This is a genomic window from Halomonas sp. A40-4 (assembly GCF_015767635.1).
Classification (GTDB): domain Bacteria; phylum Pseudomonadota; class Gammaproteobacteria; order Pseudomonadales; family Halomonadaceae; genus Vreelandella; species Vreelandella janggokensis.
Genome location: NZ_CP065230.1, coordinates 2,534,392 through 2,643,994, shown reverse-complemented (window position 1 = coordinate 2,643,994; position 109,603 = coordinate 2,534,392). Strand labels below are relative to the sequence as shown.

124 protein-coding genes and 3 pseudogenes (2 of these 127 running past the window's edge) are annotated in these 109,603 nt (G+C 54.4%); 53 read left to right on the top strand and 74 right to left on the bottom strand.

Annotated features, from left to right (window positions below):
- The 11 genes from IT895_RS12435 to IT895_RS12390 all read right to left on the bottom strand — a co-directional run.
- On the bottom strand, positions 1–85 hold the beginning of the coding sequence (locus IT895_RS12435) for a phage virion morphogenesis protein (RefSeq protein WP_199283624.1). The gene continues 374 nt to the left of window position 1, outside the view; only the first 85 of its 459 coding nucleotides appear in the window; its start codon is at positions 83–85; its stop codon lies off the left edge, out of view.
- Entirely contained in the window at positions 75–569 is a 495-nt protein-coding gene (locus IT895_RS12430) for a phage tail protein (RefSeq protein WP_199283623.1), read from the bottom strand. The genes IT895_RS12435 and IT895_RS12430 overlap by 11 nt, the downstream gene beginning before the upstream one ends.
- Positions 532–777, bottom strand: coding sequence for an Rz1-like lysis system protein LysC (lysC, locus tag IT895_RS19640; RefSeq protein ID WP_442786521.1), 246 nt, complete (start codon positions 775–777; stop codon positions 532–534). Before lysC ends, IT895_RS12430 begins: the two co-directional genes overlap by 38 nt.
- Positions 677–1,099, bottom strand: coding sequence for an Rz-like lysis system protein LysB (lysB, locus tag IT895_RS12425; protein WP_199283622.1), 423 nt, complete (start codon positions 1,097–1,099; stop codon positions 677–679). The genes lysC and lysB overlap by 101 nt, the downstream gene beginning before the upstream one ends.
- Positions 1,096–1,596 carry a lysozyme gene (locus IT895_RS12420; protein WP_199283621.1) on the bottom strand — a complete coding sequence of 167 codons (501 nt, stop codon included), beginning with the start codon at positions 1,594–1,596 and terminating at the stop codon, positions 1,096–1,098. The genes lysB and IT895_RS12420 overlap by 4 nt, the downstream gene beginning before the upstream one ends.
- Positions 1,586–1,789 carry a hypothetical protein gene (locus tag IT895_RS12415; RefSeq protein ID WP_066317153.1) on the bottom strand — a complete coding sequence of 68 codons (204 nt, stop codon included), beginning with the start codon at positions 1,787–1,789 and terminating at the stop codon, positions 1,586–1,588. The genes IT895_RS12420 and IT895_RS12415 overlap by 11 nt, the downstream gene beginning before the upstream one ends.
- A gap of 50 nt (positions 1,790–1,839) precedes the next feature.
- Entirely contained in the window at positions 1,840–2,046 is a 207-nt protein-coding gene (locus IT895_RS12410) for a tail protein X (protein WP_199283620.1), read from the bottom strand.
- The gene (locus IT895_RS12405) at positions 2,043–2,513 is read right to left on the bottom strand and encodes a head completion/stabilization protein (protein ID WP_199283619.1); all 471 of its coding nucleotides are present in this window, start codon (positions 2,511–2,513) and stop codon (positions 2,043–2,045) included. The genes IT895_RS12410 and IT895_RS12405 overlap by 4 nt, the downstream gene beginning before the upstream one ends.
- A 109-nt stretch (positions 2,514–2,622) precedes the next feature.
- On the bottom strand, positions 2,623–3,303 hold the full coding sequence (gpM, locus tag IT895_RS12400) for a phage terminase small subunit (RefSeq protein WP_199283618.1): 681 nt from the start codon (positions 3,301–3,303) through the stop codon (positions 2,623–2,625).
- A 10-nt stretch (positions 3,304–3,313) separates the two neighbouring features.
- Positions 3,314–4,360 (bottom strand): phage major capsid protein, P2 family, encoded by a 1,047-nt coding sequence (locus IT895_RS12395; RefSeq protein WP_199283617.1) that lies wholly within the window; start codon positions 4,358–4,360, stop codon positions 3,314–3,316.
- A 15-nt stretch (positions 4,361–4,375) separates the two neighbouring features.
- On the bottom strand, positions 4,376–5,188 hold the full coding sequence (locus tag IT895_RS12390; protein ID WP_199283616.1) for a GPO family capsid scaffolding protein: 813 nt from the start codon (positions 5,186–5,188) through the stop codon (positions 4,376–4,378).
- A 157-nt stretch (positions 5,189–5,345) separates the two neighbouring features.
- Here IT895_RS12390 and IT895_RS12385 point away from each other — a divergent pair, with 157 nt between their 5' ends.
- The 3 genes from IT895_RS12385 to IT895_RS12375 all read left to right on the top strand — a co-directional run bounded on the left by IT895_RS12385 (position 5,346) and on the right by IT895_RS12375 (position 9,059).
- Positions 5,346–7,124: a terminase large subunit domain-containing protein gene (locus IT895_RS12385; RefSeq protein WP_199283615.1), complete on the top strand. Its 1,779-nt coding sequence runs from the start codon at positions 5,346–5,348 to the stop codon at positions 7,122–7,124.
- Positions 7,121–8,167 carry a phage portal protein gene (locus IT895_RS12380; protein WP_199283614.1) on the top strand — a complete coding sequence of 349 codons (1,047 nt, stop codon included), beginning with the start codon at positions 7,121–7,123 and terminating at the stop codon, positions 8,165–8,167. Before IT895_RS12385 ends, IT895_RS12380 begins: the two co-directional genes overlap by 4 nt.
- A gap of 130 nt (positions 8,168–8,297) precedes the next feature.
- Positions 8,298–9,059 carry a DNA adenine methylase gene (locus tag IT895_RS12375; protein WP_199283613.1) on the top strand — a complete coding sequence of 254 codons (762 nt, stop codon included), beginning with the start codon at positions 8,298–8,300 and terminating at the stop codon, positions 9,057–9,059.
- A 49-nt stretch (positions 9,060–9,108) separates the two neighbouring features.
- Here IT895_RS12375 and IT895_RS12370 read toward each other — a convergent pair whose 3' ends face one another.
- Positions 9,109–9,333, bottom strand: coding sequence for a DUF2188 domain-containing protein (locus tag IT895_RS12370; RefSeq protein WP_199283612.1), 225 nt, complete (start codon positions 9,331–9,333; stop codon positions 9,109–9,111).
- A 1,100-nt stretch (positions 9,334–10,433) separates the two neighbouring features.
- Here IT895_RS12370 and IT895_RS19420 point away from each other — a divergent pair.
- Complete coding sequence (locus IT895_RS19420) at positions 10,434–11,636, top strand: hypothetical protein (RefSeq protein WP_233337242.1); 1,203 nt, start codon at positions 10,434–10,436, stop codon at positions 11,634–11,636.
- Positions 11,560–11,766, top strand: a complete 207-nt coding sequence (locus tag IT895_RS19520; RefSeq protein WP_267905856.1) for an abortive infection family protein — start codon at positions 11,560–11,562, stop codon at positions 11,764–11,766. The genes IT895_RS19420 and IT895_RS19520 overlap by 77 nt, the downstream gene beginning before the upstream one ends.
- On the opposite strand, the gene IT895_RS12360 is transcribed toward IT895_RS19520, so the two are convergent.
- Complete coding sequence (locus IT895_RS12360; protein ID WP_199283610.1) at positions 11,738–12,634, bottom strand: FRG domain-containing protein; 897 nt, start codon at positions 12,632–12,634, stop codon at positions 11,738–11,740. The two genes, IT895_RS19520 and IT895_RS12360, sit on opposite strands and share 29 nt — an antisense overlap.
- 289 nt (positions 12,635–12,923) lie before the next feature.
- Between IT895_RS12360 and IT895_RS12355 the strand changes: the two genes are divergently transcribed.
- Together IT895_RS12355 and IT895_RS12350 are read left to right on the top strand one after the other, a co-directional pair.
- Positions 12,924–13,547, top strand: a complete 624-nt coding sequence (locus IT895_RS12355) for a recombinase family protein (protein ID WP_066317472.1) — start codon at positions 12,924–12,926, stop codon at positions 13,545–13,547.
- A 281-nt stretch (positions 13,548–13,828) separates the two neighbouring features.
- Positions 13,829–14,017 carry a hypothetical protein gene (locus IT895_RS12350; RefSeq protein WP_199283609.1) on the top strand — a complete coding sequence of 63 codons (189 nt, stop codon included), beginning with the start codon at positions 13,829–13,831 and terminating at the stop codon, positions 14,015–14,017.
- Between the two features lie 250 nt (positions 14,018–14,267).
- Here IT895_RS12350 and IT895_RS12345 read toward each other — a convergent pair whose 3' ends face one another.
- The 12 genes and pseudogenes from IT895_RS12345 to IT895_RS12285 form a co-directional block, all read right to left on the bottom strand.
- Positions 14,268–14,642 (bottom strand): hypothetical protein, encoded by a 375-nt coding sequence (locus IT895_RS12345; protein ID WP_199283608.1) that lies wholly within the window; start codon positions 14,640–14,642, stop codon positions 14,268–14,270.
- A gap of 364 nt (positions 14,643–15,006) precedes the next feature.
- On the bottom strand, positions 15,007–15,483 hold the full coding sequence (locus IT895_RS12340; RefSeq protein ID WP_199283607.1) for a hypothetical protein: 477 nt from the start codon (positions 15,481–15,483) through the stop codon (positions 15,007–15,009).
- A gap of 325 nt (positions 15,484–15,808) precedes the next feature.
- Positions 15,809–16,429: a virion core protein, T7 gp14 family gene (locus IT895_RS12335; RefSeq protein WP_199283606.1), complete on the bottom strand. Its 621-nt coding sequence runs from the start codon at positions 16,427–16,429 to the stop codon at positions 15,809–15,811.
- Positions 16,422–16,934 (bottom strand): ribonuclease HI, encoded by a 513-nt coding sequence (gene rnhA / locus IT895_RS12330; RefSeq protein WP_199283605.1) that lies wholly within the window; start codon positions 16,932–16,934, stop codon positions 16,422–16,424. Before rnhA ends, IT895_RS12335 begins: the two co-directional genes overlap by 8 nt.
- A 921-nt stretch (positions 16,935–17,855) precedes the next feature.
- Positions 17,856–18,215 carry a MarR family winged helix-turn-helix transcriptional regulator gene (locus tag IT895_RS12325; RefSeq protein ID WP_199283604.1) on the bottom strand — a complete coding sequence of 120 codons (360 nt, stop codon included), beginning with the start codon at positions 18,213–18,215 and terminating at the stop codon, positions 17,856–17,858.
- Between the two features lie 21 nt (positions 18,216–18,236).
- Positions 18,237–18,530: a KilA-N domain-containing protein gene (locus tag IT895_RS19635; protein WP_442786536.1), complete on the bottom strand. Its 294-nt coding sequence runs from the start codon at positions 18,528–18,530 to the stop codon at positions 18,237–18,239.
- Between the two features lie 32 nt (positions 18,531–18,562).
- A complete protein-coding gene (locus IT895_RS12315) occupies positions 18,563–18,865 on the bottom strand; it encodes a hypothetical protein (protein WP_199283602.1) in 303 nt (100 codons plus the stop codon).
- Positions 18,866–19,002: 137 nt separating this feature from the next.
- Positions 19,003–20,304: a DUF6538 domain-containing protein gene (locus IT895_RS12310; protein ID WP_199283601.1), complete on the bottom strand. Its 1,302-nt coding sequence runs from the start codon at positions 20,302–20,304 to the stop codon at positions 19,003–19,005.
- 261 nt (positions 20,305–20,565) lie between these two features.
- A pseudogene (locus IT895_RS19415) lies at positions 20,566–21,166 on the bottom strand (IS3 family transposase); the annotation flags it as partial.
- Entirely contained in the window at positions 21,160–21,360 is a 201-nt protein-coding gene (locus tag IT895_RS12295; protein WP_199285533.1) for a hypothetical protein, read from the bottom strand. The pseudogene IT895_RS19415 and the gene IT895_RS12295, both read right to left, overlap by 7 nt.
- A 169-nt stretch (positions 21,361–21,529) precedes the next feature.
- Positions 21,530–21,874 (bottom strand): hypothetical protein, encoded by a 345-nt coding sequence (locus tag IT895_RS12290; RefSeq protein WP_092825976.1) that lies wholly within the window; start codon positions 21,872–21,874, stop codon positions 21,530–21,532.
- 30 nt (positions 21,875–21,904) lie between these two features.
- Positions 21,905–22,108: a DUF2933 domain-containing protein gene (locus tag IT895_RS12285; protein ID WP_092825701.1), complete on the bottom strand. Its 204-nt coding sequence runs from the start codon at positions 22,106–22,108 to the stop codon at positions 21,905–21,907.
- A 347-nt stretch (positions 22,109–22,455) separates the two neighbouring features.
- Here IT895_RS12285 and IT895_RS12280 point away from each other — a divergent pair, with 347 nt between their 5' ends.
- From IT895_RS12280 to IT895_RS12240, 9 genes are all read left to right on the top strand, one after another.
- The gene (locus IT895_RS12280; protein WP_092825699.1) at positions 22,456–22,962 is read left to right on the top strand and encodes a Spy/CpxP family protein refolding chaperone; all 507 of its coding nucleotides are present in this window, start codon (positions 22,456–22,458) and stop codon (positions 22,960–22,962) included.
- A 330-nt stretch (positions 22,963–23,292) separates the two neighbouring features.
- Positions 23,293–23,658: an NADH-quinone oxidoreductase subunit A gene (locus tag IT895_RS12275; RefSeq protein ID WP_233337241.1), complete on the top strand. Its 366-nt coding sequence runs from the start codon at positions 23,293–23,295 to the stop codon at positions 23,656–23,658.
- A 50-nt stretch (positions 23,659–23,708) separates the two neighbouring features.
- Positions 23,709–25,613, top strand: coding sequence for a heavy metal-binding domain-containing protein (locus tag IT895_RS19630; RefSeq protein WP_233337240.1), 1,905 nt, complete (start codon positions 23,709–23,711; stop codon positions 25,611–25,613).
- Complete coding sequence (locus tag IT895_RS12265) at positions 25,610–26,506, top strand: complex I subunit 1/NuoH family protein (RefSeq protein WP_092825693.1); 897 nt, start codon at positions 25,610–25,612, stop codon at positions 26,504–26,506. The genes IT895_RS19630 and IT895_RS12265 overlap by 4 nt, the downstream gene beginning before the upstream one ends.
- Complete coding sequence (locus tag IT895_RS12260) at positions 26,506–27,042, top strand: NADH-quinone oxidoreductase subunit J family protein (protein WP_092825691.1); 537 nt, start codon at positions 26,506–26,508, stop codon at positions 27,040–27,042. Before IT895_RS12265 ends, IT895_RS12260 begins: the two co-directional genes overlap by 1 nt.
- On the top strand, positions 27,039–27,350 hold the full coding sequence (gene nuoK, locus IT895_RS12255; protein WP_092825689.1) for an NADH-quinone oxidoreductase subunit NuoK: 312 nt from the start codon (positions 27,039–27,041) through the stop codon (positions 27,348–27,350). Before IT895_RS12260 ends, nuoK begins: the two co-directional genes overlap by 4 nt.
- Entirely contained in the window at positions 27,347–29,248 is a 1,902-nt protein-coding gene (locus IT895_RS12250; RefSeq protein ID WP_199283600.1) for an NADH-quinone oxidoreductase subunit 5 family protein, read from the top strand. Before nuoK ends, IT895_RS12250 begins: the two co-directional genes overlap by 4 nt.
- 15 nt (positions 29,249–29,263) lie before the next feature.
- Complete coding sequence (locus IT895_RS12245; protein WP_092825685.1) at positions 29,264–30,733, top strand: complex I subunit 4 family protein; 1,470 nt, start codon at positions 29,264–29,266, stop codon at positions 30,731–30,733.
- Positions 30,733–32,097 carry an NADH-quinone oxidoreductase subunit N gene (locus tag IT895_RS12240; RefSeq protein ID WP_092825683.1) on the top strand — a complete coding sequence of 455 codons (1,365 nt, stop codon included), beginning with the start codon at positions 30,733–30,735 and terminating at the stop codon, positions 32,095–32,097. Before IT895_RS12245 ends, IT895_RS12240 begins: the two co-directional genes overlap by 1 nt.
- A gap of 479 nt (positions 32,098–32,576) precedes the next feature.
- Here IT895_RS12240 and IT895_RS19625 read toward each other — a convergent pair whose 3' ends face one another.
- The 3 genes from IT895_RS19625 to IT895_RS12225 form a co-directional block, all read right to left on the bottom strand.
- Entirely contained in the window at positions 32,577–32,789 is a 213-nt protein-coding gene (locus IT895_RS19625; protein ID WP_442786520.1) for a tyrosine-type recombinase/integrase, read from the bottom strand.
- A 450-nt stretch (positions 32,790–33,239) separates the two neighbouring features.
- The gene (locus IT895_RS12230; RefSeq protein WP_199283599.1) at positions 33,240–34,625 is read right to left on the bottom strand and encodes an MFS transporter; all 1,386 of its coding nucleotides are present in this window, start codon (positions 34,623–34,625) and stop codon (positions 33,240–33,242) included.
- Between the two features lie 33 nt (positions 34,626–34,658).
- Positions 34,659–34,955, bottom strand: coding sequence for a metal-sensing transcriptional repressor (locus IT895_RS12225; RefSeq protein WP_092825681.1), 297 nt, complete (start codon positions 34,953–34,955; stop codon positions 34,659–34,661).
- A 126-nt stretch (positions 34,956–35,081) separates the two neighbouring features.
- On the opposite strand from IT895_RS12225, the gene IT895_RS12220 reads away from it, so the two are divergent.
- On the top strand, positions 35,082–35,441 hold the full coding sequence (locus IT895_RS12220; protein ID WP_199283598.1) for a hypothetical protein: 360 nt from the start codon (positions 35,082–35,084) through the stop codon (positions 35,439–35,441).
- A gap of 251 nt (positions 35,442–35,692) precedes the next feature.
- Here the strand turns inward: IT895_RS12220 and IT895_RS12215 are convergent, their stop codons facing one another.
- From IT895_RS12215 to IT895_RS12175, 9 genes are all read right to left on the bottom strand, one after another.
- Entirely contained in the window at positions 35,693–35,935 is a 243-nt protein-coding gene (locus IT895_RS12215; RefSeq protein ID WP_092825677.1) for a diguanylate cyclase domain-containing protein, read from the bottom strand.
- The gene (locus IT895_RS19620; protein WP_139197144.1) at positions 35,880–36,053 is read right to left on the bottom strand and encodes a hypothetical protein; all 174 of its coding nucleotides are present in this window, start codon (positions 36,051–36,053) and stop codon (positions 35,880–35,882) included. Before IT895_RS19620 ends, IT895_RS12215 begins: the two co-directional genes overlap by 56 nt.
- A gap of 190 nt (positions 36,054–36,243) precedes the next feature.
- The gene (locus IT895_RS12205) at positions 36,244–36,714 is read right to left on the bottom strand and encodes a c-type cytochrome (protein ID WP_085917803.1); all 471 of its coding nucleotides are present in this window, start codon (positions 36,712–36,714) and stop codon (positions 36,244–36,246) included.
- Entirely contained in the window at positions 36,707–37,573 is an 867-nt protein-coding gene (locus tag IT895_RS12200) for a WD40/YVTN/BNR-like repeat-containing protein (RefSeq protein WP_199283597.1), read from the bottom strand. The genes IT895_RS12205 and IT895_RS12200 overlap by 8 nt, the downstream gene beginning before the upstream one ends.
- Positions 37,574–37,596: 23 nt before the next feature.
- Positions 37,597–38,340, bottom strand: coding sequence for a cytochrome c biogenesis CcdA family protein (locus tag IT895_RS12195; protein WP_199283596.1), 744 nt, complete (start codon positions 38,338–38,340; stop codon positions 37,597–37,599).
- Between the two features lie 16 nt (positions 38,341–38,356).
- Positions 38,357–38,740 carry a hypothetical protein gene (locus tag IT895_RS12190; protein WP_199283595.1) on the bottom strand — a complete coding sequence of 128 codons (384 nt, stop codon included), beginning with the start codon at positions 38,738–38,740 and terminating at the stop codon, positions 38,357–38,359.
- A 12-nt stretch (positions 38,741–38,752) separates the two neighbouring features.
- Entirely contained in the window at positions 38,753–39,301 is a 549-nt protein-coding gene (locus IT895_RS12185) for a TlpA family protein disulfide reductase (RefSeq protein ID WP_199283594.1), read from the bottom strand.
- Positions 39,302–39,315: 14 nt separating this feature from the next.
- The gene (locus tag IT895_RS12180; RefSeq protein WP_199283593.1) at positions 39,316–39,756 is read right to left on the bottom strand and encodes a DUF411 domain-containing protein; all 441 of its coding nucleotides are present in this window, start codon (positions 39,754–39,756) and stop codon (positions 39,316–39,318) included.
- Positions 39,757–39,856: 100 nt separating this feature from the next.
- Positions 39,857–40,099, bottom strand: a complete 243-nt coding sequence (locus IT895_RS12175; RefSeq protein WP_199283592.1) for a hypothetical protein — start codon at positions 40,097–40,099, stop codon at positions 39,857–39,859.
- 247 nt (positions 40,100–40,346) lie between these two features.
- On the opposite strand from IT895_RS12175, the gene IT895_RS12170 reads away from it, so the two are divergent.
- Positions 40,347–40,736 carry a MerR family transcriptional regulator gene (locus IT895_RS12170; RefSeq protein WP_085917809.1) on the top strand — a complete coding sequence of 130 codons (390 nt, stop codon included), beginning with the start codon at positions 40,347–40,349 and terminating at the stop codon, positions 40,734–40,736.
- A 39-nt stretch (positions 40,737–40,775) separates the two neighbouring features.
- Here the strand turns inward: IT895_RS12170 and IT895_RS12165 are convergent, their stop codons facing one another.
- From IT895_RS12165 to IT895_RS12130, 8 genes are all read right to left on the bottom strand, one after another.
- Entirely contained in the window at positions 40,776–41,294 is a 519-nt protein-coding gene (locus tag IT895_RS12165; protein ID WP_199283591.1) for a protein-disulfide reductase DsbD domain-containing protein, read from the bottom strand.
- Positions 41,291–42,103 carry a prolipoprotein diacylglyceryl transferase gene (gene lgt / locus IT895_RS12160; protein ID WP_022522187.1) on the bottom strand — a complete coding sequence of 271 codons (813 nt, stop codon included), beginning with the start codon at positions 42,101–42,103 and terminating at the stop codon, positions 41,291–41,293. The genes IT895_RS12165 and lgt overlap by 4 nt, the downstream gene beginning before the upstream one ends.
- 68 nt (positions 42,104–42,171) lie before the next feature.
- On the bottom strand, positions 42,172–42,699 hold the full coding sequence (locus IT895_RS12155; protein WP_053856991.1) for a DsbE family thiol:disulfide interchange protein: 528 nt from the start codon (positions 42,697–42,699) through the stop codon (positions 42,172–42,174).
- A gap of 90 nt (positions 42,700–42,789) precedes the next feature.
- The gene (locus IT895_RS12150; protein ID WP_199283590.1) at positions 42,790–43,467 is read right to left on the bottom strand and encodes a TVP38/TMEM64 family protein; all 678 of its coding nucleotides are present in this window, start codon (positions 43,465–43,467) and stop codon (positions 42,790–42,792) included.
- Between the two features lie 62 nt (positions 43,468–43,529).
- Positions 43,530–44,360, bottom strand: coding sequence for a thiol:disulfide interchange protein DsbG (gene dsbG / locus IT895_RS12145; RefSeq protein ID WP_199283589.1), 831 nt, complete (start codon positions 44,358–44,360; stop codon positions 43,530–43,532).
- A gap of 225 nt (positions 44,361–44,585) precedes the next feature.
- Positions 44,586–47,060 (bottom strand): heavy metal translocating P-type ATPase, encoded by a 2,475-nt coding sequence (locus IT895_RS12140; RefSeq protein ID WP_199283588.1) that lies wholly within the window; start codon positions 47,058–47,060, stop codon positions 44,586–44,588.
- An 80-nt stretch (positions 47,061–47,140) separates the two neighbouring features.
- On the bottom strand, positions 47,141–47,548 hold the full coding sequence (locus IT895_RS12135) for a heavy metal-responsive transcriptional regulator (RefSeq protein ID WP_085917816.1): 408 nt from the start codon (positions 47,546–47,548) through the stop codon (positions 47,141–47,143).
- Positions 47,549–47,634: 86 nt separating this feature from the next.
- On the bottom strand, positions 47,635–48,264 hold the full coding sequence (locus IT895_RS12130) for a peroxiredoxin (protein WP_085917817.1): 630 nt from the start codon (positions 48,262–48,264) through the stop codon (positions 47,635–47,637).
- Between the two features lie 247 nt (positions 48,265–48,511).
- Between IT895_RS12130 and IT895_RS12125 the strand changes: the two genes are divergently transcribed.
- The gene (locus IT895_RS12125) at positions 48,512–49,234 is read left to right on the top strand and encodes a cytochrome c biogenesis CcdA family protein (RefSeq protein WP_092825647.1); all 723 of its coding nucleotides are present in this window, start codon (positions 48,512–48,514) and stop codon (positions 49,232–49,234) included.
- Between the two features lie 338 nt (positions 49,235–49,572).
- On the opposite strand, the gene IT895_RS12120 is transcribed toward IT895_RS12125, so the two are convergent.
- Complete coding sequence (locus IT895_RS12120; RefSeq protein ID WP_199283587.1) at positions 49,573–50,493, bottom strand: bile acid:sodium symporter family protein; 921 nt, start codon at positions 50,491–50,493, stop codon at positions 49,573–49,575.
- A gap of 203 nt (positions 50,494–50,696) precedes the next feature.
- On the opposite strand from IT895_RS12120, the gene IT895_RS12115 reads away from it, so the two are divergent.
- The 4 genes from IT895_RS12115 (at position 50,697) to IT895_RS12100 (ending at position 54,282) form a co-directional block, all read left to right on the top strand.
- Positions 50,697–51,611 (top strand): cation diffusion facilitator family transporter, encoded by a 915-nt coding sequence (locus IT895_RS12115; RefSeq protein WP_199283586.1) that lies wholly within the window; start codon positions 50,697–50,699, stop codon positions 51,609–51,611.
- 111 nt (positions 51,612–51,722) lie between these two features.
- Positions 51,723–52,400 carry a DsbA family protein gene (locus tag IT895_RS12110; RefSeq protein ID WP_199283585.1) on the top strand — a complete coding sequence of 226 codons (678 nt, stop codon included), beginning with the start codon at positions 51,723–51,725 and terminating at the stop codon, positions 52,398–52,400.
- Positions 52,400–53,389, top strand: a complete 990-nt coding sequence (locus IT895_RS12105; RefSeq protein ID WP_233337426.1) for a M23 family metallopeptidase — start codon at positions 52,400–52,402, stop codon at positions 53,387–53,389. The genes IT895_RS12110 and IT895_RS12105 overlap by 1 nt, the downstream gene beginning before the upstream one ends.
- Positions 53,390–53,499: 110 nt before the next feature.
- Complete coding sequence (locus IT895_RS12100; protein WP_092825637.1) at positions 53,500–54,282, top strand: ZIP family metal transporter; 783 nt, start codon at positions 53,500–53,502, stop codon at positions 54,280–54,282.
- A gap of 29 nt (positions 54,283–54,311) precedes the next feature.
- Here IT895_RS12100 and IT895_RS12095 read toward each other — a convergent pair whose 3' ends face one another.
- Positions 54,312–54,770 carry a MerR family transcriptional regulator gene (locus IT895_RS12095; protein ID WP_092825635.1) on the bottom strand — a complete coding sequence of 153 codons (459 nt, stop codon included), beginning with the start codon at positions 54,768–54,770 and terminating at the stop codon, positions 54,312–54,314.
- Positions 54,771–54,856: 86 nt separating this feature from the next.
- Between IT895_RS12095 and IT895_RS12090 the strand changes: the two genes are divergently transcribed.
- The 6 genes and pseudogenes from IT895_RS12090 to IT895_RS12060 all read left to right on the top strand — a co-directional run bounded on the left by IT895_RS12090 (position 54,857) and on the right by IT895_RS12060 (position 62,111).
- The gene (locus IT895_RS12090) at positions 54,857–57,043 is read left to right on the top strand and encodes a heavy metal translocating P-type ATPase (protein WP_092825633.1); all 2,187 of its coding nucleotides are present in this window, start codon (positions 54,857–54,859) and stop codon (positions 57,041–57,043) included.
- Positions 57,040–57,543: a signal peptidase II gene (gene lspA, locus IT895_RS12085; protein WP_085920375.1), complete on the top strand. Its 504-nt coding sequence runs from the start codon at positions 57,040–57,042 to the stop codon at positions 57,541–57,543. The genes IT895_RS12090 and lspA (IT895_RS12085) overlap by 4 nt, the downstream gene beginning before the upstream one ends.
- A gap of 4 nt (positions 57,544–57,547) precedes the next feature.
- Positions 57,548–59,098, top strand: a complete 1,551-nt coding sequence (lnt, locus tag IT895_RS12080; RefSeq protein WP_199283583.1) for an apolipoprotein N-acyltransferase — start codon at positions 57,548–57,550, stop codon at positions 59,096–59,098.
- Between the two features lie 34 nt (positions 59,099–59,132).
- A complete protein-coding gene (locus IT895_RS12075) occupies positions 59,133–60,176 on the top strand; it encodes a L,D-transpeptidase family protein (protein ID WP_199285479.1) in 1,044 nt (347 codons plus the stop codon).
- 406 nt (positions 60,177–60,582) lie between these two features.
- Positions 60,583–61,562 (top strand): annotated as a pseudogene (locus IT895_RS19615) (IS30 family transposase).
- A gap of 114 nt (positions 61,563–61,676) precedes the next feature.
- Positions 61,677–62,111, top strand: coding sequence for a hypothetical protein (locus IT895_RS12060; protein WP_233337237.1), 435 nt, complete (start codon positions 61,677–61,679; stop codon positions 62,109–62,111).
- A gap of 67 nt (positions 62,112–62,178) precedes the next feature.
- Here IT895_RS12060 and IT895_RS12055 read toward each other — a convergent pair whose 3' ends face one another.
- From IT895_RS12055 to IT895_RS12015, 9 genes are all read right to left on the bottom strand, one after another.
- On the bottom strand, positions 62,179–62,637 hold the full coding sequence (locus tag IT895_RS12055) for an ATPase (protein ID WP_199283581.1): 459 nt from the start codon (positions 62,635–62,637) through the stop codon (positions 62,179–62,181).
- 25 nt (positions 62,638–62,662) lie between these two features.
- Positions 62,663–64,000, bottom strand: a complete 1,338-nt coding sequence (locus IT895_RS12050; RefSeq protein WP_199283580.1) for an APC family permease — start codon at positions 63,998–64,000, stop codon at positions 62,663–62,665.
- Positions 64,001–64,164: 164 nt separating this feature from the next.
- Positions 64,165–64,881: a glutaredoxin family protein gene (locus IT895_RS12045; protein WP_267905855.1), complete on the bottom strand. Its 717-nt coding sequence runs from the start codon at positions 64,879–64,881 to the stop codon at positions 64,165–64,167.
- A 235-nt stretch (positions 64,882–65,116) separates the two neighbouring features.
- Positions 65,117–65,533, bottom strand: a complete 417-nt coding sequence (locus tag IT895_RS12040; RefSeq protein ID WP_199283578.1) for a hypothetical protein — start codon at positions 65,531–65,533, stop codon at positions 65,117–65,119.
- 131 nt (positions 65,534–65,664) lie between these two features.
- Complete coding sequence (locus tag IT895_RS12035) at positions 65,665–66,435, bottom strand: copper resistance protein B (RefSeq protein ID WP_199283577.1); 771 nt, start codon at positions 66,433–66,435, stop codon at positions 65,665–65,667.
- 9 nt (positions 66,436–66,444) lie between these two features.
- Positions 66,445–68,277: a copper resistance system multicopper oxidase gene (locus IT895_RS12030; RefSeq protein WP_085920388.1), complete on the bottom strand. Its 1,833-nt coding sequence runs from the start codon at positions 68,275–68,277 to the stop codon at positions 66,445–66,447.
- Between the two features lie 69 nt (positions 68,278–68,346).
- The gene (locus IT895_RS12025) at positions 68,347–69,681 is read right to left on the bottom strand and encodes an ATP-binding protein (RefSeq protein WP_199283576.1); all 1,335 of its coding nucleotides are present in this window, start codon (positions 69,679–69,681) and stop codon (positions 68,347–68,349) included.
- Entirely contained in the window at positions 69,668–70,333 is a 666-nt protein-coding gene (locus IT895_RS12020; RefSeq protein ID WP_199283575.1) for a response regulator transcription factor, read from the bottom strand. The genes IT895_RS12025 and IT895_RS12020 overlap by 14 nt, the downstream gene beginning before the upstream one ends.
- Positions 70,334–70,348: 15 nt before the next feature.
- The gene (locus IT895_RS12015) at positions 70,349–70,858 is read right to left on the bottom strand and encodes a cupredoxin domain-containing protein (RefSeq protein ID WP_233337236.1); all 510 of its coding nucleotides are present in this window, start codon (positions 70,856–70,858) and stop codon (positions 70,349–70,351) included.
- A gap of 192 nt (positions 70,859–71,050) precedes the next feature.
- Here IT895_RS12015 and IT895_RS19515 point away from each other — a divergent pair, with 192 nt between their 5' ends.
- Positions 71,051–71,185, top strand: coding sequence for a hypothetical protein (locus tag IT895_RS19515; protein ID WP_254902990.1), 135 nt, complete (start codon positions 71,051–71,053; stop codon positions 71,183–71,185).
- Between the two features lie 116 nt (positions 71,186–71,301).
- Positions 71,302–71,607: a DUF411 domain-containing protein gene (locus IT895_RS12010; RefSeq protein ID WP_233337235.1), complete on the top strand. Its 306-nt coding sequence runs from the start codon at positions 71,302–71,304 to the stop codon at positions 71,605–71,607.
- 97 nt (positions 71,608–71,704) lie between these two features.
- Here IT895_RS12010 and IT895_RS12005 read toward each other — a convergent pair whose 3' ends face one another.
- Complete coding sequence (locus IT895_RS12005; RefSeq protein WP_085920393.1) at positions 71,705–72,220, bottom strand: cytochrome b; 516 nt, start codon at positions 72,218–72,220, stop codon at positions 71,705–71,707.
- A gap of 1,297 nt (positions 72,221–73,517) precedes the next feature.
- Here IT895_RS12005 and IT895_RS19610 point away from each other — a divergent pair.
- Positions 73,518–73,679, top strand: a pseudogene (locus tag IT895_RS19610) (transposase); the annotation flags it as partial.
- Between the two features lie 305 nt (positions 73,680–73,984).
- Here IT895_RS19610 and radC read toward each other — a convergent pair.
- From radC to IT895_RS11970, 6 genes are all read right to left on the bottom strand, one after another.
- Entirely contained in the window at positions 73,985–74,482 is a 498-nt protein-coding gene (gene radC / locus IT895_RS11995; RefSeq protein ID WP_199283574.1) for a RadC family protein, read from the bottom strand.
- A gap of 88 nt (positions 74,483–74,570) precedes the next feature.
- Positions 74,571–75,182, bottom strand: a complete 612-nt coding sequence (locus IT895_RS11990) for a lambda exonuclease family protein (protein ID WP_199283573.1) — start codon at positions 75,180–75,182, stop codon at positions 74,571–74,573.
- A gap of 36 nt (positions 75,183–75,218) precedes the next feature.
- On the bottom strand, positions 75,219–76,004 hold the full coding sequence (locus tag IT895_RS11985; RefSeq protein ID WP_199283572.1) for an ERF family protein: 786 nt from the start codon (positions 76,002–76,004) through the stop codon (positions 75,219–75,221).
- A gap of 89 nt (positions 76,005–76,093) precedes the next feature.
- Entirely contained in the window at positions 76,094–76,270 is a 177-nt protein-coding gene (locus tag IT895_RS11980; protein WP_199283571.1) for a hypothetical protein, read from the bottom strand.
- Between the two features lie 151 nt (positions 76,271–76,421).
- On the bottom strand, positions 76,422–77,390 hold the full coding sequence (locus IT895_RS11975) for a DUF932 domain-containing protein (protein ID WP_199283570.1): 969 nt from the start codon (positions 77,388–77,390) through the stop codon (positions 76,422–76,424).
- Between the two features lie 90 nt (positions 77,391–77,480).
- Positions 77,481–77,819, bottom strand: a complete 339-nt coding sequence (locus IT895_RS11970; protein ID WP_092825619.1) for a hypothetical protein — start codon at positions 77,817–77,819, stop codon at positions 77,481–77,483.
- A 156-nt stretch (positions 77,820–77,975) separates the two neighbouring features.
- On the opposite strand from IT895_RS11970, the gene IT895_RS11965 reads away from it, so the two are divergent.
- Both IT895_RS11965 and IT895_RS11960 read left to right on the top strand, forming a co-directional pair.
- Positions 77,976–78,425 (top strand): LexA family protein, encoded by a 450-nt coding sequence (locus IT895_RS11965; protein WP_199283569.1) that lies wholly within the window; start codon positions 77,976–77,978, stop codon positions 78,423–78,425.
- On the top strand, positions 78,422–79,699 hold the full coding sequence (locus IT895_RS11960; RefSeq protein WP_199283568.1) for a Y-family DNA polymerase: 1,278 nt from the start codon (positions 78,422–78,424) through the stop codon (positions 79,697–79,699). Before IT895_RS11965 ends, IT895_RS11960 begins: the two co-directional genes overlap by 4 nt.
- 94 nt (positions 79,700–79,793) lie before the next feature.
- On the opposite strand, the gene IT895_RS11955 is transcribed toward IT895_RS11960, so the two are convergent.
- Entirely contained in the window at positions 79,794–81,368 is a 1,575-nt protein-coding gene (locus IT895_RS11955; protein WP_092825613.1) for a YfjI family protein, read from the bottom strand.
- Positions 81,369–82,111: 743 nt separating this feature from the next.
- Between IT895_RS11955 and IT895_RS11950 the strand changes: the two genes are divergently transcribed.
- Positions 82,112–82,816, top strand: a complete 705-nt coding sequence (locus tag IT895_RS11950; protein ID WP_092825611.1) for a YagK/YfjJ domain-containing protein — start codon at positions 82,112–82,114, stop codon at positions 82,814–82,816.
- 137 nt (positions 82,817–82,953) lie between these two features.
- Here IT895_RS11950 and IT895_RS11945 read toward each other — a convergent pair whose 3' ends face one another.
- Positions 82,954–83,784: a hypothetical protein gene (locus IT895_RS11945; RefSeq protein WP_092825609.1), complete on the bottom strand. Its 831-nt coding sequence runs from the start codon at positions 83,782–83,784 to the stop codon at positions 82,954–82,956.
- Positions 83,785–83,966: 182 nt separating this feature from the next.
- On the opposite strand from IT895_RS11945, the gene IT895_RS11940 reads away from it, so the two are divergent.
- Entirely contained in the window at positions 83,967–84,248 is a 282-nt protein-coding gene (locus tag IT895_RS11940) for a helix-turn-helix transcriptional regulator (protein WP_233337234.1), read from the top strand.
- A gap of 88 nt (positions 84,249–84,336) precedes the next feature.
- On the top strand, positions 84,337–85,455 hold the full coding sequence (locus tag IT895_RS11935; protein ID WP_233337233.1) for a type I restriction-modification system subunit M: 1,119 nt from the start codon (positions 84,337–84,339) through the stop codon (positions 85,453–85,455).
- A gap of 35 nt (positions 85,456–85,490) precedes the next feature.
- On the opposite strand, the gene IT895_RS11930 is transcribed toward IT895_RS11935, so the two are convergent.
- From IT895_RS11930 to IT895_RS11920, 3 genes are read right to left on the bottom strand one after another with little or no spacing between them, the layout of a single operon-like run.
- Positions 85,491–86,819 carry an ISL3 family transposase gene (locus IT895_RS11930; RefSeq protein WP_199283567.1) on the bottom strand — a complete coding sequence of 443 codons (1,329 nt, stop codon included), beginning with the start codon at positions 86,817–86,819 and terminating at the stop codon, positions 85,491–85,493.
- Between the two features lie 21 nt (positions 86,820–86,840).
- Complete coding sequence (gene lspA, locus IT895_RS11925; RefSeq protein ID WP_199283566.1) at positions 86,841–87,353, bottom strand: signal peptidase II; 513 nt, start codon at positions 87,351–87,353, stop codon at positions 86,841–86,843.
- A 3-nt stretch (positions 87,354–87,356) separates the two neighbouring features.
- Entirely contained in the window at positions 87,357–88,256 is a 900-nt protein-coding gene (locus tag IT895_RS11920) for a cation transporter (RefSeq protein WP_095622752.1), read from the bottom strand.
- A gap of 95 nt (positions 88,257–88,351) precedes the next feature.
- Here IT895_RS11920 and cadR point away from each other — a divergent pair, with 95 nt between their 5' ends.
- A complete protein-coding gene (gene cadR / locus IT895_RS11915) occupies positions 88,352–88,759 on the top strand; it encodes a Cd(II)/Pb(II)-responsive transcriptional regulator (RefSeq protein WP_153716866.1) in 408 nt (135 codons plus the stop codon).
- A gap of 164 nt (positions 88,760–88,923) precedes the next feature.
- Positions 88,924–89,400 carry a hypothetical protein gene (locus IT895_RS11910; RefSeq protein WP_139197143.1) on the top strand — a complete coding sequence of 159 codons (477 nt, stop codon included), beginning with the start codon at positions 88,924–88,926 and terminating at the stop codon, positions 89,398–89,400.
- Between the two features lie 53 nt (positions 89,401–89,453).
- Here IT895_RS11910 and IT895_RS11905 read toward each other — a convergent pair whose 3' ends face one another.
- Positions 89,454–90,647: a tyrosine-type recombinase/integrase gene (locus IT895_RS11905; RefSeq protein ID WP_199283565.1), complete on the bottom strand. Its 1,194-nt coding sequence runs from the start codon at positions 90,645–90,647 to the stop codon at positions 89,454–89,456.
- 388 nt (positions 90,648–91,035) lie between these two features.
- Between IT895_RS11905 and IT895_RS11900 the strand changes: the two genes are divergently transcribed.
- Positions 91,036–91,962 (top strand): YihY/virulence factor BrkB family protein, encoded by a 927-nt coding sequence (locus tag IT895_RS11900; RefSeq protein ID WP_085917800.1) that lies wholly within the window; start codon positions 91,036–91,038, stop codon positions 91,960–91,962.
- Positions 91,963–92,107: 145 nt separating this feature from the next.
- The gene (locus IT895_RS11895; protein ID WP_085917801.1) at positions 92,108–93,073 is read left to right on the top strand and encodes a zinc-binding metallopeptidase family protein; all 966 of its coding nucleotides are present in this window, start codon (positions 92,108–92,110) and stop codon (positions 93,071–93,073) included.
- A 21-nt stretch (positions 93,074–93,094) separates the two neighbouring features.
- On the opposite strand, the gene IT895_RS11890 is transcribed toward IT895_RS11895, so the two are convergent.
- Positions 93,095–93,874 (bottom strand): CLCA_X family protein, encoded by a 780-nt coding sequence (locus tag IT895_RS11890; protein WP_199283564.1) that lies wholly within the window; start codon positions 93,872–93,874, stop codon positions 93,095–93,097.
- 123 nt (positions 93,875–93,997) lie between these two features.
- Here IT895_RS11890 and IT895_RS11885 point away from each other — a divergent pair, with 123 nt between their 5' ends.
- Positions 93,998–95,056 carry an oxidoreductase gene (locus IT895_RS11885; RefSeq protein WP_199283563.1) on the top strand — a complete coding sequence of 353 codons (1,059 nt, stop codon included), beginning with the start codon at positions 93,998–94,000 and terminating at the stop codon, positions 95,054–95,056.
- 40 nt (positions 95,057–95,096) lie between these two features.
- Here IT895_RS11885 and nudE read toward each other — a convergent pair whose 3' ends face one another.
- Positions 95,097–95,711 (bottom strand): ADP compounds hydrolase NudE, encoded by a 615-nt coding sequence (nudE, locus tag IT895_RS11880; RefSeq protein WP_085920462.1) that lies wholly within the window; start codon positions 95,709–95,711, stop codon positions 95,097–95,099.
- A gap of 72 nt (positions 95,712–95,783) precedes the next feature.
- On the opposite strand from nudE, the gene yrfG reads away from it, so the two are divergent.
- From yrfG to IT895_RS11860, 4 genes are all read left to right on the top strand, one after another.
- Positions 95,784–96,437 carry a GMP/IMP nucleotidase gene (yrfG, locus tag IT895_RS11875; RefSeq protein WP_085920463.1) on the top strand — a complete coding sequence of 218 codons (654 nt, stop codon included), beginning with the start codon at positions 95,784–95,786 and terminating at the stop codon, positions 96,435–96,437.
- An 18-nt stretch (positions 96,438–96,455) separates the two neighbouring features.
- Positions 96,456–96,845 (top strand): ribosome-associated heat shock protein Hsp15, encoded by a 390-nt coding sequence (gene hslR, locus IT895_RS11870; RefSeq protein WP_199283562.1) that lies wholly within the window; start codon positions 96,456–96,458, stop codon positions 96,843–96,845.
- A 46-nt stretch (positions 96,846–96,891) separates the two neighbouring features.
- A complete protein-coding gene (gene hslO / locus IT895_RS11865; protein ID WP_085920224.1) occupies positions 96,892–97,767 on the top strand; it encodes an Hsp33 family molecular chaperone HslO in 876 nt (291 codons plus the stop codon).
- Positions 97,768–98,056: 289 nt separating this feature from the next.
- Positions 98,057–99,613, top strand: coding sequence for a phosphoenolpyruvate carboxykinase (locus tag IT895_RS11860; protein ID WP_199283561.1), 1,557 nt, complete (start codon positions 98,057–98,059; stop codon positions 99,611–99,613).
- A gap of 315 nt (positions 99,614–99,928) precedes the next feature.
- On the opposite strand, the gene IT895_RS11855 is transcribed toward IT895_RS11860, so the two are convergent.
- The gene (locus IT895_RS11855) at positions 99,929–100,165 is read right to left on the bottom strand and encodes a hypothetical protein (protein ID WP_199283555.1); all 237 of its coding nucleotides are present in this window, start codon (positions 100,163–100,165) and stop codon (positions 99,929–99,931) included.
- On the opposite strand from IT895_RS11855, the gene ltrA reads away from it, so the two are divergent.
- Together ltrA and msrB are read left to right on the top strand one after the other, a co-directional pair.
- Positions 100,164–101,552: a group II intron reverse transcriptase/maturase gene (gene ltrA / locus IT895_RS11850; RefSeq protein ID WP_199283554.1), complete on the top strand. Its 1,389-nt coding sequence runs from the start codon at positions 100,164–100,166 to the stop codon at positions 101,550–101,552. The genes IT895_RS11855 and ltrA overlap by 2 nt on opposite strands.
- Before the next feature lie 105 nt (positions 101,553–101,657).
- Positions 101,658–102,155 carry a peptide-methionine (R)-S-oxide reductase MsrB gene (gene msrB, locus IT895_RS11845; RefSeq protein WP_085920226.1) on the top strand — a complete coding sequence of 166 codons (498 nt, stop codon included), beginning with the start codon at positions 101,658–101,660 and terminating at the stop codon, positions 102,153–102,155.
- Between the two features lie 176 nt (positions 102,156–102,331).
- Here msrB and IT895_RS11840 read toward each other — a convergent pair whose 3' ends face one another.
- Complete coding sequence (locus IT895_RS11840; protein ID WP_085920252.1) at positions 102,332–103,192, bottom strand: LysR substrate-binding domain-containing protein; 861 nt, start codon at positions 103,190–103,192, stop codon at positions 102,332–102,334.
- A 134-nt stretch (positions 103,193–103,326) separates the two neighbouring features.
- On the opposite strand from IT895_RS11840, the gene IT895_RS11835 reads away from it, so the two are divergent.
- From IT895_RS11835 to rsd, 5 genes are all read left to right on the top strand, one after another.
- A complete protein-coding gene (locus IT895_RS11835) occupies positions 103,327–103,593 on the top strand; it encodes a DUF1127 domain-containing protein (RefSeq protein ID WP_199283560.1) in 267 nt (88 codons plus the stop codon).
- Between the two features lie 80 nt (positions 103,594–103,673).
- Positions 103,674–106,016, top strand: coding sequence for a Tex family protein (locus tag IT895_RS11830; protein ID WP_199283559.1), 2,343 nt, complete (start codon positions 103,674–103,676; stop codon positions 106,014–106,016).
- 131 nt (positions 106,017–106,147) lie between these two features.
- Positions 106,148–107,785, top strand: a complete 1,638-nt coding sequence (gene gshA, locus IT895_RS11825; RefSeq protein ID WP_199283558.1) for a glutamate--cysteine ligase — start codon at positions 106,148–106,150, stop codon at positions 107,783–107,785.
- On the top strand, positions 107,785–108,303 hold the full coding sequence (locus tag IT895_RS11820; protein ID WP_199285476.1) for a disulfide bond formation protein B: 519 nt from the start codon (positions 107,785–107,787) through the stop codon (positions 108,301–108,303). Before gshA ends, IT895_RS11820 begins: the two co-directional genes overlap by 1 nt.
- Positions 108,304–108,407: 104 nt before the next feature.
- Entirely contained in the window at positions 108,408–108,896 is a 489-nt protein-coding gene (gene rsd / locus IT895_RS11815) for a sigma D regulator (protein ID WP_085920230.1), read from the top strand.
- A 158-nt stretch (positions 108,897–109,054) separates the two neighbouring features.
- On the opposite strand, the gene IT895_RS11810 is transcribed toward rsd, so the two are convergent.
- Positions 109,055–109,603, bottom strand: partial view of an efflux RND transporter permease subunit gene (locus IT895_RS11810; protein WP_199283557.1) — the 3' portion only. 2,514 nt of this gene lie beyond the right edge of the window; the window shows 549 of its 3,063 coding nt (coding positions 2,515–3,063); its start codon lies beyond the right edge, outside the window — the gene reads right to left on this strand; it ends in the stop codon at positions 109,055–109,057.

The window sequence follows — 109,603 nt, the reverse complement described above, 5'->3', positions numbered from 1 at the left end:
GGGCGAGTACCCGGCGCTGTTTGACATCCAACTGGGCCAGCAGCGGGCCGACCCAGTCTTCCAGGGCGTCCAGGTTATCCGCCATGCGGACCTTCCCATTCGGCAGCCAGGGTGTAGTCCGGCTCTGTCTCGCTATCGCGCATCAGCAGTTGCCAGCGGGGGCTTGGGCAGCCGGTGGCCTCGAAGCGTGGCAGGGCGTGGTCGACCTTGATCTGGCCGGTGTCGCAATCCATCTTGGCGAGCACCCGTTCGGTGAGTTTGACGCGCAGGGCGACGTCCACCGATTGATGGCTGAGGATCTCGGCTTCAAAGCTTAGCGCCTCATTGGGGTCGGCATCCGGCTGGTACTCGGCCAGCCAGTGGAGCAGCGGCACAATGAGGGTGTCGAGATCCGCGCTGAAGTCGGTGAGCACCAACTGGGCGGTGAACTGATATTCGTGGGTGAGGTTGGGGCCACGGTGAAACTCGATACTGCCTTCTTCCACAAAGGTGAGCAGCCGTTCGGGATCGTTGGCGAGTGCTGGCACCGCGTTAATCAGGTGGGCGCGTAGCCGGTGCAGCTTTTTCATCGGCATCCTCATGACAGGCAATGATGGCGTCGACCTCGGCGGCGCACTGGGCCCAGGCGGACTCGGTGCGTTCCAGCTGCAGATGCAGCTCGCCGTTGGTTTGTGGGTTACTCGCGGGCAGGCTGCAGGGGCTGGGAGTCGCGCACTGATTGATGGTAAGCACCGGCGCCGGTGACGGCGGGGCGCTTGCGCAGGCGGATAACAGCATCAGGCAGGCGAGTGCCAGCCCAGGCGCGCAGGGCTTGGTTTTCACGTTGCAGCTCCTCGATGGTGGCAAGGCGGTTGGAGGCAGTGCGGGTGAGCGCTGCCTGCTGTTTGGCGAGCGCGCGGCGCTGGTTGGCCTGCCGGCGGGCGTTATCCCATAGCGAGTCAATGATCACCTGGTGTTGGGCTTCGCGCTGCTGGGATTCGGCCAGGCGTTGCTCGGCGAGATCGGCCCGGGCCTCGGCGGCGGTGCTACGCTGCCAAAGCGCCCAGGTCACCAGGATGACCAGGCCGAGGATGACAAGCGCGGCGGTCAGGCGGGTCATGGCATTGGCTCCTCTGTTTGCTTGGCGGCTTTCACGCCTGCCAGACACAACTCGCGCTCCGTGGCGCGGCGGTTCACTAGCCCTTTTAGCTTGCGGCCCTGGGCGTAGACCCAGCGGGGGAGCTCATGGCAGGCGCCGCGCAGGTCGCCCTGGTTGAGTTTGCGCAGCAGGGTGGAGCGGGCAAACGCGCCTTCGCCGACGTTGTAAACGAACGAGGCGAGCGCGGCGCGGGTGGGGGCTGGCAGTTTGATCTGGGCGTGGCGATCCACGGCGTCAAAGGCGTGGCCGAGATCCGCCTTCAGCAGCTCGGTGCATTGCTTTTGGCTGAGGGTCTGCCCCATGCGGGCGGTGGCGGTGTGGCCATAGCAGATGGTCGGAATACCCACCGGGTCCTGATAGGCGGTGGGCTCGTAGCCCTCGTAAAACGACACCACGGCGGTGGCGATACTGACGGCGCCGGCGGCGAGGCTGACGCCGATACGTGTTTTAAGACCCACGGCGGTTCTCCCAGTATTCACGCAGGCGGGTGATGTAGCGCGGTACCAGCAGGCCGATTTGCAGGGCGAGGTACAGCAGCGTGAGCACCGTGACCCAGTCGGCCGGGGTCATGCCGCCAACGTGCATCATCGAGACCACGGCGGGCGGCGCGGCCTTGGCACTTTCGGTGGTGATTTCAAAGGGCTGGCTCATGCGGGCCTCAAGCAGATGATGGGGTGCGCGTCAGCGGGCGCAGCAATGTATTAGTCCCACAGCCGCACGGTTTGGCGACTTGGCGGGGCGGTGGCGTTGGGCAGCTTGACCGGTGTGCCCTGGGGCAAGGCGGGGCCGAGGTCGGCAAGGCCGGGATTGGCGGCCAGCACCTGTTCGGTAATGCCTTGGGTAAAGCCCACGGCGCGGTAGCAGAGGGCGTCCAGGGTTTCGTTTTGCCGGGCGTGAAGCGTTTTCATATCAGCTCGACCGTGCTGTGCGGGCGGCCTTCGATCTCGCTGATCGCCCAGGCGGCATCGCGCCGGTAGCTATCGGCGGGGTCGGCGAGCTGTTCACCGCGCTCACGGGCGCTGTTGGTGGCGTCATAGTCGGCGTAGCGCTCTATCAGGCTGGCGTGGGCGGTGGAGAACACGGCGCGGAGATACAGGCCGAGAAAAACGCCGGGGGCCTGCCAAACGGGCACCGGGATGTCGTCTACCGTGGCGTAGCCCGCGTCGACCTTTTCCGCCTGCCAGTGGCGCAGCATGCGGTTCACCGTAGCCATGGCGGCCAGCAGCGCGCCTTCGATGCGGGCGCTGGTGATGGTGCTATCCAGCCGGTGGCGTTCGCGGAAGTCGCCGGGCTGGATGTCCGGCCAGAAGCCGTTGTTCTCGATGGTGCTTTCAGCGGTGTCGCGGGTGGTGCCTGCCGAGATAAAGCTGCTCATCGGGTTCCCTCTTTCAATAAAAGGGGGTGGGCGGCGTTCGAGCGGCCGCGTTAAAACGCTTGGCTCTTACGTCGCGCCCCCTGACGTCGGCGGTCGACTCGGTTGGCCGCTAGCCCTTGGGCTGCGCGGCAGCGTTCTGTTTCAGTTCCCGTTCCAGGCGTTCGAGGTCTTTCTTCACGCCAATGCGCTCGTTGAGGGTTAAGGCGCGCTCGAGCGTGGCCTGGGCGTTTTCCAGCTGGCCATTGGTGCGTTGGGCGTAACCCAGGGCCTTGTGGAGCTTGGCGCGGATCTGGTCGTGCATGTCCGCCTCGCGGGTGAGTGCTTCGACGCTGACCAGGTGCTCGAGGAGGGCGACCGTATTGGCGTCTTCGTCGTCCAACTGTTTGAGGGCCTGGTCGGCGACTTCCTCAGCGATGATGGCGGCGGTACCACGCTCGAACTGATCCGGCGGGGTGAGGCCGTGGGAAATCGCGTAGTGGGCGATCGCAATGGCCCCGGCAAGGTCGCCGGCGTCAATACGCCAGAGCATGACGCGCATCAGCACGTCGTCCTGGGCGCCTTTGCCCGCTTCCAGCACACCGGTGACATACTCGGCGTACTTGGGCAGGATCTCGCGTTTGATCTCGGCCTTGCGCTCCATCGACTGGGTGGATTTAAGGCGGCGGTAGTCTTCAAACAGGGCGGCCTGCATGAGCTCGTAGGCATCGCCCTGCATGGGTTGGTCACCCGCATCAGCGGCCGCCTGGGCGGCGCTGACGCGTTCAAAGTGGCGGCGGGCTGGGCTGGTCATCGTTTCTCCCTTAGCCGTTAAGGGCTTTTTCAGACAGTTCGATGTTCTCGACCATGCAGCCCGCGCCGAAGTCTTCCACCACGTAGTCGTCGTTCGAGGACTCGTAGTTTTCGACGCGGTTGCGCTTGGGGTTCTCGGTGACATAGCGGCGGCGGGCGCCGTTCTGCCAGTAGATCGAGAGGTTATCGAGGGTGGTGACCATCAGCGCGTTGTCGGGGAAGAAGGGCAAGTCCATGCCTTGCAGCCCGCCGATGCGCTTCTGGCTGATCACCAGGTCGGCGGCAAGTTGCTCGGAAGGCGGCAACTGGTTCAACAGCGGGAAGTATTTATCCGACATGAGATTGCGGCCGAGAATCACCACCAGCCCCGGTAAACGGCGGAACCATGGGGCAATCATGCTGTTCACCACGTCGTAGACCAGGGCATCCAGGGTGGCGTAGTCGCCGACGATGCCCGGTTCGGTCTCGTTGGGCGTTGGGTCGATCAGCACTTTGCCGTTGGTCTTGCCGCCTTGCATCACTCGCGCCGGGGACTGGGTGCGGTAGTGCTCAAGCCAGCCAATATTCACGTCTTCAAGCATTGGATTGGCGGTTGGATCGGTTTGGCTGGCGGCCGAGGTGCCGTTGAAGCCGATCATCATGCGATCCAGCGCCTGCTGGCGAACGATCACATCGCGCACCATGGCCTGGAAGTTGGGGAACTTGGCCCAGGCGTCCAGCTTGGCGTAGCTCAGGTGGGTGTCGAATTCGGTCATTCGGCACTCGTAGCCTTGAGCGTCCAACGTGGTGAGATCGCGAGTTTTGCGATCCTGGTTGTTGACGTTGGTGCGGGCGGCGATGGGGCCGGTGACGCCCAGGGCGAGCTTTTCGCCTTTCAGCTCATCCACGCCCACCATGTTGATGCGGGAGAGGAAGTCGCTGGACTCCTGGATGCGCTTTTCCAGCCGCTGCTGAATGGTGGGGTCGACGGCGAATTTCTGGGTGGCGTCCGGGACGCCGTTGAGCTTCGCCACCTGGCTGGCGAAGTTGTTGAAGTGCTTGCGGGTATCGTTGCGCATGGGCGTGGGCGTCTCTTAGCAGTCGGTTTCGATGGTGCCGTCGTTGCCGGTAGCGGGCGTGCGCGGCGAGCGGGTTGGGGTGTTGTCGAGCTGGGTGTAAAGCGCGTCGAACTCTTGCTTCAGCGTGTCGTGGGCGCTTTTGAGCTCGTTGAAAGCGGCCTGGGTGGGGCGCTTTTCGAGCGCTTCGCTCAGGGCCTGATGTTTTTCCACGAACAGGCCCAGGGTGTCTTCCAGCTCGGCCCGGAAGGCAGCAAACCCGGCGGCGGTTTTGGCATCCTGCTTTTTGAACAGCGCCTTGACGCGCTCGGCCAGCGTTGGGCCTTGCTCTTGCTGTTCTTCGCTGAAGGTGAGGTCGACTTCTACCGCTTCGGAAAAGACGTTATCCGGGCGTTGCTTACGTGCGGCCAGCGGGGAGTTTTTGCCTTCCTGCGCGCTGAACTTGAGCATCGAGGTGCCCAGCGAGGCGGGCGAGTCGGTGACCGCCAGGCCCACTAGGTAGGGTTCGCCAGAACCGGCAAAGTCGAGGTCGACTTCCATGGAGGTATAGATTTTCTGGCGCTTCTCGACCATGGCCTTGAGATCGTCGGTGGGGTCGATCTCGGCGAACAGGCCAAGCTTGCCGTCGTCGCCTTCTTCCGCCTTGAGCGCGGTGACATCGCCATAGGCTTTGAAGGGGCCGTCCGGCAGGATGCCTTTCATGTGCTCCATGTTGATCCGGCAGCCGTACTTGGCGGGATCGAAGTTGGCGGCCATTTGGGTGAGCCATTCGGCGCTGATGTTGCGGCCATCGGTCGTGGCGCCTTCGGTTGCAATGCGATGCCAGGGCATGGGCGGGCCTCGGTGTCTGAAAAAGAGTCTAGGGGCGTTTTGGTTGCCGTCAGGTTCCGCGCACATGCCTTTGCGCTCAACACGTTACGGGTGTGAGTAGCGCTACTTACACCGAGCGGGGCAATCGTCGCCTCGCCTGCGCGGGTACGCTGGCGGCATGACGCCTCAAGCCAACATCGACGACGATCACTACCGCTTATCTGCCCGCCATCTCTATTGGATGGGGTGGCGGATTGCGCGTATTGCTGATTTTCTGGAGCTGCCCCGGGCCACTGTGGATTCGTGGAAAAAGCGCGATGCCTGGGACGACGCCACGCCGACCCAGCGGGTGGAAGGGGCGCTGGAAGCGCGCCTGGTGCAGCTGATCTGGAAGGATCAAAAGGAAGGCAAGGACTTCAAGGAGATCGACCTGCTGGGCCGCCAGATCGAGCGGCTCGCCCGGGTGCACAAGTACCAGGGCAGCGGCAAGGAAGCCGATCTGAACCCCAACATCGAGCGCCGTAACGAAGCGCCGAAGAAGAAGCCCGCCCGCAACGATGTGGGCGATGAAGGGGTGATTCAGATTGTCGAGGCGTTCGAGGCCTCGCTGTTCGATTACCAGCGCGGCTGGTACCGGGCAGGGCAGCATGAGCGCATCCGTAACTTGCTCAAGTCGCGGCAGATCGGCGCGACCTGGTACTTCGCCCGTGAAGCGATCGCCGATGCGCTGGAGACCGGCAAGAACAAAATCTTCATGAGCGCGAGCAAGGCGCAGGCGCATATCTTCCGGCACTACATCGTGCAGTTCGTGAAGGAAGTCACCGGCGTTGAGCTCAAGGGCGACCCGATCATTCTCGCCAATGGCGCCGAGCTGCACTTTTTGGGCACCAACGCCAAAACGGCGCAGGGCTACCACGGCGATACCTATCTGGACGAATACTTCTGGATTCATGGCTTCGAGACGTTCCGTAAGGTGACGTCGGGTATGGCGATGCACAAGAAGTGGAAACAGACCTACTTCAGTACGCCATCCTCTGTGGCCCATGAGGCGTACCCGTTCTGGACCGGTGACCGGTTCAACAAACGCCAGAAGAAAGCCGACCGGGTGAAGATCGATGTCAGCCACGCGGCCTTGAAGAACGGGGCGCGGGGGCCGGATGGCCAGTGGCGGCAGATCGTCACCATTGAGGACGCCATCGCCGGGGGCTGTGACCTGTTCGATATCGATCAGCTGCGCCTCGAGTACAGCGACGATGAGTTTGCGAACCTGCTGATGTGCGAGTTTGTGGACGATACGCAAAGCGCCTTCCCGCTCGCCATGATGCAGCGCTGCATGGTGGATAGCTGGGATGCCTGGCGGGATTTGAAGCCCTTCGCGCCGCGGCCGTATGGCGAGCACCCGGTCTGGGTGGGTTATGACCCGGCGGGTGATGGTGAAGACGGCGATGGGGCTGGCTTGGTGGTCGTGGCGCCGCCCAAGTCGATGGACAGCAAGCACCGCATTCTTGAACGCCACCGCATCAAAGGCCGCGACTATGAGGCCCAGGCGGAATTCATCCGCAGCGTGATCCGCCACTATAACGTGACCTTTATCGGTATCGATACCTCGGGCCTGGGCGAAGCCGTGGCCCAATTGGTGGCGAAGTTCTTCCCCACCGTGACCCGTTACCGCTACACGCCGGAAATGAAGTCGCGCCTTGTCATGCAGGCGCAGCAGATCATCAACAAAGGCCGCTTGGAATTCGATGCGGGATGGGTGGATCTCGCCCAGTCGTTCATGGCGATCCGCCGCGAGCTGACCGCCTCCGGACGTCAGATGACTTACACCGCCGGGCGCAATAACCAGACCGGCCACGCTGACCTGGCGTGGGCGACCATGCACGCCTTACACAATGAACCCCTTGATGGCCCGGTCGATCAGGGCACGGGCCGTTCCCTGATGGAGATGTTTGGATGAGCGATTCGCTGGCGGAAAAGCCTCGGGTGCGCGTGCCCGCCTATGATGTGAACGAAGTGAGCGAGACGCCTACACCCGCCAAGGCGGAGGCGTTCAGCTTCGGCGAGCCGACGCCGGTGATCGATGGCTACGACTTTTTCTACACAGGCTGCTGGATGCTGGGCAATGAGTGGTACGAGCCGCCGGTGGACTTCCCGGCGCTGTCTCAAACCTACCGCGCCACGGCGCACCATGGCTCGGCCATCCAGGTGAAACGCAACATCCTGGTGCGCTCGTTCATTCCTCACCCGCTGCTAAGCCGCCAGGCGTTTAGCGCGCTGGCCACTGATTACCTGGTGTTCGGCAACTGCTACCTGGAGAAGATCTACGGCCGGTTGAACAGGCTGCTGGCCTTGAAACCTGCGCGGGCGAAGTACGTGCGCCGCGGGGCGGATCTCAACCGCTACTTCTGGGTACCCAACTGGTCGGAGCGTAGCGAGTTCGACGAGGGCAGCATCATCCACCTGTTGGAACCGGACATTAACCAGGAGGTGTACGGCGTGCCGGATTACCTGGGTGCGTTGCAGTCGATCTACCTCAACGAAAACGCCACGCTGTTCCGGCGCAAGTATTACCTCAATGGCTCCCACGCTGGCTTTGTGATGTACGTGTCTGACACGGCCCAAAACCAGGAAGACATCGATGCCATGCGCGCCGCGCTTAAGGAATCGAAGGGCGTGGGCAACTTCCGCAACCTGTTCCTCTACAGCCCCAACGGCAAGAAAGACGGCATTCAGATCATCCCGATCAGCGAGGTGGCCGCCAAGGACGACTTCGCCGCGATCAAGAACATCACCCGCGACGACCAGCTCGCCGGCCATCGCATCCCCCCGCAGCTGATGGGCATTATCCCCAACAACACCGGGGGATTTGGCGACGTGGAAAAAGCCGCCAAGGTGTTCGTTACTAACGAGCTCGAGCCGGTGCAGGCGGTGTTCAGCGAGATCAACGACGTGCTGGGGGAGGAGGTGATTCGATTTAAGGATTACAGCTTAGAGGCATAAACAAGAAAGCGCCTGGCATGGCCAGGCGCTTATCGCTCGTTTCATCCCTGAAAACAGTGGGAGCGTCCCGGCCCCGCAAGCGATACCGACTACTGTACATCAATGCTGTATATATAAACAGGTATCATGGATGATGAATCGACCAATTTTGCCCTGGATGGGCGGCAAGCGCCGCTTGGCCAAACAGATCCTACCGCTCTTCAAACCGCACACCGCCTACGTGGAGCCCTTCTGTGGCGGTGCTGCGCTCTTCTTCATGAAAGCGCCCAGCAAGGTGGAGGTGATTAACGATGCGCATGGGGAGCTGGTGAACCTCTACCGCATCGTGAAGCACCACCCTGATGAGCTGGTGAAACAGTTCCGCTGGGGGCTGATCAGCCGGGAAGAGTACCTCACCCAAAAAGAGATCAACCCCCGCCACCTTACTGACATACAGCGCGCGGCGCGTTTCTTCTACCTGCAGAAGCTGGCGTTTGGTGCCAAGGTCAGCGGCCAGTCGTTTGGCACTTCAGCGGTTTCTCCACCACGCATGAACCTACTGCGCATTGAGGAAGATCTCAGCGCCGCGCACCTTCGCCTAGCGCGTACCGTGGTTGAGCACCTGGACTGGGCGGAGTGCATCAAACGCTACGATCGGGAAGGCACGCTGTTCTACCTTGATCCACCATACTGGGGTACTGCTGGCTATGGCGATGAATTCCCGCTCGAGGAGTACTACCGCATGGGCGAGTTAGCCCGAATAGGTCAGGGGCAGTTCGTGATCAGCGTCAACGACACACCCGAAATGCGTGACGCGTTCCAGGGCCTAACCATTCAAACCACTGAAATTCGGTACACTGTAGGACAGCAGGCAACCGAGCCACGTGGCGAGTTGATCATCAGTAACCGCTAGTCCAGCAAGACTCCAAAGCAAGGCCGCCCAAATAAGGGCGGCCTTTGTATTAACCTTTGGTACGCCGTGGATCTGAGCTTCGAGGGTAGGTACGTTCTTCTTGGTAGGTTCCGTCCTGTTTTCTGATTTTGACCGAACCTTCCTTGTCTTTCATGTAATCACGCATTTTATCCGTGGCACCCGATTTGGTGTCCGCACGTCTTATGGCACGATCACTACCTTCCTTACCAAATTTCCAGCCTTTGTCGTCTTTGGAGATATCGTATTTATCCACACCGCCTCCTGATTTTTACAGTCTTACACTCAGTAACACTAGACCATAAAAAACAGCCTTGCCCACCCACGGCGCGCCGTCGACTCCCCGCCCCGCCTGCGCGCTAAACCTGTGTGTTTTTATGCACCCATGCACATGCCACAAAGCCCCGCCATTGCAGGGGCTTTCAAGCGTACTGGCTGCTCTCATACTCATGCGAAATCATGCGAAATTCTCACGACGGCTGCAGGTCGCCGCATGATAAAGCTGTGCCACACGAAAAAGCCTTGTGACGTCGGAAAAAGGTGATCTGGGTGATTGAGTCGTTTACCGATATTAACTATTTGTTTTTATTAGTTTTATTGGTTACTTCAGAAAGGTGATAAAAGGTGACCTAAAAGGTAATCATGTAGTAAGTGGCTGAAAGTATTTAATTTTTAGTAAACATGAATTCACCTATTTAAAAGGTAATGTGGTTACCTATTGATCACCTTTCAATTACCTTTTGAACAGATGTTTTAATATTATTAATTTCAGAAGCTTAGGGCGGATATTTGAGTTTCGTTACCTTTGTTACCTTTTTCCGAGCCCCCCAAACATTCTGACGTAATCTCCGCGCATGATGCGTGCACGCACGTGAAGCCAGTGTTTCTACAAAAGAGACGGGAATATTATGGGAATGGAATCCCTGAGAAATGCAGCTTGTAGAACATAGGAATCAATGGTTTACTTTGAAGAAGGCTGGAGAGTGTGGTTTCGAATCCCTCCTCCTCCGCCAAAACATCTGAAAGGGCATGTTTTCGAGGCTTATCAATGGCTTAGAAGACATGCCTTTTTGCTTATTTACCACATGTGCTTACCACATCAGTAGTTTCTCCTGAGCAAGACTTTCCTCTCATTCACCACATCCTTGGCGATAGGGAGAGATTCATATGAGCATCTATGTAACGGTCTATCCGCTTGCCCTGTCCCATTCAACACCTCAGGAAGCTATACAAAACGTAAAAAGGCAACCACTGTTCACTTAAGGTTACTCTGTGCAAAATAGATTCAACCAAAAATAAGGGCTGTTGCTTGAGAGTGCTCATCTATTGGTTCTTACATTCAAAATAGGGGGCGTAATGCCAGATGATTCTTTGCCTGTTTCTCACATCCCTTATGGTTTACTTGGAAGTCGTATAGTTCACATCTCCGAGCTAACCAAGGCGGACAAAGGGCTTGCTTGCAAATGTCATTGCCCTGTTTGTGGTATACGCCTTCTGGCCAAGAGTATTGGCGGCAAATATACTGCGCATTTTGCCCATGAAAAGAACAGCTCTGAATGTATAAATGCCGCCGAGACTGGCATTCATTTGAAGGCTAAGGAGATTATCTGCCAGAGGCTTTCCTTGAATATACCTGAATTCAAAGTTAAAGAGCAGATAATGGTCGGCGAAAAGTATTATTCTGTTAATGGATACGTTGCTAAGGGTGTGCGAGGGTTTCTGTTCGATGAGGCTTCACCAGAAGAATGGCGGGGCGGCTTTCGACCTGACATAGTTGCGAGAAAAAGTGACCGAGAAATATTTATCGAAATTCGTGTGACTCACGAAGTTGATGAAGATAAAAGAAAGAAAATCGCTGACCAGAACATTTCTTGTATTGAAGTGGATTTATCAGCAATCGATAGGATGGCATCACCTGATGATATAGAGTCAGCTATTGATAAGCTGTTAAACCTTCATTGGGTGCACCATGCTAAAGAGTTGGATGTTCGGTGGCGGCTCAGGCAAAAACTAATAGAGAAGGAATCAGAGCTTTTAGAAGAGCATAGGAAAGAAAAGGAACGACTGAAGCAACATCGTCAGGATCAAGCAGAAAAACATAAAAGGAAGAAAGACTACGCGAAATATCAGCGTGATATAGAAGCGTCTGTAACATATCAGGTTATAGAGTGTATGCAAGAGAGTGGAAGGATTATTATTCCAGCGTTAAAGAAAGAGGGTGAAGAGATAGCGGTGGCGGATCGAGACTGCCCGGTAGAAGAAGTTTATGGGAATTCGGAGCCTGGAGAGTATGGTGTCTACTTGCGGTTATCAGGTGTGGAGATATACTTAGCGTTTTTCTTTGGCAATGAAATTCACAAATTTCGATATCGAAAAATACAGAGGAGACAAGGATATTCTATTGGTCTCTCATTGCAATACTTAAAGCAGAGGTATGTTACAACAGGACGTTTATTGCCCAGGGAAATCCATTATCATCTCTATGGTCCTAAACAAGGTGGAGGATTCTGGATATGCCATCCTGAATGGAAAGCTAACCGTTCGTCCTTTAAGTATTAATTTAAATGCCCACGGCAAAGTCCCGCGTCCAGCCAAACCTAAGCCTCGACATGCTGAGTTAGCCGTTAATCTTGCTGGGACTATGGCAGCTTTCCTAATAGCTACCCTTGAAGCACGGACTCATCCCTGATTTCTTGGTCTAAGTCCTCCAGCAGCATAGATTCAATCGAGTGTTTCGCAGCACCGTCGTGACCAGGAAAGAGCGTTGCAGTTGTTACCCCTAACATTTCAATTTGCCGCATTAGGTGGTAAGCCTCTGCAAGCGGAAGAAGGTGTCTTCTCAGGAAATTGCACGAGGCGTTATGATTTAACAGGTCAAGGTCATTAAGCTGAAAGCCTTTTATAAAAGTAAAGCGACCTTTCTGGGCGGCCAAGTTCTGGCTGGTGGAGCCAGGAGCAAATCTGATCCTAAAATCTTCCTTGAAGGGCGCTGCTTCCATCGTATCAAGCTCAACAATGGCCAATCTCCACTCTGCTAGGTTTACATATTTACCTTCTAACAGAAGCCTCCTTCGTTCATATAGAGCCTGTGAGACGGTGAAGTAACAAGCAACCAAAGGTGAAGTTGTCCAATCTAGAAGTCGGGTGGGAACTCCGTGATGCTGGGCTTGCGCCAGAAAGTGAAACACAGCGTTATTATCTGAAGGCCATAGGCTTGGATACTTGAACAAATCCACATCACGCCCATTACTATTCGGGCCTCGTGGTTCCAAGAGGAACTCTCTAAGCAGATCGCTATCTCCAGCGACTCTTATCCCGGCATCATCACAAGCGTTTACAAACCTTGCTAAGTAAGCAATTTCTTTGAAGGCTCTTGAGTCGTCCGTGAATACGGCGTCCAGTTTTCGAGAACCTTTGGCTCTAGAAATTGATGGGCTAAGAGTCCACATCTGATGCCCCAACCCCCTGTATATAAGGTTGGTACTTTGGTGAACAATAAAATATTGCAGAAGTTCTGATGCCGTATTGTGCTCAACCTGTGTTATGTGGTCCCACATCGGAGTGCCCCTATTTTTAATTTCACCATGGCATTCAATCTGTACGAAAAAAAATCATACCATGCCAAACGTACGCTGATAGAAATTAAGGCCTTAACCACGATTGTGTCTTCGCTCTTGCACGGTCCAGAACTACAAGTCTGGATTGGTTTCATTTGGGTACACCTCAGCGAGTACAGTATGAGCGCCTATGTGTTCGTGTTCATATGTTCTGTTTGACAACCCTAACGAGTACGCCTATTGTGAATGCACTCAAATGAACACAAGGGCTAAATAGGGAGCGACAGCAATGGCTTTCATTCGTGCTTACCTTCGGGCATCAACAGACGATCAGAATGCCAGCCGCGCACGTCAGGCGCTTAATGATTTCGTTAACGATAAAGGCGCTACGGTTGCATCTTGGTATGTTGAGAACGCCAGCGGGACCAAAGCGGATCGGACAGAACTCGCACGACTTATCGACGACTCACAGCCTGGAGACATCCTGCTTGTTGAACAAGTTGACCGACTCACACGACTGACCAAAGGCGATTGGGACAGACTCAAGGGAGCCATACAGAGCGCCGGTCTTCGCGTCGTCTCTCTGGACCTTCCTACCAGCCACACAGCGCTGACCGTCGATGCCAACGACGACTTCACTGGACGGATGATTGATGCTGTAAACGCCATGCTGCTAGATATGCTCGCGGCTGTCGCTCGGAAAGACTATGAGGACAGGAGAAGGCGGCAAGCTGAAGGCATCATCAAGGCGAAGGAACACGGACGCTATAAGGGTCGTCCGGTAGACAGCGATAAGCATAGGCGAATCATCGAACTCAGAGGCCAGGGCTTCAGCGTTCGGAAAACAGCGGACATCATCGGTTGTGGTATCAGCACTGTTCAACGTGCCGAAAAGAGAGCATCCGCTGACTAGGCCATAGAAAGGCATGATACGCCAGCACATACGAAGGACAGGGCTTACCATGGCTCTGTCATTTTTCTTTTTGATGTATCCGCTATTGGCTGGGTTATCGTCAGAAGTAGGGCGGTTATGCCAAACAGTATCTATCCGCTAGCAAAACATATCGAGATAGGGTATAAAGCATTGATTATAAAGGGTTTACATGCATGACTATGCCTTGTAGCGTCTTTGATGCTGGCGCTCAGTGAGGGCGCTGAAGTAACACTATCAGATAGCTATAAGGAGTCGAACCAATGTGGATCAAGCTAGAACGCTGGGGCATCGAGGTAGGTATCAGCGGCCTTATCGTCAGGCTCGTTGTAAATGATGTCTTTATCCGTATACCGCTGGTCGGTGTGGTGGCATGGAATCCCCACGCCTTGTGCTTTGATCGGTGGAAAGATGCCAAGCATGACAGGGCACACAAGCTACAAATGCCCTAACGTTGATCGGTGGGGATGGACGGTGAAGGCAACCGCTAACCATCCCCCTGGGTATCAAAAAAGCGACTTGCTGATAGGCCGTAGGTGCTAGTTCTGCGGGGTTATGGGGAAGTCTCGTCGCTATATACCTATCAATACCTGCTCAGATATTTGCCGTAAAATAACCGCAAGGCCACCCCCTTTGGAGTCCCGTTCCTCTCCGTCAGTTAATCACAAGCGAAGCTATAGACTTACCGATTACCGTTGGCCTCTATACCTCAAGAAAAGCCGGATCGTTGGTATCTACTGACTCCCCACGAACCAGCAAGAAGAACAAAGACAAGGCGGTTTCGAGAGCCAGGGTTTCCTCCTTGAAGGAACCTGTCACGGAGCTTCTACACGGCCCGCTTTCGCGTGATTTTCTAAGCTGGAGCATGGCCCTTTTACCTGGGCAATCTTTCCGCTCACCAAACGCCTTGGCATCGAACCGCATTAACTCATCGATGACTGCCGGTGTTATCAGCAGGTCAGGCTCGACAAGGTGAATCGGAAGGTTTCTCCTGCTGACGGTCTTGTAGAGATGCCAAAGCTTAGTCTGTGGCGCTTGCCCCTTCAGCTTGTCCGCGGATCGGACCTCAAGTGTCATAGCAAATTTCGCTCATCACTGCATATTCCGCCATATCATGACCGCTCATTCTGTTTGAACGTGACCGCCAGTTGCTCGGTGAACCCAAGCGCTGACGTCAGGATCTTTTAGTGCATGGTTGATGTCGTTAACGATGGAACGGTCACTTCGTTTTGCATTACTAGAAGTCATGGCATTGATTCCTCATTTGTGAACGCACCGCTCCAGCGAGCACACCCCCTGTCTGGCCCACGAACTCCCCAACGCCAAGGGAAGCCAGCAGGGCAAGCCAGAGTGATGCGCTCACAGATGCGGGTTCGTATATTTAGAAGCAGCAGTTGTGTGGACTACTGTTGGTTATGTTTAACCCTTTCAAAAAGAGAGGCTAGACTTTCTCCTGCGGCCCCTCCGGCAGGAACATGACAGGAGTGATGCCCAGCTCCTCAAGCTCGTATTCATCACACGGGGAGAAGTCAACGACAGTACCCTCAAAGATTTCCTGGGCTGAAATTATCTCTGTCACTGTAGGATCGTTAATATCATCCACGACTGTCTCTACTGCCGTCTCCAGAGCTTGGACGTACCGTATGTAGTCACCAGCGTGGCTTGTAGTCAGCGAGAAGTTGCCTTTAAGGAACGTCTCAAAGTTTACCGCTAGAGGTGAAAGCCCATGCACTGCTGTGAGTACAACAGCATGTAGATTACCTGCCGGAATTTCGTGGTGAGAAAGCTCAGCTTTCACTTTTTGTATTCTGCGGAAACCCTCATTAAAGACTTTAAGGTCGGATATGGAAGTTTCTTCCGAGATGATGCACTTGACTGGAAGGAGGTTCATAGGGGCATCGTTAGATAGAATGTTCATTGATTGCTCCAATTTGATGGTTCACCTCAGCGATTCCTCCAATCCCAACCCATAGGCAAGCCCAGCGATGGGTAGCCGAAGAGGTAAGGGACTGGAGTCACGACAGAGGTATAAGGTTTAACGATTAGTTAGCCAGTAGTGATGCTGGCGGGGTTGCCCACTGGAGGAAGGTAACCTGGATGCTTCCTGGGTTTATGGTTGTAGGCGTTTACCTCTTCGAGCGGGCTGGTTCTTCCTAAGGTGCAGGTAAATTGAATAGTTATAACCATCAGCTCTTTTATTCTTTTCTGCTATCGAATGGCTGGGGATGAACTACTCCCGCTACCTAACGTGTATACGTCTGATTGGCCCATCCAGAACCGCCATACGATCTACCGCTGTTGCTACCGTATGAATTGTTCTGCGGCTGCATACCAGCTACTTGGGTCGCACCGCTCGCAGCGGTAGACGCCATACCTGCATAAGCTGCCCCCTTGGAAGGAGCTTGTCCTTTCGGTACTGAGTTGATGCGGTTGACCGCCTGGGTCTGCCTGGACTGTTTCTGACGTTGAAGCTGTCCAAGTGTCCAATTCAGGTTTCGGTCGATGGTTGAGCGGTCTCGGGCAGCGGCACCAGAAATATCCCTTAAGCCAGCACTCACCGAATTACCTGTGATACCAGCTTCACCAGCCGAAACACGCGCCCGCGCCATCTGAGAGCGAGCTTCCCTAGTCCGTTCCTCTTTCTCTTCGGTAGCTTTCTGCTGCTCCTGAATCTGGCGAGTGTTGATGTCGCCATACTCCCGACCGAGCGCCTTATAGGTGTTCTGGCGGTTCCGCTTGTACATGTTCCGCTGTGCTTCAGCCTGATCGACAGCCGCTTCATACTGTTGCTGTTGGCCGTAAACCTGTGCGCCAGTGCTGATGGCCGTCATTGTGGTAGCTGCTATCATGTATGGATCACACATTGTCGTACTCCTTCACTGTCTGTCCTTCCGCTCCTGCTACTGCTAACTGATCGGCCAGTTCGTTCTCTGGATGTCCATCGTGACCACGTACCCAATGGAACTCGACAGAGTGAACCGCTAATAGCTCATCGATCTGTTGCCACAGGTCGGCGTTCTTGACGGGTTGCTTACTCGCAGTCTTCCAGCCTTTGCGCTTCCAGTTGTGTATCCATTGAGTAGCACCGTCCATGACGTATTTACTGTCAGTGGTAAGCTCGACAGACGATGACTGTTTCAGCGCTGACAAAGCCTCAATGACAGCGGTCAGTTCTGCGCGATTGTTCGTCACTGGCTCGCCTTGGAGTTTATCGGCCAACTTCAGGCGATGTCCTGAGGCGCTCAGGAGAACGGCTCCCCAACCTGCTTTGGGGTTTTGCTGACCATTATTGGTACAGGCTCCATCCGTGAAGATACGGACAGTGTTTGGTGGGGTCTCAGCGGTAGTAAGTGTGTTTGGTGCAACCATGATTTTTCGTCCTCATTGTCGGAGACAGTCGGTTCCCTTCAGGCAGACGGACCAACAGACGGACGAAGCCGCCAGCCTGACCGACTGTCTGCGAGAATGTGCTGGTATTGATGAAATGGAATCGCTCAAGGGATGAGCGTTTGGATAGCCTGGGGGCTGGTCTATCGGCTTTGCTGACTGGCGTAATAGTCTGTGTGGAAATGCCACCTCATCGGGCACCTGTAACGCTATCCGTAAGATGGTCGTAACGATGGGCCTGATTCGTGGTTGCACCACGGTTGATTACACACGCTGGCGATGAAGCCAATAGATGATGTGAGTGGTGATCTAAAAGATGACCTGTAAGACTTACCTGAAAGAAGTAATCTCAGGTGCCAGTCTTCTAGATCCCCCGCCACCCCGTAGTCAGCCCAACAGAAACACTGTCAGGTCGCTCGGATTGCGCTCAGGGCCACCACCTCCTGAGAATCCTTCCGCCGTTCTTCAGGGCATCCAAGACCCAATGTCAGGTCAAATATGGATGCTCAACGCTGCACACCTTGAGTCTGTCGGCGGGCGAAGCCGAGCGAGACACTTAGCGGCAGCTTGAACGGGCTGTGTCGGGTTGATCCTGTTCTCATGCATCCCAGCGAATGGGACCGTTACTAAGGCTCTCCCGAAAGCGATTAAGCTACGGTTATGACGGGGCGAAGGTTGATCTCAGTATGCCGAGCCTTCTTAGATTGCCCCCAGAAGAGGCAGTCCTCTTCCTGAGGTGCAGGGTAATCAATTTGGACTTTTGCGGCCTCCTGAACGCTTTGATAGAAAAATCAGTAGTGATGCCCTGCTGAAAACAGGAAGCGCCTTGAGCGTCAACACAGCCACGTCTGTCTGGGGTGGTAAATCAGGGCGTAGAAAGTTGTTTGCTTCCTTGGCACAGGCTCAGCGCAATATATCCCCAATCGTCGCGGCTAGTTCCTCACCTTTCTCGGTAAGGTGGATGAGTTTCTTGCGGCGCTCTTTGGGGTCTTCCTCTGTCCAGATCAGACCGAACCCAGGCTTGTCGTGTTCTTGCCACTCTGATAGCACAGCAATCGTCCTTGAGAATGTGGCCTGTGTGATATCGGTCTGCTTTCGCAGTTCGCTCATTGAAATGCCTGGATTCGCTGCGACGTGGGTAAAGAGCGAAGCCGTTTTGATTGGCATGTCAGACTGAATCTGGCGAAATTCTTGGATAACGCTCAGGGCGCGCCGCAAGTAGATTCTTTCGCTCAGAGGTAGGGGCTGGGGCTGGCTGTCCATTATGTGGTTCCTCTTTGTGGGTTACAGGAATCGTATTCTTTGATGCCTGGCGTCACAAGCCACAGCGAACCGAACGTCCAACCAGCGGGCAAAGAATACGGCCAGCTTTGGGTGCGCCCAGGTGCCAACGTTTGGATGTAAGCCAGAACCGCGCTGAACTAAGACGACATCCTTATCACCCAAATCTGGGTAATTAGAACGGAGCGCTTCGATGTACGCGCCAGTGCCTTCCGCATTCATGAAGTTCTGTAGCTTCTTCCCGAACTGCTTAGCGGCCTTCGTCATGTTGAAGTAACCGTCTTCGCGGAAGGTCAGGGTCTTGCCGTTCCACTGTTTGGTGATCAGTTTCAGGTTAACGCTTCACAGAATGAGATAGTCAGGCGCTTCATCTCTGTAGGGGACAAGTGGTTTTCCTGGTATGCTATTTCTACAATGTTGCGTATCGGCTCGTAAGCACTTGTTCCACCGAACTTATCTCTGACATCTTGATACATCTGCCGTTTGGGAATACCAATGTCTCTTGATTCTGCGGCAATGTACGCCCATACCCCATTTGCATCACATACGCTTACTTCTTCGTCTTGTTGGCTAGCCTTCGACGGTTCAGAAACAACGGCGACCAGTGCCACAGCAAGTGCAATATGTTTCATATTTCTCCAAAACGTTCGAGTTGATATTGTTTGAGCGTTGGCTACTGATTCAAGTGAGCTTTCTTATTTTACTTAACATTTTTCATAGTTTGCGGTGCATTATCAACCGCTGGCATTAAAGCCCATATGAAGATGGTTCAGGCTTTAGCTGGGTAGCGGATCAGGTCGATAGCTTCCTGCTTGCTCTTCAGCGAGTGACCACCAGAGTAGAGGCCGTACGTTATGCGTGGCTTCTCATGGCCGACTATATCCGCCGTGAGGTTTTCGGACACTCCCGCATCTTCAAGTAGGGTCACAACGGTCTTACGGATGGAGTGGAATACGTAGGAAGGGCCAAAGCCATGGTGGGCCTTGAGACGGCCAAAGCGCTTACCAATGGCGTTTGACCTGTCGCCATACTTGTTGAAGGTCAGTCCCGATAGCAGGTAGCCGTCTTTCGATTCAGCTAAAAGACGCTTTATAGTGGGCTTCATCTGGCTGTGGACAGGAACTTCACGACGAACCCCTGCGGGAGTCTTGCTGTCAATTATCATCAATTTATCAAGCGAGCTATCGTCCGTACGTAGTGAACACAACTCTTCTATCCTGGCTCCCGTGAACATCCCTAATACGATTAGGCCAGCTAGCGAATGATCCCCCTTATCCACCGCGGCCCGATGGAGTCTGACCACGCTGGCAGAGTCAAAAGCTGCACGTCCTTTTGATCCCTCACGTGCTTTGCTGGCGTTGTCCGCCCGTTCCTGGCGAAGAACGAAAGAGGGTAGTTTAAATGGCTCTTGGTCAGTTGGAGATTTGCCTGTTTCTTGAAGGTGATGCCAGACGCTTCGAGCCGCCGAGAAACACCGCTTGACTGACGATACGCCATAGCCGTGACCGTCTTGTTCCTTCGGTGCCATGAGAACCTTGGCCCACTCCCTGACGCTCTCTGTGTTTATAGCTTCAATGACCTCGAAATAGTCTGCCATTCGCTTGGCGTCTTTCTCCATCTGTTCGGCTGTTTTCTGCTTCAAATGAAGGTTGTTACGCCATTCTATAAGCTCAGGGGTAATAGGTGTCCGCTGCCCGAGAGCAACGCTAGCGAGGCGTTGAGCGTCTTCATGATTGCCTTGAGCGTCCAGCTTTTCGGCTTTGTTGATTATCGATCCGGCCAAGGCTTCATAGTGTTGAAGATCGTTGCTGCGTCGTAGTTCTTCTAACTGCTGGCGATACTCCAGCACACCGTCAAAAAATGATCCTCCTGGTTCATCATTCCCTTGTGCCTTGGCTATCTGGTCTTTCCATTCAGCCACCAGAGCATAGGCTCTTGATTGAGCTACTCGTTTATCAGTGGTGCGGGTGCTCTTAACGAAACGCATCTTGCCCCCGAACTTGGGGCGAACATCCTCGGGAATCGTAAGCACTGCATACCAACGGTTGGCGCGTTTCTCCAGGTGGCTCATAGTGGGGCATCCTGACAGTGCATTTACCACACAAATTTACCACATGAAATGTCTGTAAGATACTGATGAATAGGAATATCAGTCAGTTAAAACCGTATGGCGGATTGTCCCTCCTCCTCCGCCAAAAACATAGATTAAGCCGCTGATTTCAGCGGCTTTTTTGTTTCCTGCTTATAGCTGACCCACACCTTGGCCCACACTTTCGTATTGGCTTCTACAGAATCACAGTGAACGCCTTTGAACGATTCTCCTTTTTAGACATCGCAAATTTATCGGCTCGTAGTGGATTGTTTCCACTTTCATTGAATGGATGAAGCTTTCCACGCAGGCGTTTTCCCAGCAGTTGCCTTTAAGGCTCATACTTTGACGCAACTGCTGCGTTCGCAGCCGATCCAGGTAGGCGCGTGAACAGTACTGGCTTCCATGGTCACTGTGACAGATCACCCCGATGCGGAAATTACGTCGCCACAGCGCCATTTCCAGCGCATCGCAGACCAGGTAGGTCTGCCGTCATCTTGGTATTCATGGACCAGCCGACGACAGAGCGCGAATACAGGTCAATGATGACGGCTAGATACAGCCAACCTTCAGAGCTCATCAGGTACGTGATGTCACCGGCCCACTTCTGGTTCGGGGCGGTTGCCACAAAGTTCTGCTCCAATAAGTTGGGCGACACAGGCAAGCTATGGTCGCTGTCTGTGGTGACGACGAACTTGCGGGCAGCCTTTGGCACCTACGACTGGCGCCGCATAATGGCACCTATCTTTTTGACATCATATGGGTGACCATCGGTCGCCAGTGTAGCCTGAATGCGTCGAGCCCCATTGAGCTGCTTGCTCTGGCCGAATTCCTCTTTCACGCGACGAGCATCATGTCATGAGATATGACATTGAGTTTGTAGCTGGGTCGTTCGGGTTGCTCGCGTGCATTGCGTCGCTTCAACAGCAAAGAGTTGCTGATCACCGACAGCGAGCTGGTGGTCATGTCGATAACACCAATTATGGGGTGCAACAGGCTGATGGCGGCGCGTTTGTTGGTGCCGGCGATCATCATCACGACGTGGAGGCCCGAGGTCATGCATGACGCGAATGGCTGCTACCAACTCCTGCTTGAGGGTATCAGCCACGGCCACCTGACACAGAGCCTTACCACCGACGGCGATGGTTACCACGTTGCCCCTTTTTTCTAGTCCCTACTACAGTACCGATTAACGAAAGACTGCGTTTTAATGACAACTCCAAGGCTCTTTCTTGGCGTTGTCTTTAACGTTCTGGTCGACGAAGCGGTAATACTCTTCCTTGAAGCGGTTCCATCGGTCAGCGCTGACCTCGATCCCATGGCGTATAAGGATCTTTTCGACATCATCAATGCATAGCCGCAGCGCATCGTAAGCGAGACAGATATGCCTGTGTTTTTCGTCGTAGACTACCTTATCTATCCCGTAAAGCTGATCGATATCCGCTATTGCGTCGTCGATGCGCTCACGCTCATGGCGTTGGATTTTTAAATTCCGAGTCACTAATGTGTTTTCGGAAACGCCTAAGCGATGCTCTTGATGTTTCGGTTTCATAATGATCCCCCGCATGATTTAAAGGGTGTTTCACTCCTTATCTGCTTTATCGCCGTGCCCACCGTGATGTCGATGCATAAAAAAATGCATCAATGGACAGGCTGCCAAAAAAAGTAAAGGTAAGGCCTGAAAGAGGTGAAAGCGGTGATCTGTTCCCATCAAGTAACCCACCAAAATGACAAACCCGGCAAGCGGTATCCACATCATCAGCAGACGGCTAGTTTTTTGACTCATAGGCACTCCTATAGCACTTCCGGAGGTAAAGAGGTAACGGTTGTTTGTCGATGGTTATATGCCCACGTTACCCCAAAAATAGCCCGTTAATCTGAATTTAAACTGAAATTACACGCCGTAGTTATCTGAAGTCGCCTAGTTTTTTATAACATATCAACCTGAAACAGATTTCAAAACGGTCGACAAAAATTGACTTGTGACAATATTGAGGTATCGGGTTTGGTTTCTCTTTGACCTGCGGGCTACCTATAGGTTGTAGGCTTATAACGGAAGTTAACTCTGTCTTCTTCCATTTTTATTGGAGTAAGGCGACTTCTCGACCCGCAACACGATGAGAGGAAATTGATATGGCTAAGTATAAGAAGATCGTTGCCATTGCGTTGGCTGCAAGCCTTGGTGCCACAAGCAGCGCCACCTTCGCTCAAGGCATGAACCAAGGCGCCCAAGGTCAGGGCGGAATGATGGGCGGCCAAAGCGGCATGGGTCCTGGCATGATGATGGGAGGCCAAGGTGGCATGATGCCTTGCCCCATGATGGGTGGTATGGGTCCGATGTCCGGCATACTCGACGACGAACAAATGAGCTCGATGCGCGAGATGCGCCAGGAACATCGCTCTACTCAATTGGAGCGGATGGGCGAAATGATGAAACTGAGTGATGACATGATGATAATCATGCAGGCCGAGCGGCCTGATCCGGAGGAAGTAAAAGCGCTGCACGGTCAAATGGCTAACCTACATGGCGACATGATGGCCGATAAAGTGAGCATGCATAATCAGATGCAGGACCTGTTGACCGACGAGCAGCGACAACAGATGAAGGGAAACATGCCAAGCCACCATGGCCAGCAATAAGCCTTGGTGAGTACCACTTTGTGAATTAGGAGTGATGCCATGTGCCGATGGAAGCTGTGATGGCACTGTTTGACCAAAAACCGGATATCGACGGTACTGGTTTAGCCGGTATTGCGATTGATACACCGTGTACACCGAGGCCGCAAGACGAGCCTTACTAGGTATTCGCGTTTACGGATCAGGGACATAAACCCTCTATAATGCTATCAGTGGGGGCGGGCTATTCTCCCAGGCACGGCGCATAGCTTGCGGGTGCTCTACTATTTTTCGACTCTCGGTGGTCATCGACTTAGGTGCGGGACATGCTTGGTTGATTAATCAGGAGGTCAGATGATGACTCTTTTGGAGCAATACAGATTACTGCTGGCACTGGCGATTGGCGTCGTAGGCAGCGTTTTCTGTCTGTATTCGCTTGCCCGCGCGATAGGCCTGACACGTCAGGAGCCGGGCAAGGATGTGCCGGCGAGTTCCGGAGCTCTGTCGCGGGATCCGGTATGGGGGCGCTATCACGCCCGCTACTACGGATATGGGTTGCTGTTTCTGGCCTTTGATATGGAGATGGCGTTCATGTACCCGTGGGCAGTGGTTTACAAGGAAGTAGGGCTGGTTGCCTTGCTTGATATGGGCGTGTTTCTGGCGATTCTCTTTCTTGGCCTGCTTTACGGATGGAGCCAGGGGGCTTTCAGGCGGCAATGAGTTTTGATTCAGCAATAAACATAACGGGCGCACGACAGAAACGGCCCTCAGTGCTGCAGAAGCTGGTTTCTCGGGCCCTGGCGCGTAATCTGGGCTGTCTGATCGTTCCCGGGCCTGAGATTGCCCTGGCGCATGGTCTGGACGTGACCGCGGCAGGCATGCGAACCAGTACTACGCCTCGCGATGCAAGCGTGCTCATGATTGTTGGAGAGCTGTCGGAGAAAATGGGCGACGCCGTGGCCGTGCTCTACGCGCAGATGCCCCGGCCGCGTGCCATTCTCATCGTAGGCGGGCAGACACCGTCAACTTTACCTGGTGCCGATATTTCTGCAGGTCTCTCGCAAAAGGGACTGACCGAAGCCGTAGTTCGACTACAACGTGCATTCGCTGACGGTGCCTTTGTAGCCTCGCCGGAGGCGTTCGACGCCGATGTCCTGCACGCCAAGATTGAGTATGTCTGCCCCATGCATCCAGAAATTGTCGAGGATGAGCCGGGTAGCTGCCCCAAATGCGGCATGGACCTGGTAGCCCGAGAGGCAGGGGAGTCCACGCCCGACCACGATCATGAACACCAGCATGATCACGAACACCAGCACCATGGCCACAAGCATGACCATGAGCACGAGCACGAGCATTGCCATGAACAAGATCATAAGGGCCACCATGAACATCATCATGGCCATGATCACGAGCACAGTAACGAGCACCAACAGGAACACGCGCACGAAAATGCAGCGGCCGAATATACCTGCCCAATGCACCCGGAAATCGTTCGGGACGAGCCTGGAAGCTGCCCCAAGTGCGGTATGGATCTGGTAGCCCGTGAGGACGCGGAAGATGAGGGCGCCTCAGAAGAGGGCTCCGGGCACGGCCACAATCATCAACATAGCGAATCTGACCACCACTCAGAACATGAACATTCAGGCCATGATCATGGAGAACACGATCATGGTGGGCATAAGCATGGAGGGCACGATCACGGCGCCTCGGGATTCATGTCCATGATTGAAGTCACCAAAGATCTGCCACGCAGCGCCGATGGCCTGCAGATGGATTGGCTTGAGGTGCCGTTCGGCCCAGTCTTTCCGGGCTTACCAGGCGGACTGAAATTGACGTTGACCCTTGATGGTGACGGGGTGACAGAAGGGCAGGCGACCTCCCTGGCGGGTATGACCATCGAAGTTGAAGAGGGTGAAGAAAGCGAAGAGATAGATGTCGAGACCTTCATCGACCATCTGGCCACGGCAATGCCGCTGGCGCCGGTGAGCTATCGTCTGCTGGCCTGTCTTGCGATCGAGCAAGCGGCTGGGCTGAATGACGATCAGGCGACCACTCAGGCCCGGAACGGCGGACTTGAGCGTGAGCGCATCGCCAGTCATCTTGGTTGGCTGGCGCAACTGGGGCGCCAGCTCGGATTCGCTTGGCTGACGCAGCGGGCTTCGACTCTGCAACTGCAAGTCAGAGAGGCTAACCGGTACAGGCTTGCTGAGCTGGAACCAGCGTTGCGCACATTAGGAACCCGTCTTGGACGGACGCCTTTGCTCAAATCGCGGCTGAAGGATATCGGCGAACTCTCATCAGAATTTTCTGATCTGCGCGGCCCCTTAGCACGTGCTGCCAGCGAAGGCGGAGACGCCTGGGCTCGCCTGTGGCAACGTCTGGCCGAAATAACCGCCAGTCTCGACCTTATAAAGGCGAGCAGCGAACCGGCGCTACCATCCCTGCGCGACATTGGCGATTTATCAGGAACCGGTGAGGTAACCGTTGATACGCCCCGCGGCGAAGCCCGGTTAAGTCTGAAACTGGAGCGTGGAAAGGTGAAATCCTACAAGCTGGACACCCCCTGCAGTCACCATATCGACCTGGTCCCGAAGCTTGTTGAGGGCCAGGAGTTGGGCGATGCGCTGCTGGCAGTCGGCTCACTGGATCTTTCGCCCTGGGAGGTGATCTCGTGACCGTCGCTAGCGTTCTTCTCGCATTGCTTGGCAGCACTTGGCTGCTGGCCGTGATCGAGGGCTGGATGACCACTGGCCGCCTGAGTCCGGCGGCGCCACTTTTTAGCGGGCTGGCGCACCTCGGTCGTGAATCCATTCTCCCGCGCTCGCCAGACCGGGTGTTTTTCGAGGCAGCGCCGGTGCTTCTCCTGGTTGTGGGGGTACTTGGTATGGCGGTCCTGCCGCTGGCGCCGGACCTGATCATTGCGGACCTTGGTACTGGTGCGCTGTTCATCAACGCGGCCCTGGCCTATGTGCTGGTCGCGGTGATCATGGCGGGCTGGGGACCGGACGGCGCCTACGCGATGATCGGTGGCTGGCGCTTTCTGGGCCAGCTTATTGCCTATTCCATGCTTATTGTCATGCCGATCACGGCCGTGGCCATGCGCGCCGAATCCCTGTTGAATACCGCGATCGTTGGCTCCCAGGCGGGGCTGTGGAACATCGTCTACCAGCCCCTGGGCTTCGTGCTGTTTTTCATTGCGGCCATGGCACTGGCGTTCCGGGCCCCGTTTGATCTGCCAACCGCAGAGGGAGAGCTTGGCGGGGGCGTGGACGCCGAATACACCGGGGTGCGCCTGGCAGTGCTTCGCCTGGCCCGACTGACTCTGGTGGTTACCCTGGCTTCCGCAACCACGGTCTTCTACCTCGGCGGCTGGCATGGGCCGCTACTGCCACCTTGGGCCTGGAGTCTGGTGAAGACCCTGGCCGTGGCCGTGTCGATGTTGCTGGTCGGTCACTATCTGCCACGCATTCGCGAGGCGGATCTGATGCGGTGGTGCTGGATTCTAGGCATCCCCCTTGCACTGGTGAATATCATTGTCGTCGGCTTACTGATTCTGGTGGTTCCCTAATGTACGCACAGGCTTTTTTCGTTGCCGTTTTCGGGTTGGCTGCCATCGGCTTTGGCGTGGTGGTGTTTCGCACATCGTCCATGGTCCGTTCTGCGCTGGCTCTGTTGTTTTCGCAGACCGCCGTCGGCTGCATGTTTCTGGCGATGCAGACCGAATTTCTGGGCGTACTGCAAATCATGATGATGGCCACGGAGATGAGTATCATGGCCATCTTCATGGTGATGTTCATGATGGATCCCGGTGGGCTTGGCGGTATGGACATGAGTCACCAGAAGCGTTTCTCTATCGGTGCTGGGGTGAGTGCGGCCGTTGTTGCTATCGCCGTTGCGCTGCTGTCCGACTGGGGCCCCGCAGCAAAGCAGGTGGTGGATGCGGAAGCGCAGACACGGGCGTTGGGCATGGAGCTGCTCGGGCGCTCGATGATGATCTTTGAAACCGCTGGTATCACCATCCTGACCGCAATGATTGCGGCCACCGCGGTGGCGATTCCGGTGCAGAACCTGGCGAGTAAAAGAGCCAAGGAGGCATCGGAATGACCGCAGTTCTGATAGTAGCGCTTGTGACCGGCGCCATCCTTTTCGGTATCGGCGTCTATGGCGCACTGTCCCAGACCAATCTGGTGATGATCATGATGGGCGTGGAGCTGATGCTGGCGGGGGCCATGGTGAATCTGGTGGCTTTCTGGCGCTTTCTACATCCCGAAGCTTATTCCGGCCAGATGTTCGTGCTGGTGGTGATGACGGTTATGGCACTGGAGATGGCCGTCGGATTTGGCGTCGCCATTGCGCGCTTCCGGGTTAAGGGCTCGGTTGAGATGGAAGAAGCGGAGGACCTGAAAGGATGAATGCAGTGCTCCTGCCAATACTACCGCCGCTGATCGCCGCCCTGGCTGTGTTGTTACTGCGCCGTGGGAGTGCTGTGTTGGCCCTGGCTGGTGCGACGCTCAACCTGGCAGGCAGTCTCTGGCTGATAGCCCGGGTGGTTGACGTTCAGACCGAAACCCTACTTCTGCCTGGGCTGCCGGACATGCCACTGCGCCTGGTCGCCGGGCCGATGACCTCGCTATTGACCGTGGCAGTGGCCACGGTGGCTACATTCGTTCTGATTTATGCCGTCGGTTATATGAAGCGGGAGTCCGGCCAAGCGCGCTTCTATGCCGTGATGTCGCTGTTCCTGGCGGCCATGCAGGCACTGGTGCTGGCGGGCGACTGGATTCTGCTGCTGGCGAGCTGGGAACTGATCAGTCTGTGCAGCTACCTGCTGATCGGCTTCTGGTTCCAACGCCCCGAAGCCGCGAACGCAGCCACACGCGCTTTCCTATATACCCGCAGCGCGGATCTCGGGCTTTACGTTGCGATATTCATACTCATAGGGTCAGCAGGTACCAGTGAGATTGCCGCTTCCCTGGAAGCTGACGCTGGAGCGCCCACCATTGCCGGGCTTCTGTTGCTGCTGGCCGCCATGGGCAAGTCGGCCCAGGTTCCCCTGCAGGACTGGCTTATGCGCGCCATGGCGGGCCCGACACCGGTCTCGGCGTTGCTGCACTCGGCCACACTGGTGGCGGCGGGCGCCATTCTGCTGATCCGCTCGGCGCCACTGCTGACGCCTGAGGCACTGTTCGCTGTCGGTCTTGTCGGTGGTATCACCACGGTGGCTGCCGGGGTGATTGCGCTGGCTGAACGTGATCTCAAACGTGTGCTGGCGGCTTCCACGGCCAGCCAATACGGCCTGATGCTCATCGCAGTGGGCGCGGGGGTTCCACTGGCCGCGCTGTTGCATCTGCTCGCCCATGCCGCTATTAAAAGCACCCTGTTTCTTGCCGCCGGTGACTTTCAACATGCTCGCGAGGGTACCGGTTTCGATCAGTTGAAGGGCGTTGGCCGCGCCAGGCCCTGGTCCTTTGGCGGCTTTGCACTGGCAGCGATGGCACTGGCGGGCATCCCACCACTGAGTGGGTTCTTCTCCAAGGATGCGGTGATCGCCGCCGCTCTGTCTGCGCCGGGCGCCGTCTTGCTCGGCGCTCTGGCCCTGGTCGGCACTCTGCTGACCGGCGCCTACATGGCCCGGGCTCTACGGGTGCTATGGCAGGGCTCGGGCGATACCCGGCCGGTCGAAGGTACTGGCTGGATGCGCGCTGGCATCTGGGGCCTGGCGATCCCTGCCGCTGTCCTGGGTCTGGCCTTTGGTCCCCTCGAAAAAATGCTTGATCTGGCGGCTCCGGAAACTGCGGGCATCGTCGTCATAGTGCTTGGGCTGGTCGCCGCGTTGGGTGGGCTGGCCTTGGGTTGGTTGGTGCCGGCCCAACGCCTGCTTGGCCCTGCCCATCAATGGGCAGAGTCGGGGCTGGTGGTGGCAGGCGGGCTTACTGCCTGGGTAGGTCGGCCCGCGATGGCGGTTGCCGGGGGATGTAACCGTCTGGAAAACCATCTGTACGCGGCCGCACTTGGCATTGGCGATGCTGCTCTCAGCATCGCCCGTGGGGGCGAGCGCCTGGAAAAGCGCCTGTATCAGGACGTGCTTGGCGTCGGCCGAGCAAATCTGGCGGTGGGTCGCTGGGTTCGGGGCGGTGATGAGCGCGGAATCGACGGTCTGATCTTCGCGCTGGTGGCCGCTGTGCAGGCCCTGGGCGCCCGGGCAAGATCCCTGCAAAGCGGCATGATCCACCACAGTCTGGCGATCAGCGCGGTAGCCATCGCTGTGCTTTTTGTTGTCATCCTGTTTTCAGCTTCACTGAGTTTCTAAAGGAACCCTGTACTCATGTTACCACTCGTATCCCTGACCCTCTTTCTGCCTCTCGTCGGCGCCGTGCTGATTCTGTGTCTGCCGAAACCGACGGCGCGCACGGTGCATGGCATCGCGATCGTCAGTGCCGCCCTGACGCTGGTTGGCGCTCTGGCCATGTGGCTGCAGGGGGTAAGTGGTGACGGCTTTTCCCAGGTCGAAGAGCTGGAGTGGATGCCGGTCATCGGCGCCGCCTACCGGGTCGGGGTGGATGGCATCAGCCTGCCGCTGGTGCTGCTGAGTGCCGTGCTTTTCCTGGTTTCTCTCATCTATGCGTCGTCGCTTCGCGATCGCCCGCGTGCCTATGTGGCTCTGATCCTGCTTCTTGAGACCACGGCAATCGGCACCTTTACCGCCCTGGACGGCATTCTTTTCTATGTCTTCTTCGAAGTTTCCCTGGTGTCGATGTACTTCATGATTGCCGGCTGGGGGCACGAGGACAGGCAGCGTGCCGCGCTGATGTTCTTTATCTACACCCTGCTGGGCAGCTTGCCATTATTGCTCGCGATTCTGGGGCTTTACCTCGGCAGCCCTGATCCTACCTTCGATATGCGGGCCTGGATTGCCAATCCTCCCCTGGAGGGAGCGGTGGCCATGTGGGCACTGATTGCCATGCTGATTACCTTTGCGGTCAAGATTCCTGCGATACCTTTGCATACCTGGTTACCTGCGGCCCACGTTCAGGCACCGACAGTCGGCAGTGTCATCCTGGCGGGCATCATGCTGAAGTTCGGTACTTACGGGCTGGTGCGCTTCGCCCTGCAAATGACCCCTGACGCTTTCCGCGAGGCCGGAATCGTTGTTCTATTCTTCGGCGTAGTTAGCGCAATTTACGGTGCCTTTGCCGCCCTGGCACAGACCGATCTCAAGCGCCTGGTGGCCTATACCTCAGTCAACCACATGGGCTACGTCATTGTCGGCGTCGCTGCGGCCGCGTTGACGCTGGATCCAGCGATCCGCGCCACCGCTCTGGATGGCGCCGTGCTGCAGATGTTCAGTCACGGCCTGGTCACCGGTGCCTTGTTCCTGCTGGTGGGCATGATTCAGGAGCGCACCCATACCCGCGAAATGGGGGAGTTTGGCGGCCTGCTCAAAACGGTACCGTTACTTGGCTGGTTCTTTGTGCTGGCGGCCTTCGCGTCGCTGGGTCTTCCGGGCTTGGCGCACTTCCCGGCCGAGTTCCAGATATTCCTCGCGACTCTCGGCACTGCTCCCATTGCGGTTATCGTGATTTTGGGCATTGCCATTATCGCCGGAACCTTTCTCAAGGCTCTGCGTGAAATATTTCTGGGTGAGCCCCGGGATCGCTGGAATAGAATGCCGGACCTGAGCCCACGCGAAATTCTCGCGGTGGCGCCCTTGCTGGTGCTCACCGTTGCCACTGGCGTGGCGCCATCCTGGGTGCTGGACGTCATTCACCGCACCACATCAGCACTGGTGCTGTAATGGGTCATGATCTCGCACTATTAATTCCGGAAATTGCCGTTCTGTTGACGGCTGTCGGTGCGCTGATCGCGGAGATGCTGCGCCGGCCACGAATTTCACTGGTCGTTGCCGTCATTGGACTGGTCGTCGCCACGGGGCTGACCCTGCGACTACTCGGCACAGACACCACGATATTTGGCGGCAGCTTCCGTATCGATACGTTAAGTATCTGGGCCAAGCTCATTCTGCTGCCAACTACAGTGCTTTCGATGCTGCTGGCGAGAGTTGATGTCCGGGGTAGCGCCCGCGAGGGTACGGTCTACAGCCTGCTGATTTTTTCCACCCTGGGTGCCCTGGTGCTGGCGGGAGCAGGGGACACCATGTTCCTGGTGCTGGGCACACTGCTGACCGGCCTGGCGACTTTTGCCCTGGTTGCCTACCCGGACACCGACCCGGCGACCGAAGCCGCCATGAAATTCTTCGTGTTCGCTTCGGTCACCACATCGATCATGATTTTCGGCCTGAGCTACTGGTTCGGTGCCTCTGGCTCTACGCTACTCGTCGATCTGCCGGGCATGGATACGATGCCGCTGGCTGTGATTCTTGGGTTCGTGGCTGTGGTTGTGGGTCTGGGCTATAAGGCATCACTGGTTCCGTTCCACTTCTGGGCACCCGACGCCTATGAAGGTGCACCCCTGTCAATTGCCGCCTATCTGTCGGTAGTGCCCAAAATTGGTGCCCTGTTTGCGCTGGCGCAGGTGGTTCGTGAGCTGCCCCTGGAAACTGGCTGGACGGTAGTCATGGCGGGCCTGGCCGTGCTGAGCATGACCTATGGCTATCTTGCGGCGCTGGTGCAGGACAACGTTATCCGGCTGCTGGCCTATTCATCGATTGCCCAGTCCGGCTATTTCCTTCTGGGCATCCTGGCGGTGGGCTCCAGTGAGCTTGCCTTACCATCAATCATACTGTTCGCTGCCGCGTATGTGGCCATGAACCTGGGCGCATTCTCAGTTACTGCCACCACCGGGCGCACTCTGAGTGATTTTGACGGGTTGGGGCGCACGCGACCGCTGATGGGAATCGCAATGGTGATTTTCCTGTTGTCGCTGGTCGGCATTCCGCCACTGGCCGGCTTCGTCGGTAAGTTTATGCTTTTTGCTGCAGCCATCGATGTCCAGTTTACCTGGCTGGCTGTGGTGGCAATCATTAACAGCGTGCTGTCTCTCGCGGTATATCTCCGCGTCATCGTGCCGATGTACCGGGCTGGGGAGTCGACGTCCGCGGCAACGGACCCATGGCACGGAATCGCAGTGATAACGGCGCTTGCGGCTACGCTTATCATCGGCTTCGCTGCTCAGTTTTTCCTGGTCAGGGCATTTGCTTAGTGGCGCAGGGCTACGTGCGGACGTATCTTATCTTTCCAATAAACTATGAATATCGGGAGATAACAGCGTCGTGTAGGATCAATCGCGCTATCGCAAATACCGATCTTGAGGCCGTGGACAAAAGACAGCGTCAGGCGCTAACCGATCACGGTTCGGGATGCTGACGGAAATTGACATCTAGGTCACCATGCAGAAAAAGCTGGATAAGAAAACAGTAAACGCGTGCTTTTGATCACATTTGTCCATCTGGATTACCGATATAGCATGCCAATATGTCATTGCAGCCGATGGATTTTTTGATTGGTGAGCTTTCCTGTATGTGGCCTAGGAATAAATGGATGACTGAAGCCAATTGGAGCAAGTGGTCGCATTCTTCGTTGCTCTATATGGAATTTGCTTCTGAAATTATACCAGCCTTCGCTAAAAGACCGCTTTTGGCCGGACAACGACGGCCCGAAATAGGCCGTCGTTGATCCTCATCAAACTTCTGTCTGTTCAGCCATTTCCAACGCGTCATTTACCTCTATCCCTAGATACCTGACAGTGCTTTCCAGCTTCGTGTGACCCAGGAGCAGCTGCACTGCCCTTAAGTTTTTCGTGCGACGGTATATCAGCGACGCTTTGGTGCGGCGCATCGTGTGCGTGCCATAGATTGACGCATCTAAACCTATTTCGGTGACCCAGACTTTCACGATACGGGCATATTAGCGCGTGGAGAGATGCTTTGCGCTATTGATTCGGCTAGGGAGCAAGAAGTCTTCGTTTCTGAGTTGAGCAAGCTGTATCCAGTCCATAATAGCGATACGGGTTTGCTCGGTTATTTCGAACTGGACAGGTCGATGCGTTTTTTGCTGCATCACGATGGCTCGTGGGGATATGCGTGCACCATGGGCTATATCGCGTACTCATAAATTGACGAGGTCGCAGCCCCTTAATTTGCTATCGATGGCTAAATTGAAGAGGGCAAGGTCTCTCGTCTTTTTCGCAAGTTGTAGCCGAACACGGATGGCCCAGATATCTCTGAGGCGTAGAGGTGTCTTCTGCCCAACCAACTTGCCTTTATTCCCAGGAGTAAAGGGGGGTTGAGTCGAAACGTTCATGGCAAGGTCCTCCATCGGGTGGAGATCGAAGAATGGAACATTTCACCTAAGCTTGTGCTGTGATGGCCAGTGTGCATGGTGGTCATCAATAACAAAAACGTGTCTATGCGAGCCTCGAGAATGATGGTGGGAATGGCGATGAGGTTCCGGCCCCTCCCACCCTTCATGATCGTGTTTATGGTGTTCATCGTGATAGTGAAGATGGCTATGACCTATAGGCGAGTGCTCATGCGCAATCTCTCTTGGGTCACGACGAGGCCAAGCAAGCATCGCAAGCCCTGTCGCGGTTAAAGCCAATGTCCCGAGCAAAACGAACGTTTCCGTCAGTCCCAGGTTCACCCCCAGCCAGCCAGCCAACGGATAAGTGAGCAGCCAACAGCTGTGTGACAACGAAAACTGGGCAGCAAACAGCGCAGGACGATCCTCCGGCTGGCATGAGCGCTTAAGCAAGCGACCGGTGGGCGTCATGACCAATGAGGCCCCTGCGCCCAGCAGTAACCATAGCCCGACAAGCCCCGCAAACGATGGTCCCAGCCAGCCCAGGTAGAGACTGAGTGCCATCATAACGCCACCTAGCAGCATGACTGGTCTTTCTGTCACTCGGTCCAGTATCTTGGGTAGCAGTAAGGCCACCAGCATGGAGCCCCCGCCTGCGGCAGAAAAGGCCAAAGCTACTTCTTTCTCGCCAAGTCCCAACATAGAGCGCACAAGCACGACCGTATTGACGATCTGCATCGCTCCGGCGGCTGAGACCGCCAAGTTCAATGCCAACAGCCCCCTCAGACGAGGTGTTTTTAGATAAATCCGTAAGCCGTGAGAAACGCGACGCCAAACGCCGGGAATTTCTTCTAGTGGTTGTGACTCAGGCAACATCACAGATATAGCCAAGGAAGCTGAGATCACGAACGCCAGGGCGTTGAGTACAAACAGGACATCAAAACTCATCACCATCAGCAATGCGGCTGCCACCATCGGGCTAAGCAGATTCTCTAAATCGTAGGCAAGACGTGACAGGGATGATGCTCGCGTGTACTGATCTTCGTCTTCTAGGATGTCCGGTATTGTCGCCTGGAAAACGGGCGTGAAGGTTGCAGAGCAAGCATTGAGTAGAAAGATTAGCAAATAGATTTGCCATACTTCTGTAACTAAAGGCAGTGCGCAAACCACGGCTGCACGCAGCAAGTCGAGGCTAACCAACAACATGCGTCGTGGCAGGCGTGAGGCGTAAGCACCCACCAGTGGCGCAATGCCCACGTAGGCGACCATCTTAATTGCCAGCGCTGTGCCTAATACGACACCCGCCTGCCCTCCAGCAAGATCATGAGCCAGTAACGCTAGGGCAACGGTGCTCAGACCGGTGCCAATCAGTGCAATGACCTGAGCGAAAAAGAGATGGCGATAGACGCGATGGGCGAGTACACCGATCATAGATCGCTCCTCAATGAGAGGGCTTAGATGCATTCACAGGTAGCGGGCGATGGCCTTAAAATCCCTGACGTGCTCACGCTGAGTCGCCGTTAAGGGACCTATCGCCTCCTCCATGCAGTGGTCGATATGGTCTTGCACCAAGGTTTTTTTGGCCTGTTGAATGGCCTTTTCGACGGCGTGCAGCTGCTGAGCAATGTCCAGGCAGGCGCGGCTGTCCTCTATCATCTGAGTCACGCTTTGCAGATGTCCGCGTGCGCGGTTCAGGCGCTTGATGATATCTGGGTGCGTCTGGTGCGTCTGGTGCGTCGTTTGGTGGTTAGACGTTGTCATATTTTCCTCTTATTTGTTCCCATCCCCCTGGAGGGGATGTTAGGCTATTCGCCGTGTGATTGCCAGCAGTAGCGGTTCAATGGCTGAGAATGCACGCCGGTTACCGATTAAATGTGGGTAGTTTTTATGCTCCTTTACGTACGACACCGCCTTGGTTGCCTAATATTACTGCTGTTGGTCATGCAGGGGCTGGTTGTGTCTGGCGTGGGAGAAGCCCTGGTCCACGGGCCGGAAACCGCTGCTGACACAGGCCATTCGCATGGTGCTGTTAGTCACCAACCCAGCAGCCACCATGCAGAGGGGCGCGAGCAGGCAGCAGAATACAGCCCGCTGCATGTAGATGGCGGCAGTCACTTTCACGAATCGGCTGATCGACTGGCGATGAGCCCCTTGCCCGAGCCGATACTGGCAAGCTCCCTTCGATTGGGCGAGCGGGGTGGCTCCCCGTTGCGCCGCATGTTCCGCCTGGAACGCCCTCCACGTTGATCCATCGCGGTATAGCGTCGGTTGCCCGCCGGGTAGCCCTGATGGATTAAAAAATACTTGGAGGCTATATGTTGCCATCTATACAAGGTGGGACGTTCGATGTGTCTGGAAAGGCACGGCGATGTTACCTGCCTGTCATAACGTTATTGTTGGTGCTGTTGAGCACCAGTGGGGATGTCCTGGCCCATGCGGTCGCCGAAGGCGACAAGGGATATATTCAGGAGACGACGTCACCCCCAGATTGAGTAGCGCTACACTTTAGAGTCCGATCCTAACCCGTCATTGACCGTTTTAAATCCATCCAGGTCAAGATGCATGACAACCAGCAATTTACCGTTCTGTTGTGCATCCGAGAAGGCTTCATTCAGGCAGTCATCAAAAGCGGTATGGTTAGGCAGCCCGGTCAGAAGGTCGTGTGAAGCCTGGTAGGTCAACTTGCTAATGTTGGTGAGTGATATCTTTTGCAATGCCAAAAACACCCAGCGTTTCGCCATAAACAATGATCGGCATGGTCGTCAACTCCAGAGACTTCAGATGCCCTTCTCGATGCTTTATCTGTAGCTCCACACAGTTTGACTGGCCGTCCAGAGTCGCGTCATAGATGGCCTGCATGCGTTCGACATCCTGGGGCTGCAGCAACGTCGAAAATGTTTTCCTTGAACTTCATTGCTGATGCTGCACTTATTGGTTGAATTCAGGAATGGGTTGACGTAGGAGGCCCTTTTGGAATCTGGGATATTTATGTACCAAACTAATTTACCAACTTTTAACCACTCAGTCTCGTTATAGTGCCTAGTGCCTATCATTCTAGGGTTATCTCAGATTGTATTGGAAAGGTGTTATCAACACTTTCGTCTGCTTGGTGGTGCCGTTGCTCTTGCGTCCATAATGTCTTGAGATAATCCACCACATCACGGATTTCGCTGGGAGCCAAAATCTCCTGGTACGCAGGCATCGTTAGCCTATCGGTCTTATTCCATGGGTCGCGCCAACCTTCGGCGACGATTCGATAAAGCATCGCATCCGAGTGTTTCCAGGTATGCCCCTCTGGACCATGCGGTGGAGCTGGCAACTCCCCTAGCGCATTTTGCTCTTCCCAATTCGGCATGCCTTCGCCTTGTATACCGTGACAACTGGCACAGTATTGTCGGTAGACTTTTTTACCGTCCTCCAACTGAGGGGTGTCCCTTGAAGAGGAGTGGTCTTCCGCCATGGCGTGCCCCACAACAATTAACGCCAGCCATAGGGCAACGAAAAACCAGCGCTTACGCATCGGGATAAGTCCAGGACTGGCCTTCATCTTCACTGTGCAAAAGCTCCCCTTTGTGGTTTAAGCCGTAGAGAATGCCTTGGGGTGAAAGAGTAAGCGTCACCAGCACGGTGCCGTCACCATCTATTTGTTGCCACTCTTGACCCCCATTTTCGCTACGCCATAGGCCCTGCTGCGTAGCCACATAGACTCGCTTTGGGCCGTCAAGGTCATAAGCCACATCATAGACGCTGCCAGCATCAAGTTCTCCGGTCGGTCTCCAGCCGCAAAAGCAGTCCATCGATAGACGCACCGCATCGCCCGATACCGCGTAGAGCCAGCCGGTCTGCATGCTGCCGTCCATATTAGAGTGGATGAGTCGGTTAACCTTTTGTGATGGGCCACTGTCCATTTTCTTCCAGGTGGTGCCAGCATCTCCGCTTTGGTAGATACCGTCTTCGGCAATCACCGCATAAAGTGTTTCGTTCTGGCGGCGATGTACGGTTAGCGCAGTTACCTCACGGCTAGGTAAGTTAGCGCTGAGCTCTTGCCAGGTTTCTCCATTGTCGGTGCTACGCTGCACCCCAATTGAGGGGCCAGCGATATAGAGCGTTTGTGGATCAGTGGAGGGTGCCGATACCGCTCGCAGCTGGCCTTCGGCCATGTCTTCGGGCAAGGTAATCGCATTCCAAGCCATACCTTCATCGGTACGCTGGAATAGCTGGTTGGCCTCAATCTTAAGCAGTCGCTTGCCTGCTACGTCATAATGCAGTGAAAGCAACCCTTCTTCGGTTGCCAAGGCCGTACTGGCGATGCCAAAGCTGACTGCTGCCAAGCCTGCCCGTAAGCAGACATGCAAGAAACACCTGATGATGATGCGCATTTCAATATTTCCTTAAAAAATAATTAGCCGATAACGCCTAGGGCGGGGAAGGTGCGCAATAACCAATATGACAGCTCGGATAGTTTGCCTGTGATCATTAAGCTTCCCATCAGAATCATGATCAGCCCAGCCGCTATATGTATGAAACGCCCCCAGCGGCGCATGAACTTCTGGTGCTTTATGAAGCGATCAAGCGAAATAGCACTCAGCATGAAGGGCACGCCTAGACCCAGAGAATAAACACCGAGCAACGCCATGCCGCTCCAGGCGTTGGCCGTGGACGCGCTGACGGTAAGAATGGCACCCAGAATCGGGCCAATGCAGGGAGTCCAGCCAAATGCAAACGCTAAGCCAAGTAGGTAAGCCGCACTGCGGCTTCCACCGACGTCCTTCAGTCGACCCATAAACCGCCATTCTTGCTGAAACCAGCGCCATGGCATAAGCCCGGTCATGAAGGCTCCAAACAGGATAACGATAAGGCCACCGATCAGGTTTGCCTCTTGGCGATACACCAACAGTAGACGACCAATGGCGGTGGCACTGGCTCCCAGCATCAAAAAAACGGTTGAAAAACCGAGCACGAACCATATCGACTGAGTTAGCACCCGGAGACGCTCTCGTCTATCCGCCTCCTGTAACTGCCCTAGCGAGCGGCCGGTCATGAAAGAAAGATAGCCGGGCACAAGTGGCAAAACACAGGGCGAAATGAACGAGATTAGGCCTGCCAGAAAGGCAGTGACCAGTCCTATATTGGCTAATTCAAGCATTACCCTTTACCCACGCCTAGGCTTGGAGTTTTGATGAAGGCTGCTTGATTGACTCGCTTTGCTCTACTATTTGGCGAGTGGTGGGCGCTGTGCCGGCATTCACTTCTGAAGCGTCTTCTAACCGGGCCTGAACATTGGTAGCGTCGCTTTGTTCGGTCGCTTCACCTTTTTTGTCTTTGCACTTCATCATGCATAGGCCTAATCCGCACATAATAAGACATGGCAATAGGCTCAATAGAATAGGCGCGATGCCGAGCATGACCAGGTTATCCCAGCCAAAAGCAAGGCCGCCAGCCACTGCCACGCCACCTAATAACATCAGGCCACGTGGCCCTGTCAACAGGCCTTGTAACCCCGATTTTTGTTTGCTCTGTTGGGTTTTGTCGTCACAACAACTCATGGTGCTACCTCATTATCTGGTTGCAATCATTTCAGTAAGAAAGTCGATCATGTCTTGAGTGTTCCACTCGGCTTCCCCCACGAGGCGCCCAATTTCTTTGCCTTGGCGGTCAAGTAGAAGCGTCGTAGGAATACCGACAGCCCCAAGGTCTGCACTAGCCATCCCGGTTTTATCTATATAGGGGGCCAGATGCTCAATGCCGATCTCTTGATAAAATTCATTAACAATCTCGATCCCCTTACGGTCGATCGATAAGGCGACCACTTCAAAATTATCGCTGCCAAGCTCAGCCTGGAGGGTATCTAACGTAGGCATTTCCTCTCGACAAGGCCCACACCATGTTGCCCAGAGGTTGAGTAGAATCAGTTTTCCTTCAAAGTCAGCCAACGTTAAAGGGGCGCCGTCGCTATCCTCGAAATGTATTTCTGAAACCTCTTTGGGCTGGGCCCAAATAAGAAACCCTTGTGGCCCTGAGCTTTCTGACGGGGCGGCCATGGCAAGTGGGGTGGCCGTCATCAGCAATATGGCTACGAGATATCCTGCCAGGATGGGTAGTTTCATCGCCACACTACCCCTTAGTGAGTCGCGTAAATGTCGGGGCTATCGGTCGGTTGCGAGGCTATGGCATAGACCTCCAGCGGGCCGCGTTTTTCTCCCGACATGCCCGGTGAGCCAAGTGGCATCCCCGGTACGCTCAGCCCTATGATAGAGGGCTTTTCATCAAGCACTTGGGTCACGCTCTCAACAGGCACATGCCCTTCGAAGAGATAGTCTTCTACGACCGTGGTATGGCAGCCATGCAGTTCTTCAGGGACGTTATACTCGGCTTTCATTTCAACAAGGTCATGGGTGTCGACCGTCTCCACGTCGAAGCCGTTTTGTTCCAAATACTTGGCATATTCGGCGCAACACCCGCAGTTGGGATTTTTGTAGAGGGTCGCTGATATATCAGCCGCCAATCCCGATATGGGAAAAGCCAGTAAAGACGTAATGGCTAGCGCTTTCCAAAGTTTCATATTTTGAGTATCCGGTTAGTTAACAGGGTAGGAGGTCTGGTTGACGCTACCTGCACAAGAGAAAAGGCTGCTTGCGTACAAGCAACCCTTGCGAGTCGCTTTAAGCGTCGTCTTTCTCATGTCCTTGCTGCATGTCTTCCATCATGGCGTTGCATTTTTCCATCATGGCGCTCATATCGCCCATCATGTCGTGCATGCCGCCTTCTTGCATCATCTGGCTATGCATGTCATTGCCTTCCATCGCCTTCTGTTGATTCTCTTCTTGGGCAAGAAGCGAGCCAGCTCCGAAGCTACTGGCAACGATAACGGCGGTAAACAGGATCGCAGTATTACGTTTACGCATGACACTCTCCTATCAATGTGAATCACTCTGCCACGTCGGTAAGTGACAAGGTTGGACGCAATTTTTAACAAATGAAAAATTGCTCTTTGACGATAGCTTTAAAGTTGGCTTTAAGGTCAAGCCCTTATTTTAAATTTCAGCGCATCTGAAGCTGATATGCCCCATTCAGCGGCGAAATTGCTTTCTTGACCTATGGGCAACCTTACGGTTGTAGGCTGAAACAAAGTGATCAAGAGAGGACAAGATTATGCGAGTCATCGAGCTGGCTCGGGCTGGCGGCGTAACGGCAGAAACAGTTCGTCACTACACAAGAGAGGGGCTGCTACAACCGCGCCGTAATCCGCACAATGGCTACCAACTTTTCGAAACGGAATCCCTAGGTCGCTTACGTTTCATCGACTGTCTGCGTTCACTGGGTGTGAGCCTTCCAGAGATCAAGCAAATATTATCTTGGGCGGATCAAGACACTGCAGAGTTTATTGAGTCAGTACCACTGACCTCTCAGCGGCAACGACTTCACTTGCGGGCTCAAGAGTTCCATATAATAGCGCAATGGCTGGACAGCATGAATCAAGACACAATGACAGAAAGCCCCAGCTTGAAGGAGTTGATCCAATCGCTGGGGACTGATGATTAGATATCTTAACTATAATCAATAGGGTCCATTTGCGTCCCCTTATGGTGTTTCTGGTGAGGTGGGAGCAAATATTGCGGGTGTCGAGCCGTGTTGTGCGTTTAGCTCAACTCTTTCAGGTGGATAGCAAAGCCCCTGATCAGAACAGCCTTGAAACGTCATCTCAATTGCCAATGACACATTGTCGGCGGCGTTGCTCTCAATGGGCGCGCTGATCACTACTTGGTCGTAAAAAACATAAATTTCACCTAGCGAGGCGTGCATCATGGGTTCGCCAGGAGGCAACGCCAGCTCACCGAAACTCACACCTGGAGAAAGACTCTCAAGCGCGAACTGATGCCGATGAAGGTAATAATTTTCGGCAGCAGTGAAGCCGATATAGATCCGATCATCGTCGCGCCAGGCGGTGGTTCGGAAGGCTTCTGTAGCCGGTAGAAAGTCACGTTGCGTCGAACGGTTAAAAGGGGAGCTTTTGTCACCAACCCCAAATATCTCTTCACGTGCCGCTACCGGTGTGACTATAAAGAGTGCCACCATTAGAAAAGCGAAGACTTGTTTCATGAGTTTAACGCCGCCTTTGGCTTATCCACTGGCTGACGTCTGGACCAAGCGACCAGAGCAAAACCCGCTATGAGCATCGGTAGTGTCAACAGCTGCCCCATGGTCAACCAGCCAAAAGCGATGAATCCCAACTGAGGGTCTGGGAGGCGCACGAACTCCACGATGAAGCGAAAGGCTCCGTACAGAAGCAGGAACAACCCAGAGATGAGGCCTCGCTGACGCGGTCGGCGCGATAGCCACCACAGCACGGCAAACAACACGACACCTTCAAGGGCAAACTCGTAGAGAGCCGAAGGATGGCGTGGCTCTGGGCCCAGCTCCATCATGGATGGAAACACCATTGCCCAAGGTACATCACTAACTCTTCCCGGTAACTCGTGATTGATGAAGTTACCGAGGCGACCCGCTCCCAGGCCGATCGGGACTAACGGAGCAATGAAGTCAGTCAGTTGAATAAAAGCCAGTTGATGTTTGCGAGCAAACAGCCAGGCAGCCACTAATACACCGGCAAGGCCGCCATGAAAGCTCATGCCTCCTTCCCAGATTTTTAATAACCAAAGGGGGTTTGCTTGCAGTTGTTCGAGCCCGTAAAACAGCGCATAGCCAAGACGGCCGCCAACGATGATGCCGATGGCGCCGTAGAAGATCAGGTCGCCCATATCATCGTGGCTTAGGCCGAGTCGGTGGGCTCGATGCCGACCCAACCACCAGGCGGCAACTAGCCCGATGACATACATTAAGCCATACCAGTGGATCTGAAGAGGGCCTATGGCGATGGCGATCGGATCAATTTGAGGGTATTGCAACATATACCTTCCTTAACTTAGCGTTACAGATGGAGTCATTAATAAAAAAATAATGCGTTTTCATAACCGTTTTATCGTTTCCACTTCTCGACTTCTTGGATGACTCGCTCAACATCTTCAGACGTTATGTAACCTGTATGTTTGTAACGAATAGTGCCTTCGGTATCGACCAGATAGCTTTCTGGGGCGCCATACACACCTAGCTCAAAACCTAGGTTACCCTCTGGATCAAAGATGTTGACTTCAAAAGGGTTCCCGAACTCGTCAAGAAACTCGAGCCCCTTTGCCTGGGTATCCTTGTAGTTGATCCCAACCAAGCGGACGCCTCGCGCGGCTAAATCCAATAACTGCGGCATTTCATGTTTGCAAGTCGGACACCACTCTCCCCACACATTGACTAATGTCACCTTTCCTTTAAAAAGAGATTCATCAACGAGCCTTGAGGGGTCTTCCAGCGTTGTCAGGCTGAATGGCGGAAACGGCTGAGCTAACAAGGGTGAATCTCTGGCGCTAGGATCCATTGATAAGCCCTGATAAAAGAAAAAGCTCAAACCAAAAAAGCCCAATAGGGGTAAAAATAGCAATGTCCGAAATTTCACGTGTACGTCTCACAGGTAGTAGCGGGTAAGTGCCTGCTGAGCATTGTTAATGCTTACGAAAGTTGATTTAGAGCACTCGGTTGCTATCGGTCATGGCTGTCGAGCCCATAAGCGTTTCGCCAGCAGAGGCAGCAATGTAATGCCACTGATGAGAATCAGCGCGATCGTGAGGCCACGGGAGTCGGCGGTAATCAGCACTTCTCCGAACATGACAATTAGATATGCCGTGGGGATCACGCCGGCCAGTGTGGCGATCAAAAAACGCCAGAAGGACAGGGGGGTGATACCTGCCGCATAGCTGACGGCATCAAACGAAATGAAGGGCACCAATCGAGATGCAAAAACGATGAGCATCAAGCCGGTTTGAGAGCGCTCCTTTCCCAGCCAATTGAGGATAGGCCGCGTACGCGGCCAGCGTTGCATCACTTCGTAGCCGAGCAAACGAGCAATGCAGAAAGCGAGCAGAGCGCCAGCTTCGGCACCGATAACGACATAGGCCGTTCCCCAAGCGGGGCCATATAACGCACCAGCCACCATCGCAATCGGCCCACTGGGAATCGGGCTCATGACAATGGCCGCCATCATTAGAAAGATGATGGCCAATGGCCCCCAGACGCCCAGCCTATCAACCCATTCACGCAAGGCCTGCTTGTCGGTCAAGACCGACAAGGCGCCGGTCTCCATCAGAATCCAATAAAGGGCCGCCAAGCCCATCAATAGAGTGAGCCCCAAAAAGAGCGTTTGCTTTACGCTAAGCTTGGTTGCCATGTTCATCTCAGTGGTGGAGAGTGGGGAGACACGTCATCTCAGCCCTGTACCGATAGGGTGTATCATTTAATACCCAATATTGCGCGAAGCTGGTCGGTCGACACTGCACCATTGATACGCTGCACTTTCCCGGCTTCATCACGGTAGTAGCTGGTCGGCGTCCCCGTAGCGCCGGCCTCACGCATGATCTGAGCATGTTTTTTGAGAAGCGCTTGGCTCTCTTCCGACGGCTCCACCGGACTTATGCCGCCATTGCGAAATTCCAATTCATGAGTTTCGAGAGCGCTAACCGGATCGTGGAATTCAAGGATTGCAGCAGCTTTGCGAAGGCTGTCCTCTGATAGCACGCCGACCAGCACATGGCGAAGCTGCAGTACGCCTTGCTCAATTAACGGGCGTGAATTCTTCCAGAGTGCGTTGGAGTAGGGGCAGTTGGGGTCTGTTAGTGTGTACACAATATGCGATGCATCATCATTCCCCTCCGAGATAAAACGAGTGTTTTCAAACGCACTCCAGGTAGCTTCCAGCATGGGGTCCAGCACCAGGGCCTGAAGCTGGCTTTCCATAACGGCATTGCCCTGCGGGTCGATTAACGTACCAATGACGGCGTAGTCGGAAGAGGAGGAGATATAAGCTGCCATAGGCTCATTATTATAAGACAAGGCATAGCCTTGGAGACCGTCAGGCGCTTCGAAGCTGCCATGGAAGGTGAACCCTTGATCCACCAATGCGGTAATCGACTTGGGCAAGGGAGACTCAGTATTCGTGGCACTGCTGACCTGATGACTCTCATTGGTATCAGTACTTGCTTCCTGCGCCAACGCAGGCAACGTTATAAGACCTAACAGACCTGCAGCAGCTAGGCAATAAGTGATAGGTAGGATATATCTCATGGATGCTCTCTTTATTAGTTTCTGATCTACCCAAGGGGGACGATTGTATTCGGTTGCCAGCTTCATCACTTCTTATTAAAAAAACAGATACTTGATAAGCGCAGCAACACCAAGCCCCAGCGCAATAATCAACAAGATCGCTATTAGGCCCATTCCCGCCATACCCCACATGCAGCTTTCACTTCCCATCATTTTGAATTCCTCGTTAACATAACGGTGTTTGGTTTAGGCGCGATGAACAGCATCGTTTGGACGTGGTATGGCATTGCCGGTATCCGACGTGAAACGGCGTAGCCGCAACGAGTTAGTCAGCACAAAAACACTGGAAACGCTCATGGCCGCCGCCGCCAGCATGGGGCTGAGCAATATGCCGATGAACGGATAGAGCAGGCCCGCAGCCACGGGGATTAGCGCTACGTTGTAGCCATAGGCCCAAACGAAATTGCCGATAATGGTCCGGTGGGTACGCTTGGAGAGTGCCGTGGCATTGACGATGCCTCGCAAATCGCCACTCATCAGCACCACATCGCCGGACTCGATGGCGATATCGGTACCAGTGCCGATCGCAATGCCTACGTCGGCCTGCGCTAACGCGGGGGCATCATTGATTCCATCTCCCACAAAAGCGACACGCTTGCCCTCCGCCTGGAGACGCCGGATCTCTGCCGCTTTCTGGTCGGGCAGCACCTCGGCGAGAACCTGCTGGATGCCAACCTGCCGTGCGATAGCATCGGCAGTGGCACGGTTATCGCCGGTGAGCATGGCCACGTCCAGCCCTTGGGCTTTGAGTGCTGCGATAGCCTCGGCAGAGCCTTCTTTAAGGGGATCCGCCACTGCGATGACTGCAGCAAGCTGACCGTCTACCGCGGCATAGAGTGGGCTCTTGGCGTTCTCGGCCAACACCTTGGCGCGTGTTTCTGCTTGGCCGAGGTTGATTTCCAGCCGACGCATGTAACGATCAGCTCCTACTTGCACCAAGTGGCCCTCGACCTCGGCTTCAATGCCGTAGCCAGGCTCGGCACTAAAGCGACTGACCGGGGGTAATTCCAGCCCACGGGCCTTGGCGCCCTGTACAATAGCCTCGGCGATGGGGTGCTCGCTTTGAGCTTCCACCGCCGCGACCAGTCGCAGTACGCCTTTTTCATGACCGTTAATAGCTTCGAAGTCGGTCAGTTCGGGGCGCCCTTGGGTCAAAGTGCCGGTCTTGTCCAGTACCACCGTATTCATCTTGGCCAGCGTCTCAAGCGCCGCCCCTTTACGAAATAGCACTCCCATCTCGGCCCCTTTCCCGGTACTGACCATGATGGCCGTTGGGGTGGCCAGGCCCATCGCACAGGGGCAGGCAATTAGCAGTACGCTAACGGTAGTGACGAAGGCAAAGGACAAGGACGGCGCCGGTCCGAAAGCGAACCAGAGTACAAAGGTAATCGCGGCGATAACGATGACCACAGGAACAAACACACCAGCAACCTTGTCGGCTAATTGCTGGATGGGGGGCTTCTCCGCTTGGGCCGTTTCCACCATCTTGACGATCTGCGACAAAACGGTGTCGGCACCAACTCGCGTGGCCCGAAAGGTAAGTGCACCGTTCTTGTTGATAGTGCCACCGACGACTTCGGAATCCTGCTGTTTGACGACCGGCACTGGCTCACCGCTGATCATCGACTCATCAATATAGGAGTGACCCTCCTCAACGATGCCATCGACTGGAACACGCTCCCCTGGGCGAACCAAAATACGATCGCCCGTGACGACGGCGTCGATAGGCAGCTCGACGGTTTCATCCTCGCGGATGACGCGGGCAGTTTTCGCCTGTAATTGCAGAAGCTTCTTGATCGCCTCGGAAGTACGACCTTTGGCAATGTGTTCAAAATAGCGACCGAGCAGAATTAGCGTCACGATGACCGCTGCCGCTTCGAAATAGCTCACGGCGGTTCCGACGGGGAAGAGCGCGGGCATCAGCAGGGCGGCGACCGAATAGAAGTAGGCAGCGCTCGAGCCGATCATAACGAGGCTGTTCATGCCTGGATTAAAATGCCGGAGTTCGGCGAAGCCAGTACGATAGAAGCGTGCCCCGGCATAGAACTGCACCGGTGTGGTCAACAACCACTCAACGCCCATCCAGCCGCGATGCGGCATTAGACTTGTTAAAAGCGTGTCAAAAGCGGGAATCACTTTCCCCATGGCGATGATGACCACCGGAATCGTGAATATTGCCGCGAGCACGACTCGGCGGCGAAGCTCAGCTCTCTCCCGGTCCTCGCTGTCCGTCGGTGGCGGCGTATCGGTATCCTGTGGTTCATAGCCTGCCTCGCGGATGGCATGCTGAATACGCGGTAGCGAAAAGACTCCCGGCAGGAAACGAACGAAGGCTTTCTGGGTGGCGAGGTTAACACTCACCTCCACTATGCCGGGCAACTTCGTTAGCGTTCGCTCTATCCGAGAGACACAAGATCCGCAACTCATGCCGGTGACGGGTATGTCGAGGCTTTCTACCACCGGTTGATAGCCCGCCGTTTCAATGGCATTGAGTAGGTTAGTGGTTGCGGTACCTGCTTCGACCTGGATAGCCGCCTTCTGTGTGGCGAGGTTTACTTGAGCGTTGATCACGCCTGGCTGCTGGCTGAGTGCACGCTCCACACGCCCAACACAGGAAGCACAGGACATACCACGAATCTCGATGTCGACGTGTTGCGTCATAATGACGATCTCCCTGTTAATTTATCGACGACCCGATAGGCAAACTTGATTCCCGTATTCGCTGTCGAGAAAATGCCCAATCATTCAGTCTGCTCAGCGATAGCTTCAACAATCGGGCAGCCTTCCTGCATAGGCCCTTCGCCTGCACACTCACTCAATGTTTTCGATAATACGGCTTCAATCCGCGTGAGGTGTTTGATCTGCTCGCGAACCTTGTGCAGCTTCTCGCCGGCGATGCGTTTAGCTTGTGCCCGGTCGCCATTAGCATCCTGAAGCATTAACAGCTCCCGAATCTCTTGTAGCGTGAAGCCCCACTGCTTGGCATGAACGATAAACTGCAACCGATCCACGGCTTCTAATGGGTAACGCCGATAGTTGGCACCGGTCCTCCTCGGAGGAGGCATAAGTTTCTCTTTTTCGTAGAATCGAATCGCCTGGCTAGCGACTCCACTTCGTTCGGCAAGCTCGCCGATACTTAGTGTTTGCATGACGTTACCTCACGACATTGCTAGTCTGAACGTCCAATAACCTGACTCAGTTGAGATGCCTCATACACTGGCCGAGACTCCTATTGCTACGGTTGGCGCACGACCCTAAGGTAGGGCGTCTTAGCGTTCCAACCTTCGGGAAAGTGTTGCTTGGCGTCATCATTTGATAGCGATGGCGAGATGATGACATCGTCACCGTTATGCCAGTCAACGGGCGTGGCCACTTTGTGTTTGTCGGTTAACTGCAGCGAATCAAGAACCCGCAGTATCTCGTCGACATTACGTCCAGTGCTGGGCGGATACGTCAAAGTGAGACGAATTTTCTTGTCAGAATCGATGATGAAGACCGTACGCACCGTCAGTTTAGGGTCGGCTTTCGGGTGAATCATTCCATACAGCTTCGCCACCACCTGATCTTCGTCAGCCAGCAAGGGGTAGTTCAGAGCTGCGCCCTGAGTCTGTTCAATATCCCTCGCCCAGTCGTGGTGAGAGCTAAGTGGATCCACCGAAACCCCAACCAGTTTGGCTCCCCGTTGGGTGAATTCGAGCTTTCGCTTGGCAAACGCGCCCAGTTCAGTGGTGCATACTGGCGTAAAATCAGCGGGGTGCGAGAACAGCACCGCCCAGCTGTCGTCAAGCCATTGGTGAAAGTTGACCGTACCTTGTGTAGATTCGATCGTGAAGTTCGGTGCTGTCTCGCCCAGTTGTAGCGCCATGGAAATGTCCTCATGTCATTCATTGAGTAGCCACCATAACTTTGAAGTCAACTTTAAGGTCAAGCGTGATGTGTAATATTTGCAGTTCGGTAGGAGACAAATAATTTGCCAATAAAGGTTGACCTTAAAGCAACTGTAAGCCGTAAAATTCTTACGGCGCTTAAATGGACATGAGATGAGGTAGTACCATGGGATTGGTATCAATACCCTTGTTGGCTGTCTCCATAACTTAAGTTGCGATAACACATTGGAATCTCTCTCTTCCATCGGCTTGGTCGGCGCCTTTATCGGCGGATTGGTCTCCTTCTTTTCGCCTTGCACGCTGCCCCTGTTACCGGCCTACCTGTCGGTGGTCACAGGCGGTAGTGCCGGTAAAGCCGACAGGCGTTTAGAGGCATTGACCCTCAGTGCCTTCTTCGTCTTCGGCTTCAGCATCGTGTTCATCCTACTCGGGCTCGGCGCCAGTAGTATCGGGCAACTGATGCGAGGGTATCGCCAAGAATTCAACTGGGTTGCCGGCTCGGCGGTGATCGTGCTGGGCCTCTTCATGACCGGGGTGTTTCGGTTGCCGCTTTTCCAGCGTACCCTTCAGTTCACTCCCAGTGTCCAGGGTGGCTCCCCTTTGTCGGCGACGGTATTCGGGGTATCTTTCGCCATCGGTTGGACACCGTGTATCGGTCCTATACTGGGCGCTATTCTGATGGCCACGTCTAACGCTGCTAGTGCCCAGTCTGGAATGATTTATCTCAGTGCCTACTCGGCGGGCCTAGCGCTGCCTTTTCTTGCCAGCACTTTACTGATTAACCGATTCGCTCTGCATCGGAAAAGCCTAGGAAGGTGGAGCACCTATGCTCGCCCCGCCGCGGGCACGGTTGTGATTCTGATGGGTATCGCCATTGTCTCAGGTAGCATGACGCGGCTTTCCAGTATCATGGTCGACCTTTTTCCTTCCCTGGCGACACTGGGGTAGCCTAGCCATTCGATAAAGTTCTGAGAAGTGTTGACCTACTCAAACAGTTGAAAACTGTGAACATAGTAAGAGCTTATGAGCCAAGCTCGAGAAGCTGGCTAGCACCCTCCGCTCTACATTTTGCCCAAGTAATTGCGTCTAGAACTGTCATGCAGCGGCCTGGCAAGAGATAGTCCACAACCGATTTTGCCTCTGGTCTCACCGAAAGCAGTCCGACGAACTCGTCGATAATCTTGGCTTCACGAATTTTATGTACATCCCGAGACGGAACTCTGATCATTAAGCAGAAGCCTATCAATAGTCTCCTTTTCAGACGGAGAGCCGATACTGCCATCCCTTTAGTGTTGGGCGAGAATCTTCGCGGCGATGGGTGAAGTGATCATTTGAATCACTGCAAAAAAAGCGGCTGGAATCGCTATTTCTGATGGCAAACCGGAAGCAGCGACAAACGCTGCGGCGATGCTGAATTCCTTTTTACTGACCGTGAAAAGATAGGTAATCACCTGTTTGCGATCGGAGGTGAGTAACCGTGAGGACATACCTACCAGGTACCCAATCAAATTGAGGCACAGGGCCGCCCCCGCAATCACAAACGCATACCAGCCATAGCCAATGATCGTGGCGGCATTCGGCCCGACCACGGCGAGTAGGATCAGCAGATACAAAATTGACCCTATCCCCGCATACGCTGAATCATGCCGTGCAAAGAAAGCCGAGAACTTTGTCCGCAAGCTGACCCCAATCACGGTAGGAACAAGCACGATTAGTGTTAATTCAAGAATAATTGAGCCAAGCGGCACATCTAACTGGAGGCCGGTGAGCCATAAAAACAGGAAGGGCACAATAAACGGACAAAACGCAGTGTTGACTGCGTTGAAAACAGCGGCAAGCGCCACATTGCCTTTCGCCATCAGTACCAAAAGAGGAGAGGACACATCCGTCGGCAGAGTGCCGAGCAAAGTTTGGCCAACAGCCAGCGGGCCGCTTCCAAAAAATAGACGGCCCGTTAGCCACCCGGCAATCGACATTGGCCCATAGACCAGCCCCAATGCCAACAGCTCCCGTGACGGCTTACGGAACACGATGCGCACTGCATGCGCATCGAATGTGAGGCTGATGATCAACATCAGTAATGCCAGTAATGGCCCAATCGCGAACTCAAGCATTATTCCGGTGGCCGGAAAAAGTAAGCCTACCCCCGCAACGACGATTACAAACCAGACAAGGTGCGCCTCGACAAAATAAATGAATCTACTCATGGAGGTTGGACGTTACCGGATGAAGTGGATTGAGCTCCGTACCTAAAACATGATCACTTCTGCCCAGCACGCCATGACTTGCTTGGGAGCTAGGGACGTGCTTCCCAATCCAGGGGTGCAAATAAACAATGCTCAAGGGTTGAAGCTTTAGTTGCTAGAGGTTTTATAGTGCCAAGAAGCAATAATTCGAGAGAGGGTAACAGATGGGACATCATCATGATCATCCCCACATTGATCCTGCCTCTGGCGACCGGCGCGTCAGCATCTCCATTTGGGCCAATGGGCTCTTAACCATCGCTCAAATCGTCGGTGGTATTATGGCGGGAAGCCTATCGCTGATCGCTGATGCGTTACATAACTTTTCTGACATGGCTGCGTTAGTCATTGCCTTTGCCGCTCGTAAAATCGCCAGGCGGCCCGCCGATGCGCACATGACTTTTGGCTATGGCCGGATCGAGATAGTGGCAGCACTCATCAACTACACAACCCTCATTATTGTCGGCGTCTACCTGATTTACGAAGGCGCTATGCGGATGATCGATCCTCCTGAGATAGAGGGATGGACGATCGTGATTATTGGTGGCGTCGCGCTTGTCGTCGATGCCCTAACCGCCATGCTCACGTGGTCAATGCAAAAAGGGAGTGTCAATATCCGCGCCCTTTTTCTGCATAACTTATCGGATGCGTTTGCTTCCATCGCCGTGATTATCGGTGGTTCGCTTATTTTACTGTACGACATGCGCTGGGTAGACCCCGCGATCACGATAGGGATTGCGCTATATATTCTTTACCTTGCCTTCTCTGAAATTGGTGGCCCTATCCGTACGCTTATGCTGGGATCTCCCCCGGATATTGACGGGCAGGTAGTCGTTGAGACCGTACGAGATATCGAGGGGGTCCAGGATATTCACCATATGCATCTATGGCAGATGCAGGAAAACATGGCAGCCCTTGATTGCCACGTAGTTCTGACAGAAAACGGCTGGCAGCAGCTTGAATCCGTCAAAGCAGAGATCAAGGAGCAGATTAAAACGCGCTTCAATATTGCTCATTCCAGCCTAGAGTTTGAGCATAGTGACCACGCGCATCAAAATGCCAATCTATATGGTCATGGGTGACAGACCGAGGTCGACTCACGGCTCAGGTAGCTAGCGAGCAGCTTAGTCCGTGCGATTGTCTTATTTTGCAACCCGACTTTTCTACCCCATCGTTGAGACAGAGAGAGAAACATGTTCAAAAAAGCGTCTTTTATATTGGCCGGTACGTTAATGCTGACCGCTGCGATCGTCGCCGTATCGAAACCTGCCCTCTTTGACATGCAAGCTCAGGCAGCAAAAGAGAGTGGTGCCCAGGCCGAGGACTCCTTGGTGCGTTCACACTCCCCCATCTTGGGACGAGAAGACGCGCCGGTGACGATTGTGGAATTCTTCGATCCGGCTTGCGAAGCCTGCCGTGCTTTCTACCCCCTGACAAAAAGTATTCTGGAAACCTACCCAGAAAAAGTACGGCTTATCGTGCGTTACACTCCTTTCCACGGCGACGTATCAAACAAGGCCATTCGAGTATTAGAAGTCGCTCGTCGTCAGGGCGTCTTTGAACCGGTACTGGAGAGGCTGCTGGCTCGCCAGGAGGAATGGGCCTCGCATGGCAGTTTTGATGAATCCGCTATCCTCGATATCGCGAGCCAAGGGGGCCTTGATCGTGCCGCTGCCGAAGAGCAACTTACTTCTGCTGAGGTGCAGGCGGTGATAGACCAAGACATGGCGGATGTCAGAGCCAATCAGATTCGCCAAACACCCACTTTTTTTGTCAATGGTGAGCCATTAGACCCCTTTGGTATGCAAAAGCTGATTGATGCCGTTGAGAGTGAAGTAGCGGAGATCTCTGATGACGAGGAAGGTCAGTGATGCAGCGCTGGTGGTTATTAGGCTTAGTGGGTTTTTACCCCCTGCTAGCCCAAGCCAATTGGCAAACGCATCTTTCGTTGCCGCCGTCTGAACCAACCCCCGCCAGGTTACAGGCGGCTAGCGAGCAAGAAGGCACCTCGCCGCTCGCAAGCGTTGATACCCTGACCTTTGGGCGTGATGTCATCATTGATACCACCCTCTACGAGGCCTTGGCAGCAAAAGGTGTCCCTACGCGTTTCGCCACTAAATTGGAAACACTGCTCAGCGAATTTATCGAATCTCCGCTGGCGTTTTCAGGCAGTGAACGTATCCAGTTAGTGTGGGAAGAAGATCGACGCCAAGACGGCACTCGAGTTGGGCCACCACGCCTCAGTTATGCCGCTCTGCCTGATCAGGCAGAGCCCCTAGAGGTTATATGGCCGGTCACTCCAAAGGGTGACGTTGCTCTTTTCAAAAGCAATACCCTTCTAGGCACGTTGCGGTTGCCCGTGCTTAGTGCTCGCTTAACGTCTCGCTTTGGGAATCGGCGACATCCTGTGTATGGAGGAGTTCGTCCTCATAATGGGATTGACTTAGCTGCACCGACGGGAACACCGGTAATCGCCACCGCACCTGGGCGCGTATCCTTTATGGGTCGCCAAGGGGGATATGGGCAGGTGATCGAGGTGGAGCACGACACAGGAGCAATGAGTCGCTACACACACCTTAGCCGATTTTCCCCACAGTTAGTGGTTGGGGATTTAGTCAACGCGGGGGAGTCGCTCGGAGAGGTAGGTTCGTCCGGGGTCGCCACGGGCCCCAACCTGCATTACGAAGTGAGAGTCAATAACCAGCCTGTTGACCCCCTTGATCAAGGTCAGCGCATCATGTTGGGCGAACAGCCGACTCAGAGTGAATATCAAGCGTCACTTTACGAGGCAAGAGATCGCTTGGAACATGCTATCGGCACGGCGTCCATTTATGACTTGATCTCGTTTAACGAGCCATAACGACCCATGCTTAACAGCTTTGCATAGATCGTTAGCAACGTGAACGTGTGCTTGCCTCTTTATGGAACCCGAGCCATTTGATCACTCAGCTATCACTACATAGGTAATATATGGAAGAGGTTTCTCTCGTCACCATGGGGGTATTGGCAAGCCTTGCGGCGGGCTTGATGACGGCTATCGGTGCGCTTCCCGTCTTGTTTACCAAAACTCCGAATCGTGGTGTTCGCGATTTAGCGTTGGGGTTCGCCGCTGGCGTCATGCTAGCGGCCTCATTCTTCTCGCTGATCATACCCTCCTTAGAAGCCTCGGAGCTGCGTTATGGAGGTAGCGTTGTGCCTGCTGCCATTGCCTGCGCAGCCATCTTGCTAGGGATTGGAACGGTAGCACTACTGAACGAGCTCTTACCTCATGAGCACTTCGAGCAGGGACGAGAAGGGCCGGAGGCTGCCTCATTACGTCGTATCTGGTTATTTATTATTGCCATTACGATACACAACCTGCCAGAAGGGCTGGCCGTTGGCGTGGCCTTCGGCGCAGGGGGAAGCGAAGGAGGCATGCCGCTGGCGATTGGCATTGGACTTCAGAATGCCCCAGAAGGACTGGCCGTAGCAGTATCACTGCTAAGCGTCGGTTATTCACGTTGGCGGTCATGGACGATTGCCGCCCTCACGGGGCTTGTTGAACCGCTGGGTGGCTTATTAGGCGCTGGGGTCGTCAGCATGTCACAAGCGCTACTTCCCTGGGGATTGGCCTTTGCGGCGGGAGCGATGTTGTATGTGATCAGTCATGAGATTATTCCCGAAACTCATCGGAGCGGGCACCAAAAAAAGGCCACGCTGGGCCTTTCCATCGGATTGGTACTCATGCTGTTTTTGGATGTCTCGCTGGGCTAACCCATTGGGAGGGGAGAGTCACGTTGATTCTAACCCAAGTCGTGAGCCCCTCCATGCGAGTTTTCAGTGACACAGAGCTGATGATCACTGATGACCTCAATAATTCGGCAGCTTTCCACTTTGCCACCGGCACACTGCGTGACCATCCGTTGAAGCTCCTCACGCAGTGCGGACAGACGTCGAAGGCGGGACTCCACTTTCTTTAGGTGATGCGTGGCGATGGCATCGACTTCTTGGCAAGACATATCAGGTTGATCTGACATGGCCAAAAGCTCTCGCACTGACTCCACCGAAAAGCCAAAGTCTCGGGCATGGCGAATGAAGGTCAAACGCCGTACTGCGTCTTCTCCATAGCGGCGTTGCCCCCCGCCGGTTCGTGTCGCATCGCGCAGCAGCCCAATACGCTCGTAATAACGAACCGTTTCAGGTTTGCAATCGGCTCGTCGTGCTAACTCACCAATGCTGATACTTTGCCCCATCATTGACATGGTAAAACTCCTTATGCAGGGCTTGAAGCTGTAGTTGCTACAAGGTTTACAATTCAAAACCATAGCCCATTGGGAGGAGAGGCACCATGAAAACATCAACGCCGACAACAGCGCCTACCACCTTGACGCTGCGTGTTGAAGGCATGGACTGCGGCGGTTGTGAGCGCAAGGTTGTGTCGGCGCTAGAGCGGCTGGAAGGCATTGAGGAAGTAACGGCAAGCTCGGTCACGGGATCGGTGAAGATTCACCACCACGATCACGGGGCCCCCTCGCGAAAAACCATTGATGGCATCCTGAACGAACTAGGCTATCAAGTGGCTTCCCATGATGGCCAAACACGCGCATCTGGTGCTTCACCCTCTTGGTGGCAAACCGCTAAAGGGCGCTTGGTCATTATCACAGGCAATCTGCTGATAGTGGCCTTCGCGCTTCGTTTGGCATGGCCTGCGCTGGGTAATATGCCTTTCATTTTGGCCACGCTGGTCGGCTTAATGCCCATTGCGCAGAGTGCCTGGGGCGCTCTCAAGATGCGCAATCCCTTTACCATCGAGATGCTGATGTGCATCGCTGCGCTTGGCGCATTGGCCATCGATGCTGCCGCTGAAGCTGCGATGGTCGTGTTCTTGTTCGCCGTAGGTGAGCTACTCGAAGGGGTAGCTGCTTCACGGGCGCGCCGCAGTATCTCAGCCTTGGCAAATTTAACACCCTCAACGGCGAGGCTGATGGACAATGGCCATCTGCGTGACGTCTCGGCGGAGTCACTTAAACCCGGTCAGCGTGTGCTGGTGCGGCCCGGTGATCGCGTTCCTTGCGATGGACGCATCCTGGTGGGCACGTCCGACCTTGACGAGTCGCCGGTAAACGGCGAGTCCATCCCCCGTTCGCGAGCGCCTGGTGATGACATTTTTGCTGGCACAGTGAATCTTGATGCCGCCCTGGAAGTGGAGGTAACACGAGGCGCTGATGACAATACGATCGCACGCGTTATTCGCCTAGTTGAAGAAGCACAGGCCGCCAAGGCACCGATAGCACGCTTCATTGATCGTTTTGCGTATTACTATATGCCCGCCGTCGTCTTACTCGCCCTACTGATGGCGATAGTGCCACCGCTGGTATCGACCATGGCATGGTCGGAGTCGATTTACCGTGCGTTAGCATTGCTGTTAATCGCATGCCCCTGCGCGTTGGTCATTTCTACCCCAGCCGCCATCGCCGCAGGTCTCTCGGCGGGCGCTCGGCGCGGCCTACTGATCAAAGGGGGAGCCGTTCTTGAACAGTTAGGTAAGCTTCGTTTGGTGGCATTAGACAAGACGGGCACCCTGACTGCGGGTACCCCAAGAGTCACGGATGTGGAATCTTGGATCACCGAGGGAAACGATGACGATGTATTACGGCTTGCCGCCGCGATAGAGCGAGATTCCAGTCACCCTATCGCCACGGCTATCGTTGAGCATGCCCGACAGTCGGGCCTAAACCTCCCCACCGCCACCGGCAGCCGCGCTCTGGCGGGGCGCGGTATCTCAGGCCAGGTGGAGGGTCGCGAGCTGAGCTTAATAACGCCTCGTCACCTTCACGAGCAGGTCATCCTTGATGAAAGTCTCAGTGCTCGGATTGTCGCGTTAGAAGAAGCCGGCAAGAGCCTCGCTCTCCTCGTCGAAGGCGAGCGTTTGTTGGGCTTGATCGCTGTTCGCGATGAGCCACGCGAAGATGCCCTTGAAGGCCTAGCGGCGCTATCGCGTTTAGGCGTACAGGCGGTCATGCTCAGCGGTGATAATGCCCGCACCGTCGCTGCCACTGGGGGTCGCTTAGGCATTGAAGCGTACGGCGAACTGATGCCTGAAGACAAGGCAGCCTATGTTCGAGACTGGCAAGCGGCAGGCCGTGGCCCCATCGGTAAAGTAGGCGATGGCATCAACGATGCACCGGCGCTCGCGGCAGCCGATGTCGGTATCGCCATGGGGGGCGGCACGGATGTGGCGTTGGAAACCGCCGATGCAGCCTTGCTCAAGAACCGCGTTACCGGCATCGCTGAGCTGATAGACCTCTCTCGTGCCACGCTGCGCAATGTGAAAACCAACGTTGTTCTCGCCCTTGGCTTAAAAGCCATTTTCCTAGTCACGACGGCTCTGGGTATTACCGGTATGTGGATTGCGGTGATGGCCGATACCGGTGCTACCGTTCTGGTGACGTTGAACGCCATGCGACTGCTGGGTTACCGCTTTTCGCCCAATACCGCGTTGACAGGCCTGTCTCAAGGAAAAACAACGTCATGAGAACAGCGCCAAACGATAGTCCTTCACGTCGTTGGCCATGGTTCACACTCGCTTGCGTGATGGCTCTAGCCGATCAACTTGTCAAAGAAATCGTGCATGCCCAGATGTCGTTTGGCCAAGTCATCCCGCTAACGCCGTTTTTTAACTGGGTATACACCGGTAATACAGGAGCCGCTTTTAGCTTTCTCGCGGAGGCAGGTGGTTGGCAGCGCTACCTCTTTCTTGGTTTAGCGTTGGTGGTCATCGTCGTATTGCTCGTGCAGCTATGCAAACCCCTGCCGCGCTTGGAGGCCTGTGCGTACAGTTTGATTCTTGGCGGCGCACTCGGTAATACCGTTGATCGCTTAGCGCGTGGGTACGTCGTCGACTATCTGGACGTTTACTGGGGCGAATGGCATTGGCCCGCCTTTAACATGGCCGATATCGCGTTATTGATAGGTGTAATGATATACGCAGTGGCGTTATGGCGTGAGCGTCCTGCTTTTAAGCGCACTGAGTAACGATATGGATTCGCTCGATCAAGAAAAAAAATATACGCTTTTTGCTGGGCGACTTTCACCAATAGTCGATTGCGTTGTAGCGCTCGCCGCTGGGGTATTGACCACCTTGAGTGCCGCCCCCTTTTCCCTATGGTGGCTTGGCCCAGTGGCCGTGGCACTGGTCTATTGGAAGATACAGTCGCTAACGCCCGCCATGGCCACCCTACGTGGGTGGTGCTATGGGGTAGGCCTGTTCGGTTCTGGCACATCGTGGGTCTTCGTTGCTATTCACGATTTCGGTGGCACCGGGGCCGTGGTGGCGATGCTCCTCACCACTCTCTTTATCAGCGCCCTGGCGCTCTTTTTTGCAATCCCCTTTGGGCTCTATCGATGCATCACGGGGCCACGGTTAGCCTTTCTTAGCTTTGCCGGTATGTGGGTGGTGAGCGAATGGCTACGCACCTGGTTGTTCACCGGCTTCCCCTGGTTATTGTTAGGCACCTCTCAGATAGATTCTCCATTAGCCCCATGGGCGCCCGTTGGTGGTGTGTACTTGCTGTCACTCATTACCGCGCTGACAGGCACGTTAGGGGTAGAGGTACTGCGTCGCCGCTGGGTTTTTCTCGTCCCAATGGCTGGCCTGTGGATCGTTCCATTCCTATTGCCCGCCCAATGGACAACCCCGGCTGGCAAGCCCATCCAGGTGGCATTGCTGCAAGGGAATCTTGATCAGCGCATTAAGTGGACTGCACAAGGGCAGCGCGAGGCGATCAGTATCTACACGGCGATGACACGGGAGCAAGCAAAGGATATCGATCTCATCGTTTGGCCCGAGGCAGCCCTTCCCATGCTTGAGCAGGAAGCACAGCGAATACTTGAGCAAGTAGCGTCAGACCTGGGGCCTGACACCGCCTTGTTAACTGGCATTTTGCAACGCGATGGTGAAGGGCGCTCTTATAACAGCGTCATAGGGCTAAATGATGTGCAAGGCGAATACCAGAAAGCGCACTTAGTACCCTTTGGCGAGTATTTGCCATTCCAAAGCCTCCTCGCTGACACCCTTGCTTTTTTCGACTTGCCAGCACCCCGCCTGACCCCTGGGTCAGACGTACAGGCTCCGTTACACGTGGCTGGAACTACCATTGGCACTGCCATCTGTTACGAGATCATTTTTGCCGACCATGTCGCCCAACAGGCGCGTAATGCCGAGCTGCTATTGACGGTTTCCAACGATACGTGGTTCGGGCGTTCCATTGGCCCACAGCAACATCTTCAAATGGCACGTCTACGTGCCTTGGAAAATGGCCGTCACCTACTTCGTGCCACCAGTAATGGCGTGACGGCCATCATCGATGCCCAAGGTCACGTCACTGCCCGCGCCCCACAGTTTGAACAGACCGGTTTAACTGGCGAGGTGACCCCTATGCAAGGTCTAACCCCTTTCAGTCGCACCGGTAGCGGGCTCGCTTGGATACTCGCTGCCTTGCTGACGCTGCTCGGATTACCACTTAACTTATCTCGATCAAAAAACGACGCATTCGATGAAAAGGAACCTAGAGATGTTCTCGGTAAATAACTCAGCAATACTTAAGAGACTCCTCCCATGGCCAATGCAGATGGGCTTTATCATGAGTGTGATGGTTTCATCTCTGGCATGGCTCCCTGTCGCCATGGCGGCACAACCTTCCACTACCCAGGAGACGGAATGGCCCAAGGGGCATTACCCGTTACCTGAGGAAGGCAATATTATCGGCGAGGCTGACACCTTCATCGTGAAGGATTACGAGGATACTCTGATTGATATTGCCAGACGTCAAAACCTTGGCTATTTGGAGATGACCCGTGCAAATCCAGAGGTCAGCATCTGGGTGCCAGGGGTGGGCACGGAAGTAACTATTCCAGGACGTTTCATTCTGCCGAATGTCGAGCGTACTGGGGTCGTCATCAATATCGCCGAGCTGCGGCTTTACTACTACCCAGATGTCAAAAACGGTGAGACACCGCGCGTTGAGACCTATCCTATTGGCATTGGTCGCGAAGGGTTTGATACCCCTCTCGGTGTGACCGAGACCACAATGAATATTAAAAATCCTGCCTGGTACCCGCCTGAGTCGGTAAAACGCGAAGCGGAAGCACGCGGCGAAACCGCGCCAAGCGTTGTGCCGCCCGGCCCCGATAATCCGTTAGGAGACCATGCCATCATCCTAGGCTTCGATGGCTATTTGATTCATGGTACCAATCAGCCAGACGGGATTGGCATGCGCGCAAGCCGAGGCTGTATTCGCATGTTACCCAAAGACATCGAATCTATATTTGACCGCATTCCTCCCGGCACCCAAGTCAACATCATCAATCAGCCTATTAAAATCGGTTGGAAGGACGGGCAGCCGCTGGTTCAAGCGTTTCCACCACTAGGGGAAGAAGAGCACAGCATGACCGCACTGTCGGACACCGTGACACGCCTCAACCAATACAATGTCGATAATATAACCGTCGATTATGAGCAGCTCAGCACCGTGCTGGCATCGTCCAGCGGGCTTATAACGCCTCTCAACCCGGAGCAAGAGCAAGAACCACAGAGTAACGGCATAGAAGAGGGGAGTATCGAAGACATTTATAAAGAGTTGGTTTTGCCCTCATCTCAGCGGTCGTGACATTCACACAAGAGGCCCATTGAGCGCTGATATGTAGGTTGAGAAAAGCAGTCCCCTGTCAATGAGATGGGGAGACTCATTTCAACTTGTGCTTTTCATAAGGTGCATTTTTTAGATTAGGCGTTCCGTTTCACTCAGCTATGATGCCGTCCTTCTAAACCTTAAATTGACACGATGATTGGGCATGTCTCATCCAAAAATCAGCTGGTCACTATCCAGGGAGGCCCATACGTTCAAGCGCCCTAACCCTAATAAGGAAAACCTCCCTTGCGAAGCTTCTTTGATGAAAGCCTTCAGCCTGGATTCATAGAATAACTGCAGCACTTTGGACCACGAGGTAGAGGCGGGAGGGTCAGCGCCGGTACCCTTCTCGGCTCACCGACCAAAGTGAAGCAGAGCATGGGATATAACCCAGACCCAACGATACCAAATATATGCCCGTCATGACCTGGGCATGAGCCGACGTCAGATCGCCAGAGAGCTTGGTATCCACAACAGTACGATCAGCCGTGAACTGCGCCGCAACGCTACCACCACCAGCGGCTACGATCCAGAGCAGGCGAGTCCGCAGTGATCATCGGCGACGCACCGCCTGGAAGTGGACGAAGCGCTTACCCAGCATGATCGCCGCCGTCGCCGACCGGCTGCGGGAGGAATGGAGCCCGGAGCAGATCAGCGGTTTCATGGTGCCCTTGTATGGCGTAGGCGTCAGTCACCAGTGGATCTACGCCTTGATCTGGGATGATAAGGCTCGTGGTGGCGATCTCTGGCAGCATCTCCGCCAGCCCAAGCGACGCAGCAAGCACCGTGCCCAGGCAAAGAGCGCAGGGCTCGGCAAGATTCCCAACCGTATGGGTATCGAGCATCGTCCCGCTGAGGTCGATGACAGGCGCTTTATTGGGCACTGGGAGGGGGACACCGTGGTCCAGGGGCACAAACAATCTGGCCTGGTGACGCTGGTCGATCGACGTAGCGGCTATCTGCTGGCAGCACGATTGCCCAAGCTCTCAGCGGAGCTGACGCAAAAAGCCATGATCCGGCTGCTTAAGCCTCGCCGGGGTGCTGTCCAGCACCATCACCATGGACAACGGCTCGGAGTTCGCTGATCACGATACCGTAGCCCAGGCGGTAACGGCAGCGATTTACTTCTGCGCCCCCCCACTGTTCCGGTCAGCGTGGGACCAATGAAAACACCAATGGCCTGATACGGCAGTACTTCCCCAAGGGAACGGACTTTCAACAGGTCACCGATGTCGAGTTACGCAGGGTGGTCAAGAACCTGAATGATCGCCCCCGAAAACGACTAGGATATCGGACACCGGCACAGGTGTTCCTGGGGAGTACTCAGGAGCCTTGGATACCGCAGGTGCTGCTCTTATTGCTTGAATTCAGGACCAAGCCAACGCCAACTCGGCGCAAGACCCCGAGCAAACCAACCAGTCCGCTGAAATACGCATTGTCGAAGAGGTAAATGAAAGCCCTGAACCGGCTGAGGAACAGGTGGCATCGGCACCTTCCGCTGATGAGACGTCGCACGAGGCTCAGCTCGAAGCGAGTGATGATGTGGCCAATGTCACATCTGATACGACACTCACCGAAGGCGAGATATCGTCTGAGCCAGCGTGGCGTGAAGAAGTAAGCTTCTCGCTTGCTCCCGGAGAGGGCACCGAGTACAAGTTGACGATGGATGAAGGATCTATTGCGACCTTTGCTTGGTCATCTGAAGGCGGGCCAGTCAATTTTGACACCCACGGTGATGGCGGTGGTAATTCCATCAGCTACGAAAAAGGACGTGGCGTTCCTGAGGATGAGGGGGAATTGGAAGCTGCCTTTACGGGGAACCATGGCTGGTTCTTCCGTAACCGAAATGAACAGGAGGTAACCGTTAAGCTGCGTATTAAAGGTGATTATGGCGAGCTTAAACGTATGATGTAAGCCGTTAATAACCAATGCCCCACTGTGCAGCTAGGCAGTGGGGCATTTTTTTAGATGTACTATTCTATTAGATATCGTGCATTCTTTCAGTTTGCCGAGATAGACGCATAGCCTCGTGCTCCTCTAAATCGAGAAGTGTTTCCAGCAGTTCCTTGGCTTCTCGGATTTCGGCTCTGCCGATCAGGCTGCGATATAAACTGATGGCTTGATCATGGAAATCCAGTACTTCTTTGCAGATAGCATCAGCTCCTAGCGTGGAGTAGGGCGCATCGCAGGTTCGGTGGCTGCGAATAGGCTGATGAGAGAGGTAATCGTAGACATAGGTATTAAGCACGTTAACGCTTGCGGTACCTTCAAAGCCAGCAATTACTCGCTGCATTTCTGCCTCATGAAGAGACAGATAGTTAAGCAGCATCTGCGCGCGTTCTTCTTCGTGCTGATTCGCGCAGTGGGCCAAACACTCGGCAAGATGGGCATGTAATTGATGTGTCCAATCGATTAGATCACCAAACGTTTTAATCTCCATTCATTTGCTCCTTGTGCCGTTGTGATTAGTGAATGTGCGTGTGGTGGCTATCGGTTGAGCTGTTGCTGTTAGCAAGAAATAGCCACTCGCCGATTAGCAGCGCGGCCATCACTGTAACGGCAACGATAAGTACCAGTGGGTCGGCAATAGCTTTTACCCAAACAAAACCACCCAGTACAAGGACATCTAACAGGATGGCAATGGTCGGAATAATCGCGTTAGCGCCCACGCTTTTCCTGAGATGGCGCAAAACTCCCCAATGGATGGCGATATCCATGATCAGGTAAAAAATAATGCCGAGCGCCGCGATTCGGCTAAGGTCAAAGAAGGCGGTCAGCACCAAGCCGAGCACGATCGTGTAGACCAGCGTATGTTTTTGCAGGCTACCGGGCATGTGGAAATGGCGATGCGGTACCAGTTTCATTTCTGTGAGCATGGCGAGCATACGAGAAACGGCAAAGACGCTGGCAATAATCCCACCCGCAGTGGCCAGCATGGCGAGGATGACGGTAAAGCCAACCGCGGCTTCACCCAGCGCGGGTCGGGCGGCAGCCGCCAGGGAGTAATCTTGAGTTTCGATAATCTCGGATAGCGATAGGTTACTGGCAACGGCAAAGCCTACAAGCGCATATATCACCACGCACAGCGCGATGGAGATCATGATGGCCTTGCCCAGGTTGCGCTTTGGATTTTTCAGCTCCGAACCGCTATTGGTAATGGTCGTGAAACCTTTGAAAGCCAAAATACCCAACGCCGTCGCGCCCAAGAAACCTGAGAGAGTGGGGGGGGGCGCATCCCCACCAGTCCCCATGTCGATAGAATCGGCAATAAAAACACCGACAACACCAAACACGATGATGCCACCAATTTTTATGAAACCCAGCACTGAGGCGACTGTCTCGATCAACTTATTGGCAGATAAATTGATCAAAAAAGCCGCTAGCAATAAGCCCACACCGAGTAGTGGGACAAACAGAGTGCGGTCGCCTAGGTCAAATAGCTCCAGAGTGTAAGAACCGAACGTTCTCGCCAAAAAGCTCTGCGCAATGACCATGGAAAAATACATCAATAGCGCATGGAAAGCGGTAGGGAGCGTTGAGCCATACGCTTTTTGCAGATACATGCCAATACCCCCGGCGGATGGGTAGGTATTGGACATTTTGACGTAAGAGTAAGCGCTAAAAGAAACAATTATTGCGGCGGCTAAAAAAGCTAGAGGAAATAGAGGGCCGGTCATTTCTGCCATCTGTCCAGTTAAGGCAAAAATACCCGCCCCGATCATGACCCCTGTGCCTAGCGCTACGGCACCGATGAAAGAGAGACTTCCTTCTTCGTACTTTGGCGTTCTATCCTGGTCAGCCATACAAACACTCCTAAGAATGAAGCCCAAAGCGTTCAGGTTCTTCGCCTTAAGCAAGCGTCGGATAAGTGCTAAGCAAGTCTGGTTGAATTAGCTGAACACAACCTGAATATAAGCCAGTCAATTATCTGACCCAGAGCATGCTTTGGCGTAATAAAGAGGCGGGCTTAACCTACCAGCATACGTAATGGCATCCACAGCCCCATGGCGATCATTACCAGATTCTCGGTTAACGATACAAAGCCCAGCGGCACATTGCTGTTACCGCCGACGCAAGCACACTTAAGCTCACGCTTGTCGATATAGGCGGCTTTAAAGACGGAGATTGCCCCCACCGTGCCAACAAATAGCGCCAGTGGCGCTGCCAGCCACACCAATGTTCCGGCCAGCATTAAAATGCCTGCAACTGTCTCGGCATAGGGGTAAAGATAGCTATAGGGGACATAGCGCTGGGCCAATAGGTCGTAATTCAAAAACATACTACTGAAACTTTCGACATCCTGTAGCTTCTGCAGGCCGAGCAGCACCATCGCCGTGGCCACGGCATACTCCGGCATGCGCGCAGTAAACAGCGTGCCCTGAGTAGCCCAGCTAATCGCCAAGCCAATCAGCAGCGCAGTAGCAAAAATAGCAATTACTGGCCTATAAGTGGTTTTTTTTGCATTAGGAACGCTCATTCCCAGATGTTTGCGTAGCTCTTCGTACCCACCTATGCGTTGATCACCGATATACACTTGGGGCGTCGTATCGACGTTTTCCTGTTCTTTGAAAGCATCGATTTCATCACGAGACGTTAAGGTATGGTCGTCAACCTTAAAGCCCTTGCGCTTGAGAAGATCAACTGTCTTCAAACCGAACGGGCACATATGCTCGGCGGTTTTCATCCGGTAAACCCGTGCAGAGGCAGTGGGTGTTGATATTGGCATTGATTTTCCTTCGCTAAGAACATGGTATTTAAAAAATCATAGAACCTTTGTGCAGCACTCAGGCAAGTATAGCTACTCCTTTATTTTGATAATTCTAGCTATGGTTAAAATTTTTTTTCAGCGAGAGAAATATATGTTAAATAAAAAGGGCCATCATAAAGAATGGCCCATATCTTAAGTTAGTGACTACATATTAATAGTCAACATGTAATTCATAGCGATTATTGTCACTTTCTTTAGTGCCTCCTAGTGCATTGCCTGTCACTTCAAGTTGATAATTGCCTGGCTGCAGTTGGCGGACCAGTTCAAAATGACCACGTGGGCTGGATGCTTCTGCTACCTGCTGTCCTGCTGCATTATAAAGCACAGCAGAGATACGGTTGCCAGCGCTGGTTGTGCCTGGGAAGTGCTCGCTTGCTACCTTCAGCGTAGTCGCTTCTTGAATGTTAATACTGAAACGTTTTGATTGGCCTTGGGCAAGCAATTGTGTAGAAGAGACGCCTCTTTCAAGTAGAGGTAGATCCTGGTTGTTTGTCCCATAGTTAGCCAATGCAGGTGTTGAAAGGATGCTGGCTACAAGCGACCCAAAGATAATTGATTTAACTTTCATGGTGATTACTCCTCTGGTTGATGACATGGTTATATTAGATGGCTTTTTTGAAATGAAGCTGAATTTAAAAATAAAAAATAAAAAAACGCCACCACTGGGTGACGTTAAAAAATATCTATGTTCAGAGTTCGCTAAAACATCAGTTTAACACCGGCAACCACCCCAGTATCTTCCGTATTGTCGCCACTGGCCCGTGAAAGGTCGGCTGTATCGCCATACTCTTTCTCCCAATAAGCACCAATGTAGGGGGCGAAACGACGAGTCACTTCATAGCCTAGTCGCAGGCCAGCGCGCACCGAGTTAAGCCCTTCACCCACGCCAAATTCTTCAACTTCGCTGGCGGCTACGGCAATTTCGGTGCGCGGCTGTAGGTAGAGTCGCTGTGTTAGGCGCAGATCGTATTCGCCTTCAAAACTGGCGGCGACATCACCATCTTCACTCACTTGCATGGCAACATCGGTTTCGATGCCATAAGGTATCACTCCCTGTAGGCCCAACACCCCATAAGTACGTTCGGCGTGATCATCGGAGAAGACACCGCCTTGGTAACCAATCCCCCCCTGTAACTCCCAAAAATCAGCCACTAAGCGACTATAGAGGAGTTCTAGGGACTCAAACTCAGCATCTTCGCCGTCACCCTGAACGTTTTCGCCTTCCGATTTAAGGTAAACGCGGTTAATGTCACCGCCATACCAGCCTTGAAAGTCCCATACCACGGCGTCTTGACCTTTGTCGGGAACGGTGTATTCAAGCCGGTCAAACAGTGCCATGCCCATATTATGTTCCTTAGTGGGCGCGGGCCAACTGTCTGGTGCCGCATAGCCGTCTTCGGCTTGGGAGCTCGTTGCGACGGTCATGCCAAGGGCGGCACTGGCGAGGGTTACGTAGCGCTTAATTTTCATACTGTCTCCTTAAGAAACCTGAACAACGCGGAACATGCCAGCATCCATGTGGTAGAGGAGGTGGCAGTGGAACGCCCAACTGCCCTCGGCGTCCGCAGTGATCAGCGCAGACACGCGCTCGCCGGGCTTCACATTTAGGGTGTGTTTGCGCGGTATCAATTCACCCTGGCCGTTTTCCAGCTCCATCCACATGCCGTGGAGGTGGATAGGATGTTCCATCATGGTGTCGTTGATCAGGATCAGGCGCAGGCGTTCGTCTTTTTCGAAGTGAATAGGGCCGGAAACCTCGCTGAACTTCTGGCCGTCGAACGACCACATGTAGCGCTCCATGTTGCCGGTAAGGTGCAATTCAAGCTCACGGCCGGGTTCGCGACGGTCGGGCCAGGGAGTGAAAGATTTCAGATCGCGATAAACCAGCACACGCCGCTCGTTGGGATCAATACCAATACCTGCCTGGCCGTAGCGGGAGCCTGGCTGTACTTCACCAGCCGCCAGCATGCCGTTTTCGCGTGTTTTGCGCTGCTCGCTGGCCATACCTCCCATGCCCGAATGGTCCATGCCTTCCATGCTGGAATGATCCATCCCACCCATGTTTGACATGCTCGAGTGATCCATTTCCTCCATATTAGCGTTATCCATCCCCTGCATATTCGACATGCCGGAATGATCCATGCCGCCCATCCCCCCCATGCCGTGAGCGCCCATGGCTTCCATGCCGCGGTCGGCAATCTGACGGCGCTTGGGGATCTCCGCCTGCATGCCTTCGCGCGGCGCCAGCGTGGCGCGGGCGTAGCCGCTGCGGTCCATCGACTCAGCGAAGATGGTGTAGGCCTGATCATCTTCGGGTGCGACCACCACATCGTAGGTTTCGGCAACGCCGATGCGGAACTCATCGACGGGAACGGGCTGCACCGGCTGGCCGTCGGCGGCCACCACGGTCATCTTGAGGCCAGGGATGCGCACATCGAAGTAGGACATTGCCGAGCCGTTAATCACCCGCAAGCGCACACGCTCGCCTGGCTTGAACAGCGCGTTCCAGTTTTCCTCGGGAGAATGGCCGTTGAGCAGGTAGGTGTAGGTGCTGCCGGTTACGTCGGCGATATCCCGCGAGCTCATGCGCATCTTGGCCCACATGCTGCGCATTTCGGCCGTTTGGGCGAAGCCGTTTTGGCGTATGTCGGCGAAGAAGTCGGCAATCGTGCGTTCCTGAAAGTTGTAATAACCTTCCATGGTTTTGAGATTGCGAAACACCGACATGGGCTCTTCAAAGGTCCAGTCGGTCAGCAACAGCACGTGCTCGCGGTCGTAGCGAAAGGGTTCACGCTCGGCGGCGTCGATAATTAACGGCCCGGCATGACCAAGCTGTTCCTGCAGGCCGGAATGGCTGTGGTACCAATAAGTGCCGTTCTGACGGACAGGAAAACGATAAGTAAAGGTTTGGCCTGGCTCAATACCGGCAAAACTGACGCCCGGTACACCGTCCATGCCCGGCGGTAGAATCAAGCCATGCCAGTGGATTGAGGTGGGTTCGTCGAGCAGGTTGGTGACACGTAATACAGCGTCCTGACCTTCCTTAAGGCGTATCAGCGGGCCGGGACTGGTACCGTTGAGGCTAATCGGGCGAGCCTCTTTTCCATTAATCGGGATGGATTCGCGTCGGATAGCCAGCGACACATTAGGCCCCTCTTCCACGCCCTTTGAATAGACATTTGTGCGTCCCCAAGGGTTAGCCCAGGCGGGGCTTAAGCCCATCGCTGCGGCGGAACCCAATCCAAGTGCCGCGCTACCTTTCAACACCTGGCGGCGTGAAAGTGGGTGGGTGATGATGTCCGAACGCGTCATGTAAAACTCCCATCGCTGATGAATGACATCATCTTGGGGGAGAAAGCTGAATCAACGCTGAAAAAGCAGTTAAGCGGAGGTGACGCCTGTCATTGGCAATGTGGTGATGACCCGAAGGCCACCCAACGGGCTGTGCTCAAACTGGCAGCGACCGTGATAACGCGCTACCAGCTGTGAGAGAATAGCTAGTCCCAGGCCATAGCCAGGGTGGTGCTCATCCAGTCGGGTGCCACGCTCGCCGAGGCGCACCATATCGCTTTCGGCAACGCCGGGGCCGTCATCGTCAATCGTTAAAGTCAGTGCGTCTGATGAGGTGCTAATGTGGCAGCGAATCTCGCTGGTGGCCCATTTGCCAGCGTTATCCAGCACGATGCCCAGTATTTCGGCGTAATCGTGGGCATCGATCGGCACTTGGTCGCGCGCGTCAATCGCCTGCGTCAGCTCGAACAACTGTTCAGAGTAGAGGCTACGAAACATCTCCATCAGACGTTGACTGTCACGGGTCAGGTGGGTCATGCGACCCGCATGAGGACCTGCGATGCGTGCACGGCGCAGCTCAGCATCCAGCTGGGCGTTGATGTCCTCGATGCGCATCAGCAATTTCCGGCGGCGGTTTTCATCAATCGGTCGGTTGCCGCTTAGTACTTGGGTAACGGCGGCCAACGGGGTTTTCAGCGCGTGGGAAAGGTTAGCGACCGACTCACGTGAGCGTTTAAGGCGCAGGTCAATGTCGTCCATAAAGCGGTTAAGCTGGGCAACAAGCGCGTCGAGTTCGTCGGGCGCTTTTAGCGAGAGGCGCTGGCGGTCGCCCGCTTGCAATGCTTCCAATTGATAACGCAGTTGCCAAAGCGGCCTTAATCCGCGATTGACGGCCAGCATATTGAGCGTGACCAGCACCGCGAGCATGCCCGCAGCGATGCCGCCCACCCACCAGTGCAAAGTACCTAGGCCTGCTTCGACTTGGGAAAAATCCTCACCAATCAGCAACACGCCGTTGGCGCCTTGCCATTCGAAATGCTGGCGATACACCAATAAGTGTCGCTCGCCGCGCGTTACCTCGATCAGTGCATCCCCTTTTCCGTTAAGTAGTGGGGCAAGTTGTCGTTGCCAGACTGGGTCTGAGGCGCTGATCTCTCCGTTGAGGCGCAGCACGTAAAGGTGATGAAAGACCTGGTAGGCTTCGCTTGTCGAGGCTAGCGATGTGGGAACCGCCAGGCGGTCTTGTTCGAGTTGTGCGACCGCGTGGTCGGCTTCACGCTTGAGGCGCTCGCCCAGAAAGTCCTTGGCAAGATTTTGCAGGAATACGCCGTGCAGTAGCCAGGTCAGGCCGACTACCAGCAGCGCGACACCGCCCAGCCAGGCGAGCAGGCGAAACTGTAAGCTGCGTTTATTAACGTGAAACAAAAACGTATCCCTGGCCGCGGCGCGTCTGGATGATTGGCTTGCCAAGATACCGGCGCAGGCGAGCCACGTATACCTCAACCAGATTGGGTGCGGGGGCGTCTTGCTCCAACGCGTAAAGCTGTTCCAGTAAGCGCTCCTTGGAGTGAATGCGGTCCGGGTGGTGCATCAGGTAGCGCAGCAGCCGAAACTCGGTGGCAGTCAGCGAACGCCATGTGGTGTCTTCACGGCAAACGCGCTGACCGGCTTCGTCCAGAGACACCCCGTTCAGTGTGATGACTTGGGATAACTGGCCAGACTGCCTACGCAGCAGTGCCTTTAGGCGAGCCATCAGCTCGGCTTCGTGGAAGGGTTTGGTCAGGTAATCATCGGCGCCAGTTTCCAAGCCAACCACCTTGTCTTCCCAGGTGTCGCGCGCGGTGAGTATCAAAATAGGAGTGGCGCGTTTCTGCTTACGCCAATGGGCTAGCAGCTCAAGCCCCGAGCCATCGGGCAGCCCAATATCGAGAATGGCAAGCGCGTATTCTTCGGTGGCCATGAACGACGTGGCCGCCTTAACAGTGGGGGCCACGTCGACCAGGTAACCGTTGTCTTTTAGACTCTCTGCCAAGCTTTCGGCCAGCAAGTCATCGTCTTCTAATAGCAACAGTCTCATTGGTAAAAGGTCTGCTTAGAAAGAAAAATTACCGTACATGCCGGATTCATAGTGGCCGGGGATGTTGCAGGCGTACTCTAACTCGTCAGCATTATCGGGAACTCGCCATAGTAGAGATTCGGTTTCACCGGCGGCAATAGTAACGGCTGCCATGCTACTACCATCAGACATATCGTGACCTTCGCCTTCTGACATGTTGGACATATCATGGCCTTCGCCACCTGCCATTTCTTGCATCATTTTACGATGTGCTTCTTGGGCTTCCTTGCTGCCGATCACGAACTCATGCTCAATACTGCCAGTGTTGGTAATTTCAAATTTCACGATCTCTCCGGCGGCCATTTCCAGCTCATCAGGGTCGAACCACATATCGCCTGCGTCGATGCTAATCGTGCGCTCAGCATCAGCATCGCTAAGGTCGCTTTCGCCGCCGCCGTGTCCAGGTCCCGCCCAGGCAGCGCCGGCAAGTATACTCAGTGAAAGAGCTAATAAGCTGGATGTAAGATGGGTCTTGCGCATAGTCATTTGCCTCCAAGGTGAGTGTGACTCGTTCTTTATACGTCGCCAACCTTAAACGAGCCTGAACTCGCCCAGAAAAAAATGATCTGTAGCAAACTTTCTTTTTCCGCAGGGTGGCATGGCTTGACCCAGGGGGTAACCCCATAGGTCGTAAGCTTTCAGTGGTTTTAAACATCACGCTATTGTCAGGAGGCCACCATGATGAACGCAGACTGTTTTGCAGTAATGGCCTCAATGGGCTGGTTAGCCTGGTTAATGCCCTTCATGCTTCTGTTACTCGTAGGATTGAGCATTGCCTCACTCATCAAATACCTGTTCAGCCGCGCCAATTAGTTCTTTCATTAATAGAGGATACGCTTATAAACCTAAAAACCACTTCACTATTGGTGTCAGGCTCGCTATTGCTGGGAGCAACAGCCGCCCAGGCAGGACTGCCTGATGAAGCAACGATGTACAAAAACCCTCAATCCGGCTGCTGCAATGAATACGCTCGCCACCTGGAAGAGCAGGGCGTAGATGTCACCATTGTGGACGATGCTGAGCTTGGCGAGATCAAGCAGCGGGCCGGGGTACCACACGGACTGGGTTCATGTCATACCATTGGTATTGGCGAGTACTGGATTGAGGGCCACGTACCGATGGAAGCCATCACCAAGCTATTTGAAGACCAGCCTGACAGGCATTGGCTTGGCCGGTATGCCGATTGGTACGCCGGGCATGCCTGGGCCACAGCAGGAGCCCTACGAGGTTTATAGCTTTACCGATCAGGAAGATGAGCCATTCATGACACTTGAGCCTTAATGACGCGAGCAGGCGGTACCTGCTCGCGGCCTAATAGCACAACATCATGGATTAACTCTTTGCCTGCCCTACCATGCGGTACAACGTGCCATCGCGATGAACCCAGTGGTGGAATAAAGCCATGAACACATGTCCTGCAATGAGTACGGTCAGCAAATAAGCAATGGGGCCATGTATTGCTTGCGAGGCTTCTGCAAAGGGTGTGCCAATTCCCTTGGAAACCAAATGATCAAATAACCGAATTCCAAAACCTTGTAGTAAACCACTCACTGGGGCCGCAACCAATAAGGCATAAATAGATAGATGGCCTATCAGCACCGCCTTACCTTGATGCGGAGGGCGATTGCGTATTTGAAAAAGCAGCCAAACAATTCGCAGCCCAACAAGCGCTAAAATCATAAAGCCCACAGTGGCATGCCAAGGCTGAAATAATTGGCTGAATGCATTACCCGGCTGCCAGTTGTTCATATAAGCACTAGCGAGCTGTAATGTCACCAGCAGCGCGGTTATCCAATGTAGCAGGCGGCTAACCGAGCCGTAATATTTCTGTGAGTCGTTAATAGCCATCCAAATTAACCCCGCTGATACTTGCGTTGGAGATGACAACACCCAAGGGACGGCGGTAGGTAAGGGATTGGGCGATGGAAAGACGATACCGCCAAGCTGTTAACAACATACATTTTGTATTTCATACAATTTCCTAATCTGAAGATGCAGGAAACCATATGTCATAAACCTGAACAGAACCTTAAAAGAACTATCAAATGAGGTTAATTTTTTTACCCTGGTCTCCCCGGTGTTTTGCCAATCACTATCGGAAATTGATGTGACCCTCAGCGCGTAATATCGGTCGTCAATCTAAAAAGGCAAATTCACCACTTATAAGATTTTATTGCCAGGAACCGCTTCCTCAAGAATGTTATCTAAAGCAGTTCGTGCGCTCAGTGTCTCTCGACTGGATATTCAAAATGAATTAGCAATGGCATCAAGCTTTTATGGGTTGTACACCGAAAAATCAGTGCTCTTCGGTAAGTATTAGCTGAATAGACCATTGGTGTTTTAGGTGGGTCCGGTCATTTTTATGGCTTGATTATTGTTGCCAAGTTCTGATGCGGTTGTTTTTTCCATCTCTGGTTAAAGTGGCGAAAGTATCGGTTAAAAACTTACTCTAACGGTTTACTGAACAAGTTTGCGCGACATAAAAATACGCTTCTCCATCAGTTGACCAATCCGTGATAGAGCTCATCGGTATTAGGCTCGTCGGACTGTTTGGTGGACTTCTGTTTGGCTTCGAAGAGGTCAGGAGCGTTCTCCAGTACTTCACGCTCCAGGTACTGACCATGGCTGGATGAGGCTGGAAACGGGCAGCCGTCTCGGATGTTATTTAGTCCCCTTTGACATTTTAAAGGGCGGGAATACCTACAAAATGTAGAGGCTTGATGTGACAAAACACGTTGACAATAAATCTAGATTCCATGAGCTCTGTGGATATGTCATATGCTATGTCACAAACGGGTATCACATAAGTAACTAATGTAGGCAGTGATCGGGGGAACTTTACCGGGTGTCCAAGTAGTCACGTGATGCTAGTTGCTTTAGCGACCTCCATGGCGTAGCTGATCGCGGTTACTTTAAGAGACGGAAAATTCTTGCTTGCCACGATGCCGGTTTAACGTCTTATTTCCCTAAGCCAAGAACCTCGCCTAACAAGCTACATTGCTATTGGTGCTCGGCCTATCAGTGTTGCTCAATGAAAACGCAATGCACCACGGGCACCTATAGGCGTATCAAAAGCTGGGAACACTAGGATAAACTGGAGGTGGTAAAATCTCTACTGGACCGGACGCCGAACATGATGCGCCTCCGTCGTCAGAATGTCGAGCACCCCTTTGGCAAGTTGAAAGCGTGCATGGGAATAACGCACTTCATGTCCAAGAGCCTTAAGAACGTCAGCACGGAAATGAGCCTTCAGGTGCTTGCTTACAACATGAAACGCCTCATGAATATTCTCGGTACTGGGGGGTGATCCAAGCAATGCAACCATAGAGTTGCTGAGCTTGGCGCTACTGCGCTTGTAGAATCTGGTAAGGCTCTTTAGTAGAGGCTTCTTAGACTTTTATATCGATCAACGTAGATGTTGGTTTAATTATTGAGGACGTTGTGAACCTATCTAGCTGACCGTTAATGGCGCAATTGCGGTTGTATACTGTAATCCCCAACTGGTTTTTTTGTTTTCACACAGCCTCGCCCGATAGCTGATATAAAAAAGAAAGAAAACATCCCAACTTGGACCCGCCCAGGCGGGCGGATCCAAGTTGCTCTCCATTTCCGCTACAAATATCCCATTTCTGCAAACGACTTACACCCCTCGCTTCCTACCACCACATGATCAATCACCCGAATGTCCATCAGCCCCAGGGCTTCCTTGAGTTGCTGGGTGATTCGCCTATCCGAATCGCTTGGTTCGGGGTCACCGCTTGGATGGTTATGTACGAGGATGACCGCCGCGGCGTTGTAGGTGAGGGCAGCTTTGAGCACTTCCCGGGGGTAGACGCTGGATGTATCGATGGTACCCCGAAACATTTCCTCGAAGCATATGACACGGTGCTGAGTGTCGAGAAACAGAACGCTGAACACCTCGTGCTCGTAGTCCTGGAGCAGTGGCCGCAAGTGCTCGAACGCTTGCGATGGCTGAGTGATCTTGCAGCCTCTGGCAAGTTTGCGACGTGCAAAGCCTTTGGCGAGGTTGATGATGTCAGCTTCGGTAACCGGTTCTACGACTTGGTAAGTGCCTGCCACTTCACCGGCCTTGAGTTTACTTTTCGTCATGGTTGTCTCCAAAAAAGAAAACGCCGAGGTGGTGGCCCCGGCGTCTATGTCGTTATGTGATATATGGTTCGTCGATGATGAGGTGGGTTCATGCCACCATCACTTGGCTGATACGCCGCTCCATTTCTTCGTGGAAGGCCTCGACGCGCTCGGCAATGGTGCGGATCATGATGTCGTCGCGGTAGGCGCGCTTGATAAACAGCGGCATGCCCGGCCAATAGCTGACAAAGTCGATCCATTCCCGCTCGCTGACCCATAAGCCGCCCTGGCATTGTGGTATATGTTCCTCCGGTATTTCTCCCTTCAGCAGCACCTCGATCTGGAACTTGGGCAGTTTGGTTTTGATTTCCAGCAGCCCGTTAGCGCCCACCAGGCTGTCGGGCGAATAGCCCACGTCATGATTGAGGATGATGCCCACTTCCTGCGGGCTCGGCTCGCCGGATGCATTGACGTAGAGTGAACGGGCCACCCCTTCCAGTTCATGACCACGCCGGGTATGGGCATTGCCTTGAAATGGCTCGGCCAATTCACCGGTCATCCGTTCGCCCATCAATTGATGCATGTAGGTAATGGCCCCGGCACCGAATCCACCAGGGCCCTTGCCGTTGACCAGCAAGGTCTTGAGCTCCGACATGGTGACGCGCCCCAGGCGCGCCGCCAGCCACTCGGGAGAGCCTTGCGCCATGTTGAGAATCTGCATGGTCGCCTCCTTGGGTTAGATAGGGGGAAATGCCGGTTACTTATTGGCCCGTTTGGTGAGGGACGCTCGCAGCTTGTCGAAGTCGCTATAGGGCACCTGCACTGCAGCCCCGTACTTGCCGCTGAACCATTCCTGGGTCGTCGCTGGGCACTGGCTGATCAGCCGCTGGATCTGTCCCGCCTGAAACGCCGTCACTGTCTTGATGCCCGCTTTGGTACTGGCATTGCCGTTATCGTCCTGGCCGCGGGTGGTGATATTGAGCAGCGCGCACAGCACGTAACGCTTGCCGTAGCTTGTCGAGGAACCAAACGCCTGTACCGCATTCTTGTTACCGCTGATATCGGCGGGCAGCAGCATGCTGGTTTCTTCACGGTGACCGTCCTTGTGCATCAGAACACCGGTGATCTGGATACCACGCTCCTGCGTCTGAATACGAAAGCTCACCGCAAAGCCATGCTTCTGCATGATCGGGCGTACGGTATCGACGATATCCTCCAGGGTGGCGTAGAAGCCGTTGTTGGTTTGCCCGCGCTCCTCGATGCTGGGCAGTTCTGTCTGCATCGCTGCCATGGCCGCGTTGTAGGCCATCATGGCCTGGCGATCCATCACCCGCTCCTGCATCTGCAGCAAACGCTCCATCTTGTCGATGTCGACGTCCGGGTTCAGCGCGGCACGCTCGATCACCTGAATGATCGCAGTGCTGTCGGCGGTGGGATGTGCCTCCAAGGAGGCCGGTGTGTTTGTCGAGGCAGCGTCTGGCTGAATAGCTGATGACGATGTGTCGGGTTGATTGGAATTGATGACATGGGTGCGTTGTGCCATGGGGCACCTCCGGGTTTCTATAATCAATACAGGATCAATCCAACGCCCAAGCGTTGATGGGCTGGTTGGAAGCGATAAGGTGGGTAGGGTTAGTCGCCCAGGTGATCGGCCAATGTCTCGGCATCCAGGGGCTCCAGGCGGACTTCCGCCCGGTAGAACTTCCCCTGGGCGCAGACGACGGTCTCGGCGTGATGTTTTTGGTTGGCCAGCAGGGCTTCAGTCAGGTGGGTCAGCCCGGTTTCGACGGTGTGAGAGACGAATGTCATGGCAGTTCCTCGTAAGGTAAGCCCCACAGCAAAACGCCCGGCCTTGATGGGGCCGGGCGTTTATGCCGTTGGGGTGGTAAATGTCATTGGATAGGGGAGTGCTTGAAGTCGGGTGATGTGGGAAATCGATGAAGCTTGGTGGCTTAACTGATTACGACACCAATGCAAGCGCGGCATCGAGCGCTTCCTGCTTTAGCTGCGCGCCCTGGCCGAACCACGCCGAGTCCATGCGGGTATCGTTGCTACGTGCCCGTTTCTCATGGTCAACATACTCAGTGACCGCATTGAGCAGGCCCCAGGCCGTGTCCTTGGCGGTGACCAGGTGCGAGCCCCGACCTTCGCCGCTATAAAGCTTCTGCACTTTATTCAGTGCCCGGTAGTTCGGCAGCTTGGAAGGATCATCCAGAGGCGTTTCGGCCCCGCAAATCACCGACTGCAGGTACTGCTGGGCTTCACGGCGGTTGATCTTGCGTTCCGACAGGGCCTTCATGCGGTACATGAAGTCATTCCACTGGGATACGGAAATCCCCAGCTGTCGTTTGACGGCCCGCGGGTCGAACTCCGACCGGTGGGGCACCTTCACCGCCTGCGATGTACCATCAACGGCGATCTGCAATGTGTTGTTACACACCACCCGTACCGTGGTGGGTGTCGCCATGGTCGCCAAGGTGCCATCACACGAGGTGGCCAGCAGCAGATAGTCGTTCACCTCATCCTGGCCTTGCAGCGATGTGCTCAAGCCACTGCGCGCCAGGGCCCAGAACTTGCGACCACCCTTGAGCACCCCGGCGGTTTCCAGCTCATACCCCGCGTACTCGGTCAGGTCTCGGTAAAACTTCAGGATCTCTTCCGGCTGCACCACCTTGTAGCGCTGCGATACCACGGAGAGCGGTGCCTTGTTGTCCGAACGGTAGAGCACCTTTTGTTCGGGGAAGGAATGAATGCTGCCCAGGTGACTTGCGCCTTCGGCAATAAAGCGCACCGGCGCTTCTTCGATGTGCCAGTTCATACCGGCCTGTTGTTGCCAGACTTCCAGCGGTTGATGACGGGTCAGTTGCTGTCCCAGGCCATGCCAGGGGGTAGCGCCTACGTAAGCCATTTGTTCAACGAGATGTGCCATGGGTCATTCTCCAGACATAAAAAAATCGCTGACACAGCTGCCAGCGCATGGGTGGGTGGTGAGTAAGGTGTATCGCCGTAAAGCGGTGTATCAGCGTGCGGGTGCCAGGGGCGGAAAGGGGTGACGAAAGATATGCCCGCACGACAGGCAGAGCCACGGGGTGCCTTCACCGGGCGGCAGCCATTGCGAGAAGAACAGGGCGGCTACCCGCGCCCCCGACTGGCCTCCGGCAAAGGCGCCCATCATCGCGACGGGCAGTTTGGCGAGTGGAAAGCGCGAGGTGGCTATCGACAAAGGCCTCGTGACGGCGGCTGATCGCCAGGCACCGATCGCCCCGCCAATCAGGCAACTCCCCGTGGTGCCGATCCGCTGGGCAGTATCAAGGTTGAGCATGCGCGTTTCAGCACAGTTAAAGCAGGGTGGTGGCATAAGCGGCACTCCTATGGTCAGGGAAGCGATCCCTGTGGTGGGTTCATGGGAGTGATATAGGTTTCAAAATAAGTGGCGTTGATCGTGGTGGTGTTGCATCAACCGGTGTCTTTCTTGATACTGACTATATATACAGTAATCGAGAGGCACCCCACCATGTCATTGCCCGTTTCCCTGCTGGGCCGAGCAGACGCTTATGCCCGGTCATGTCCGTTACCGCTCTATTCGAGTGCGGTGCGTGCGGGCTTTCCGTCTCCCGCCGATGATCACTTGGATACCGACCTGGACCTTCACCAGTACGTAGTGAAGCGTCCAGCCGCGACCTACTTCGTGCGTTCCGAGGGGGATTCCATGACGGGTGACGGCATCCATCACGGTGACTTGCTGGTGGTGGACCGAAGTCTTGATGCGGTGCCAGGCCGTATTGTGGTGATCTGCGTGGACGGCGAACTGACCGTGAAACGGCTGGAGAGGGTGGGCCAGCGCACCTACCTCAAGGCAAGCAATCCCGCTTATCCACCGATTCCGATTGATGGTCGTGAGTCCCACGTCTGGGGCGTCGTCACCCATGTGCTGCACAGCCTGCCAGGGGCAGCGCTGCAATGATGGCCCTGATCGACTGCAACAATTTCTACGTTTCCTGCGAGCGGGTCTTTAATCCGACACTGGAAGGTCGTCCGGTGGGCGTACTCTCCAATAACGACGGATGCGTTGTAGCCCGCTCCAACGAACTGAAAGCCCTCGGCGTCGAGATGGGGGCGGCGATGCACCTGCTGTCGCCCCAGATCCGTCGACAAGCTGTGTTGCTGTCGAGTAATTACGCCTTGTACGGCGACATGTCCCGGCGCGTCACGGAGGTGCTTGGCGAGTTTTCTCCCCATGTGGAGGTGTACTCGATTGACGAGAGCTTCGTGGGCTTTCAGGGGTTTGATCCCGACACGCTGGAGCAGTACGGGCAAAGGTTGCGAGAGACCGTTAAACAATGGACCGGCATTCCGGTCTCGGTGGGTTTTGCGCCATCCCGGGTTCTGGCCAAGGTCGCCAACCATGCCGCCAAGAAACATCCCGCCTACCGGGAGCAGGGCGTGTGCAAGTTGATGGCTGATAGCAAAGCCACTCAGGCGTTGTTGAAACAGTTGCCCGTCATGGAGCTATGGGGCGTGGCCCGCCGCACCGGTGAGCGCCTGCGGGTCATGGGCATTGAAACGGCGTGGGATCTACGCGAAGCGGATCCCAAGCACATACGACGGCATTTTAGCGTGGTGCAGGAACGCATCGTGTGGGAGCTGAGGGGCCAACCGGTGATACAGCTGGACGACATGAGCGAACCCAAACAACAGATCATGGTATCGCGTTCGTTCGGACGACTGACCGGTAATCCGCATGATCTACGCGAGGCGCTGAGACAGCATGCCGCCAGGTCCGGTGAGAAGCTTCGCAAGCAAGGCAGCGTGACCAGTGCCGTCATGGTATTCATCCGTACCAATCCCTTCCGCAACGACTTGCCGCAATATACCAACCGGGTGGTTATTTCACTGGAACGACCCACCGACGACAACCGAGAAATCACGGCCGCCGCAGTACAGGGCTTGCGGCGTCTGTGGCGTAAGGGCTACGCCTACCAAAAAGCCGGCCTGATGTTGCTAGACCTTTCCCCCAAGGCCAACCGCCAGCTCACCCTTGCAGAGACCCCGCAGACCGAAGCAGACGCCGAGCGCAGCGAACGCCTGATGACCACGGTTGATAAGCTCAATCGGGAGCTGGGTCGAGGCACCATCCAGATGGGCCTGCCCCGTAAAGGTAATGCCTGGGCGCTGCGAAGCGAACGGCGCACGCCGCGCTACACAACGCAGTGGAATGAGCTTTTAGTTGTTAAATAAGCGTGATGTGGGACAACGTACAAGCTCTCTCAGGGAGGTCCAGTCGTATCACCAGATCGCCTGGACAGAAAAGGAAGGCACTGTATACAGATAGTCAACTATGAACATTATTAATGAGCTGAAAGCCATAGGCTGTGTAGTTGGGGTCAATTCTTTGTTCCGAAAATAACGGAAGCTCCGAAACATTGTAATGCTTGCCATTTTTTAATTGAGGATCAGTTCTTGTCAGAATGGTTTCCTTGAACTCAAAATTCACAGCATCTATTTTTTTTAAGTGACCTAATTGTTCTAAAAGTTGGTATGCTGAAAACCTTTTTTGTTTTTCGCGAAGTGAATTGTGACAGCGTTGCTGAATTTTCGAATCACAAAATCTATAAGTAGAAGCAGAAGGCACAACGATTTTTCGAATATCTATTACAAGCTGATTTGTCAAGGTCACGATCTCAGGCGTGCCTGCTATAAACTTCATGTAGTGCTCAGAGCAACGGATGCATAGTGAATATGCATAATCCAAGGTATATGAACTGATATCACCTTCAAGCCCTTCAAAAGTATGAATAATGCCTGCAAGGCGACTAATATTATCCATCAATTTAGATCCATGACCATTGGCATGATGATAAAATCCATGCTGTTCCATGTTTTTTTCAATAGACAGAGCTATATTTCTCCATTTCTCTTTTGCATTTGGAGTGAATTGCAACAGTTTTTGGTTGTTATTATTTATTTCGACGTCAATTGATTGTTGCATCATCTGCCGTATTCTTCCGTGGAAATTATTGATAATTTCTTTGTTTGGCGGAGAGTTTTTACCTATTCTTAAGCCAATATATGAGTTTGGGTTGATAACTAAAAACCTTGAAAGAAAACCACCTTCTATAGCTTCGCTACCGCGCTTCTTTAAGAAACGATTCAGAATGTCTGGTTGAATCATTAAGGCTAATGTTAATCTTGGGTTGGTAATCGAAAAATCATCACTTGATTTACGGTCTACCGTTACGCTTGAACCGCTCCATATTTCATTGTAAATGCCAAGCTCTTGCATAGCTTTTCCATTAAATATATCCCCAGACTCACTAGAAACCAAGCAAGCTAACGAAATGTTTTTATAAAGGCTATGTGCTAAAGCACTGGGCGTTATATCTTTATATATAAACCTTGGTGTAGGTGGAGATATAGGCTTCTTATCATACAAGTCAATCTGACGTGCCTCAATACTTTCAGTTTCCTCGCATTTGCTAGCCGCTCTAGCGAGAAGCTTTCCAAGCTCTCTTTCAAGCAAAGTCCAGTTATGATTTCGCCGTTTGTAGTCTTCAAGGTCTTTCTGATGTTTATCTAAAAGCTCACGTTCAATTTTTTTAATTTCATGGAAAAATGCATTCTCGACAGCAGTTTTACGTTCACCGCTTAAAGCAATTATCAGGATATAAAGTGATAAGGGAACACGATATCCTGTCGGCAACTCTACATCGGCGATACCTTGGCAGGCGGATGACATAGAAGATAATGCTGTCAATAAAGCCATTTCATACGAAATTTCAAGAGACCGTGATATCTCTACAACAGCGCCTTCAAATACTGAATTCTCATCGAGAATTGGCCATTCATGGTTCCGAAGGCCGGAGTCTCTTGTATACGAGCATCCTGAGCTAAGCTTGTCATTTTCCACCTTTATACCTCCATCTTCTCTGCTAATGTTGCTAACGCTAGCAAGATTAGCAGCATGATAGAGTGAATCAAGCGTATTTTTTAAATTAAACTTCTTTGTACTTAGTTGGACAAAAAATAATAATCCATGGTGCTAACTCTCTGATATAAAGCGATTTCCCATCACCATGCAGTCAGAAGTGCCTTGGTGACAGCAACGGCACCCATTGCATTTGAAGGCTGAAGGGCTGGTTACGAATAGCGGTTAAAAATTACTAACTATATATAACTATATGAGAATATGACGAGCCCATGTGGCTCTTGATGATCTTATTGAAAAATTAGGTTTATTTTTCAGGTGACATTGATAGTTGAATGTATTTTATTTTCTTTTAAAACGCGATGGTTATGATATTCATTGTCATATGCTAGTTGGTTCTAACGAGATTTAAATGACGGTAATATTAGTATGCTTTCACTTAACAATAAAAATGATATCGGTTGGGTGAGCCCTGAAAGCTGTTAACTTGATACCTTACCAGTAGAAGAAGCGTCAGTAGTACAACGTGTTTTTGCCATTAAACTAAACCATACATGCGCTCTGTCCGTTAGGCTACTCCTTGTGAGTAAGGTAGGTCGCGCTAAGTGACGGGCAATAAATCGACATTATCCGCTTATCTTATCATCACTACGTTCAAGCTACGTGCATAAGCATGGCATTCAAGCCATGGGCATTCTCGTGGGTGTACGATTAGGAGTTATATAGTGAATACCTTTACGTACAACGTTGGCCAACATTTACGTAAATGCCATCCTGACAATCCCGACCTGAAACTGTGGTGGGAAGGGTACTACCAAAGTATGTGGGTACAAACGCAGAAAGGACCGCTGATCGAAAATTACCTAGCGAAATTGTTCGATGTAATGAATAGATCTCGTCAGGACTGCAATCGGATCCTCGCTATTCGCATTGATCTACGCTTTCCAAACGGTATGTATGCAGGCCTACTCGATTATAAAAATTCTGCTTTGAGTGCCTTTAAAACTTTTTTCCAACGTGAGCTAGACCGAGCAGGCATCAAGTATCCGCACAAATTTCGCTGTGTGTGGTGTTGTGAGCAAGATACCAGCATCAACCCTCATTACCACCTTTTGCTGTTACTAAACGGTGATGCCTACAACGGCCTAGGTTACATAGGTAGAACTCAAAGCAGTGATTACGGATATGAAAACCTTTTCCATCGTATCGTCAGATCATGGGCTCGGGCTATCAATCACCCACAGGAGTGTATGGAAGGTCTTGTGCAAGTACCTCGAAAACCAGTTACCAACGAACTGGCTACATGGTTTTTTCACAGTGAAGATCAATTCACTTTTGAACAGGTGTTTGGGGCTGCAAGCTATCTTTGCAAAGAGCATTCCAAACCTATAGGTCAAGGGGTCAATTGCTTTGATGGTAGTAGGGGATAAAGCTTAGAAAAAAAGCGACTTTTAACCTGTGGACGTGTATAAGTTATAAACGTAATTACTGTATGATACACGGTAATTACAGTGAATTATTAGGGCTATCCCATAGCCCTAGCCTTAGCCCGATTATAGACCTGCTGCTAATAGAAATTAATCGTCATGTTTCGGCTTTTATGCGGCTCGGGCACAGGCTGCTTGCCATTCTCGTTAAAAGTCTTTCTAAGGCGTGGCTCTGTAAAAATCAGTTTCTGGATACTCTCACTGAGTAGATCGATGTTATTTGTCAAAGGCAGCGAGTATTCTTCAATTACAGGATGTATAATCTTAGCAATGACTGGAGCTGCCAACTCGTAACGTTCCCAACCGCCTGAAGGTCGGTGTTTACTTAGGGCTCCTCTGATGAGCGCTCTTAACATGACCTCTTTCTCATCTTTCAGTTCTTGTTTTGCCTGCTTTGCTTTTTCTTGGCGTGCTTCAGGTGAGTTATCGCGCAAATCCTTTAGCATTCGCCAAGCAGTAACATGCTGGTGTGCGCAGGTTAATGCTTTAGTAATTGTTTCTTGCTCACGCCTCAGCATTGCTTTGCGACGGTTAACTTCCTCAAAATAAAGACGAATTTTAGGAATTCTCTCCTTACGGGTGAAGCTGACTAGGGCTATCTGACGAAGAGCAACTTCCAAATGGACGTTAATTTGCTTTTGCAGCTTCGCCTTGTCCCTATGCTGCACCAGGGAAATTGGGATTTCCCAATCCTTTGAGAAATCAGGATCATTTTCGGCGGCTTGTACAATCGCCTGATGCCACTGTTTATCATGATCAATAGCATCTTTCTCAGCCTTCGGCTGTTCGTGAAGGGCTTGATTAGCTAAATCTGTTGCATTTACATCGATTATAGAAAGTAGGTCTTCCAAATACTGAGCGTCCTCTTTTGCATCATGTAATTCTTGTGCAAGGGATTCATCTTGTTTCATGGCTTAGCCTCTCGATAAATTTTTAGATACTATTTTTGATGGCTTGTCAATATCAAGACCTAAATCAGTTCTTGGTTTAGGATAGCCGGTGTGTTTCGGTAGCGGCTACAAACAAAATGGTAACCGTCATCGCCTATGTACACATAGGCTATATCAGTCAACTAATGGCATGAGGTTACCGTATGACTCATCAAGACAATATTGCATCTTCGGTTGAATCAGGTATGGAACTGGCTCATTTTGATCAGCAGAAGGTTGGTCGTCCTACAAGGATGCTGAAAATATCGGAAGTTATAAGTCGTACCGGCTTATCCAGATCAACGATATATAACAAAATCGATTGTAAATCAGCTGGTTATGATTCGACATTCCCCAAGCAAGCAAAGCTAGGAGCAAGAGCCGTTGCTTGGGATGAAGTAGAAATTGAACATTGGATCCAAGGCCAGTTAAGAGCTAGGAAATGATGCCTTCCTATCCTGCAAGGTACTCTGATTACTGCACAGATGTGTATGATGGTGTTCACTTATTTTCATCGAACATGGGGAAGCATCCGTGAACACGGGAAGTCACTCTCAGCTTGCTGCGTTTATCTGGTCGGTCGCTGACCTTCTACGCGGCGATTTCAAGCAGTCACAGTATGGCCGTATTATCCTGCCGTTCACGCTTCTGCGCCGCTTAGAGTGCGTATTGGCACCTACAAAGGCTGACGTGCTGAAAGCTGCTGACGATCATCAGAATAAGTCCGAGGCAGTGCGTGAAAAGCTACTGCTGCGCGCGGCTGATCAACCATTCTTCAATGCTTCACCGCTAAGCTTGGGTAGTCTTTCCGATACCCAAACCAGCGACGACCTGATGAGCTACGTACAGTCGTTCAGCCAGAGCGCTAGGGAGATTTTCGAGCACTTCGAGTTCGAGAGCTTCGTTCAGCAACTCAGCGCCAATAACCTGCTCTATAAAGCCGTGCAGCAGTTCGCGGCGATAGACCTTAGCCCCGCGCGGGTGAGCAATCACGGCATGGGCGGTATCTTTGAAGAATTAATCCGCAAGTTTGCCGAAAGCTCCAACGAAACCGCCGGGGAGCACTTCACGCCACGCGATATCGTCCATCTAACGACGTCTCTGGTGCTTACCGGTCAGGTAGAAAAGCTAAAGCCCAACAGCATCGTTACCGTCTATGACCCGACAGCGGGTACCGGCGGCTTTCTTTCCGAGAGCGACGAGTATATTCAGCAGGTCAGCGAGAAGGTCACCGTCTCGCTGCACGGGCAGGAGCTCAACCCTGAGTCCTACGCCATCTGTAAGGGCGATATGCTGGTGAAGGGGCAGGCGGTCGAGCAGATCAAACTGGGTAACACGCTTTCAGGCGACCAGCTGGCAGGCGAACGCTTTGATTACATGCTTTCCAATCCGCCGTTTGGCGTCGAGTGGAAGAAGGTGCAGAAACAGGTCACCGATGAGCACAAACATCGCGGCTACGATGGCCGCTTTGGCCCTGGCCTGCCGCGCGTCTCCGATGGCTCGCTGCTGTTTTTGATGCACCTGGTCGCCAAGATGCGCACTCGCCAGGATGGCGGCTCACGCATTGGCATCATCCTTAACGGCTCGCCGCTTTTTACCGGCGGCGCAGGCAGTGGGGAGTCCGAAATTCGGGTATACGGATTTAATGGTTGATGGGGCACCTTCACCCCATCAATCTGATACCACCCTCAGATGGTTGATAGATCGACTCCGTAGTTGAGTTCCTCTGCGAAGTCCGGCAGTCCGTAACCGATGGTTTTCTTGTAGAAAGGAGAGACCTTCGCAGTCGGTGCCTTCTTCTTGTGCTTCGTGGTGTAGAGCATTCGTGCCCGCATCACCTCGAAGGAGTAACCGCGCCCTTCACGGTTCTTGTCCTTGGCCAGTCGGTTGATGGACTCCGTGTAAGCGTTGGTGACGGGCATGTCCGTCTCGAAGTAGGTCATGGTCTCTTCGCGCCAGTTTCCCACTGCCCTGACCAGATCGCTCCAGACTTCCTTTTGGCCCTTCGGGATGGTGGCTATCCACTCGTCCAGGGCGGCTTCTGCCTGGAGCCGTGTGGTGGCGTCCCAGATGCCGTAGAAGCGCTCCTTGTGCTCGTAGGCGGCCAGCAGTTGCGGGAACGCGCCTGTCCAGGTCTCCATGATGAGGCGCTCCCGGTCTGAGACTTCGTGAGCGCGTTTCAGCAGGATTTTCCGGTCTCCCTTGAGAGTCCGGCTCTGGGACGGTTTCAGCTCCTTTCTGAGGCCCTTGCGCACTCTCTCTAGGGCATCGTTGGCCATGCGCACCACATGGAACTTATCGACCACGATACGGGCCTGGGGCAGCACAGCCTTGACCGCTGCCCGGTAGGGGTTCCACATGTCCATGCTGACGATCTCGACCTTCTGCCGGTCTTTCAGCTTCATCAGGTAGTTGGTCACCACGTCCTGGCGGCGGGTGGCCAGCAGGTCGAGCAGGGTTCGCTCCTCAATGTTGGTCAGAATGCAGCGGTAGCGCTTGTTCAGGTATAGCTCGTCAATGCCCAGGATGCGGGGCGTCTCGAAGCGGTGCCAGCGCCCCAGGAACTCGGCGCGGGCGTTGAAGATGTCGCGCACCGTCTTCTCGTCCAGGCCGGTCTGTGCCGCCACAAAGGTGTAGGGGTGGTTGAAGGATTCCTTCTCCACGTACTCATGCAGCCGCAGTGTCATACGGAATCCGTCCACCATCTCCGGTAGCTGGGGCCTGAATGTTGTCTTGCAGGCCCGGCAGGTGTATCGGCGGCGGACCACCCAGAGAGTGACCCGCTTGCCGTGGATGGGCAGATCACGATAGGGAACGTCACGCTTGCCGTGGATGGGCAGATCACGATAGGGAACGTCACGCTTGCCGAACCGTACGAACTCACCCTGCACGCCGCATTCCTCGCAGGCGATGGGATCGGGCACGTCCACCTGGAAGTGCATTTCGTCGTCGGTTGATTTGCAGCCCAGTACTTGGTATTGCGGCAGGTGAAGGATGTTGTCGGGAAGTTCGGTCATGGTGTTGTATAGGCGTAGGTGTCAGTCAGATCCATCCGGCTCGGCATTGGTGTTTGCTTTTTTACCCAACAAGCTGCTGGAAACGAAAAGTAAGGCACCGAGGACAATTGCAATATCAGCCAGGTTGAAGGCCGGCCAATGCCAGTCTCGCCAATAGAAATCAAAGGAATCCACAACATAGCCGCGAAAGACCCGGTCAATCAGGTTGCCCATGGCGCCACCGAGGATAAGACTGTAAGCGATGGCTTCTCCTTTATGACGATTTTCAAGGATCAGCTTGATCAGAAAAATCGAGACCACCACCGCGATTCCGATAAAAAAGTAGCGCTGCCAGCCTCCACCATTCGCAAAAAGACTGAATGCGGCACCGGTGTTCCATACGTGCACCCAGTTAAAGAACGGGGTCACTGAAATAGACTCGCCATAGGCCATTGATTGCTGCACCAGCCATTTTACGGCCTGATCAGACGCTGCCAGCAGGCCCGATATGGACAACAGGGCATACGGCGAGAGCTTTTTGCCAATAATGAGCATTATTTAACCCTTCAACGCCAGAATGCGTCTGGCACCGTTAAGTACAATGACCCCCGCGATGGTGCCGATAATCAGATCCGGATAATTGGACCCGGTCCACGCGACCAGGGCGCCGGCGGTGATGACCCCCAGGTTGATCACCACGTCGTTGGCCGAGAATATCCAGCTTGCCTTCATGTGCGCCCCGCCCTCCCGATGTTTGGATATGAGCAGCAGACAACTGGTATTGGCAATCAATGCGACGAATGCGATAGCCATCATCACCAGCGATTCAGGCTCACTACCGAATACAAAGCGTCTCACCACCTCTATGAGTACGCCCACAGCCAAGATCAGTTGCAGTACACCAGCAAGATGCGCGGCACGTACCTGCATTTTCACGCTATGTCCAACCGCATAAAGGGCAAGCCCGTACACCGCCGCATCGGCAAAATTGTCCAGGGATTCTCCAATCAGGCCGGTGGACTGGGCGATCAGACCGGCAGTCATTTCCACCACGAACAGAAGTGCATTGATGCCGAGCAACCAGCGCAGGGCCCCGGATTCTTGCTTAGCAGAAGCTGCCGAGAACTCGGCGGCCTTGATGGTCTCCGGATTTGCAGCGACGGTTTCCTGAAGCGAGGCGCCTAGCCCCAAGGTCTTCAGTTTCGAGGTGACGGGCTCGACCTCGCCGTCATGTACGACCTTCAGCCGGCGGTTCGACAAGTCGAAGGACAGCGCTCGAACCTCCTCAAAGCCGTTCAGGGCTAGGCGAATCATTCGCTCTTCTGATGGACAGTCCATCTTCGGCACGGCATAAACGCTGACCCATCTCCCCGGCGCTTCGGAGGAGGCCTGTATATCGGTATCCGCCGCGGACGTTGCATCACCGCCACAGGCGCCGCCACCACAGGATTTGTTCATGATACGACTCCACTTGAACAATGTTGTGGTACCATTTAAAACTATAAAGCTACTATAAGGTCAATAGAGTAAAGAATCCGTTGGGGAGGAGGCTGATGCGTATTGGTCAGTTGGCGCAGTTGGTAGGGGTCGAAACACAGACGATCCGCTTCTATGAACAGCAGGGCTTGTTGCCGCCGCCTGATCGGCAGGACAACGGTTACCGTGTCTATACCGAGAAGCATGGTGAGTGGCTGGCCTTCATCCGTCGCTGCAGAATCCTAGGCCTGTCACTGGCTGAGATTCACGAACTACAGAGCTATCAGGACGACCCTCATCAGCCTTGTACCGCCGTCAACGCCTTGCTCGATGATCACATCTCTCATGTGCGGTCGCAGATAACCGCTCTGCAAGCGCTTGAGAAACAACTCGTTTCACTGAGAGCGAGTTGCAACGATGACCGGGAAGTTGAGGCGTGTGGGGTTCTTGCTGGAATTAGCGAAGGAAACATGCACCAGCAGTAGGTGAAGCATCAACCAGATAATCCGATGAGATGCCGGTCTGTCTCACTCTCATGCAAAGGTAAGATCAACCATTTAATCCGCTTACCCAAAATACCTAAATTTAATTGCATTACTGCCGATAGTTATCATTGCAGGATTCAAAAAAGCTAAATAAGGGAAAATTTATGAAGCTGGCAACTGCTTTGGCAATACCATGTACCATAGGTCTATTAGCTCTACCAATCACAGCCTCGGCCTATTTTGGTGAGCCCGGTACGTGGTCTAGCGGATGGGGGCAAGGTGTTTCAGAATATTCGGCGGTTAGTGCTGACGGGGCAGCAGAGCTTTATATTGCATGCAGTGAATACGATCCGGTGAGTATGAACCTAACTATCAATAATGTTACATACGGAAATGACCAGCAAGGCGAATTTAACCTTATTCTGGATGGCTATGAGGTAGAAAGCCCACATTTTACGAATTCAAGAGTCCACGCTGATAATTTTCTTTATGCGTGGGAACGTATGCGTGAAGCTACTAGTATAATTGCCGTTACTGACGATGGAAATCAGGTTGAGCTGCCTAGCCGTGGATCAGCAAAAGCCCTTCCTGGTGTTGGTGAGCCTGGAATGGTATGTAAGACGCAATTTTATTCATTTTAATTGAATGCAAAGGCGCTGTTTAACACAGCGCCTATAAATGAAGCGATTCATATTCACATGACGTAATCTGCCCACTCCTGCATCATTGCTCTGCGCTTTTCAAAAAGATCACCACGCCGATAGGCTGCCTCCACTTTGTTTTCGATTGCGTGAGCCAGTGCCATCTCGGCAACATCCCGGGGATAGCTAGTGACTTCGCCTGTCCAGTCACGAAAACTAGAGCGAAAACCGTGTGGAACGTAGTTACCTTTCTCGCCGTTTGGACCATATCCCATTCCGCGCATAAATTGAAGTAAGGCCATGTTGGAAAGCGGGCGGGCGTGCTTCATGCCGGGAAATACATACTTACTACCTTTTAAGCGGGGTAGATTCGAGAGTAACGATAGAGCTTGCTTGGAAAGCGGTACTCGATGTTCGCGGTTGGTTTTCATTCGATCAGCTGGGATCGCCCAAGTGGCATTAGCGAGGTCAATCTCGTTCCATTCGGCATTCAGCACCTCGGAGGTGCGCGTTGCGGTCAAAATCAAAAACAGCAGCGCTTTAGAAGACATGCTGCTGTATTGTTGAACCGACGCCATGAAATCAGCAACGTCATCATAGGGCATGGCAGGATGGTGATTAACCTTCTGGATACGCGAAGGTTTGGCTAGTAGTTTATCCAGGTGACCGCGCCAGCGGGCGGGATTGACCGGATCGCGATAGCCGTGTGCAGCTGCATAATCCAAGATATTCTCAACGCGTCCCTGCACGCGTTTGGCCGTTTCGTTTTTATTTGCCCAGATGGGTTTTAGGACTTCAAGCACGTCCTGGGTCGAAATATCTTCTATGGGCTTTCCACCGATTTTTGGACGCACATAGGTTTTGAGAGTGCTGACCCACTGACGGGCATGCTTGGCATTTCGCCAACTTCGGCGGTGTGCCTTGATAAAGCGAGCGGCGCAGCTTGTGAATGTGACAGCTTCTTTCTGAGCTTCTTTCTCTTCTTTTAAGCGCGCTTCCAGTGGGTCAATCCCTTGCTTGACCATTTTGCGGTTATCCGCTGCGAGCTCGCGGGCTTCGGAGAGGCTTACGCCAGGATGCGACCCTAGGCCCATATAGCGCTGCTTGCCTTGAAGCTTAAAACGGTAAATCCAGCTAACCGACCCGCCAGCGGTAATTTGCAGGTATAGGCCTTGGCCGTCACCCGTAGACCCTTTCTTTCCCTCTTTCGCAAGCTTCTGAACTGTCTTGCTAGTGAGCTTACCCATGGCAATGCCTCTCTGTGGTACAGCCGACTGAATGCTGAAGAGCCTACCACAATAAAACCCACACTTTGACCCACACTCATGTTTTGGGATAAGATGGATTTTATAGGAGAAGACTGGACAATTAATAATATATTTTTCAATAAAAACAGATAATTAATATACGGTCATGGACTTGCCTGGAAGTGGTGTATGCGGACTCCTCCTCCGCCAAGATTATTAAAAAAAGCCCGCTGAACTACTTTCAGCGGGCTTTTTTGTTGTCTGCACTTCAGTTGACCTTCATACAGCTGTCTTCGTTAAATATGCTACCCCTGTTTTCTGCCATCCTTGCACGCAGGTAGCGCCATAGGCGTATCATGGCCTTAGCGTACAAGGAGAATGGCAACCAATGGCTCGAAATCGCACATTACTCAGTGCTGTCGTTCTTCTGCTACCCAGGTTGTTGCACTTTGCTTGGCGAGTATTGTGCAATTTTCTGAAGAACCGCGGCATCCTGTTAGCAGGAGGGGTGGGGTACAACGTCCTGCTGTCCATCGTGCCGCTGTTTGCTTTGCTGGTTGTGTTGCTAGCGCAAGTCGTGGACGAGCAGCATCTTCTCAATGTGTTGGCCTTACAGGCACGCCATTTAACGCCTGCCAATGCTGAGGTTTTGCTGGAAGCTGTAAGAGGGATACTGGATTCTCGCGATGTGATCGGCATTTTCGGTTTTCCGATCATGCTGCTCTTCAGCTCGTTTGCTTTTCGAATGCTCGAGGATGCGCTGGCGATTATTTTCCATGCGCCAGAGACGCCACATATCAAACGCAGTGCCTGGGTGTCCGTGATGCTGCCATATGCCTTCATGCTGGTGCTCGGGGCAGGATTGATGGCGTTAACGCTGGTCGTGACCCTGGCGAGTTCGCTCAATACGATGGTGCTGGCAATCTTCGAGCGGGAGCTGCCGCTGGCTCAATTTTCAGAGCCGGTGCTTAACCTGATCAGCTTTGTCGGTGTTTTCCTGTTATTCAGTGCCATCTACAAGATACTTCCGGTTGTGCGCATCGCCTTGAGGCGCGCGGTGGTTGGCGGTTTTGTTGCAGCGCTTTTATGGGAAGGCGTACGGCTGTTGCTGGTCTACTATTTCACGCACCTTTCTTTGGTCAACGCCGTTTACGGCTCTCTGGCGACACTGGTGATTGTGCTGCTCAGCCTTGAAATTGGCGCGATCATTTTATTGCTGGGTGCCCAGGTGATTGCTGAGCTGGAACGTAATACTCGCCTAAGCCTGCCATGGTATATCGACCCTGACCACCAGCCCGTCACCCGGCTGGAATGATCTGACACCCTCTCTCATGACCCCTTGGCAGGGGATAACTTGGTGATACAGAGGCGGATCAACCGCTATTTATGTCCAGCCACTTGTGGGGGAGCCGCCTGGGCGCGCAAGATGGTCGTAATGTTCATTTCGGAGTCGTCATCTTATGCGTGTTTTCGCCAATCCCGTCGGAACGGGGAATCTCTGGTTCGACAATCTCAGCACCGCAGACGGCACCCCTGTCGGTTATGATCCCCAGGCACGGGCGTTTGTACCGATGCCTCCCTTTTGTGCCAACCGGGAAAGAATCGGTTGCAACTGGATTGCGCCAGAGGAGGGGGCGTTTTGCCGGTCCTGCGCCATGACGGCGCTGGCACCTGACCCTTCCATCCCCGATGCCATCCCCAACTGGGCGCAGACTGAAGCAGCCAAGCGCTGGGTATTGGATAATCTGGGGCGCTGGCACTGGTTCCGGCCGGAAGATCCAGGGGCACGGCCTGTGTTTCATCTGCTTGCTGAAGGCCCTACCCCTGTTCCCATGGGGCATGCGCAGGGTGTGGTGACCATCAGCGTTGCGGAGATGGACCCTGTGTTGCTCACCACGCGTAGAGAAGCGTTGGAAGAGCCTTACCGGACCATGATTGGCCATATGCGCCATGAAATTGCCCACATGCTGTGGTGGCGGTTGAGCCTGCGTGAGGATTTTCTGGATGCCTTCCGCGCCATGTTCGGCGACGAGCGGATCGATTATCCAGCCGCGTTGCGTTACCACTACGAAAATGGCCCGCCATCGGAGTGGAAACAGCATTACCTGACAAGTTACGCTTCTGCGCACCCCCACGAGGACTGGGCCGAAACGGCGGCACATTTGCTTCATCTCACCGATATTGCCGACAGTTTTGTTGCCACAGGCCTGTCGTCGCCGCAAATACCCAGCGCTGGTTGGGATCCGTATTCGGAGCCTGACGCCGGTCAGTTGATCCACATTGCCGCCTCCGTGACCGTGGGTGTCAACCACATCAATCGCTCTATGGGGTTATCGGACCTTTATCCGTTTGTACTCTCGGAGCACGCGCGCCATAAGCTGGCCTTTGTACATAACTGGTTACGGCGCGGCGCTCAGGGGCTTTAAACGCCTGAGTGGAGAAGAGGTTTAGAGCTCTCGTTGCAGCGCTTTGCCTAATGTCGAGAAATAGTCGCCAAATAGCCGATTGATTCGTTCGCGCTGCTCGCCTTCAGGGTAAAGCCCCTTTTCGGCTTCCGGCGAAGCCTTGCTGCCCTTGACCAAGAAATGGTTGGTGATCGCGGCGTCCTGTACAAAGGCTTCAAAGGCGCGGGCGCAGAGTTCTTCGGGGCGGCTGTAGTACAGCTGGCCAAGTTGTTTATCCATTCGGGCCGAGTGCCTGAATAGTTCGCTTGGCTGGTCGCCTTCCGGCTGCAGTAAAATGGCATGAAAGCAGTGCATTAACCGATCATTAAGTGGGTGGGGAACAGGCTTGGCATCCGAAAGCCAGGCCGTCGAGGCAAATTGGCCGCTGGGCGTGCCGCGAAAGCACTTGGTGACAATGTAATGATCGAATGCATGAAACCACTCGTGAGCGATGCTCCCGGGGCCCGCATTTTTGGCCAGTGCAAAGCTGCGCTGGCTGGGGTCGTAGTGGGCGGAGACGCCCGGCCTTCCGCCGCTACCGTACTGCAAGGCGAGCGAGCCGCGTAGCGAAATCAATGCTTCAGGTCCCTGCAAGATCAACATTAAATCGCATAGCGCATCATGGAACAGCTCCGCTGCGCGGTCACGCTCGGAGTTTGTCACCCAGCGGCCAATTTCGATGGAGCGAAAATCGAACTGGCGACGAATTAGCGCAAAGCTACTCGCGTGCGCTTGGCGGTGGCGTGGTCCGTTGCGATAAAATTCCCGCGCACTGATACTCAAGGCATGGCTCGCTCAGGTGGGTCAATAGAACTCGTAGCCTCATGATATCGCGTTGGCATCTGGTTTGCTCGGGGTGCTCATGCCAAAATCAATAAACGCCTGTATTGACCAGTAAGGAATGCAATGAAGTCGAGTATTAATGTGGGCCTTGTGGGCTACGGTTTTGCCAGCAAAACGTTTCATGCTCCACTGATTCAGGCGACCGAAGGTCTGGATCTGGTCGCTGTCTCCTCGAGCGATGCGGCAAAAGTACGTGCCGACTTGCCCGATGTCGAGGTCGAAAGCAAAACGGTGGCGTTATGCGAGCGCAAGGATATCGACCTGATCGTGGTTCCCACGCCCAATGACACCCACTTTCCGCTTGCCAAGGCGGCCCTGACGGCGGGCAAGCATGTCGTGGTCGATAAACCCTTTACCGTTACGCTCTCTGAAGCCAAGCAGCTAAAAGCATTAGCGACCGACAAGGAGCGGATGGTGTCGGTATTTCATAACCGTCGCTGGGATAGTGACTTCTTGACCGTCAAGGGGCTGCTCCAGGCGGGGACATTGGGGCGTGTGACCGGGTTTGAGTCGCACTTTGATCGTTTCCGGCCTGAAGTGCGCGATCGCTGGCGGGAAAAGGCGACGCCAGGCGGCGGTATCTGGTATGACCTGGGGCCTCACCTTCTGGATCAAGCCTGTGAACTGTTTGGCATGCCCAACGCCATTTTGCTGGAGCTGGACGCGTTGCGCGAGGGGGCCAAGGCCGATGACGACTTTCTTGCCCTGCTTGATTATGAGGGAGTTCGCGTCACCCTTGCGGCGGGCACTCTGGTGGCTGAACCCACGCCACGCTTTCGGATTCACGGTACCCAGGGAAGTTTCGTCAAGTACGGCCTGGACCCTCAGGAAGATCGCTTGAAAGCCGGTGAATTGCCTGCCTCCCAGTGGGGCGAAGATACCCAGCACGGCACCCTGACGCTGCGGGAAGGCGAGGGAGAAAGTGCCCCACTGGTACGCCAGGAATACCCCACCCAGCATGGCGATTACCTGGCGTATTACCAGGGCATTGCCAGTGCGCTTCTCGATGAAGCGCCATTGCCGGTGAGTATTGAAGATGCGCTGCGCAGCATGTCACTTCTTGAAGCCGGTCTTGATAGCCATCGCCAACGGCGCTGGATTTCGTTGAAAAATCATCTCTAAGCACGGAGCAAGACTGGGACGGCCGGCGGGTCGTCCTGTGTTAAAGCAGATTCGTCGTGCTATTGCGTTTATCTTCACGCAGTTTATCGCGGGCAATGTACAGCGCAGCGATTGCCCGTGCTTCATGAAAATCCTCACGCATTAACAAGGCGGGAAGCTCCTCCAGGGCGTGGGTCTCAACGATTAATGGCTCGGGCTCGTCGCCGGGCAGGCGCTTGGGATAAAGGTCAGTCGCCAGCAGTACCTGCATCCGGTGGCGCATATAGTTGGGTGCCAGGGAAAGCTCGGCGAGTGGCTCAAGGTGATTCGCACCGAAACCGCATTCCTCCATTAACTCCCGGTTGGCCGCGGTGACGATATCTTCACCGGGGTCAACCAGGCCTTTGGGCAGCGTCAGTACATAATCCTCGAAGCCCGCCGCGTATTCACGGATCAACAATACGTGTTCCGGGTCGGGCATGGCGACGATCATCACCGCGCCTCTGTCGGCGCCGGTCAAGCGCTCAAACTGACGCTCCTCGCCGTTTGAGAAGCGCAAGTCAAGCGCTTCAACCTGAAACAAGCGACTTTGTGCGACGGTATTGCGCGCCATGATTTGCGGTCTTTTCAGGTAGCCGGGCGAGGTATGATCGGCGGTTGAGTCGTATTGGGACATCGGGCCTCCATGGCTGGTAAACGGTAGTTAGGCTACAATAGCACGCTTATAACTTTCACGATGGGAGTGGCAATGATCGAGTGGAGTGAAATTGATACCGTGCTGTTGGACATGGACGGCACGCTGCTGGATTTGCACTTCGACAGCCATTTCTGGCTGGAACATCTGCCACGCCGCTACGTTGAACTTCACCAGTTGGACGAGGCAACCCAAGACACTCTGCGCGCCCGTATCATCGGCGAGCAGGGCACGCTCAACTGGTACAGCCTGGCCTATTGGAGCCGCGAACTTGGCGTCGATATCGTCGCCCTCAAGCGAGAAGTGCAGCACTTGATCGGTCTGCGCGGCGACGCCCTGGATTTTCTGACCTGGCTGAAGCAAGCCCATCCCCGCGTCATACTGGCAACCAACGCCGATCGGGCCAGCCTGGCTCTCAAGCTGCCGCTCACGGGGTTGGAAAACTACCTGGACGCCATCATCTCATCAGAAGACGTCGGTGCGGCAAAAGAAGAGCAGGCCTTCTGGTCAGCGCTGCAGGCGCTCGAACCGTTCGATCCCGCGCGAACATTATTTATCGACGACAACCCTCACGTGCTTGCCAGCGCCCGGACCTTTGGTATCCGCTATCTGATGGGCATCAAGCAGCCCGATAGCCAGCGGCCTGAAAAGGCGCTTGAGGAATTTGTCGCACTGGACCGATTTGCCCAACTGCTGCCGCGTGCTTGAGCAGCGAGGAGAGCGTTAATGAGCGATAGCGTTCGCTTGGATAAATGGCTGTGGGCCGCGCGGTTCTTTAAAACCCGCGCGCTGGCCAAGAAGGCCATCGAAGGTGGCAAGGTGCAATACGACGGCACCCGCGCCAAAACCAGCAAAAACGTCGAGTTGGGTGCACTGATCAAGGTGCCCCAGGGCTGGGACGTGTACGAAGTGGAAGTGATCGCGCTGTCAGATCAGCGGAAGGGCGCTCCCGAAGCCCGCAAACTGTACGCCGAAACCCAGGAAAGCGTTGAGCACCGTACCCGTGAGGCCGAGGCACGGCGATTAAACAACGAAGTCATGCAACATCCGATCAAGCGTCCTGACAAAAAACAGCGTCGCGATATCCAGCGTTTTCAACGCGAGCAAGGGGGGTGAGCTCCCCGCTCGCTGGTTCCTTTTTATTTTCCCCAACGGTTTCCTTATGTCTGATCAAATCCAACGTTTCCTGTTTGACCAAACCAATGTGCGCGGCGAGATCGTGACGCTATCCAACGCCTACCATGAAGTGCTTGACCGTCATGCCTACCCACCTGCGGTCAACCAGTTGCTGGGCGAATTATTGGCCGCCGTTGCGCTGCTGACTGATACCGTGAAGCTGGACGGCACTCTTAGCATAGAGGTTCGTGGTCAGGGGGAGCTGTCGTTGTTAATGGCGGAATCCAACCCGGGTGGCGAGTTGCGGGCCATTGCCCGTATTGCCGACGGTGGCGCTTTGCCCAGTGAACACGCCAGCTTCCGTGATCTGGTCGGTGACGGGCAGATCGTGATTACCCTCGACCCCCGTGGGGGCAATCGCTATCAGGGGGTAGTTGCGCTTGACCACGATACCCTGAGTGGCTGTCTGGAGGCCTATTTCAGCCAGTCGGAGCAGTTGCCCACACGGCTATGGTTGGCCGCAGACGGTGAGCGGGCAGGGGGCTTGCTGCTGCAGCGCCTGCCGGACGCCTCGCAGAATCAGGACGTGGATGCCTGGGAACGCAGCGTTCATCTGGCCGATACCATCAAATCCGAAGAGCTGCTGGGTCTTGAGCAGCGTGAAGTGTTGTATCGGCTCTATCATGAGGAGACCGTGCGCGTCTTTGAGCCGAAAGCGCTGCGCTTTGGCTGTACCTGCTCTCGCGAGCGTATGAGTAGCGGATTGCTGACGCTGGGCGGTGTCGAGCTGCGGGATATCTTGCGCGAACAGGGTGAAATCAATACCCAGTGCCACTTTTGCCACACGAAATATCACTACACGGCAGCGGATATTGAAAGTTTATTGGATAACCCTGATGCGCCGTCACCCACTATCCATTGATTTTGTAGTCATGCCGGTCAATGGCCATGTTTCAAACGCTATTGATGGGCGCTAGTCATACCAGTCACTTGGGCGAATCGGGCAAACGAGTGTTTGAAAAAATACTGCGCCGCAACACAAAATATGGTGGCAATGTTGTAGTTTAACTACAATATATTTGGTTCAAGCCCCCGTTTTCCGGGGGCTTTCTTTTTGCCATAATGCGCCGGACTTAAGCGCCCAGCCACGTGCCGGGATGAACTTTAAGGCGTCGGTGGCGCCCGGTAATCGAGAAAATCCAGGAATCGACATGACCACGACTCAAGCCGCTCATCAAGCCCACGTTAACCTCTGTAGTGCCGAATTGATCGAGCGCGCCGTGGCGCGTGGCGAAGGCCGCCTGTCGGCAAACGGTGCTCTGGTAGTGAACACGGGTATTCGTACCGGCCGTTCGCCGAAAGACCGCTTTATTGTTGATGAACCCTCTACTCGTGACAGCATTGACTGGGGCAGCGTCAATCGGCCTTTTGATGCGGACAAGTTCTCGGCGCTTTGGTCGCGGGTTGAAGATTATCTGGGCACGCGCGAGCATTTCGTTTCCGAGTTGCACGTAGGCAGCGACGACGTTCACTACCTGCCGGTGCGGGTCCAAACGGAAACCGCCTGGCAAAACCTGTTCGGGCGTACCATGTTTGTGCGGCCTCAGGTGTTTAATCCTGCCGTCAAAGATGAGTGGACGATTCTCAACGCCGCGGATTTTGCCTGTGACCCCAGCCGCGACGGTACTTCCTCTGAAGGGTGTGTGATCATTAACTTCGCCGAGAAAAAGGTGCTTATTGCCGGTATGCGCTACGCCGGTGAAATGAAGAAGGCCATGTTCTCGGTGCAAAACTTCCTGCTGCCGGACGCCGATGTGCTGCCCATGCATTGTTCCGCCAACGTGGGTGAGGATGGCGAAACCTGCCTGTTCTTCGGCCTTTCCGGTACCGGCAAAACCACGCTTTCAGCTGATCCGGCCCGTTACCTGATCGGTGACGACGAGCACGCCTGGGGCGACGGTGTCGTGTTCAACATGGAAGGTGGCTGCTACGCCAAGTGTATCGACCTGTCAGAAAAGAACGAGCCGGTGATCTGGAACGCCATCAAGTTTGGCACCGTGTTGGAAAACGTTGTGCTGGATGACCGTCGTGAGCCGGATTACGTCGACGATAGCCTGACCCAGAATTCGCGTGCCGCTTACCCGCTGGAACACATTGAAAAGCGCGTGTCGGAAAACCTCGCAGGGGAACCCAACGCCATTGTGTTCTTGACCTGTGACATGTCCGGCGTGCTGCCGCCGGTCTCGGTACTTTCCAAGGAAGCGGCGGCGTATCACTTTCTGTCCGGTTATACCGCCAAGGTGGGGTCGACGGAAATGGGCTCTTCTGAAGGGCTGGCGGCGACGTTCTCTACCTGTTTCGGCGCCCCGTTTTTCCCGCGCCCGGCGCGCGAATACGCCGACTTGCTGATCAAACGTGTCGACAAGCAGGATGCCCAGGTTTACCTGGTGAACACAGGCTGGACGGGCGGTGCCTTTGGTGAGGGCGGTGCACGCTTTTCCATTCCAACCACTCGCGCCATTATCAGCGCTATTCAATCCGGTGTGCTGCGCGATGTGCAAACCAAGCATATTGATGGACTGAATTTGGATGTGCCCGTGGCGGTACCCGGCGTGGACTCAAGTCTGCTTGATCCACGCGATACCTGGGAAGACCGCACGGCTTATGACCGTCACCTGCAAGAGTTGGTTACCAAGTTTGTCGATAACTTCAAGAAATTTGAAGGCGTTAACCAAGCGATTGTGAATGCAGGTCCGCAGTTGACTTGATCTTGAGGCCCAGCCTGTAAGGTTTAGAACGCAAGCACCACTAAAGTGTCTGAAGGGGTAGCGCCACGGCGTTACCCCTTTTGGGTGTGCGCCAGGCATGGCGCGCAGCGCCTTAACTGGCGCTGTTCCTGGGGGTGGTGCCTCAGGATGACTTGGGGGTGAAAGTCCCCTGCACGCCCGGCAAGGGGAAGTGCTAGCCGACGGCAAGGGTGTCTCCCGCGAGGGGGAATCTGAAGGCAGCCTGAGGCAAAACGCTGGCCTGACGAATAGGAAGCGGATACGAGGCGTTATGGCGGGGTGAGGTGGCACTAATCACTAAAGCCCGATACTTGCACGGAACGTCATGACGTAAATCCGACAGGCATAAGCGGGAAGGTCGCGCGTCTTACCCTGGGAGGTCTGGTGGTCTGCCATGGTGCTACCGGCGTCGAGAGGCGACGGGATGGACCACCAGACGTCAGCAGAGGCCATAGTAAGTGCCGGTTCACTCCGGCACCAAGGGCCGAACATGAAGAACCGCGAGTAGGCGATAACGTCTCGAGGATCGATCATGAAGACAGAAACTGACGCTAACACCGTCACTCACCCAGAGGGGCAGGGGCAGTACCCTGAGCCCCAGCCGGTGAGCGTCGAGACGACCCCGGCGTCGCTATCGTGGACGAAAGCGGAGCCAACCTCGCTCATGGAACGGGTCGTTGACCCGGAGAACATGGAGCGAGCTTACCGTAAGGTGGTTGCCAACAAAGGGGCACCGGGTGTCGATGGCATGACAGTGCATCAATTAGCCAACCACCTAAAGCAATACTGGCCAACGCTGCGCGAGCGGCTGCTGGCCGACGAGTATCACCCAAGCCCAATCCGAGCGGCCACGATCCCCAAGCCTAAAGGCGGCGAGCGGCAACTCGGCATTCCTACGGTCACAGACCGACTGATCCAGCAAGCGCTGCTGCAGGTGCTCATGCCTATCTTCGACCCGATGTTCTCCGAGTCGAGTTACGGCTACCGCCCCAAACGCAACGCCAAGCAGGCCGTCTCGTCCATGAAGGCCCACGTTACCGCCGGCCACCGCTGGGTGGTCGATCTCGACCTGGAAGCCTTCTTCGACCGAGTGAACCACGACCTGCTGATGGCACGGGTGGCGCGACGCGTTGACGACAAATGCGTGCTGCGCCTGATCCGCCGCTACCTGGAGGCAGGCATATTCCAGCACGGCCTGCCCACACCGAGACGCCAAGGAGCGCCTCAAGGTGGGCCCCTCAGCCCGCTGCTGGCGAACATCCTGCTGGACGATCTGGACAAGGAGCTGGAACGCCGAGGCCACCGCTTCTGTCGCTACGCCGATGACGTTCAGGTGTACGTCAAAAGTCGACGAGCAGGCGAGCGTGTCATGGACAGCTTGAGTGAGTATCTCGAGAGTTCACTCCGGCTGACGGTCAATCGCCGCAAAAGTGCGGTGGATCGGCCGTGGAAACGCGGCTATCTAGGCTACAGTCTCACTCGGCACAATCAGCCGAAACTGACGCTAGCCAAGACCAGCCTGAAGCGTATGACGCAGCGTGTCCGGGAGATCCTGAAGCGTGGCAGGGGGCGTAACATCCAACGGGTAATCGAAGGGTTGAGGCCAGTCCTACGAGGATGGGCCAACTACTTCAGCCTCGTTGATGTAAAGCGCCCGCTGGAAGCGCTGGATCAATGGATACGCCGCCGCTTACGCGGCCTGCTCTGGCGGCAATGGAAGCGCCCAGCGACCCGGCGGCGGAAACTCCGAGGCCTAGGTCTGGACGCATACCGAGCTTGGAAATCGGCGGGTAATGGGCGAGGCCCCTGGTGGAATGCCGGGGCATCGCACATGAATCAGGCCCTGCCGAGGAAGTGCTTTTATGACCATGGCCTAATCTCGATACTCGATACGGTAGGATGGCTCAAACGTTGTTCATGAACCGCCGTGGTACGGAACCGTATGCCCGGTGGTGTGAGAGGACAGGGGAGGTAACTCCCCTTCCTACTCGATTCGCCGGTCTTTGATCGCTACAGGAGCAGACTCATGAAACGTCGTCACTTTTTAGGCCTTGCCGGTTTCACGGGACTGGCCGGGGCACTTCCCGGTGTATCGTTTGGTTTTCCAAGGCTCGATCTGGAAGCGGCGCCGGATATCGAACCACTTGAACTCAGCGAAGCGGAGTGGCGTGAACGGCTTTCCGACAAAGCTTTTGACGTACTGCGTGATCATGGCACTGAACCCGCCTTTTCAAGCCCGCTGGACGATGAATGGCGCGAGGGTGAGTACCGCTGTGCGGGCTGTGATCTATTGCTTTTTACCAGCGCCATGAAATTCGACTCCGGTACCGGCTGGCCGAGCTTCTTCGAGCATGTTGAAGGCCATTTGCTTTCGGAACTCGATTTCAAAATGGTATGGCCGCGCACTGAATACCACTGCGCCCGCTGTGGTGGCCACCAAGGTCACGTGTTTGAAGATGGCCCCGACCCTACTGGACTACGCTGGTGCAATAACGGCGTAGCGTTACGGTTTGTGGCCGCATGACGACGGTAGGCCCTAGCAGCCTGTCGGACTTAACACTGATCTACTGCGAATCCCGGTATTTTGGTCAACTTTATTCGATCGATTTCGTTAAATAGCGCGCTATTCGCCTCAATCGATCGATAAATTTGGCTCAAAATCCGTGTTTCTCGCGACGATCGGCCAAGCCCGACAGGCTGCTATAGCCTGAAGCCTTCCCCAATATGCTCGGCCAAGCTATCGATAATCGGTGATTGGGTGGATGAGGTGTGCAGCAACACGATGGAGGCTTCCGGCAATTCGGGAAAGCCTTCCTCTTTACCCAATATCTGCATCTCGGCGGTCACCAGGCTGCGCATCCAGGCAGAGACCGCCAACCCTGCCCCCACAACCGCCTGCAGCGTCGCCAAGCTTGGGCTGCTATAAGCCACGCGATAAGCCCGGCCTGAACGGTCGAGTGCATTGCAGGCATGGCGACGACAAAAGCAGGGCGCCTCAAACAGGGCAAGCGGTACCGGTGTCTGTAAATGGGTGCTGTGACTTTCGGCAGCGACCCATACGGTAGGCTCTCGTCTGAGTATTGTGCCAATCTCGTCGCCTATTTCCCGGGTCATGATGATCAGGTCCAGGCTCCCTTGCGGCTGCTGGGAAAGGACTGAAGATGGCGCGCAGTGCACATCCACATCCACTAACGGCCATGCCTGGGAAAACGTCCTGAGAATGCCAGGTAGAAAGCGCATCACATAGTCATCGGGCACGCCCAGCCTGACGCGGCCTACCATATCGGGCTGGCGGAGCAGCGTCAGCGCCTCGCCCTGCAGCGATAAAATTTTCCGCGCATAGCCGAGCAGAGTGTTGCCCTCGCTGGTCAGCACTAGCTGGCGGTTCTGGCGCACAAACAGCGGGCGCTGAATCACGTCTTCCTCCAGCCGTTTAATTTGCATGCTCACGGCCGATTGCGTGCGGTTGACGGCCGCTGCGGCTCGGGTAAAGCCGCCTTGATCCACAATGGCAACAAAGGTGCGCAGCAGCTCGTGGTCGATGGTGGGTAGTGTTGCCATTGGTATCAATCTTCTTGATGTTGTTTATAAGCACTATTCGTTGGATTGATTTTAGGCACCGTTCAATACTTCTTTCAACACTTAAATCGCCCTGCTGAGCGTATGGGTGATCTAACCAGAGAGGAGTGATTGAAATGGAATGCTCGCTATCATGCCACCAAGCCGGACAGCGCCATCAGAACGACGAATCTCAGCAGATCGAACAGCACCAGCAGATCGAAGGCAAGCCTTGCAGGGTAACCTGGCGGGAAAGGCTATATCGCTGGCGACAGCTACGTCACGAGCGCAATACATTGCGTTACTTAAGTGACGACATGTTGAAAGATATCGGTATGAGTCGTGAGGCTGTTCTGCGCGAATCCCGTCGCCCGTTCTGGGATGATCGGGGATGGCGTCGCTGATGTCTCAATTCATGCCAGTCAGAGCGGGATTGTGATACCTTGTGGGCACTAAAAAGTGCCGCATGAGTTAGTTGTCATTTATGGATGTTAATCAGCGAATTATTGCCCGCTTGGCTGACGAGCTGAGCGTTCGCCCCGAACAAGTGACGGCCACGGTAGAGCTTATTGATGGTGGCGCTACCGTGCCGTTTATCGCCCGCTATCGCAAGGAAGTCACCGGCGCGCTGGACGACAGTCAATTACGCCAGTTGGATGAACGCTTACGCTATCTGCGGGAACTGGAAGAACGTCGCACTGCGATTCTGGCCGCCATTGAGGAACAAGGTAAGCTGGACGCGACGTTAAAAGCAGCGATTGATACTGCGCAGACCAAGCAGCGTCTGGAAGATTTATACCTGCCCTTCAAGAAAAAGCGCCGCACCAAGGCGCAAATCGCCCGTGAGGCAGGCTTGGAACCGCTGGCGAATGCGTTGCTTGGCGATCCATCGCTTGATCCTGAAAGCGAGGCGGACCGCTATCTGCGGCCTGCAGAGGGCGATATTCCGGCAATTGAAGACGCCAAGGCAGCACTCGATGGGGCCAAGCAGATTCTGATGGAGCGCTTTGCCGAAGACCCCGATCTTATCGGCCAGCTTCGCGAGCGGCTCTGGCAGGAAGGAGAATTAAGCGCCCGCGTGCTGGACGGTAAGCAGCAGGAGGGTGCCAAGTTCGCCGATTATTTCGAGCATGACGAAAAACTTGCCAAGGTGCCATCGCACCGTGCGCTTGCCATGTTCCGTGGTCGTAACGAGGGCATGTTGAGCCTTGCCATTCGTCTGCCGGGCGAAGACGAAGCGCCTATTCACCCTGCCCAGGTGGCGATTGCCAAACACGTGGGCATCACCGACCAGGGCCGTGCCGCCGATAAATGGTTGGTGGAAGTTGTGCGCTGGACGTGGCGCGTCAAACTCTACACGGCGCTGGAAACCGAACTGTTGGGTCGCCTGCGCGAGACGGCGGAACAAACCGCGATTGACGTCTTTGCGGCCAACCTCAAGGACCTGTTGTTGGCCGCACCGGCGGGGCCGAAAGTCACCCTGGCGATTGACCCGGGCCTGAGAACCGGCTGCAAAGTGGCTGTCGTCGATGCCACCGGTCAGTTTGTCGACCAGGCAACGATTTACCCCCATGCACCGCAGAAACGCTGGGATGATGCGCTTGGCGTGCTCGCGAAGCTGGTCAAGCAGCACGGCGTTCAATTGATTGCCGTGGGTAACGGCACCGCCAGCCGTGAAACCGACAAGCTGGCAGGGGAGTTGCTCAAGGCGCTTGCGCCTGACCATCGGCTCAGCAAGGTCATGGTCAGCGAGGCTGGGGCCTCGGTTTACTCCGCGTCGGAATACGCTTCCAGAGAGCTCCCGGACCTGGACGTGACAGTGCGCGGCGCGGTGTCGATCGCCCGCCGTTTGCAGGACCCGCTGGCCGAGCTGGTCAAGATCGAGCCCAAGTCGATTGGGGTTGGGCAGTACCAGCACGATGTCTCGCAAATTCAGTTGTCCCGTAGCCTTGAGGCGGTCATTGAAGACTGTGTCAACGCGGTGGGCGTGGATTTGAATACCGCATCGAGTGCGCTGCTGTCCCGGGTGGCTGGGTTGAGCGCCGCCATCGCCGAGAATGTGGTTGCCCAGCGCAATGCTCAGGGTGCCTTCAAAAGCCGTCAGTCGCTTCTCGAGGTCAGCCGTCTTGGCCCCAAGACGTTTGAGCAATGCGCTGGCTTCTTGCGCATCAGTAACGCCGACAACCCGCTGGATGCCAGTGCGGTTCACCCAGAAGCCTATCCCGTGGTGGAACGCATGGCGAAGCAAAGCGGCCGGGATGTCAGAGGGTTGATTGGCGATAGCGCCACGCTCAAATCATTAAACCCTGCCGATTTTGCCGACGAACGCTTTGGCGTGCCCACGGTAAGCGACATCCTGGCTGAGCTGGATAAACCTGGCCGCGACCCAAGGCCTGAATTCAAGGCTGCCGAGTTCCGTGAAGGCGTCGAAACCCTCAATGACCTGACGCAGGGAATGGTGCTGGAAGGCACGGTCACTAACGTGACCCATTTCGGTGCCTTTGTGGATATCGGCGTTCATCAGGACGGCCTGGTCCATATCTCGGCGCTCTCTCACCGCTTCATCGACGATCCCCGCAGCGTGGTCAAGGCGGGCGATATTGTCACGGTCAAGGTCATGAGCGTGGATATTCCGCGCAAGCGGGTAGGCCTTTCCATGCGTTTGGAAGATGAGCCGGAACGCGAACCAAGTGGGGCTCGCTCCTCCGCGGACAGTGAGCCGCGCAAGCCATCGCGCAGCCAGCGGCAGGCAAAAAAGGCTAACGAAACGCCCGCAGCGGTGGGCGCGTTGGGCGCTGCATTGCTTAAAGCCAAACAGGACAAATAGTCGCGCGTCTTGAAAGTTGAACGGCTGCCGCCATATCCTGCTGTTTATTCTCGATGGGTAGACGCTGGCAATGCCACCTGATTCCACCAAGGCCTGCGCGTGCGCGGGCTTACTGACAAGGAGTGTTCACCTTGCCTGAACCACTCACTGTGCCATCTTCACTAACGGCCACGATTGACCGCTTGCTACCCAGCGCCCGGTTGGGTCGCCTCGGTCGTCTTCGCCGCGGACTCGAAAAAGAAGGGCTGCGGGTCGATGCGCAGGGGCATATTGCGCAAACGTCGCACCCTTATGCATTGGGCTCGAAACTGACCCATCCGCATATCACCACCGACTATTCGGAGTCGTTGATCGAGTACATCACGCCGGTGTATTCAGAGCCAGGCGAAGCATTGGCGTTCCTTTCTGACCTGCATACCTTCACCTATCAGCATCTGTCGGATGAGTGGATATGGCCCGGCAGTATGCCATCGCGTCTGTCGGGTAATGACAGTGTACCGATCGCCGATTACGGCCACTCAAATGTCGGTACCATGAAACACGTATATCGCAAAGGTCTTGACGTTCGCTATGGGCGGATCATGCAGGCTATCGCCGGGGTGCATTACAACATGTCGCTGCCCGACGATATGTGGCAGGCGCTGCGTGAGCTGGAACAGGCGACCAATGTGCCCTTCAACGATTATCGCTCAACCCGCTATTTCAGTATGATCCGGCATTTCCGACGCCATAGCTGGCTGCTGTTGTATCTATTCGGCGCTTCGCCTGCCGTGGACAAGAGCTTCCTGCCCGACGGCAAGGTGCCAGACAAGCTTAAACCACTGAGCGACGATACCTACTATGCCCCTTACGCGACCACGCTGCGCATGTCGGACCTGGGTTACCAGAACAAGGTGCAGTCGCAGTTGAAAATCTGCTTCAACTCGCTTTCCAATTACGTCAATACCCTGCGGCACGCGATTTCCTCGCCCTGGCCGGACTATCAAGAAATGGGGGTAAAGGTGGGCGACGAGTGGCAGCAGCTCAATGCCAATATTCTGCAGATCGAAAACGAGTACTACAGCGATATTCGCCCCAAGCGGGTCGCCAAGCATAATGAAACGCCCAGCCAGGCGCTTGAAGCCCGTGGTGTCGAGTACATCGAAGTACGCTGTCTGGATCTAAATCCCTTTGATCCACTGGGCATTGACGAAACACAAATGCGCTTTGTCGATACCTTCTTGATGTGGTGTCTGCTGAGCGAGAGCCCATGGATTTCGGACGAAGAATGCGATCGGCTCGATGACAATCGCCGTTTTGTGGTGGAAAGAGGGCGCGACCCGGCATTGACGCTGGTGCGTGATGGTGAATCGACCACAGTGGCCGCATGGGGTGAGCAGATATTCGCCGAGATGGCAGAGGTGGCGCGACTGCTGGATGCGGTTGAGGAGGGCACACCGCATGCGAAGTCATTAGAGGCGTTGGCGCCGCGCCTCAAGGATCCTTCGTTGACGCCGTCGGCGCAGTTGCTTGCGCAATTGCAAGCCGGTAATGGGTCACTCAGTGATACGTTATTAAGTCTTGCCCAAGCCCAGGCTGCTGAGTTAAAAGCCAAGCCCATGCTGCGCTCACGCGAGGCGCTCTTGGCCCAGCTGATTGATACCTCCCATCAGCAACAGCACGATATTGAAGTCGATGACAAAGTGAGCTTCGATGACTTTTTACGTGACTATTTTGCCCATGCACGGGAATCTCGCGCGCTATCTTCACTGACAGCGGAGAAGAAATGATGAAGACGCCGTCCATACGTTCAGCGGCGCTGTTGGGCGTCGTTTTTTGTATTGTCATGATGGCGGTGGCGTTGGGGCTTGAGCATATCGGTGGCTTTGAGCCCTGCCCGCTATGCGTTTTTCAGCGCGTTGCGGTGATCGCAACCGGTTTGGTGTTGCTGATAGCCGCGATACACAATCCGGCGAGCCGGGGTGGCAAGGTGGTCTACGGCGTTTTCGGCTTGCTGACCGCTGGGATAGGGGCTTTCATTGCCGGTCGCCATGTCTGGCTTCAGTCGCTGCCCGCTGATGAAGTGCCTACCTGCGGTCCAGGCCTGGATTACATGATCGATGTTCTGCCTATGCAGGAGGTGGTCGCCATGGTCCTGACAGGCTCTGGCGAGTGCGCCGATATCGACTTTAGCTTATTGGGGCTATCGCTGCCGGCGTGGACACTGATCGGTTTTGCGGTGCTGTTGCTCATACCGTTGCGTATGATTGTACTGGCACGCCAGCGTGCCATGCTCTTCAGTCAGTAGGCTTAATCATGGTATGAGGGAAACCATCCTGATGAGGATTGACAGCGCAGAGTGGAAAAGCGAGTCTAGCCTTGTTAACGGCGGCGACAAGCAAGGAGAGCCCCATGCTCGAAGATTGTAAAAATGCCCAGGAGCGCTGGGGTGGCGTGCACAGTCTGATTGATCGTTGGCTGCAGCAGCGCCGCGACTTACTAATCAGCTTTATCGAGCTGAAAGAGGCCTGTGACACAGAACTCGAAAGTGTCAGCAAGGCACGCATTGATCATTTCAGTGAATTGCTGATGGATTACATCAGCGCGGGGCATTTCGAGATTTACCCGCAGTTGGCTGAAGAAGCGCGCGCTTTCAACGATGAGAGTGCGCTTGATATCGCAGACAAACTGCTTGAGCGGTTGGATATGTCGACGGAAATGGTGTTGTCGTTTGACACCGACTTTTCTTGCACCTCCAGTTGCGAGCAGAACATCGCCCGTCTGCCAGCATGGATTGACCGCCTGGCGCGCGGGTTGACCGAACGCTTTGCCCTGGAAGACCAGCTGATTGCCCGTCTGCACGCCGCCCACAGCCCTGAAACCTCCAATGCCCCCGCCTGATGATCATTGATCGTGCCGCCGTCGTTTAACGCTTTTAGATGGCCTTATCGCCCGACAAGTCGGGCTCCTACGGGGCTATGTGCCCGTATTGGGTTTGTAGGAGTGCAATTCATTGCGCGATCAGGAACCATCAAGGCGCCGAGCTTGATTGCTGGGTGTCAGCGCCATCTCCCCCCAATCACTAACATGCAGGGCGTCAGCAGCAAGGTGAGAGCGGTGGCAAAGGTGAGCCCACCGGCTATGGCGCTGGACATCTGCGTCCACCACTGGGCGGAAGGGGCGTTAAAGCCGAGCGCCGGTGTGAATAAGTCCACATTGATCCCGAGGACCATCGGCATGAGTCCGAGTACTGTGGTGATCGCCGTTAACAGCACCGGGCGAAGGCGCAAGCAGCCTGCTTCCAGGGCAGCTTCGACGGGCGTCATGCCTTGGTCGCGTAGTTCGTTGTAGGTGTCGATCAAAACGATATTGTTATTGACCACGATGCCCGCCAGGGCAATCACCCCCATTCCCACCATGACAATGCCGAAAGCCTGGCCGGTAATCAGCAAGCCCATCAACACACCCGCGGTGGAGAACATAATGGCCGAAAGCACCAGGCCCGCCTGATAAAAGCTATTGAACTGGGTCACCAGAATCAGCGCCATCAAACCGATAGCAATCAGGAAAGCGCTGGCCAGGAACTGCATTGATTCCTGCTGATCCTC

Coding starts and splice junctions, on each gene's coding strand:
- IT895_RS12430 (WP_199283623.1), bottom strand. CDS start 569: ATGAAAAAGCTGCACCGGCTACGCGCCCACCTGATTAACGCGGTGCCA.
- lysC (WP_442786521.1), bottom strand. CDS start 777: ATGCTGTTATCCGCCTGCGCAAGCGCCCCGCCGTCACCGGCGCCGGTG.
- lysB (WP_199283622.1), bottom strand. CDS start 1,099: ATGACCCGCCTGACCGCCGCGCTTGTCATCCTCGGCCTGGTCATCCTG.
- IT895_RS12415 (WP_066317153.1), bottom strand. CDS start 1,789: ATGAGCCAGCCCTTTGAAATCACCACCGAAAGTGCCAAGGCCGCGCCG.
- IT895_RS12410 (WP_199283620.1), bottom strand. CDS start 2,046: ATGAAAACGCTTCACGCCCGGCAAAACGAAACCCTGGACGCCCTCTGC.
- IT895_RS12405 (WP_199283619.1), bottom strand. CDS start 2,513: ATGAGCAGCTTTATCTCGGCAGGCACCACCCGCGACACCGCTGAAAGC.
- gpM (WP_199283618.1), bottom strand. CDS start 3,303: ATGACCAGCCCAGCCCGCCGCCACTTTGAACGCGTCAGCGCCGCCCAG.
- IT895_RS12395 (WP_199283617.1), bottom strand. CDS start 4,360: ATGCGCAACGATACCCGCAAGCACTTCAACAACTTCGCCAGCCAGGTG.
- IT895_RS12390 (WP_199283616.1), bottom strand. CDS start 5,188: ATGCCCTGGCATCGCATTGCAACCGAAGGCGCCACGACCGATGGCCGC.
- IT895_RS12385 (WP_199283615.1), top strand. CDS start 5,346: ATGACGCCTCAAGCCAACATCGACGACGATCACTACCGCTTATCTGCC.
- IT895_RS12380 (WP_199283614.1), top strand. CDS start 7,121: ATGAGCGATTCGCTGGCGGAAAAGCCTCGGGTGCGCGTGCCCGCCTAT.
- IT895_RS12375 (WP_199283613.1), top strand. CDS start 8,298: ATGATGAATCGACCAATTTTGCCCTGGATGGGCGGCAAGCGCCGCTTG.
- IT895_RS19420 (WP_233337242.1), top strand. CDS start 10,434: ATGCCAGATGATTCTTTGCCTGTTTCTCACATCCCTTATGGTTTACTT.
- IT895_RS19520 (WP_267905856.1), top strand. CDS start 11,560: ATGGTCCTAAACAAGGTGGAGGATTCTGGATATGCCATCCTGAATGGA.
- IT895_RS12360 (WP_199283610.1), bottom strand. CDS start 12,634: ATGTGGGACCACATAACACAGGTTGAGCACAATACGGCATCAGAACTT.
- IT895_RS12355 (WP_066317472.1), top strand. CDS start 12,924: ATGGCTTTCATTCGTGCTTACCTTCGGGCATCAACAGACGATCAGAAT.
- IT895_RS12350 (WP_199283609.1), top strand. CDS start 13,829: ATGTGGATCAAGCTAGAACGCTGGGGCATCGAGGTAGGTATCAGCGGC.
- IT895_RS12345 (WP_199283608.1), bottom strand. CDS start 14,642: ATGACACTTGAGGTCCGATCCGCGGACAAGCTGAAGGGGCAAGCGCCA.
- IT895_RS12340 (WP_199283607.1), bottom strand. CDS start 15,483: ATGAACATTCTATCTAACGATGCCCCTATGAACCTCCTTCCAGTCAAG.
- IT895_RS12335 (WP_199283606.1), bottom strand. CDS start 16,429: ATGTGTGATCCATACATGATAGCAGCTACCACAATGACGGCCATCAGC.
- rnhA (WP_199283605.1), bottom strand. CDS start 16,934: ATGGTTGCACCAAACACACTTACTACCGCTGAGACCCCACCAAACACT.
- IT895_RS12325 (WP_199283604.1), bottom strand. CDS start 18,215: ATGGACAGCCAGCCCCAGCCCCTACCTCTGAGCGAAAGAATCTACTTG.
- IT895_RS12315 (WP_199283602.1), bottom strand. CDS start 18,865: ATGAAACATATTGCACTTGCTGTGGCACTGGTCGCCGTTGTTTCTGAA.
- IT895_RS12310 (WP_199283601.1), bottom strand. CDS start 20,304: ATGAGCCACCTGGAGAAACGCGCCAACCGTTGGTATGCAGTGCTTACG.
- IT895_RS12290 (WP_092825976.1), bottom strand. CDS start 21,874: ATGAAACCGAAACATCAAGAGCATCGCTTAGGCGTTTCCGAAAACACA.
- IT895_RS12285 (WP_092825701.1), bottom strand. CDS start 22,108: ATGAGTCAAAAAACTAGCCGTCTGCTGATGATGTGGATACCGCTTGCC.
- IT895_RS12280 (WP_092825699.1), top strand. CDS start 22,456: ATGGCTAAGTATAAGAAGATCGTTGCCATTGCGTTGGCTGCAAGCCTT.
- IT895_RS12275 (WP_233337241.1), top strand. CDS start 23,293: ATGATGACTCTTTTGGAGCAATACAGATTACTGCTGGCACTGGCGATT.
- IT895_RS12260 (WP_092825691.1), top strand. CDS start 26,506: ATGTACGCACAGGCTTTTTTCGTTGCCGTTTTCGGGTTGGCTGCCATC.
- nuoK (WP_092825689.1), top strand. CDS start 27,039: ATGACCGCAGTTCTGATAGTAGCGCTTGTGACCGGCGCCATCCTTTTC.
- IT895_RS12250 (WP_199283600.1), top strand. CDS start 27,347: ATGAATGCAGTGCTCCTGCCAATACTACCGCCGCTGATCGCCGCCCTG.
- IT895_RS12245 (WP_092825685.1), top strand. CDS start 29,264: ATGTTACCACTCGTATCCCTGACCCTCTTTCTGCCTCTCGTCGGCGCC.
- IT895_RS12240 (WP_092825683.1), top strand. CDS start 30,733: ATGGGTCATGATCTCGCACTATTAATTCCGGAAATTGCCGTTCTGTTG.
- IT895_RS12230 (WP_199283599.1), bottom strand. CDS start 34,625: ATGATCGGTGTACTCGCCCATCGCGTCTATCGCCATCTCTTTTTCGCT.
- IT895_RS12225 (WP_092825681.1), bottom strand. CDS start 34,955: ATGACAACGTCTAACCACCAAACGACGCACCAGACGCACCAGACGCAC.
- IT895_RS12220 (WP_199283598.1), top strand. CDS start 35,082: ATGCTCCTTTACGTACGACACCGCCTTGGTTGCCTAATATTACTGCTG.
- IT895_RS12215 (WP_092825677.1), bottom strand. CDS start 35,935: ATGGCGAAACGCTGGGTGTTTTTGGCATTGCAAAAGATATCACTCACC.
- IT895_RS19620 (WP_139197144.1), bottom strand. CDS start 36,053: ATGCAGGCCATCTATGACGCGACTCTGGACGGCCAGTCAAACTGTGTG.
- IT895_RS12205 (WP_085917803.1), bottom strand. CDS start 36,714: ATGCGTAAGCGCTGGTTTTTCGTTGCCCTATGGCTGGCGTTAATTGTT.
- IT895_RS12200 (WP_199283597.1), bottom strand. CDS start 37,573: ATGCGCATCATCATCAGGTGTTTCTTGCATGTCTGCTTACGGGCAGGC.
- IT895_RS12195 (WP_199283596.1), bottom strand. CDS start 38,340: ATGCTTGAATTAGCCAATATAGGACTGGTCACTGCCTTTCTGGCAGGC.
- IT895_RS12190 (WP_199283595.1), bottom strand. CDS start 38,740: ATGAGTTGTTGTGACGACAAAACCCAACAGAGCAAACAAAAATCGGGG.
- IT895_RS12185 (WP_199283594.1), bottom strand. CDS start 39,301: ATGAAACTACCCATCCTGGCAGGATATCTCGTAGCCATATTGCTGATG.
- IT895_RS12180 (WP_199283593.1), bottom strand. CDS start 39,756: ATGAAACTTTGGAAAGCGCTAGCCATTACGTCTTTACTGGCTTTTCCC.
- IT895_RS12175 (WP_199283592.1), bottom strand. CDS start 40,099: ATGCGTAAACGTAATACTGCGATCCTGTTTACCGCCGTTATCGTTGCC.
- IT895_RS12170 (WP_085917809.1), top strand. CDS start 40,347: ATGCGAGTCATCGAGCTGGCTCGGGCTGGCGGCGTAACGGCAGAAACA.
- IT895_RS12165 (WP_199283591.1), bottom strand. CDS start 41,294: ATGAAACAAGTCTTCGCTTTTCTAATGGTGGCACTCTTTATAGTCACA.
- lgt (WP_022522187.1), bottom strand. CDS start 42,103: ATGTTGCAATACCCTCAAATTGATCCGATCGCCATCGCCATAGGCCCT.
- IT895_RS12150 (WP_199283590.1), bottom strand. CDS start 43,467: ATGGCAACCAAGCTTAGCGTAAAGCAAACGCTCTTTTTGGGGCTCACT.
- dsbG (WP_199283589.1), bottom strand. CDS start 44,360: ATGAGATATATCCTACCTATCACTTATTGCCTAGCTGCTGCAGGTCTG.
- IT895_RS12140 (WP_199283588.1), bottom strand. CDS start 47,060: ATGACGCAACACGTCGACATCGAGATTCGTGGTATGTCCTGTGCTTCC.
- IT895_RS12135 (WP_085917816.1), bottom strand. CDS start 47,548: ATGCAAACACTAAGTATCGGCGAGCTTGCCGAACGAAGTGGAGTCGCT.
- IT895_RS12130 (WP_085917817.1), bottom strand. CDS start 48,264: ATGGCGCTACAACTGGGCGAGACAGCACCGAACTTCACGATCGAATCT.
- IT895_RS12120 (WP_199283587.1), bottom strand. CDS start 50,493: ATGAGTAGATTCATTTATTTTGTCGAGGCGCACCTTGTCTGGTTTGTA.
- IT895_RS12115 (WP_199283586.1), top strand. CDS start 50,697: ATGGGACATCATCATGATCATCCCCACATTGATCCTGCCTCTGGCGAC.
- IT895_RS12110 (WP_199283585.1), top strand. CDS start 51,723: ATGTTCAAAAAAGCGTCTTTTATATTGGCCGGTACGTTAATGCTGACC.
- IT895_RS12105 (WP_233337426.1), top strand. CDS start 52,400: ATGCAGCGCTGGTGGTTATTAGGCTTAGTGGGTTTTTACCCCCTGCTA.
- IT895_RS12100 (WP_092825637.1), top strand. CDS start 53,500: ATGGAAGAGGTTTCTCTCGTCACCATGGGGGTATTGGCAAGCCTTGCG.
- IT895_RS12095 (WP_092825635.1), bottom strand. CDS start 54,770: ATGTCAATGATGGGGCAAAGTATCAGCATTGGTGAGTTAGCACGACGA.
- IT895_RS12090 (WP_092825633.1), top strand. CDS start 54,857: ATGAAAACATCAACGCCGACAACAGCGCCTACCACCTTGACGCTGCGT.
- lspA (WP_085920375.1), top strand. CDS start 57,040: ATGAGAACAGCGCCAAACGATAGTCCTTCACGTCGTTGGCCATGGTTC.
- lnt (WP_199283583.1), top strand. CDS start 57,548: ATGGATTCGCTCGATCAAGAAAAAAAATATACGCTTTTTGCTGGGCGA.
- IT895_RS12075 (WP_199285479.1), top strand. CDS start 59,133: ATGCAGATGGGCTTTATCATGAGTGTGATGGTTTCATCTCTGGCATGG.
- IT895_RS12055 (WP_199283581.1), bottom strand. CDS start 62,637: ATGGAGATTAAAACGTTTGGTGATCTAATCGATTGGACACATCAATTA.
- IT895_RS12050 (WP_199283580.1), bottom strand. CDS start 64,000: ATGGCTGACCAGGATAGAACGCCAAAGTACGAAGAAGGAAGTCTCTCT.
- IT895_RS12045 (WP_267905855.1), bottom strand. CDS start 64,881: ATGAAAACCGCCGAGCATATGTGCCCGTTCGGTTTGAAGACAGTTGAT.
- IT895_RS12040 (WP_199283578.1), bottom strand. CDS start 65,533: ATGAAAGTTAAATCAATTATCTTTGGGTCGCTTGTAGCCAGCATCCTT.
- IT895_RS12035 (WP_199283577.1), bottom strand. CDS start 66,435: ATGAAAATTAAGCGCTACGTAACCCTCGCCAGTGCCGCCCTTGGCATG.
- IT895_RS12030 (WP_085920388.1), bottom strand. CDS start 68,277: ATGACGCGTTCGGACATCATCACCCACCCACTTTCACGCCGCCAGGTG.
- IT895_RS12020 (WP_199283575.1), bottom strand. CDS start 70,333: ATGAGACTGTTGCTATTAGAAGACGATGACTTGCTGGCCGAAAGCTTG.
- IT895_RS12015 (WP_233337236.1), bottom strand. CDS start 70,858: ATGACTATGCGCAAGACCCATCTTACATCCAGCTTATTAGCTCTTTCA.
- IT895_RS19515 (WP_254902990.1), top strand. CDS start 71,051: ATGATGAACGCAGACTGTTTTGCAGTAATGGCCTCAATGGGCTGGTTA.
- IT895_RS12010 (WP_233337235.1), top strand. CDS start 71,302: ATGTACAAAAACCCTCAATCCGGCTGCTGCAATGAATACGCTCGCCAC.
- IT895_RS12005 (WP_085920393.1), bottom strand. CDS start 72,220: ATGGCTATTAACGACTCACAGAAATATTACGGCTCGGTTAGCCGCCTG.
- radC (WP_199283574.1), bottom strand. CDS start 74,482: ATGACGAAAAGTAAACTCAAGGCCGGTGAAGTGGCAGGCACTTACCAA.
- IT895_RS11990 (WP_199283573.1), bottom strand. CDS start 75,182: ATGCAGATTCTCAACATGGCGCAAGGCTCTCCCGAGTGGCTGGCGGCG.
- IT895_RS11985 (WP_199283572.1), bottom strand. CDS start 76,004: ATGGCACAACGCACCCATGTCATCAATTCCAATCAACCCGACACATCG.
- IT895_RS11980 (WP_199283571.1), bottom strand. CDS start 76,270: ATGACATTCGTCTCTCACACCGTCGAAACCGGGCTGACCCACCTGACT.
- IT895_RS11975 (WP_199283570.1), bottom strand. CDS start 77,390: ATGGCACATCTCGTTGAACAAATGGCTTACGTAGGCGCTACCCCCTGG.
- IT895_RS11970 (WP_092825619.1), bottom strand. CDS start 77,819: ATGCCACCACCCTGCTTTAACTGTGCTGAAACGCGCATGCTCAACCTT.
- IT895_RS11965 (WP_199283569.1), top strand. CDS start 77,976: ATGTCATTGCCCGTTTCCCTGCTGGGCCGAGCAGACGCTTATGCCCGG.
- IT895_RS11960 (WP_199283568.1), top strand. CDS start 78,422: ATGATGGCCCTGATCGACTGCAACAATTTCTACGTTTCCTGCGAGCGG.
- IT895_RS11945 (WP_092825609.1), bottom strand. CDS start 83,784: ATGAAACAAGATGAATCCCTTGCACAAGAATTACATGATGCAAAAGAG.
- IT895_RS11940 (WP_233337234.1), top strand. CDS start 83,967: ATGACTCATCAAGACAATATTGCATCTTCGGTTGAATCAGGTATGGAA.
- IT895_RS11930 (WP_199283567.1), bottom strand. CDS start 86,819: ATGACCGAACTTCCCGACAACATCCTTCACCTGCCGCAATACCAAGTA.
- lspA (WP_199283566.1), bottom strand. CDS start 87,353: ATGCTCATTATTGGCAAAAAGCTCTCGCCGTATGCCCTGTTGTCCATA.
- IT895_RS11920 (WP_095622752.1), bottom strand. CDS start 88,256: ATGAACAAATCCTGTGGTGGCGGCGCCTGTGGCGGTGATGCAACGTCC.
- cadR (WP_153716866.1), top strand. CDS start 88,352: ATGCGTATTGGTCAGTTGGCGCAGTTGGTAGGGGTCGAAACACAGACG.
- IT895_RS11910 (WP_139197143.1), top strand. CDS start 88,924: ATGAAGCTGGCAACTGCTTTGGCAATACCATGTACCATAGGTCTATTA.
- IT895_RS11905 (WP_199283565.1), bottom strand. CDS start 90,647: ATGGGTAAGCTCACTAGCAAGACAGTTCAGAAGCTTGCGAAAGAGGGA.
- IT895_RS11900 (WP_085917800.1), top strand. CDS start 91,036: ATGGCTCGAAATCGCACATTACTCAGTGCTGTCGTTCTTCTGCTACCC.
- IT895_RS11895 (WP_085917801.1), top strand. CDS start 92,108: ATGCGTGTTTTCGCCAATCCCGTCGGAACGGGGAATCTCTGGTTCGAC.
- IT895_RS11885 (WP_199283563.1), top strand. CDS start 93,998: ATGAAGTCGAGTATTAATGTGGGCCTTGTGGGCTACGGTTTTGCCAGC.
- nudE (WP_085920462.1), bottom strand. CDS start 95,711: ATGTCCCAATACGACTCAACCGCCGATCATACCTCGCCCGGCTACCTG.
- yrfG (WP_085920463.1), top strand. CDS start 95,784: ATGATCGAGTGGAGTGAAATTGATACCGTGCTGTTGGACATGGACGGC.
- hslR (WP_199283562.1), top strand. CDS start 96,456: ATGAGCGATAGCGTTCGCTTGGATAAATGGCTGTGGGCCGCGCGGTTC.
- hslO (WP_085920224.1), top strand. CDS start 96,892: ATGTCTGATCAAATCCAACGTTTCCTGTTTGACCAAACCAATGTGCGC.
- IT895_RS11860 (WP_199283561.1), top strand. CDS start 98,057: ATGACCACGACTCAAGCCGCTCATCAAGCCCACGTTAACCTCTGTAGT.
- ltrA (WP_199283554.1), top strand. CDS start 100,164: ATGAAGACAGAAACTGACGCTAACACCGTCACTCACCCAGAGGGGCAG.
- IT895_RS11855 (WP_199283555.1), bottom strand. CDS start 100,165: ATGATCGATCCTCGAGACGTTATCGCCTACTCGCGGTTCTTCATGTTC.
- msrB (WP_085920226.1), top strand. CDS start 101,658: ATGAAACGTCGTCACTTTTTAGGCCTTGCCGGTTTCACGGGACTGGCC.
- IT895_RS11840 (WP_085920252.1), bottom strand. CDS start 103,192: ATGGCAACACTACCCACCATCGACCACGAGCTGCTGCGCACCTTTGTT.
- IT895_RS11835 (WP_199283560.1), top strand. CDS start 103,327: ATGGAATGCTCGCTATCATGCCACCAAGCCGGACAGCGCCATCAGAAC.
- IT895_RS11830 (WP_199283559.1), top strand. CDS start 103,674: ATGGATGTTAATCAGCGAATTATTGCCCGCTTGGCTGACGAGCTGAGC.
- IT895_RS11820 (WP_199285476.1), top strand. CDS start 107,785: ATGAAGACGCCGTCCATACGTTCAGCGGCGCTGTTGGGCGTCGTTTTT.
- rsd (WP_085920230.1), top strand. CDS start 108,408: ATGCTCGAAGATTGTAAAAATGCCCAGGAGCGCTGGGGTGGCGTGCAC.